Annotated in this window: 103 protein-coding genes and 2 pseudogenes (1 of these 105 cut by a window edge); 53 read left to right on the forward strand and 52 right to left on the reverse strand. The window is 72.8% G+C overall.

The window, feature by feature from the left end; translation table 11 throughout:
- Positions 1-520, reverse strand: a pseudogene (locus tag H299_RS0118910) (IS110 family transposase); the annotation flags it as partial.
- Between the two features lie 198 nt (positions 521-718).
- Positions 719-2086 (reverse strand): globin domain-containing protein, encoded by a 1368-nt coding sequence (locus tag H299_RS35000; protein WP_051262627.1) that lies wholly within the window; start codon positions 2084-2086, stop codon positions 719-721.
- 207 nt (positions 2087-2293) lie between these two features.
- Here H299_RS35000 and H299_RS0118920 point away from each other — a divergent pair, with 207 nt between their 5' ends.
- Both H299_RS0118920 and H299_RS37660 read left to right on the forward strand, forming a co-directional pair.
- Complete coding sequence (locus tag H299_RS0118920) at positions 2294-2947, forward strand: uridine kinase (protein WP_027749677.1); 654 nt, start codon at positions 2294-2296, stop codon at positions 2945-2947.
- A gap of 52 nt (positions 2948-2999) precedes the next feature.
- Complete coding sequence (locus tag H299_RS37660; RefSeq protein WP_051262628.1) at positions 3000-4202, forward strand: hypothetical protein; 1203 nt, start codon at positions 3000-3002, stop codon at positions 4200-4202.
- Between the two features lie 49 nt (positions 4203-4251).
- On the opposite strand, the gene H299_RS0118930 is transcribed toward H299_RS37660, so the two are convergent.
- Positions 4252-5079: a class I SAM-dependent DNA methyltransferase gene (locus tag H299_RS0118930; RefSeq protein ID WP_486587339.1), complete on the reverse strand. Its 828-nt coding sequence runs from the start codon at positions 5077-5079 to the stop codon at positions 4252-4254.
- A gap of 116 nt (positions 5080-5195) precedes the next feature.
- On the opposite strand from H299_RS0118930, the gene H299_RS0118935 reads away from it, so the two are divergent.
- Positions 5196-5675, forward strand: a complete 480-nt coding sequence (locus H299_RS0118935; protein WP_037759662.1) for a type II toxin-antitoxin system PemK/MazF family toxin — start codon at positions 5196-5198, stop codon at positions 5673-5675.
- A 106-nt stretch (positions 5676-5781) separates the two neighbouring features.
- Positions 5782-6549: a PIG-L deacetylase family protein gene (locus H299_RS0118940; protein WP_051262629.1), complete on the forward strand. Its 768-nt coding sequence runs from the start codon at positions 5782-5784 to the stop codon at positions 6547-6549.
- Here H299_RS0118940 and H299_RS35010 read toward each other — a convergent pair.
- On the reverse strand, positions 6473-7795 hold the full coding sequence (locus H299_RS35010; RefSeq protein WP_037759690.1) for an MFS transporter: 1323 nt from the start codon (positions 7793-7795) through the stop codon (positions 6473-6475). The genes H299_RS0118940 and H299_RS35010 overlap by 77 nt on opposite strands.
- A gap of 592 nt (positions 7796-8387) precedes the next feature.
- Between H299_RS35010 and H299_RS0118950 the strand changes: the two genes are divergently transcribed.
- Complete coding sequence (locus H299_RS0118950; RefSeq protein WP_051262630.1) at positions 8388-9074, forward strand: M23 family metallopeptidase; 687 nt, start codon at positions 8388-8390, stop codon at positions 9072-9074.
- Positions 9075-9118: 44 nt separating this feature from the next.
- Here the strand turns inward: H299_RS0118950 and H299_RS0118955 are convergent, their stop codons facing one another.
- Positions 9119-9700, reverse strand: coding sequence for a methylated-DNA--[protein]-cysteine S-methyltransferase (locus tag H299_RS0118955; RefSeq protein WP_027749682.1), 582 nt, complete (start codon positions 9698-9700; stop codon positions 9119-9121).
- A gap of 117 nt (positions 9701-9817) precedes the next feature.
- On the reverse strand, positions 9818-10684 hold the full coding sequence (locus H299_RS0118960; RefSeq protein WP_027749683.1) for a glycerophosphodiester phosphodiesterase family protein: 867 nt from the start codon (positions 10682-10684) through the stop codon (positions 9818-9820).
- A gap of 157 nt (positions 10685-10841) precedes the next feature.
- Here H299_RS0118960 and uvrB point away from each other — a divergent pair, with 157 nt between their 5' ends.
- The 4 genes from uvrB (at position 10842) to H299_RS0118980 (ending at position 16942) form a co-directional block, all read left to right on the forward strand.
- Complete coding sequence (gene uvrB, locus H299_RS0118965; protein WP_027749684.1) at positions 10842-12998, forward strand: excinuclease ABC subunit UvrB; 2157 nt, start codon at positions 10842-10844, stop codon at positions 12996-12998.
- A 156-nt stretch (positions 12999-13154) separates the two neighbouring features.
- Positions 13155-13733, forward strand: coding sequence for a TerD family protein (locus H299_RS0118970; protein WP_027749685.1), 579 nt, complete (start codon positions 13155-13157; stop codon positions 13731-13733).
- 60 nt (positions 13734-13793) lie between these two features.
- Positions 13794-15686 carry a TerD family protein gene (locus tag H299_RS0118975; RefSeq protein WP_027749686.1) on the forward strand — a complete coding sequence of 631 codons (1893 nt, stop codon included), beginning with the start codon at positions 13794-13796 and terminating at the stop codon, positions 15684-15686.
- A 242-nt stretch (positions 15687-15928) separates the two neighbouring features.
- A complete protein-coding gene (locus tag H299_RS0118980; protein ID WP_027749687.1) occupies positions 15929-16942 on the forward strand; it encodes a TerC family protein in 1014 nt (337 codons plus the stop codon).
- A gap of 25 nt (positions 16943-16967) precedes the next feature.
- Here the strand turns inward: H299_RS0118980 and H299_RS0118985 are convergent, their stop codons facing one another.
- The 3 genes from H299_RS0118985 to H299_RS35015 form a co-directional block, all read right to left on the reverse strand.
- Entirely contained in the window at positions 16968-20231 is a 3264-nt protein-coding gene (locus H299_RS0118985; protein WP_027749688.1) for a phosphodiester glycosidase family protein, read from the reverse strand.
- Positions 20232-20581: 350 nt separating this feature from the next.
- On the reverse strand, positions 20582-21490 hold the full coding sequence (locus H299_RS0118990) for a hypothetical protein (protein ID WP_486587340.1): 909 nt from the start codon (positions 21488-21490) through the stop codon (positions 20582-20584).
- Positions 21491-21497: 7 nt separating this feature from the next.
- Complete coding sequence (locus H299_RS35015) at positions 21498-22148, reverse strand: papain-like cysteine protease family protein (RefSeq protein WP_051262631.1); 651 nt, start codon at positions 22146-22148, stop codon at positions 21498-21500.
- Between the two features lie 207 nt (positions 22149-22355).
- Here H299_RS35015 and H299_RS0119000 point away from each other — a divergent pair, with 207 nt between their 5' ends.
- Positions 22356-23270 (forward strand): hypothetical protein, encoded by a 915-nt coding sequence (locus H299_RS0119000; protein WP_027749690.1) that lies wholly within the window; start codon positions 22356-22358, stop codon positions 23268-23270.
- Positions 23271-23274: 4 nt separating this feature from the next.
- On the opposite strand, the gene H299_RS0119005 is transcribed toward H299_RS0119000, so the two are convergent.
- Both H299_RS0119005 and uvrA read right to left on the reverse strand, forming a co-directional pair.
- On the reverse strand, positions 23275-23703 hold the full coding sequence (locus tag H299_RS0119005) for a Rieske (2Fe-2S) protein (RefSeq protein WP_027749691.1): 429 nt from the start codon (positions 23701-23703) through the stop codon (positions 23275-23277).
- A gap of 21 nt (positions 23704-23724) precedes the next feature.
- Complete coding sequence (gene uvrA / locus H299_RS0119010; RefSeq protein ID WP_027749692.1) at positions 23725-26766, reverse strand: excinuclease ABC subunit UvrA; 3042 nt, start codon at positions 26764-26766, stop codon at positions 23725-23727.
- A gap of 186 nt (positions 26767-26952) precedes the next feature.
- On the opposite strand from uvrA, the gene H299_RS0119015 reads away from it, so the two are divergent.
- From H299_RS0119015 to H299_RS0119075, 13 genes are all read left to right on the forward strand, one after another.
- The gene (locus tag H299_RS0119015) at positions 26953-27660 is read left to right on the forward strand and encodes a maleylpyruvate isomerase family mycothiol-dependent enzyme (protein ID WP_027749693.1); all 708 of its coding nucleotides are present in this window, start codon (positions 26953-26955) and stop codon (positions 27658-27660) included.
- 131 nt (positions 27661-27791) lie between these two features.
- Positions 27792-28448 carry an MBL fold metallo-hydrolase gene (locus H299_RS0119020; RefSeq protein ID WP_027749694.1) on the forward strand — a complete coding sequence of 219 codons (657 nt, stop codon included), beginning with the start codon at positions 27792-27794 and terminating at the stop codon, positions 28446-28448.
- A 106-nt stretch (positions 28449-28554) separates the two neighbouring features.
- Positions 28555-30621 (forward strand): excinuclease ABC subunit UvrC, encoded by a 2067-nt coding sequence (gene uvrC / locus H299_RS0119025; protein ID WP_027749695.1) that lies wholly within the window; start codon positions 28555-28557, stop codon positions 30619-30621.
- An 18-nt stretch (positions 30622-30639) separates the two neighbouring features.
- A complete protein-coding gene (gene rapZ, locus H299_RS0119030) occupies positions 30640-31641 on the forward strand; it encodes an RNase adapter RapZ (RefSeq protein ID WP_486587341.1) in 1002 nt (333 codons plus the stop codon).
- Complete coding sequence (locus tag H299_RS0119035) at positions 31641-32693, forward strand: uridine diphosphate-N-acetylglucosamine-binding protein YvcK (RefSeq protein ID WP_027749697.1); 1053 nt, start codon at positions 31641-31643, stop codon at positions 32691-32693. Before rapZ ends, H299_RS0119035 begins: the two co-directional genes overlap by 1 nt.
- Positions 32684-33661 carry a DNA-binding protein WhiA gene (gene whiA / locus H299_RS0119040; protein ID WP_027749698.1) on the forward strand — a complete coding sequence of 326 codons (978 nt, stop codon included), beginning with the start codon at positions 32684-32686 and terminating at the stop codon, positions 33659-33661. The genes H299_RS0119035 and whiA overlap by 10 nt, the downstream gene beginning before the upstream one ends.
- A 243-nt stretch (positions 33662-33904) precedes the next feature.
- On the forward strand, positions 33905-34909 hold the full coding sequence (gene gap, locus H299_RS0119045) for a type I glyceraldehyde-3-phosphate dehydrogenase (RefSeq protein ID WP_027749699.1): 1005 nt from the start codon (positions 33905-33907) through the stop codon (positions 34907-34909).
- A gap of 275 nt (positions 34910-35184) precedes the next feature.
- Positions 35185-36417, forward strand: coding sequence for a phosphoglycerate kinase (locus tag H299_RS0119050; RefSeq protein ID WP_027749700.1), 1233 nt, complete (start codon positions 35185-35187; stop codon positions 36415-36417).
- 5 nt (positions 36418-36422) lie between these two features.
- Complete coding sequence (gene tpiA, locus H299_RS0119055; protein WP_027749701.1) at positions 36423-37199, forward strand: triose-phosphate isomerase; 777 nt, start codon at positions 36423-36425, stop codon at positions 37197-37199.
- Between the two features lie 200 nt (positions 37200-37399).
- Entirely contained in the window at positions 37400-37627 is a 228-nt protein-coding gene (secG, locus tag H299_RS0119060; RefSeq protein ID WP_037759700.1) for a preprotein translocase subunit SecG, read from the forward strand.
- Positions 37628-37868: 241 nt separating this feature from the next.
- A complete protein-coding gene (locus H299_RS0119065) occupies positions 37869-38204 on the forward strand; it encodes an RNA polymerase-binding protein RbpA (RefSeq protein WP_078512866.1) in 336 nt (111 codons plus the stop codon).
- Positions 38205-38318: 114 nt separating this feature from the next.
- Positions 38319-39992, forward strand: coding sequence for a glucose-6-phosphate isomerase (gene pgi, locus H299_RS0119070; RefSeq protein ID WP_037759663.1), 1674 nt, complete (start codon positions 38319-38321; stop codon positions 39990-39992).
- A gap of 112 nt (positions 39993-40104) precedes the next feature.
- On the forward strand, positions 40105-40386 hold the full coding sequence (locus tag H299_RS0119075; RefSeq protein ID WP_158692359.1) for a hypothetical protein: 282 nt from the start codon (positions 40105-40107) through the stop codon (positions 40384-40386).
- 104 nt (positions 40387-40490) lie between these two features.
- Here the strand turns inward: H299_RS0119075 and H299_RS39670 are convergent, their stop codons facing one another.
- Together H299_RS39670 and H299_RS40520 are read right to left on the reverse strand one after the other, a co-directional pair.
- A complete protein-coding gene (locus H299_RS39670; RefSeq protein WP_158692360.1) occupies positions 40491-40628 on the reverse strand; it encodes a hypothetical protein in 138 nt (45 codons plus the stop codon).
- Entirely contained in the window at positions 40610-41182 is a 573-nt protein-coding gene (locus H299_RS40520; RefSeq protein ID WP_078512867.1) for an SUKH-4 family immunity protein, read from the reverse strand. Before H299_RS40520 ends, H299_RS39670 begins: the two co-directional genes overlap by 19 nt.
- A gap of 63 nt (positions 41183-41245) precedes the next feature.
- Between H299_RS40520 and H299_RS35020 the strand changes: the two genes are divergently transcribed.
- On the forward strand, positions 41246-41716 hold the full coding sequence (locus H299_RS35020) for a hypothetical protein (RefSeq protein WP_037759702.1): 471 nt from the start codon (positions 41246-41248) through the stop codon (positions 41714-41716).
- A gap of 252 nt (positions 41717-41968) precedes the next feature.
- On the opposite strand, the gene H299_RS35025 is transcribed toward H299_RS35020, so the two are convergent.
- Positions 41969-43414 carry a Glu/Leu/Phe/Val family dehydrogenase gene (locus H299_RS35025; RefSeq protein ID WP_486587342.1) on the reverse strand — a complete coding sequence of 482 codons (1446 nt, stop codon included), beginning with the start codon at positions 43412-43414 and terminating at the stop codon, positions 41969-41971.
- A 945-nt stretch (positions 43415-44359) separates the two neighbouring features.
- On the opposite strand from H299_RS35025, the gene H299_RS0119100 reads away from it, so the two are divergent.
- Entirely contained in the window at positions 44360-46279 is a 1920-nt protein-coding gene (locus H299_RS0119100; RefSeq protein ID WP_078512869.1) for a M64 family metallopeptidase, read from the forward strand.
- A gap of 90 nt (positions 46280-46369) precedes the next feature.
- On the opposite strand, the gene H299_RS0119105 is transcribed toward H299_RS0119100, so the two are convergent.
- Positions 46370-46894 carry a hypothetical protein gene (locus tag H299_RS0119105; protein ID WP_027749708.1) on the reverse strand — a complete coding sequence of 175 codons (525 nt, stop codon included), beginning with the start codon at positions 46892-46894 and terminating at the stop codon, positions 46370-46372.
- Between the two features lie 312 nt (positions 46895-47206).
- On the opposite strand from H299_RS0119105, the gene H299_RS0119110 reads away from it, so the two are divergent.
- Positions 47207-47944, forward strand: coding sequence for a hypothetical protein (locus tag H299_RS0119110; protein WP_027749709.1), 738 nt, complete (start codon positions 47207-47209; stop codon positions 47942-47944).
- Positions 47945-48099: 155 nt separating this feature from the next.
- On the opposite strand, the gene pgl is transcribed toward H299_RS0119110, so the two are convergent.
- Genes pgl through tkt form a run of 5 tightly spaced genes read right to left on the reverse strand, consistent with a single transcriptional unit; the run spans position 48100 to position 54770 of the window.
- Entirely contained in the window at positions 48100-48852 is a 753-nt protein-coding gene (gene pgl / locus H299_RS0119115) for a 6-phosphogluconolactonase (protein WP_051262642.1), read from the reverse strand.
- A gap of 41 nt (positions 48853-48893) precedes the next feature.
- Positions 48894-49991: a glucose-6-phosphate dehydrogenase assembly protein OpcA gene (gene opcA, locus H299_RS0119120; RefSeq protein ID WP_027749711.1), complete on the reverse strand. Its 1098-nt coding sequence runs from the start codon at positions 49989-49991 to the stop codon at positions 48894-48896.
- Entirely contained in the window at positions 49988-51514 is a 1527-nt protein-coding gene (zwf, locus tag H299_RS0119125) for a glucose-6-phosphate dehydrogenase (RefSeq protein ID WP_027749712.1), read from the reverse strand. Before zwf ends, opcA begins: the two co-directional genes overlap by 4 nt.
- A 6-nt stretch (positions 51515-51520) precedes the next feature.
- A complete protein-coding gene (gene tal / locus H299_RS0119130) occupies positions 51521-52639 on the reverse strand; it encodes a transaldolase (RefSeq protein ID WP_027749713.1) in 1119 nt (372 codons plus the stop codon).
- A gap of 55 nt (positions 52640-52694) precedes the next feature.
- Positions 52695-54770: a transketolase gene (gene tkt / locus H299_RS0119135; RefSeq protein WP_027749714.1), complete on the reverse strand. Its 2076-nt coding sequence runs from the start codon at positions 54768-54770 to the stop codon at positions 52695-52697.
- Positions 54771-55120: 350 nt separating this feature from the next.
- Between tkt and H299_RS0119140 the strand changes: the two genes are divergently transcribed.
- A complete protein-coding gene (locus tag H299_RS0119140) occupies positions 55121-56059 on the forward strand; it encodes a heme o synthase (protein WP_027749715.1) in 939 nt (312 codons plus the stop codon).
- Positions 56060-56519: 460 nt separating this feature from the next.
- Here H299_RS0119140 and H299_RS38465 read toward each other — a convergent pair whose 3' ends face one another.
- The 4 genes from H299_RS38465 to H299_RS0119165 all read right to left on the reverse strand — a co-directional run bounded on the left by H299_RS38465 (position 56520) and on the right by H299_RS0119165 (position 59875).
- Positions 56520-56912 (reverse strand): hypothetical protein, encoded by a 393-nt coding sequence (locus H299_RS38465; RefSeq protein WP_486587343.1) that lies wholly within the window; start codon positions 56910-56912, stop codon positions 56520-56522.
- A 45-nt stretch (positions 56913-56957) separates the two neighbouring features.
- Positions 56958-57971 carry a COX15/CtaA family protein gene (locus tag H299_RS35035; RefSeq protein WP_051262633.1) on the reverse strand — a complete coding sequence of 338 codons (1014 nt, stop codon included), beginning with the start codon at positions 57969-57971 and terminating at the stop codon, positions 56958-56960.
- Positions 57972-58017: 46 nt separating this feature from the next.
- Positions 58018-58863 (reverse strand): ABC transporter permease, encoded by an 846-nt coding sequence (locus H299_RS0119155; RefSeq protein WP_027749716.1) that lies wholly within the window; start codon positions 58861-58863, stop codon positions 58018-58020.
- An 88-nt stretch (positions 58864-58951) separates the two neighbouring features.
- Positions 58952-59875, reverse strand: coding sequence for an ABC transporter ATP-binding protein (locus H299_RS0119165; RefSeq protein ID WP_027749717.1), 924 nt, complete (start codon positions 59873-59875; stop codon positions 58952-58954).
- Positions 59876-60022: 147 nt separating this feature from the next.
- Between H299_RS0119165 and H299_RS0119170 the strand changes: the two genes are divergently transcribed.
- The 9 genes from H299_RS0119170 (at position 60023) to H299_RS0119210 (ending at position 67205) form a co-directional block, all read left to right on the forward strand.
- Positions 60023-60907 (forward strand): ArsR family transcriptional regulator, encoded by an 885-nt coding sequence (locus tag H299_RS0119170; RefSeq protein WP_027749718.1) that lies wholly within the window; start codon positions 60023-60025, stop codon positions 60905-60907.
- Entirely contained in the window at positions 60904-62325 is a 1422-nt protein-coding gene (gene sufB / locus H299_RS0119175) for a Fe-S cluster assembly protein SufB (protein ID WP_027749719.1), read from the forward strand. Before H299_RS0119170 ends, sufB begins: the two co-directional genes overlap by 4 nt.
- An 87-nt stretch (positions 62326-62412) precedes the next feature.
- Positions 62413-63594: a Fe-S cluster assembly protein SufD gene (sufD, locus tag H299_RS0119180; RefSeq protein ID WP_027749720.1), complete on the forward strand. Its 1182-nt coding sequence runs from the start codon at positions 62413-62415 to the stop codon at positions 63592-63594.
- The gene (locus H299_RS0119185; protein WP_027749721.1) at positions 63591-63923 is read left to right on the forward strand and encodes a non-heme iron oxygenase ferredoxin subunit; all 333 of its coding nucleotides are present in this window, start codon (positions 63591-63593) and stop codon (positions 63921-63923) included. Before sufD ends, H299_RS0119185 begins: the two co-directional genes overlap by 4 nt.
- A gap of 7 nt (positions 63924-63930) precedes the next feature.
- On the forward strand, positions 63931-64695 hold the full coding sequence (gene sufC, locus H299_RS0119190) for a Fe-S cluster assembly ATPase SufC (protein ID WP_027749722.1): 765 nt from the start codon (positions 63931-63933) through the stop codon (positions 64693-64695).
- Complete coding sequence (locus H299_RS0119195) at positions 64692-65960, forward strand: cysteine desulfurase (RefSeq protein ID WP_027749723.1); 1269 nt, start codon at positions 64692-64694, stop codon at positions 65958-65960. Before sufC ends, H299_RS0119195 begins: the two co-directional genes overlap by 4 nt.
- Before the next feature lie 68 nt (positions 65961-66028).
- Positions 66029-66526, forward strand: a complete 498-nt coding sequence (gene sufU, locus H299_RS0119200) for a Fe-S cluster assembly sulfur transfer protein SufU (protein WP_027749724.1) — start codon at positions 66029-66031, stop codon at positions 66524-66526.
- Complete coding sequence (locus H299_RS0119205; RefSeq protein ID WP_027749725.1) at positions 66523-66852, forward strand: metal-sulfur cluster assembly factor; 330 nt, start codon at positions 66523-66525, stop codon at positions 66850-66852. Before sufU ends, H299_RS0119205 begins: the two co-directional genes overlap by 4 nt.
- A 131-nt stretch (positions 66853-66983) precedes the next feature.
- Positions 66984-67205: a hypothetical protein gene (locus H299_RS0119210; RefSeq protein ID WP_027749726.1), complete on the forward strand. Its 222-nt coding sequence runs from the start codon at positions 66984-66986 to the stop codon at positions 67203-67205.
- 21 nt (positions 67206-67226) lie between these two features.
- Here H299_RS0119210 and H299_RS0119215 read toward each other — a convergent pair whose 3' ends face one another.
- A complete protein-coding gene (locus H299_RS0119215) occupies positions 67227-67811 on the reverse strand; it encodes an ABATE domain-containing protein (RefSeq protein WP_027749727.1) in 585 nt (194 codons plus the stop codon).
- An 89-nt stretch (positions 67812-67900) separates the two neighbouring features.
- Here H299_RS0119215 and H299_RS0119220 point away from each other — a divergent pair, with 89 nt between their 5' ends.
- From H299_RS0119220 to H299_RS35050, 9 genes and pseudogenes are all read left to right on the forward strand, one after another.
- Entirely contained in the window at positions 67901-68221 is a 321-nt protein-coding gene (locus tag H299_RS0119220) for a DMT family transporter (RefSeq protein WP_027749728.1), read from the forward strand.
- Positions 68218-68801, forward strand: a pseudogene (locus H299_RS35040) (TetR/AcrR family transcriptional regulator). The gene H299_RS0119220 and the pseudogene H299_RS35040 overlap by 4 nt, the downstream one beginning before the upstream one ends.
- An 82-nt stretch (positions 68802-68883) precedes the next feature.
- Positions 68884-69453, forward strand: a complete 570-nt coding sequence (locus H299_RS0119230) for an RNA polymerase sigma factor (protein ID WP_078512871.1) — start codon at positions 68884-68886, stop codon at positions 69451-69453.
- Position 69454: 1 nt separating this feature from the next.
- Positions 69455-70531 carry a CU044_5270 family protein gene (locus H299_RS35045; RefSeq protein ID WP_051262634.1) on the forward strand — a complete coding sequence of 359 codons (1077 nt, stop codon included), beginning with the start codon at positions 69455-69457 and terminating at the stop codon, positions 70529-70531.
- A gap of 86 nt (positions 70532-70617) precedes the next feature.
- Positions 70618-71607 carry a 2,3,4,5-tetrahydropyridine-2,6-dicarboxylate N-succinyltransferase gene (gene dapD / locus H299_RS0119240; RefSeq protein ID WP_027749730.1) on the forward strand — a complete coding sequence of 330 codons (990 nt, stop codon included), beginning with the start codon at positions 70618-70620 and terminating at the stop codon, positions 71605-71607.
- Positions 71608-71780: 173 nt separating this feature from the next.
- Entirely contained in the window at positions 71781-72269 is a 489-nt protein-coding gene (locus H299_RS0119245) for a SigE family RNA polymerase sigma factor (RefSeq protein ID WP_037759664.1), read from the forward strand.
- A gap of 204 nt (positions 72270-72473) precedes the next feature.
- Entirely contained in the window at positions 72474-73028 is a 555-nt protein-coding gene (locus H299_RS0119250) for a SigE family RNA polymerase sigma factor (RefSeq protein WP_027749732.1), read from the forward strand.
- Positions 73025-74245: a hypothetical protein gene (locus H299_RS0119255; RefSeq protein WP_027749733.1), complete on the forward strand. Its 1221-nt coding sequence runs from the start codon at positions 73025-73027 to the stop codon at positions 74243-74245. The genes H299_RS0119250 and H299_RS0119255 overlap by 4 nt, the downstream gene beginning before the upstream one ends.
- 78 nt (positions 74246-74323) lie before the next feature.
- The gene (locus H299_RS35050) at positions 74324-75160 is read left to right on the forward strand and encodes an EI24 domain-containing protein (RefSeq protein ID WP_078512872.1); all 837 of its coding nucleotides are present in this window, start codon (positions 74324-74326) and stop codon (positions 75158-75160) included.
- On the opposite strand, the gene H299_RS0119265 is transcribed toward H299_RS35050, so the two are convergent.
- The 4 genes from H299_RS0119265 to H299_RS0119280 all read right to left on the reverse strand — a co-directional run bounded on the left by H299_RS0119265 (position 75103) and on the right by H299_RS0119280 (position 79296).
- Positions 75103-75780: a hypothetical protein gene (locus tag H299_RS0119265; protein WP_027749734.1), complete on the reverse strand. Its 678-nt coding sequence runs from the start codon at positions 75778-75780 to the stop codon at positions 75103-75105. The genes H299_RS35050 and H299_RS0119265 overlap by 58 nt on opposite strands.
- On the reverse strand, positions 75773-76324 hold the full coding sequence (locus H299_RS0119270; protein WP_027749735.1) for a sigma-70 family RNA polymerase sigma factor: 552 nt from the start codon (positions 76322-76324) through the stop codon (positions 75773-75775). The genes H299_RS0119265 and H299_RS0119270 overlap by 8 nt, the downstream gene beginning before the upstream one ends.
- 108 nt (positions 76325-76432) lie before the next feature.
- Positions 76433-77341, reverse strand: a complete 909-nt coding sequence (dapA, locus tag H299_RS0119275; protein ID WP_027749736.1) for a 4-hydroxy-tetrahydrodipicolinate synthase — start codon at positions 77339-77341, stop codon at positions 76433-76435.
- Between the two features lie 95 nt (positions 77342-77436).
- Positions 77437-79296: an endonuclease/exonuclease/phosphatase family protein gene (locus H299_RS0119280; RefSeq protein ID WP_027749737.1), complete on the reverse strand. Its 1860-nt coding sequence runs from the start codon at positions 79294-79296 to the stop codon at positions 77437-77439.
- 418 nt (positions 79297-79714) lie between these two features.
- Between H299_RS0119280 and H299_RS0119285 the strand changes: the two genes are divergently transcribed.
- Both H299_RS0119285 and H299_RS0119290 read left to right on the forward strand, forming a co-directional pair.
- A complete protein-coding gene (locus tag H299_RS0119285) occupies positions 79715-81217 on the forward strand; it encodes a hypothetical protein (protein WP_027749738.1) in 1503 nt (500 codons plus the stop codon).
- Between the two features lie 224 nt (positions 81218-81441).
- Complete coding sequence (locus H299_RS0119290; protein WP_027749739.1) at positions 81442-82932, forward strand: alkaline phosphatase PhoX; 1491 nt, start codon at positions 81442-81444, stop codon at positions 82930-82932.
- 63 nt (positions 82933-82995) lie between these two features.
- Here the strand turns inward: H299_RS0119290 and H299_RS0119295 are convergent, their stop codons facing one another.
- Both H299_RS0119295 and H299_RS0119300 read right to left on the reverse strand, forming a co-directional pair.
- Positions 82996-83193 (reverse strand): CsbD family protein, encoded by a 198-nt coding sequence (locus H299_RS0119295; RefSeq protein ID WP_027749740.1) that lies wholly within the window; start codon positions 83191-83193, stop codon positions 82996-82998.
- Between the two features lie 102 nt (positions 83194-83295).
- A complete protein-coding gene (locus H299_RS0119300; protein WP_027749741.1) occupies positions 83296-84504 on the reverse strand; it encodes a TerD family protein in 1209 nt (402 codons plus the stop codon).
- Positions 84505-84654: 150 nt separating this feature from the next.
- Here H299_RS0119300 and H299_RS0119305 point away from each other — a divergent pair, with 150 nt between their 5' ends.
- Positions 84655-85239: a TetR/AcrR family transcriptional regulator gene (locus H299_RS0119305; RefSeq protein ID WP_027749742.1), complete on the forward strand. Its 585-nt coding sequence runs from the start codon at positions 84655-84657 to the stop codon at positions 85237-85239.
- Positions 85240-85318: 79 nt separating this feature from the next.
- On the opposite strand, the gene H299_RS0119310 is transcribed toward H299_RS0119305, so the two are convergent.
- Both H299_RS0119310 and H299_RS0119315 read right to left on the reverse strand, forming a co-directional pair.
- A complete protein-coding gene (locus H299_RS0119310) occupies positions 85319-85567 on the reverse strand; it encodes an SCO4226 family nickel-binding protein (protein WP_027749743.1) in 249 nt (82 codons plus the stop codon).
- Positions 85568-85748: 181 nt separating this feature from the next.
- Complete coding sequence (locus tag H299_RS0119315; protein WP_027749744.1) at positions 85749-86612, reverse strand: NmrA/HSCARG family protein; 864 nt, start codon at positions 86610-86612, stop codon at positions 85749-85751.
- A 96-nt stretch (positions 86613-86708) separates the two neighbouring features.
- On the opposite strand from H299_RS0119315, the gene H299_RS0119320 reads away from it, so the two are divergent.
- Both H299_RS0119320 and H299_RS0119325 read left to right on the forward strand, forming a co-directional pair.
- Entirely contained in the window at positions 86709-87452 is a 744-nt protein-coding gene (locus H299_RS0119320; RefSeq protein WP_027749745.1) for an alpha/beta fold hydrolase, read from the forward strand.
- Between the two features lie 297 nt (positions 87453-87749).
- The gene (locus tag H299_RS0119325) at positions 87750-87977 is read left to right on the forward strand and encodes a hypothetical protein (RefSeq protein WP_027749746.1); all 228 of its coding nucleotides are present in this window, start codon (positions 87750-87752) and stop codon (positions 87975-87977) included.
- Between the two features lie 338 nt (positions 87978-88315).
- Here H299_RS0119325 and H299_RS0119330 read toward each other — a convergent pair whose 3' ends face one another.
- Positions 88316-88918: a TetR/AcrR family transcriptional regulator gene (locus H299_RS0119330; RefSeq protein WP_027749747.1), complete on the reverse strand. Its 603-nt coding sequence runs from the start codon at positions 88916-88918 to the stop codon at positions 88316-88318.
- 66 nt (positions 88919-88984) lie between these two features.
- Between H299_RS0119330 and H299_RS0119335 the strand changes: the two genes are divergently transcribed.
- Positions 88985-89479, forward strand: a complete 495-nt coding sequence (locus H299_RS0119335) for a hypothetical protein (protein ID WP_027749748.1) — start codon at positions 88985-88987, stop codon at positions 89477-89479.
- Here H299_RS0119335 and H299_RS0119340 read toward each other — a convergent pair.
- From H299_RS0119340 to H299_RS35055, 3 genes are read right to left on the reverse strand one after another with little or no spacing between them, the layout of a single operon-like run.
- A complete protein-coding gene (locus tag H299_RS0119340; RefSeq protein WP_027749749.1) occupies positions 89466-90140 on the reverse strand; it encodes a response regulator transcription factor in 675 nt (224 codons plus the stop codon). The two genes, H299_RS0119335 and H299_RS0119340, sit on opposite strands and share 14 nt — an antisense overlap.
- Complete coding sequence (locus H299_RS0119345; protein ID WP_051262646.1) at positions 90137-91594, reverse strand: histidine kinase; 1458 nt, start codon at positions 91592-91594, stop codon at positions 90137-90139. The genes H299_RS0119340 and H299_RS0119345 overlap by 4 nt, the downstream gene beginning before the upstream one ends.
- Positions 91591-92628 carry a hypothetical protein gene (locus tag H299_RS35055; protein WP_486587344.1) on the reverse strand — a complete coding sequence of 346 codons (1038 nt, stop codon included), beginning with the start codon at positions 92626-92628 and terminating at the stop codon, positions 91591-91593. The genes H299_RS0119345 and H299_RS35055 overlap by 4 nt, the downstream gene beginning before the upstream one ends.
- Positions 92629-92782: 154 nt before the next feature.
- On the opposite strand from H299_RS35055, the gene H299_RS0119355 reads away from it, so the two are divergent.
- On the forward strand, positions 92783-93850 hold the full coding sequence (locus H299_RS0119355) for an aminotransferase class V-fold PLP-dependent enzyme (protein WP_027749751.1): 1068 nt from the start codon (positions 92783-92785) through the stop codon (positions 93848-93850).
- A 154-nt stretch (positions 93851-94004) separates the two neighbouring features.
- Here the strand turns inward: H299_RS0119355 and thpD are convergent, their stop codons facing one another.
- From thpD to ectA, 4 genes are all read right to left on the reverse strand, one after another.
- Complete coding sequence (thpD, locus tag H299_RS0119360; RefSeq protein WP_027749752.1) at positions 94005-94904, reverse strand: ectoine hydroxylase; 900 nt, start codon at positions 94902-94904, stop codon at positions 94005-94007.
- Between the two features lie 90 nt (positions 94905-94994).
- Complete coding sequence (locus tag H299_RS0119365) at positions 94995-95399, reverse strand: ectoine synthase (RefSeq protein WP_027749753.1); 405 nt, start codon at positions 95397-95399, stop codon at positions 94995-94997.
- Between the two features lie 209 nt (positions 95400-95608).
- The gene (ectB, locus tag H299_RS0119370; RefSeq protein ID WP_027749754.1) at positions 95609-96877 is read right to left on the reverse strand and encodes a diaminobutyrate--2-oxoglutarate transaminase; all 1269 of its coding nucleotides are present in this window, start codon (positions 96875-96877) and stop codon (positions 95609-95611) included.
- Between the two features lie 133 nt (positions 96878-97010).
- Entirely contained in the window at positions 97011-97532 is a 522-nt protein-coding gene (ectA, locus tag H299_RS0119375) for a diaminobutyrate acetyltransferase (RefSeq protein ID WP_027749755.1), read from the reverse strand.
- 494 nt (positions 97533-98026) lie between these two features.
- On the opposite strand from ectA, the gene H299_RS0119380 reads away from it, so the two are divergent.
- Entirely contained in the window at positions 98027-99127 is a 1101-nt protein-coding gene (locus H299_RS0119380) for an amidohydrolase family protein (protein WP_027749756.1), read from the forward strand.
- Positions 99128-99184: 57 nt separating this feature from the next.
- Here H299_RS0119380 and cobC read toward each other — a convergent pair whose 3' ends face one another.
- The 11 genes from cobC to cobN all read right to left on the reverse strand — a co-directional run.
- Positions 99185-100279 carry an Rv2231c family histidinol phosphate aminotransferase CobC gene (gene cobC, locus H299_RS35060; RefSeq protein WP_037759667.1) on the reverse strand — a complete coding sequence of 365 codons (1095 nt, stop codon included), beginning with the start codon at positions 100277-100279 and terminating at the stop codon, positions 99185-99187.
- On the reverse strand, positions 100263-101216 hold the full coding sequence (locus tag H299_RS0119390; protein WP_027749757.1) for a sirohydrochlorin chelatase: 954 nt from the start codon (positions 101214-101216) through the stop codon (positions 100263-100265). Before H299_RS0119390 ends, cobC begins: the two co-directional genes overlap by 17 nt.
- On the reverse strand, positions 101213-101842 hold the full coding sequence (locus tag H299_RS35065; RefSeq protein WP_051262635.1) for a precorrin-8X methylmutase: 630 nt from the start codon (positions 101840-101842) through the stop codon (positions 101213-101215). The genes H299_RS0119390 and H299_RS35065 overlap by 4 nt, the downstream gene beginning before the upstream one ends.
- Positions 101839-103644: a precorrin-3B C(17)-methyltransferase gene (cobJ, locus tag H299_RS0119400; protein WP_027749758.1), complete on the reverse strand. Its 1806-nt coding sequence runs from the start codon at positions 103642-103644 to the stop codon at positions 101839-101841. Before cobJ ends, H299_RS35065 begins: the two co-directional genes overlap by 4 nt.
- 59 nt (positions 103645-103703) lie before the next feature.
- On the reverse strand, positions 103704-105065 hold the full coding sequence (gene cbiE, locus H299_RS35070; protein ID WP_486587345.1) for a precorrin-6y C5,15-methyltransferase (decarboxylating) subunit CbiE: 1362 nt from the start codon (positions 105063-105065) through the stop codon (positions 103704-103706).
- Entirely contained in the window at positions 105058-105921 is an 864-nt protein-coding gene (gene cobM, locus H299_RS35075) for a precorrin-4 C(11)-methyltransferase (RefSeq protein WP_051262636.1), read from the reverse strand. The genes cbiE and cobM overlap by 8 nt, the downstream gene beginning before the upstream one ends.
- A complete protein-coding gene (gene cobI, locus H299_RS0119415; protein WP_027749759.1) occupies positions 105918-106661 on the reverse strand; it encodes a precorrin-2 C(20)-methyltransferase in 744 nt (247 codons plus the stop codon). The genes cobM and cobI overlap by 4 nt, the downstream gene beginning before the upstream one ends.
- Positions 106658-108529, reverse strand: coding sequence for a cobyrinic acid a,c-diamide synthase CobB (locus H299_RS0119420; protein ID WP_027749760.1), 1872 nt, complete (start codon positions 108527-108529; stop codon positions 106658-106660). Before H299_RS0119420 ends, cobI begins: the two co-directional genes overlap by 4 nt.
- Entirely contained in the window at positions 108523-109122 is a 600-nt protein-coding gene (gene cobO / locus H299_RS0119425; protein WP_027749761.1) for a cob(I)yrinic acid a,c-diamide adenosyltransferase, read from the reverse strand. Before cobO ends, H299_RS0119420 begins: the two co-directional genes overlap by 7 nt.
- Complete coding sequence (locus H299_RS0119430) at positions 109122-111215, reverse strand: putative cobaltochelatase (RefSeq protein ID WP_027749762.1); 2094 nt, start codon at positions 111213-111215, stop codon at positions 109122-109124. Before H299_RS0119430 ends, cobO begins: the two co-directional genes overlap by 1 nt.
- 91 nt (positions 111216-111306) lie before the next feature.
- Positions 111307-113746, reverse strand: the 3' portion of a protein-coding gene (gene cobN / locus H299_RS0119435; RefSeq protein WP_078512874.1) for a cobaltochelatase subunit CobN. Its footprint extends 1226 nt past the window's final position; 2440 of the gene's 3666 nt are visible here — the last part of the coding sequence; its start codon lies beyond the right edge, outside the window — the gene reads right to left on this strand; its stop codon occupies positions 111307-111309.

Below are 113746 nucleotides of genomic sequence, written 5' to 3' on the forward strand. Positions count from 1 at the left end.
CGGGCCGACGTTGCCCAGGTCGAGGCTCCGTTCCAACGCGGGGAAAATGCTGGTGAGTTGACCGCGCAGACGGTTGATTCGGCGGGTGCGGTCGGCGCCCAGGTCGGCCCGGCGGTTGGTGAGGATACGCAGTTCGACGGCGTGTTCGTCGTCCGGCCGCAGAATGGTCAGGTCGCGCCGCATCCGGGCCTGGTCGGCGATGACGTTGGCATCCTTGGCGTCAGTCTTGCCGGTGCCCCGGTAGCCGGCCGATGCCCGGTTGACCGCGAGGCCGGGGATGTGGAGCAGCTGCTGGCTGTGGTTGAGCAATACGCTGATCAACAGCGTGGCCATGCCCTCGGTGACATCGACCGCCCATACGGCGTCCTCGTTGATGGCCAGTACGTCGGCGAGCAGGGCCAGCAGTTCCGGGCTCGTCGTTCAGCACGCGGCGCGACAGCAGGCGCTTGCCCTCGGCGTCCAGGACCACGCAGTGGTGATGGGTCTTGCCGATGTCCACGCCCGCCCATGTCTGGGACACGGGTTCCTCCGGTTCGTCGGTATGCACTGTTCTCCCGAACGACCTCGCCAGCGTGGTCCTACTCAGCGATGCACCCGCAGGGGCTCGCAGCTCCTAATCAGCGGCCGAGTCGTCGTGAGACGCCGGGCGGCCAGGTGAGGGGAACCATCGAGTGCAACCCGCTGAAAGCCATACCCGGCGTCTCTGGGCCTCTGGACCTTACGACGGCCCGTCCAACCCACCAACAACGTAGGACCCCCTGACGGCCGGGGGTGCGGCAGCCGCGGGCGTACGGCCGCCCGGCGCCGGGGCGGGCTCGCGCGCCTCGCCCGGGGGCTCCGGCCGGAGGTGCGGGCGGGCGCCGGACGCGGGACCGGCCCCGGTCGCCGCCCTCGCCGGGTCCGTACGGGCCGACGGGTCGATCCACGGCACGGCCGGCTGCGCCAGGAAGTGCCCGGCGTGGTCCGTCCCCCGGCCGGTCCGAGGGCCCGGCGGCGGCTGGTCGTGGGTGAGCCGGTCCGCGCCCACCCCCCGCCCGGCCAGCAGTTCGGCGATCTCGGAGACGAAGGAGCGGGGTCCGCTGAGGCAGACCCGCTGCGCCTGCCAGTCGTCGCGGGCGAGCAGTGCCGCGTGCAGCCGCCGCGCCGCCCGTACGCGGTTCTCGCCCGGCCGCGGCGACCACCAGGAGACCTGGAGCCACGGGTACCGCCGGGCGTAGGCGGCCACGGTGCGGTGATCGTAGAAGTGCTCCCCGCCGCGCGCGACCAGCTCCAGGCGTACGGGCCGCGGCGGGCGTCGCTCCGCCCGCTCGGCCAGGTCCTCCAGCACGGCCTTCGCCGAGGACCAGCCGCTGCCCGCGGCGAGGAGCGTGACCGGGCCCCGCCCGGGCGGGGTGGTCGCCGTGCCGGAGGCGGGACCGAGGCGGAGCCGGGCGCCGGCTGCGAGCCGGTCGCACAGCGCGTTGCTCAGCCGCCCGCCCGGCACCCGTGCGACGTGGAACTCGAGCACGCCGTCCCGGTGCGGCGCGCGCGCCAGCGAGTACGGCCGCCACACGGCGGGCAGCCCGGGAGCCTGGAGCGTCGCGTACTGCCCGGCCCGGTAGGGGTAGGGGTGGTCCGGCGCCGCGCGGATGACGGCGGTGTGCCCCTGGTGCAGGCGGTGCTGGAGCACGGTCGCCTCCCACCAGCGGGGCTCCTCGCGGGCCTGGGCGGCCCGGGCGCCGCAGATCATGGCCGTGGCGGCGCCGGTGTAGACGGCGTTCCAGGCGGCCTCGGTCTGCGCCGTCCAGGCCCGGCCGCTGCCGAAGCGCATGGCGGCGACCAGGCTGCGGCCGACCGTCGCGTAGTGCTCCTCGGTGACCTCGAACCTCCGGTGGTCGCGGCCGAGCTGCTCCAGCCGCTGCGGGAGCGCGGGGTCCTGGAGGTGGGTGACGAGCTGGCCCAGGGCGCCGAAGAGCCGCTCGAACTGCTCGTCCATGTCAGCCGGGAAGAGCCGCCGGAGCGCGGGGTCGGCCGCGAAGAGGTGGGCGTAGAAGTACTTGACGACATGGCCGGCGCGGCGCCGTACGACCTCAAAATTGGTGGTCACTACATGGATGTCGTGGTGCACACGTTCCCCCGTGTTCCTGCCGGGCGCGCGTCGCAGCGGCCCGCAATTCCCCCTGTTACCCCTCCGCGTGTCCGAAACGGACATCCGGCGGACGGGGAGGCACCGTATCGCGGGGAGAGACGATTCCGCAGCAGCTTCCCCGGCTCGCCTGCCGGACCCCTCGCGGGCGCCGGGCATGATGGTGAGGTGCGCATGGAAGCGATCACTTGGGAGCGGCTCACCGTACGACTGGCCCGGCAGATCACGGGTCTGCGGCCCGCCGACGGCGGCAGCCGGCTGCGCGTCGGCCTCGACGGAGCCCCCGCCGCCCGGCCCGAGCGGCTGGCCGAGGCGCTGGCGGAGGAACTGCGCGCCGACGGACGGGCCGCGCTTCCGGTCGCGCTGGACGGCTTCCTGCGGCCCGCCTCCCTGCGCTTCGAGTACGGCAGGCACGACCCGGACGCTTACTACGACAGCTGGTACGACACCGGCGCGCTGTGGCGCGAGGTCTTCCAGCCACTCGAACCCGGCGGCAGCGGGCGGGTGCTGCCCGATCTGTGGGACCCGGCGGCCGACCGCGCCACCCGCAGCGCACCGGTGCCGCTGGCCCCCGGCGGGGTCCTGCTGCTGCACGGGCCGCTGCTGCTGGGCCACTGGTTCCCGTTCGACCTGAGCGTGCACCTGAGCCTGACCCCTGCGGCGCTGGCGCGGCGTACGGACCAGGACGCGCGCTGGACGCTGCCGGCGTTCGCGCGCTACGAGGAGGAGGTGCGGCCGGGGGAGGCCGCACACGTCCTCGTCCGCGCGGACGACCCCCGCCGGCCTGCCTGGAGCGGGACGGCCTGGAGCGGGACGGCGTAATTCCCTCGCCCGGCCGCCCGGGTGGCTTCTAGTTTGCGGCGAGGGAGGCAGCATGGGGGAACGGGAAGAACGGGAACGGGACGCGGCCGGGTCTGCGGCGGCCGGGCGGGCTGACCAGCTGCTGGGAGCGCCGCTGGGGCGCCAGTTCGTGGCCGGGTTCGTCGAAGCGGACCTGGAGGGCCGTCTGTTCGGGGCGCTCGGCCTGGGCGAGGTGCCGGGGAGGGCGACGTTCACCACCTGCACCGAGGACGGCCACGCGTGCGTCACCCGGGTCCGGCGCCGCAAGCGGCGGGAGTGGCACCAGGTGCCGCCCGGCGAGGCGCGCGCGGTGGTGGGCGCCGCGGTGGCGCGGGGCGAGTGGCGCCGGCTGGGCGAGCTGACGGAGCAGGCGGCCCTGGACGAACTGGCCCAGGTCTCGGAGTCGTTCGGCTTCAACGGCGGGGACACGGCGCTGTGGCGCCTGACCGCGGTCGCGGCCGAGGAACTGCGGCCCGTCGCGGAACTGTTGGGCGGGTCGCGGGCCGCCACGAGCTGGTGGGAGCCGGTCCGGCGCGCCGATCAGCGCCAGCTCGTCTGGACAGGCACGGGCACGGGCACTGGCGCCGACGGCGGGCTCGCCGGCATCGAGGACGTCGTGCGGCGCGCCATGGCGCGGGAGCGGGCGCGCTACCGCAAGGGGCGCGGCAGGCGTCCGCCGAAGGGGGCGCGGGACCTCGGCGCGACGTGGTGGTCGGCACCGGACTTCGCCGAGGGCACCTGGACGACCGGGGCACGCGCCGGTCTGCCCGCCATCGAACTGAGGGGATTCATCGACACCTTCGCCCCCTTCGAGGACGCGACGGCCACCGTCCGGAGCCTGGCGGTGGACGAGCGGGCGCGGGTGGCGGAGATCCGCGGGCCGCGCGACTGGCAGCGCCTCACCGCCCGCTTCCCGCGTGACGTGACCCGTACGCACGACGGCGAGTGGCGGACCTGGGGAGACGTGGACGGCCCGTGGTACCTGCCCGACTGGGCGGCCGTCGCCGACCACTTCGACGGCGTGCACGTGACCGTCGGCGGCTACCTCGCCTCCTGCGGACTGGCCCAGCCCGTCGAGGACGGCTACACGATGCTCGCGGGCTGGGTGCCCGACGCGACGCTCTGGCTGCGCGACGTGACGACCGCCTCCCGGCGGCTCGGCCACTGGCACGGCGACCCGCAGGACATCGCGGACTGGGAGGACGTACTGGCCGGCTGGACCCCGGACGGCGGCTGAGGGCACGCTGCGGCTCCTGCCCGGCCCGCTCCCCTCGGCCCGGCCCGGGTCAGGCCGTCCGGGCCGGGGCGGCGGCCCTGACACGGATCTTGGACTGGCGGTGGGGCAGTTCCTCCCAGTCGTCCATGACCTGGGCCGTCAGACCGTGCGCCGTGGCCAGGGAGAGCAGCGTGCCCGGCCGGTAGTAGAAGTCCTCCCGCAGCACCTGGTGCTCGGTGCCGTCGGTGCGGTTGTAGGTGAAGTCGAAGTGGCCGCCGGGCGCCAGTACCCGGGCGACATGGGTGAAGCACTCGTCGATGACCTCCAGCGGGGAGTGCGAGAAGACGCTGTGCGCGTGCACGACCTGGAAGTGGCCGTCCGGCAGGTGGGCCAGCCGCAGGTCGTCCACGAGCGTGAGGTACGGCAGCCGGGACTGGAGCCCCTGCTCGGTCAGCGTCCGTCGCGCCGCCAGCAGGATGTCCGGCGAGATGTCGAGGCCGTGGTAGTGGCCGGGATCGAGGTACCGGATGAGGTGGTGGCCCGCGCGCAGGTTGCCGCAGCCGATGTCGAGGACGTGGTCCGAGGGGGTGAGCCCGTGCGAGACCAGGTAGTCGAACTGCATCTTCCCCAGCGCCTGCCAGCGCTCCTCGGTCGGCGTGCCCACCGCACCGCGCGGGTTGCGGGCGGTGTCGGACTTCATCACGGCCCGGTAGTACGCGACGTGGTCACCGCCGGTGCGCCGCCGCAGCGCCCAGTCGCGCGCGGTGCGCCGCAGGTACGGGACGATCCGCCGCGGGTTGCGGGCGGCGTAGCGCAGCCGGTGGGCGAGGGAGGCGCGGTTGGACGAGCGGATCACTGTGTGCATGGCCGCGTACACGGCGAGAACGGGGCGGAACATCTGGTCTCCTCACGTGCGGTGGTCGGTGGTCGCTGGTCGGGGTCCGGGGCCGGGAGCGCGGGCCGGAGTGGAGGGATAGGGTCACCCGCGGTGGCGGGGACGGTAGTTTGCACGGCATGACTGAGCCAACAGCTGACTCGGCCTACGGGGCGGACGAGACGGGCAGGACGGTGTCGCCGGGGCGGTTCGGCCCTGGCGCGACCGAGGAGGCCGTGCCGCACGAGGCCGGCCCGGTGCGCACGGAGTACGCGCCGGACCCGGACGGCGATCCCGATCCCGGCGAGATCGTGTGGACCTGGGTTCCGTACCGCGAACGGGACGGCAGAGGCAAGGACCGACCGGTCCTCGTCGTGGCGCGGGAGGAGCGGGGCACTCTGCTGGCCGTACAGCTGACCAGCAGGCGGCGGTACGACGACCGCGCGTGGCTGGCGCTGGGCGCGGGCCCCTGGGACCGCAGCGGCAGGGACTCCTGGGTCGGACTCGGCCGGGTGCTGCGCATCCACCCGTCGGGGATGCGGCGGGAGGCGTGCGCGCTGGACCGCGCGCGCTTCGACCGGGTGGTGCTCCGGCTCCGCGAGACCTACGGGTGGAACTGAGCCCTTCATCCGGGTGACACCGGCGGCGCCCGCACCGCCTGCGGGCACACTCCAAGGGGACGCGCGGCAGCCCGCCGGCCCCCGAGCCAGCAGCAGGAGGAGGACGATGAGCCAGCAGGACGCCGTGTCCGCGGGACGGACCGGAGAGCTTGAGCCCATGCCGGAGGACTGGCAGCGCGCGCTGGCGGTCGTCGCGCACCCCGACGACCTTGAGTACGGCGCGTCGGGCGCCGTCGCGGAGTGGACCGCGGCCGGGCGTGAGGTGGCCTACCTGCTGGTGACCAGGGGCGAGGCGGGCATCGCGGGCATGGAACCGGAGAAGGCGGCCCGGGTGCGCGAGGCGGAGCAGCGCGCCAGCGCGGGCGCCGTCGGCGTCTCGGAGGTCACCTTCCTCGACCGCGCGGACGGCGTCATCGAGGGCGGCCTGCCCCTGCGGCGCGACATCGCGGCGGCCATCCGCAGGTGGCGGCCCGAACTGCTGCTCACCCTGAACCACCATGACACCTTCGGCGGGGTGTTCTGGAACACCCCGGACCACCGGGCTGTCGGGCGCGCCACCCTCGACGCGGCGGGGGACGCGGGGAACGAGTGGATCTTCCGGGAGCAGCTGGCGGCCGACCGCGTGGAGCCCTGGGGCGGGGTGCGCTGGGTGGCCGTGGTGGAGTCCCCGGAGCCGACCCACGCGAAGGCGATCGGGGAGCGGGCGGCGGAGCGTGCCATCGCCTCCCTGGCCGAGCACCGGGCCTACATCACCGCCCTCAGCGACCAGGAGCCCGAGGCGTACGCGACGGAGCTGCTCACCGGCGGCTGGGACCGGGTCGCCGACCGGTTCGGCGGCCGGCGCGGGGTGCCCTTCCAGCTCTATCCGTGCTGACCGCTGCGGCCCGGCGCAGGCTGGTCACCAGGGCCAGCGCCGTCACGGGCAGGAGCAGCAGCGCCGCCAGCGCGGTGAGCCAGCCGTAACCCGCCTGCGCCACGACCACGCCGGACAGTGCCCCGCCCGCGCCCGCCGCCGCGTTCATCGTCAGGTCGGACAGTCCTTGGACGGCGGCGCGGGCGGGCGTGGGCACCGAGTCGGTGAGCAGCGCGGAACCGGCGACCAGCCCCGCCGACCAGCCGAGGCCCAGCACCACGAGCCCGGCGGCCGTCCGGCCATGGTCCGCGCCGGCGGTGCCCGCGAGTGCGGCGGCGCAGGCGAGCAGGGCGACGGAGAGGCCGATGACGCTGAGCCTGCCGACCCGGTCGGCGAGCCAGCCCATGACGGGGGACAGCGCGTACATGCCCGCGATGTGGCCGCTGATCACCAGTCCGATCAGTTCGATGCCCGCGCCGTGGTGGCTCAGTGCCACCGGGGTCATGACCATGATCGAGACCATCACGGTGTGCGTACCGGCGATGGTGACCAGGGCGAGCCGGGCCCGCGGGGAGGCCCGTACGGCGGCGACGCCCGCGCGCAGTGAGCGCGCCTCCGCCGCGGGCCGCTCCCCGGCGGCGGCCGAGTCGGCGGCGGCCAGGGCGCGGGCGGTCAGCAGCGGGTCGGGCCGCAGCAGCAGGTGCACCAGTGCGCCCGCGGCCAGGAAGATGAGCGAGCCCCACAGATAGGGGCCCGCCGTGGGCGGTATGCCGAGGCCCAGGGCGGCGACGCTGCGGCCCGCCGGGGCCGCGATGTTGGGGCCGAGTACGGCGCCGATGGTGGTGGCCCACACCACCGTGGAGATCGCCCGCGCCCGGCGCTCCGGTTCGGCGAGGTCGGCGGCGGCGAAGCGCGCCTGGAGGTTGGCGGACGACCCGGCACCGAAGGCGGCCATACCGGCCAGCAGCAGGGCGAAGCTGCCGAGCGCGGCACCCGCGACCACGACCGCACCGCCGACGGCGGCGATCAGATAGGCCAGGGTGAGCCCTGGACGGCGGCCCCTGGCGGCCATCAGGGCGGCGAGCGGCAGCGAGAGCACGGCGGTGCCGAGGACGGAGGCCGTGGACGCCAGCCCGGCCAGCCCCTCCGAGCCGCTGACGTCCTCCGCCAGCACCGCCGCCAGCGCGATGCCGATCGCCACCCCGAGGCCGCCCAGTATCTGGCTCACGACCAGCACGGAGTGCGTGCGCCTGCGCAGCGCGGCCATCCCGCCGGGGTCGGCGCCGGGGCCGTGGCCGGGCGCGTCACGAGGGCCCGGCGGTGTTCTCGGGACGGCTCCGGCGTCAGGAGCGTCGGCGGGATCGCGGATGTCGGTCACGGCGGGCAGTCTGCCAGCCCCCGTGGCGGCCCGCACCGAAATGGCCGCCGCATTCCGTGCGCCAGGTCACACGAATGGCGTGCGCCAGGTCACAGAAAAGGCCCCGTATAACTCCGCCGACCGGGTTCACCGGTGAGGTGAGGCACAGGCCATTCCGCTGCTACGAAACGGAATAGCAAGCTGCCGGGACGAAAGCCCGGGACCTTGGGCCCGGCCCGGCGGGGACCCTTCGGCCCGGGCGGGCGGGGCCCGCATTCCGGTGAAAGTGCAGGTCGGGGTGGGTGAAATCGAGAAAGGTCCCGGCCCCGGCGGGGATAAGTGTGACGGCGCCGGCCTTTGCAAGGGGACTTGCGGCCCGCGCCGTCGCTACGGGCCCGCCTAGTATCCGGAGATTTTGGACGAGAACGGACGAACGGGCTATCAATGGTGGAGTCCTGGTGCATAGCCAGGTAATTCCATTAATTCCGGAGGTAACACCTTCATGTCGAATACCCGCACTCTTGCCGTGTCCAGGAACCGTCCCCGTGCCCAGGCAGCCGTGCTGGCGACCGGGCTCTGCGCCTCGATGGCGATGGGTGCGGGCGTGGCCTCCGCGGCCCAGACCGCTCCTCAGCCGGGCGCCCAGCAGGACATCTTCGCCGCCGGTACGGCCGCCGAACTGGCCAGCGCGGCCCAGCAGCAGTCCAAGGCGCAGTACCAGGCGATCGCCGCCCAGAAGGCGGCGGCCCAGAAGGCCGCCGACGCCGCGAAGAAGAAGGCAGCCTCCTGGCAGGCGCCCGTCGCCAAGCCCTACACGCTGACGGCGGACTTCGGGAACAGCGGTGGCCGCTGGTCGCAGAAGCACTCCGGCCAGGACTTCGCCGTCCCGACCGGCACGCCGGTCAAGTCCGTGCACCGGGGCACCGTGGTCACCGCCGGCAACGGCGGCGCGTACGGCAACAACGTCGTGATCAAGCACGCCAACGGCAAGTTCAGCCAGTACGCCCACCTGTCGAAGATCGACGTGCAGGTCGGCCAGCAGGTGAACACGGGCAGCCGGATCGCGCTGTCGGGCAACACCGGCAACTCCTCCGGCCCGCACCTGCACTTCGAGATCCGCACCACCCCGGTCTACGGCTCCGGCATCGACCCGGTGCCCTTCATGCACAAGTCCGGCGTCAGCTTCTGACGGACGAATCCAGACACGACGGACACAGAGGCCGCCGGAAGCCGTCAGAAGAGCGGCTCCGGGAGGAGTCCCTCCAGGGCGAGCAGGGCGCGCTTGGTCTCCAGGCCGCCCCCGAACCCGCCGATCCCGCCGCCGCTCTCCACCACCCGGTGGCAGGCCACGACGATCGGCAGCGGATTCGCCCCCATGGCGACTCCCACGGCACGCGCCGCACCGGGTTCACCCACCCGGTCGGCCAGGTCCTGGTAGCCGACCGTCGACCCGAAGCGCACCCCGGCGGCCAGCTCCCGCAGCACCCGCTCGTGGAAACCGCCGGTCAGCGACCAGTCCAGCGGCACGCTGAAGGTGCGCAGCGCGCCCGCGAAGTAGGCGTCCAGTTCGCGGGCGGCCGTCGCCAGGACGCCCGCGGCCGGTTCCGCCGCGCCGCTGGCGGCATCGCCGCCGAATCTGCCGCGCAGCCGGGCCAGCGCCGCCTCGCGCGTGCGCTCGTCGGCGTGGAAGACGACCTGGAGGAGGCCCACCTCGGTCGCCGTGAGCAGCAGCGGACCGATCGGCGAGGCCTGGGCACTCCAGGCCCAGGAGGTCCGGGAGGCACCGGCGCTGCCGGAGGGGGCGTTCTGGGTCACGCGGGGAAGCCTACGGGCCGCCACTGACAGCCGTCGCCGACAGCCGCCTCCGGCGGCACACCGCACGGCAGCCTGCCCGGCCGCCGTACGGATGCCGTGCGGTGCCGCGGAGCAGCCTCAGCCGACCGCGTCGCGCACCACGTCCGGGTAGTTGGAGATGAGGCCGTCGACCCCGGCCTCCTCCATCGCGCGCGCGGTCGGCCCGTCGTTCACCGTCCAGGTGAAGACCTCCAGCCGCTTGCCGTGCGCGCCTCCGACCCGGTGGACGGCGTCCACGTACTCCTTGGTGACCGTCGGATAGTTCGGGTTGATCTGGTCGGTGAAGCGCCCGTACTCGGCCAGCTCCTCGACCGGCGGCGTGCCCAGGAAGCCGGTCTTCACCGCCGGTGCCAGCGAGTGGACCGTGGCGACCGACTCCGCGTCGAAGCTCTGGATGATCAGCTTCTTGCGGTGCCAGCGATCGAGCCAGCCCTCGTTGTCCAGCTCCTTGAGGGTCTCGGCCTCGATGCCGGGGTACTGCTCCGGCTTCTTCAGCTCCAGCAGCAGCTTCTGGTCGTGGCGCTCGACCCGCCGCAGGTACTGCCGGAGCGTGGGGACCCGCTCCCCGGCGTAGGCGTCGGCGAACCAGCTGCCCGCGTCGAGCTGCGCGATCTCCGCGGCGGTGAAGTCCGAGACCTTCCACGGCGCCCGGTCGGGGAAGACCTCCTCGGCGTCGGTGGTGCGGTTCAAGGTGGTGTCGTGCAGGACGACCAGCTCACCGTCGCGCGTGCGGTGCACATCGTTCTCGACCCACTCGATGTCCAGCTCAGCGGCCTTGTCGACGGCGGCGAGCGTGTTCTCGGGCGCGTAACCGGAGGCGCCCCGATGAGCGATGGGCACCGGGTCGTGCCCCTGCGGGGCCGGGGCGGCGTGGACGGTGGCCGGGAAGAGCACGGACACACCGAGGAGGGCACCGGCGGTCAGGGCGATGGGACGGATCGGCATGCGAACTCCTCGCGTCGGTGTGTGTACGGACTGCGAACAAACATTCCCAATGGGGTGTACACGCAATCGGATTTCAGGTGTCCATGGGCTGAACGGAGGCGGTCGGCCGCAGCCGGCGGCGGAGTGATTGTCAGTGGCGGGTCGTACCGTGGACTTCATGCGGCCCGTTACGGAGATCGAACGCAAGGTGGCGCCCTTCGAGGTCGTCAGTCCCTACCAGCCCAGCGGCGACCAGCCGGCAGCCATCGCCGACCTGACCCGGCGCGTCAGCGCCGACGAGAAGGACGTCGTGCTGCTGGGCGCGACCGGTACGGGCAAGTCCGCGACGACCGCGTGGATGATCGAGAAGCTCCAGCGCCCCACCCTCGTGATGGCGCCGAACAAGACGCTCGCGGCCCAGCTGGCCAACGAGTTCCGCGAGCTGTTCCCGAACAACGCCGTCGAGTACTTCGTGTCGTACTACGACTACTACCAGCCGGAGGCGTACGTCCCGCAGACGGACACGTACATCGAGAAGGACTCCTCGATCAACGAAGAGGTCGAGCGCCTGCGGCACAGCTCGACGAACTCCCTGATCACCCGGCGCGACGTGATCGTCGTCGCCTCGGTGTCCTGCATCTACGGCCTGGGCACCCCGCAGGAGTACGTGGACCGGATGGTCTCCCTCAAGGTCGGCGACGAGCTGGACCGGGACAAGCTGCTGCGCCGCTTCGTCGACATCCAGTACACGAGGAACGACATGGCGTTCACCCGCGGCACCTTCCGGGTGCGCGGCGACACCATCGAGATCTTCCCGGTGTACGAGGAGCTGGCGGTCCGCATCGAGATGTTCGGTGACGAGATCGAGGCGCTCTCCACCCTCCACCCCCTCACCGGCGAGGTCATCTCCGACGACCAGGTGCTGCACATCTTCCCGGCCACGCACTACGTGGCGGGCCCGGAGCGGATGGAGCGGGCCATCACCGGCATCGAGGCGGAGCTGGCGGAGCAGCTCGCGCTGATGGAGAAGCAGGGCAAGCTGCTGGAGGCCCAGCGCCTGCGGATGCGCACGACGTACGACATCGAGATGATGCGCCAGATCGGCACCTGCTCCGGCATCGAGAACTACTCCCGGCACATCGACGGCCGCGCCGCGGGCACCGCCCCGCACACCCTCATCGACTTCTTCCCCGAAGACTTCCTGCTCGTGATCGACGAGTCGCACCAGACGGTCCCGCAGATCGGCGCGATGTACGAGGGGGACGCCGCCCGCAAGCGGACCCTGGTCGACCACGGCTTCCGGCTGCCCTCGGCGATCGACAACCGCCCGCTGAAGTGGGAGGAGTTCCAGAAGCGGATCGACCAGACGGTCTACCTCTCCGCCACCCCCGGCACCTACGAGGTCTCGCGCGCCGACGGCGTGGTGGAGCAGATCATCCGGCCGACGGGCCTGGTCGACCCGGAGGTCGTGGTCAAGCCGACCGACGGGCAGATCGACGACCTGGTGCACGAGATCCGCCTCCGCACCGAGAAGAACGAACGCGTGCTGGTCACCACGCTGACCAAGAAGATGGCCGAGGACCTCACGGACTACTTCCTGGAGCTGGGCATCCAGGTCCGCTACCTGCACAGCGACGTCGACACGCTGCGCCGGGTCGAGCTGCTGCGGGAGCTGCGGGCGGGTGAGTTCGACGTGCTGGTGGGCATCAACCTCCTGCGCGAGGGCCTGGATCTGCCCGAGGTCTCCCTGGTGGCCATCCTCGACGCGGACAAGGAGGGCTTCCTGCGCTCCGGCCGCTCGCTGATCCAGACCATCGGGCGGGCCGCGCGCAACGTCTCCGGCCAGGTCCACATGTACGCGGACAGGATCACCCCGGCCATGGAGAAGGCGATCGACGAGACGAACCGCCGCCGGGAGAAGCAGGTCGCGTACAACGAGGAGCGCGGTATCGACCCGCAGCCGCTGCGCAAGAAGATCGGGGACATCGTCGCCGACATCGCGCGCGAGGACGTGGACACCGAGCAGCTGCTCGGCACCGGGTACCGCAAGACCGGAGCGGACGGCAAGCCGCTCAAGGCGCCGGTGCCCGCGCTCGGCGGCAAGGCGGCCCGGGCCGGGAAGGGCGCGGATGCCGGGGCGGCCAAGGGCGGGGCCGCCGGGGAGGTTCTCACCGACCAGCCCGCGGCCGACCTGGCGGAGCTGATCGAGCAGATGACGGAGCGGATGCGCGGCGCGGCGGCGGAATTGCAGTTCGAGCTGGCCGCCCGGCTGCGTGACGAGGTGGGCGACCTCAAGAAGGAGCTGCGTCAGATGAGGGAGGCGGGGCTTGCCTGAGGCGCTCCCGTCTTGCCTGGCGGGACAGCCTCAGGCCGAGTGTTGCAAGAACGACACAAAGACGGGGTGCGCCGCCCCGGGTGTCAGTCCGACTGCATAGGGTGCGGTGACGCCGTCGGAGATGACGGCGTGGAAACGTTGAGAGGGGATCGCGCGGTGACGGTCAACATGTCCAAGGGGCAGGCCATCAGCCTGCAGAAGTCCGATGGAGCCACGCTGACCGCGGTGCGCATGGGGCTCGGCTGGCAGGCGGCCCCCCGCCGGGGGCTGTTCGGCAAGCGTTCGAAGGAGATCGACCTGGACGCCTCGGCCGTGCTGTTCGCCGACAAGCAGCCGGTGGACGTCGTCTTCTTCCGCCACCTGGTGAGCGACGACGGCTCGGTGCGGCACACCGGGGACAACCTGGTCGGCGGCGCCGGACAGGGCGGTGACGACGAGGCGGTCCTGGTGGACCTCCAGCGGGTGCCTGTCCACATCGACCAGATCGTCTTCACGGTGAACTCCTTCACCGGGCAGACCTTCGCCGAGGTGGAGAACGCCTTCTGCCGCCTGGTCGACGAGACCAACGGGCAGGAGATGGCGCGGTACACCCTGACCGGTGGCGGCCAGTACACGGCGCAGATCATGGCCAAGGTGCACCGGCAGGGGAACGGCTGGCAGATGACGGCCATCGGGGAGCCGGCCGCGGGCCGTACCTTCCAGGACCTGATGCCGACGATCGTGCCGTACCTGTAGTCACGGCCGCGGCGGGCACGGAAGAGAGAGCGTGAGAGAAGCGGTGGAGGGGGCGCGAGAATGACGGCCGAGCTGGTCCGCGGGCAGAACCATGCCCTGCCCGAGACCCGTTTGGAGATCCGGGTGTCGGCGGGGAAACCCGTCCTCGCCGGGGCGACACTCAACGACGAGCAGGGGCGGATGCGGGACGCCGGGTGGATAGCGCACCCGGCAGAGCCGCAGCTGCCCGGGCTCGAGGTCTCCCGGCAGGCCGCCGCCGAGCACCGGCTCGCGGTCGATCTCGACGCGCTGCCGGAGGCGGTGCACCGGGTCAATGTGCTGCTCGCGCTCCCGGCGGGGGTGGGCGGACCGGCGAGCTTCGGTGCGTTCGCCTCTCCCTTCGTCGCCGTGACGGGCCTCGACGGCACTCCGATCGCCAGCTACACGGTGACCGGGCTCGACGCCGAGTCCGCCGTCGTCGCCCTGGAGCTGTACCGGCGGCAGGGCTCGTGGAAGGTCCGCGCGGTCGGCCAGGGCTACGCGGGCGGCCTGGAGGCCATGCTCCACGACCAGGGCCTCCCCGAGGCCCGGCAGCTGGCCGCCACGATCAACGACGCCGTGGCCGCGGGCCTGGCCCGCGCGGTGGCGGCACCGCCTTCGGCGGCGCGGGCCGACCGCGACGCCCGGCCGGCTGCGGCCCCCGCGCTGCAGCAGCCGCAGGGCCCGGTGGCCTCGGGCACCGGCTCCGGCCCCGTCGACTACCAGCACCCTCGGCGGCGCCCGGCGGCGCCGCAGCAGCCCGCCCACCAGCCGCCGCCCGCGCAGGGCGCGCCCCCGGTCCCGGTGGCCGGGGACGCCTCCGGCTGGTCCATGGACGAGCGGCTGTACAACCAGGTCTGGGGCATGTTCGAGGACATGGCGCGGACGGTCGCGGCCTACCGCTCAGCCGTGGACTTCGCCGACTCGCGCCGCGAGCAGGAGCTGGACAAGGTGCTCTCCGACCCGCGCACGCGGATCGGCCCGGTGGCCGACGCCGCCCGGGACGAGGCGCGTGCCAAGCACGCCCGGCTGGTCGAGCAGGCGGGCGCCGTGCTGGACCGCGACCTGCGCCAGCTGGCCGCCGAGTCGGCGGTCGTCGAGCCGGCGCTGCCCGCGGCCTTCGCCCGCTGGGACAATCCGGTCTGGCAGGCGTACGAGGTGCCGATGGAGGTGCCGATGGCGCTGCGGCTCGGCGACCTCACGCTGCCGGAGCGCTCCGATCTGCGCATCCCGATGCTGGTCCGGCTCCCGCTGGATCGCGGGCTGTGGATCGACAGCGGGCGCGGCGGCGGCTCGGTGGAGTCCTCCCTGGTGGACCCGGACGAGCTGCGCAGGCTCGCGGTGGAGACGGCGGTCGCCATCGCCGCCCGGCTGGTGGCCGTCTACCCGGTGGACGACTTCACGCTGAACGTCATCGATCCGGCCGGTTCGGCCGCGACCTCCCTCGTCCCGCTGCTGGAGTCCGGCGCGCTGCGCCAGCCGCCGGCGGTGGGCGCGGCCGGGGTGACGGAGGTGCTGGCGAAGCTGACCCAGCGGGTGGACCTGGTGCAGATGGCCGTGCGCAGCGGCGCCACGGAGTCGCTGCCGCCCGACCTGGACACCGCCGAGCAGCTGCTGATCGTGCACGACTTCCCGCACGGCTTCGACGACCGCGCGGTCACCCAGCTCCGCTACATCGCGGACGAGGGTCCCGCCGTCGGAGTCAACCTGCTGATGGTCGCGGACCGGGAGGAGGCGCGGGCCTACGGTCCGCTCCTCGACCCGCTGTGGCGCGCCCTGCTGCGGATCACCCCGGTTCCGGACGACCACCTCGCCGACCCCTGGGTCGGGCACGCGTGGACGTACGAGCCGCCGCTGGTGCCGGGCGGCAGCCAGGTGGTCCCGCAGGTCCTGCAACGGGTCGCGACGGCCCGCCAGGCGTACGGGCGGCGCTGAGCGGCGGCCGGGGTTTCGCGAGTGCCGGGGCGGGCGGACCGGGCCGACGGCAAAGGCTGCCTTTACCTCTTCTTGGTCTTGCTTTACTCTTCTAGGGCGGAGGGGAGTATTCCCAGCCTCGCGATGTCCTCGTCAGTACGGACCGGTCGGACTGGTCCCGGGGTATCGGTCCGGTAGCGCACGCTCCTTGTGCGCGCCGGGCGGAAGAGACCTCCGGCAGCATCGCCGGAGGTGCGCGAAGCATGGATGTGTCCTTGACCGCATGGGTTCTGACGATTGTCGGCCTGTGTGCCCTGATCGCCGTCGACTTCTTCGTCGGCGGCCGCAAACCGCATGAGGTCTCCATCAAGGAGGCCGGGATCTGGACGGCAGTCTGGATCACCCTCGCCGTGATCTTCGGAGCCGGTCTGGCCGTGCTGGGCGAGGGCCAGGCGTCCGGCGAGTTCTTCGCCGGCTTCGTCACCGAGAAGTCGCTCAGCGTCGACAACCTCTTCGTCTTCATCCTGATCATGGCGAAGTTCGCGGTCCCGCCGATCTACCAGCAGCGGGTGCTGATGGTCGGCGTCCTGATCGCGCTCGTGCTGCGCGCCGGGTTCATCGCGGCCGGTGCCGCCATCATCGCGAACTTCTCCTGGGTCTTCTTCATCTTCGGCGGCTTCCTCATCTGGACGGCGTGGAAGCTCATCCAGGAGGCGCGCGCCGAGGAGGAGGACGAGGACTGGGAGGAGAACCGCCTCCTGAAGCTGGTCGAGCGCCGCTTCCCCTCCACGGACAAGTACCACGGCACGAAGCTGTTCATCCAGGAGAACGGCAAGCGGCTGATGACGCCGATGCTGATCGTGATGCTCGCGATCGGCACCACCGACATCCTGTTCGCGCTGGACTCCATCCCGGCGATCTTCGGGCTCACCCAGGACCCGTACATCGTCTTCACCGCCAACGCCTTCGCCCTGATGGGCCTGCGGCAGCTGTACTTCCTGATCGGCGGCCTGCTCAAGAAGCTGGTCCACCTCAGCTACGGGCTGTCGGTGATCCTGGGCTTCATCGGTGTGAAGCTGGTGCTGCACGCCCTGCACGAGGCGGGGGTGCACGTCCCGGTGATCAGCATCCCGGTCTCGCTCGGCGTCATCTGCGCGGTGCTGATCGTCACGACGGCCACCAGCCTGTACGCCTCCAAGAAGGAGAAGGAGGCGGAGCTGGCGGCCGCCGCGGAGCGGAAGTCCGACGCGGACGCGGACGCCGACGCCGACCGCTGAACGAGGCGCTGCGGTCAGCCGCCGGTCAGCGCCGCAGTTCCACCTCCCGCTGCGCGCGGGCGCCGTTCACCTCGACCTCGAGGGTGACGGTGCCCGCGCGCAGCGCTTTGAGGGTGCCGGTCGCCGGGTCGTACGAGGCGGCGCAGCGCTTCCCGTGGCCGCCCTTGCCACCGACGCCACCGCGCTTGCCGTCGCCGTCGCCAGCCACGCAGAGGTTCCCGGAGCCGTCCCAGTCCGCGCTGAGCGGCCAGCCGACCGGCACCTTGCGCGGCGCGGCGCCGCTGCCCTGGTGCACCGTCGCCGTCGCCCGTGCGGAGGCGCCCACCCGCAGCTCGGCCGGCGCCTCCAGCGCCAGCCCGTCCACGTGCGCCCTGGTCTGCACGGCGAACCTCTCCTGGCCGGTCCGGTCCACCCCCACCATCGACCAGCCGGTGAATCCGCCCTGGGCGGCCGGTGCGGAAGGTGCCTTGCCGGAGTTGCCGTTGATCAGGTACGGCACGCCGTCCACCCGGTCGGCGTGGAAGACCCCGACGTGTGAGCCGACGAACATCACGCTCTTGCCCGAACGCGCCCGGAAGTCGCCGAGCCAGTCCTCCAGCAGGTCGGCCTCCAGCCGGTCGGTCAGCCTGCTGGCCTGCTGCGGGGTGGGGTCACGCGGCGGTGCGTGCTGGATGACGGCGACCGAGCGCACCCGCGGGTCCTTGCGGGCCGCCTCCAGCTGGGCGCGCAGCTTCTCGATCTGTGCGTAACCGCCGCCGCGCAGGGTGAGGGAGGAGGTGTCGAGGGTCAGGAAGCGGGTGCCCTTGTGGTCGAAGGTGCGCTGCGCCGGGCCGAACTCCGCCACGAAGTTGTCGATCTTCCCGCCCATTATCTCGTGGTTGCCCGGTACGTAGTACCAGGGCACCGCGTCGCCCAGCTCGTCCTCCAGCACGCTGCGCGCGAACGACAGGTCGGCGGGTGAGCCCTCGTCCACCAGGTCGCCGTTGACGACCAGGAAGTCCGGCTTCGCCGCGCGGATCTCGCGCAGGGTGCGCCGGGCCTGCCGCACGATGTCGCTGTCGGGGTTCCGGGCGACGAACTGCGCGTCCGACATCACCGCGAACCGCCAGTCGTGGCCCCGTACGTCCGCGGCCGTAGAGATCAGCGGGTCGCGTACGGGCGCCGCCGCGGGCACTTCCACGTCCGGCGGCGTCTGCGCGGTCAGCTCGTCGATCACGACCGCGCTCTTGTACTGCTCGGCCGCCCGGGTCTCGGCGAGGTAGAAGCGGCGCAGATCCAGCGGATAGCTGACGCCCTCCGGCACCTTGAAGGTGACCTCCCGCCAGCCCTGCCAGTCGACGTGCGGGGCGCGCAGCACCTGGTGCGTGCCGTTCGCGTCGGTCACCTCCAGCGAGGGCCAGGCGCCCTTGCCGTCGCCCTTGAGCGAGAGAGTGAAGCTCTGCGGCTGGCCCGGGACCGTGGTGCGTGCGGGCGGGCTGACGTAGGCGGCGCGGGTGGCGGTGGACTGGCTGAAGTCGTAGTCCACCTTGAGCCCGGTGCCCTGCCGGCCCTCCGGCTCGGCCGAGAGGGAGCCGGAGGCGCGGGCGGTGCTGAACTTCCAGTCCGCCGCGTCCTCGAAGTCGGCCACACGCTGGTCGCGCAGCCCGGCCGTCACGCCGAGGACGGTGGTGTGCCCGTCGACATCGACGGTGACCTGCCCGGCCGCGTCGGCCTTGCGCGCGGTGACGGTGAAGCCGCCGCCGGCCTGGTCGGGGGTGATGCTGAAGAGGGAGCGGTCATAGCCCAGCCGTACGTCCGCCGGGTCGATGGGCGCGCTGGTGCCCTGCGCGTCGTAGCCCAGGATGCCGAACGAGCCCTGGTCGCCGTCCTTCGCCAGCCCGAGGCGGTCCTGCGAAGGGCGCACCCGGGTGAGTTCGCCGATGACCTCCAGCTTGGTGGAGCCGTGGGCCTGGCGGGAGCGTGCGGTCACCTCGGCGGTGCCGCCGCGCCGGGCGTGGAAGGTGCCGTCGCGGTCCACCCGGCCGGTCCGGGGGCTGTCGGAGTGCCAGTGCGCGGAGCCCTGGGCGGGTCCGTAGGTCTCGTCGTAGCCGGCCGCCGTGAGCTGCCGGGTCAGGCCGGGGAAGACGCGCTCGGGGTGACCGCCGGGCACGTTGTCGGCGGTGGGGGCCTTGGCCGGGTCCGCCGCGGTCTCCACCCAGAAGCCCTTCAGCCGCCCGCTGCCGTCCGGGGCGGTCAGCGCCAGGCCGTTGGGAACGGCGCGCTCCTGTCCGTCGGAGGGCGCGTTCTCCACCTGGGTGGCGTCCGAGCCGGGCTCGCGGGCGACGAGGGTCGAGGAGCCGCCGCCGTCGAGGTTGAGGGCGTTGTGGGCACCGAGTTCGGCCATCATTCGGGCGAGTTCGGTGAGCGTGACACCGCCCGAGGCGGCCTGGCGGCCGTCCACGCTCAGCACGTGCATGGTCGAGCCGTCCCGGGAGAAGCCGACCGCCGTACGGGGTGCCGTCGTGTTGTTCGGCCGTCCCTCCCAGTCCTGCGGCTCGCCGTCGGCGACCAGGACACCGCGTCCGCCGACCGCCGTGCGCGGCACCTCGCTGCCGTCGTCCGTACGGACGTCGTAGCGCACCGAAACGGTGTCGCCGGGGCGCAGCCCGGCCAGCTTCTCCGCTCCGGCGTCCCGGCCGAGCAGCACGGTGCTGCCCGCCGGGATGTCACCCTTGCCGGGCTCCTCGGAGACCGAGGTCACCTTGCCGTCCCGCACGGTCACCTCGGTGGTGCCGGTCGCGCCGTCGGTGGTCATCGCCCGGTCCGCGGCGCCCCACTGCGCGTTGTAGACGCCGATGCCGCCGGACGGGACGTCCGCCGCGTTGTACGCGGCGAGCTTCTCCTCACCGCTCGGCAGGGTGAGGGAGCCCTCGAAGTAGAGGTCGAGGATGCGGCCCGCGCTCGACGGGCCGATGCCGACGGCCTCGGAGACGCCCGGCGCGGCCGAGTGGGTGGGCTCGCCGTCGCGTACCCCCGGGCCCAGCGGGGCACCGGTCTGGTTGATGTCGAAGAAGTCGGCGTTGAGCGCGGCGACGGTCCGCCGTCCCTTGCCAGGCTTGTGCGCCTTGGCCAGCTCGGAGACCGTCCTGCGCTCTGCGACCTTTCCGGTGGAGAGGTAGTCGAGCCGGGCGCTGCCGTCGAGGTCGACGCTCAGCGCGTCCGCGCGCAGCCACTTGTCGGGGTTGAGCCGGTCGAAGGAGGTCAGCGTGGTGCCGGGGGCGACGGGGCGGCTGCTGCGGGCCAGCTCCATCCCGCCGCCGTCGGCCGCTGTGGCGGGCGGTGCACCGGGGGCGGCTGGGGCGCTCGGTGCGGCGGGCGCGGCCGATGTGCCGTGCGCCGAGGGCGCGAGCCCGGCCAGGAGCGCGAGCGCGGTTGCCGCTGGTATCAGCGCACGCGCGCAAAGTCTTTCGCGTGTGTGGATTCGGTTCACAACATCTCCCACTGAGACGTGAGTTGGGCGCACTTTCTGCACGCCCAGCCGCACAGCGTGGCAAGAGTGACCGGTCTACACCAGTGGGGCGGAGAGAACTCGTAGGAAACAACCGGTGCCCCGCCTTCCGCTTGACGGAAGGCGGGGCACACAGTACCTCTGACGGTGCGTCAGGCAGGTGCACCGCGCCTGGCGCGCCGTACGCACCAGACGCCTGCCGCTGCCGCCGCGCCGAGCGCGCCCGCACCGGCCACCACGGCGGGTGCGGAGTCCCCGGCGGCGGACGGGGCGGCGGAGGCGGTCGCCGCCTTGCCGGGCCCCTGCCCGGCATCCGGCCCGGCGGGTGCCCCCGGCGTGTCCTGCGGGCCGAAGCCGCCCGCCGTCCCCTTCCGGTCGTAGGCCGATCCGGGCAGCTTGTCCCCGTACTCCGCGTGGACCCGCTGCCGGTAGGCGTCCACCGAGGTGCCCCGCGTGCCCACCGCCTTGCGCGCGTCCGCGTCCAGCGGCAGCACCCGGTCGCCGTCGAGCACGTACCAGGCGTCGATCTGCGGCTCGCGGAAGACCGTCCCGCCCGCGGCCTTACGGGCGCCCTTCGCCGCGAACGCCGTCTCGTCGTCGCCCGTGGCGATGTTGACGACCTGCCAGTCGCCACCGGTCTCGGCCGTCCACACCGACGCCACCTGGCCGTCCGAGGAGGCCGCACGGGTGGCCAGGAACTCCAGTTCCGCGACCGGTGCCGACGCGTCGCCCCGTACGAAGTCCGCGGAGAGGAAGTAGACCGGCACCGTCGCCCCCTGCGTCCTCGGGTCGGCGGCGGCCCGGCTGACCGCGCCGTCACGGGCGAAGAAGCGGGCGAGCACCTTGTCCGACTCCGGGGCCGTCACCGCCTTGCGGGCCTCGGCGACTTCGGACGCCGCGGGGGTACGGGGCGGTGCCGGGGAGTCCTTCGCGTGCGCCTGGCCCGCCGCCGTGAGCAGCAGCGCGGCGAAGGCGCCGGCGACGCCCGCGCGCCGGGTCAGCACCAGCAGGGAGTGGCGCGCCTGCCGTTCCTGCCGTTCCTGTCGTGTCTTCTGTGCCATGGCCGCCTCACGCCCCGATCCGGTAGAGCGAGTGGGTCCAGTTGAACGAGGTGTTGTTCACGTACCAGCTGTGCGAGGCCCAGTTGTAGCGCCCGCTCGACGGCCACGGGTCGCCCCAGTACACCCAGCTGCTGCTGGTGTCGTAGCCGTACAGGACGTGCATGTGGCCGCCGCCGCTGTCCCAGCCGATCCGGGTCTCCACGGGACGGTTCGCGTCGATCTCGGACCGCACCGTGGCGTAGTTCAGCCAGCCGTTGACGTATGAGCCGGGGCGGACGCCCGTCCAGCGCAGTCCCTGCTGCACGTCGCCCAGCGTGGCCTGCGAGTTGGGGCAGTTGTAACCCTGCTGCCGCCCGAAGGCGGCGTTGCAGAACTGGTTCTGGCTGTAGTTGCGGCCGTAGTAGCTCGCGATGGTGTTGCCGGCGGCGGCCCAGCACCAGTTGCTCTGCTGCTGCGCCTGCATGGTGATGTTCAGCCGGTTCGCGGCGAGCGCCTCCGCGCCGCCGCGCGCACCGGGTGCGGCCGGTGCCGCCGCGGTGGCGACGGCGGCCGGTACGGCGAGCAGGGTGGCCGCGGCGAGGGCGGTGAAGGTGAACCGTCTGCGCGCGGTTCGGGGCCGGCGGCGTACGCGGCGCGGCCGGGCAGGGGACAAGGGCATGGCGTTCCTCCCGAGGGGGGTGGGTGGGGAGAGCGGAGAAGCGCATCCGGATGCGGGTCTGCCTCGTTTGCCATGAGCATGGGGAGTTGCCGTGCGCAGGTCAACGAGCTTCAATGCCCCGTGACAGGCCGGTGTGAACGGGTCGGCGCCGATGTGAACGCCGCCCCTCGCCGTCCTGGTGGCCTGCGGGAGAGGGGAGTTCAGCCGGTGAACATTCACTCCGAGCTGGAACAGCGGCTGCGCACCGGCCCGTTCCCGCTCGCGCTGCGCGCCGCCATCGAGGCGCGCGGCCTCGCGCTCCACCGCATCCAGCACCGCCTGGCCCAGCAGGGCATCCACGTCGGCGTCACCAGCCTCAGCTACTGGCAGCAGGGCACCCGCCGGCCGGTACGGGCCGAGTCGCTGCGCGCGGTGCGCGCGCTGGAGGAGGTGCTCGAACTGCCACCGGACGCGCTCATTCGGCTGCTGGCCCGCCCCTCCGGCACCGACCGCCCGGCCACCCGCCCCTACCGCGCCCTGCTGGACGCGGCGGGCCCGCTGCACCAGCTCTTCGACGCGCTGGAGACCCCGGCCGACGGCGGCCTGCACACCATCAGCCACTTCGAACGGGTACGGATCGGCGCCCGCCGGGAGCTGCGGGGCCGCGATTCACAACAGGTCGTCCGCGCACACCGGGACGGCGTGGACCGGTACGTCGCCATCCACTACGGCGATACCGGCTGCGTGCCGGAGCGGATCGGGCTGCGCGAGACGGAGAACTGCCGGGCGGGCCGGGTCCGCAGGCACGAGGAGGCCGGAATCGTCGCGGCCGAACTGCTCTTCGACACCCGGCTGCGCTCCGGCGAGACCCATGTCTTCGGCTACACCTTTGAGGATGGCACCGGCCCCGCCTGCCACGAGTACGTGCGCGGCTTCAGCTTCGGCGGCGGGCAGTACGTCCTCCAGGTGCGGTTCGACGACGCCGCGCTGCCGGTGCGGTGCCGCGGCTTCACCCGTACGGCACCCGGGGCCCGGCCCACCGGGCAGCGCGAACTGACGCTGACCGGGCGCCACCGGATGGTGCACCTCGCGGAGCAGAGCGCGGGGCCGGGGCTCCTCGGAATCGGCTGGGACTGGTCCTGACCGGTCAGCTCTTCGGCCCCGCCGTCAGCCTGCCGCCCTCCGCCCGCACCGGGACCTCGGGCAGCGGCTTGGTCGCGGGGCCCTGGAGCACCTCACCCGAGGTGACGTCGAACCGGCTCCCGTGGCAGGCGCAGCTGCCCTCCGTGCGCTCGACCGAGCTGAGCACGCAGCCCTTGTGCGTGCACACCGCGCTGAACGCGCGGAAGTCGCCCTCGGCGGGCTGGGCGACCACGAGCCGCTGCTCGCGGTAGAGCTTCGCCCCGCCCACCGGTACGGCCCCGGCCGAGCCGAGGCCGACCGGGGCGGTGGGGGTCGCGGGATCTTCCGGCTCGCCGGAGCCGGAGCAGGCTGCGGCCGTGAGCCCGATCCCGGCGACCGCCGCACCGTGCAGGACGGTGCGGCGCGGCGTGCCGTGTGTGGTGCGGGTCGTCATGGCGCCGACCCTACGTCCCGCTCAGCGCTTGCGCGCCGCCGCCTTGCCGGACTTCGCCGGAGCCTTCTTGGCGGCGCTCTTCGCCGTGCTCTTCGCGCTCTGGGCCGCGCTCCTGGCCGGGGCCTTCTGCGCCGCGGGAGCTTTCTCCGCCCCGGCCTTCGCTCCGGCCTTCGCCCCGCGCGCCCCACCCCGGCGCGCCGGGACGGTCGCCGCGTCGCTCTCCCCGCTCTCCAGGAGGTCCCGCAGGAACTTGCCCGTGTGGCTCGCCGGCACGGCCGCGACCTGCTCCGGAGTGCCCTCCGCGACCACCAGCCCGCCGCCGCTGCCGCCTTCCGGGCCCATGTCCACGAGCCAGTCGGCCGTCTTGATCACATCGAGGTTGTGCTCGATGACGATCACCGTGTTGCCCTTGTCGACCAGCCCCGAGAGCACCGTGATCAGCTTGCTGATGTCCTCGAAGTGCAGCCCGGTGGTCGGCTCGTCCAGCACGTAGACCGTGCGGCCTGTGCTGCGCTTCTGCAACTCGCTCGCCAGCTTGACGCGCTGCGCCTCACCGCCGGAGAGGGTCGGTGCGGACTGCCCCAGCCGTACGTAACCCAGCCCCACGTCGCTGAGCGTGCGCAGGTGGCGCGAGATGGCGGGGACGGCCGCGAAGAACTCCGTGGCCTCCTCGATCGGCATGTCGAGGACCTCGGCGATGGACTTGCCCTTGTAGTGGACCTCCAGCGTCTCCCGGTTGTAGCGCGCGCCGTGGCAGACCTCGCACGGCACGTACACGTCCGGCAGGAAGTTCATCTCGATCTTGATCGTGCCGTCGCCCGAGCAGTTCTCGCACCGGCCGCCCTTGACGTTGAAGGAGAAGCGCCCCGGCAGGTAGCCGCGCACCTTCGCCTCCATCGTCTCCGCGAACAGCCTGCGCACGTGGTCGAACACCCCGGTGTACGTGGCCGGGTTGGAGCGCGGCGTACGGCCGATCGGCGACTGGTCGACGTGCACGACCTTGTCCACCAGCTCGTCGCCGTCCACCCGGGTGTGCCGCCCGGGCACCGACTTGGCGCCGTTCAGCTCGCGCGCCAGGTGGGTGTAGAGGATGTCGTTGACCAGCGTCGACTTGCCGGAGCCGGAGACCCCGGTGACCGCGGTCAGCACCCCGAGCGGGAAGCTGACGTCGAGGTCCTGGAGGTTGTTCTCCCGTGCGCCGTGCACCGTCAGCTGCCGGGCCCGGTCCACCGGGCGCCGGATCTCGGGGGTGGGGATCTTCCGGCGGCCGGAGAGGTACTGGCCCGTGACCGACCGCTCGTTCTCCAGCAGCTCCTTGAGCGGTCCGCTGTGCACCACCTCGCCGCCGTGCTCACCGGCGCCCGGGCCGATGTCCACGACCCAGTCGGAGGTCTTGATGGTGTCCTCGTCGTGCTCCACGACGATCAGCGTGTTGCCCAGGTCGCGCAGCCGCACCAGGGTCTCCATCAGCCGGTGGTTGTCCCGCTGGTGCAGCCCGATGGACGGCTCGTCCAGCACGTACAGCACGCCCACCAGGCCGGAGCCGATCTGCGTCGCGAGCCGGATGCGCTGCGCCTCGCCGCCGGAGAGGGTGCCCGCCGCGCGGTTGAGCGACAGGTAGTCGAGGCCGACGTCGACCAGGAACCGCAGCCGCTCGTTGACCTCCTTGAGTACCCGCTCCGCGATCGCCTTCTCGCGTTCGTTGAGCACCATGGCGCCCAGGAAGTCCGCGCACTCGCTGATCGACATCGCGGCGACGTCCGCGATCGACTTCTCCTGCACGGTGACCGCGAGCACCACCGGCTTGAGCCGGGTGCCCCGGCAGGTCGGGCAGGGCACCTCGCGCATGTACCCCTCGAAGCGCTCCCGGCTGGTGTCGGTCTCCGCCTCCTGGTGCCGCCGCCGCACGAACGGGACCGCGCCCTCGAAGGCGGTGGTGTACGCGCGCTCCCGCCCGTAGCGGTTGCGGTAGCGCACCTCGATCTGCGTCCGGTGGCCGTTGAGCAGGGCCTTGCGGGCGCGCTGCGGCAGCCCGGCCCAGGGGATGTCCGTACGGAAGCCCAGGGCGTCGGCGAGGGCGTTGATCAGCCGGGCGAAGTAGTCCTTGGTGTGGCCGTGCGACCAGGGGTGGATCGCGCCCTCGTCCAGCGACTTGTCCTCGTCCGGGACGATCAGCTCCGGGTCCACCTCCATCCTGGTCCCGATGCCGGTGCAGTCGGGGCAGGCGCCGAAGGGGGAGTTGAAGGAGAAGGAGCGCGGCTCCATCTCCTCGAAGGACAGGTCGTCGTGCGGGCAGTACAGGTGCTCCGAGTACATCCGCTCGCGCTGCGGGTCGTCCTCGGGCAGGTCGACGAAGTCGAGGATGACCATGCCGCCGGAGAGGCCGAGGGCGGTCTCCACGGAGTCGGTCAGCCGCCGCTTGGCGCTCTCCTTGACCGTGAGGCGGTCGACGACCACCTCGATCGTGTGCTTCTCCTGCTTCTTGAGCGTGGGCGGCTCGGAGAGCTGGACGGTGGCGCCGTCCACCCGGGCCCGGCTGTACCCCTTGGTCTGGAGGTCGGAGAAGAGGTCGACGAACTCGCCCTTGCGCTCCCGCACCAGTGGGGAGAGCACCTGGAAGCGGCTGCCGGGCTCCAGGTCCAGCACCTTGTCCACGATCGCCTGCGGCGACTGCCGGGCGATGGGACGCCCGCACTCCGGGCAGTGCGGGCGGCCGATGCGGGCGAAGAGCAGCCGCAGGTAGTCGTAGACCTCGGTGATGGTGCCGACGGTCGAGCGCGGGTTGCGCGAGGTCGACTTCTGGTCGATGGAGACGGCGGGGGAGAGCCCCTCGATGAAGTCCACATCGGGCTTGTCCATCTGGCCCAGGAACTGGCGTGCGTAGGAGGAGAGCGACTCGACGTAGCGCCGCTGCCCCTCCGCGAAGATCGTGTCGAACGCGAGCGAGGACTTCCCCGACCCGGAGAGCCCCGTGAAGACGATGAGGGAGTCACGGGGGAGGTCGAGGGAGACGTTCTTGAGATTGTGCTCGCGAGCGCCACGGACGAAGAGACGGTCAGCCACGCCGGTAGGCACCTTTCCTGTGTGGTGAGGGGCGGAGCCCCCTGCCCCAGGGTATGGGGAGCGCCCCGACGGTGTACTTCCAATGCCGCACTCGTGCCGCACCTGCGAGCTTATAGCACGCGCATTCGAATTATGGACGTTCCCGGCCACCTTCACCCGAAGGTGTGGTCCGAGTATGTTTGGATCATGAACTCGTCAGCACACGCCCCCGCCGTCGCGGACGCCGCACTCGTACGGGACGCCACCGACCGCCTGCTGGCCGCGGCGGGCAGGCTGTCGGAGAACGCCGTCGCGGAGCCCTCCCAGCTGCCCGGCTGGACCCGCGGCCACGTGCTCGCCCATCTCGCGCGCAACGCGGACGCTCTCATCAACGTACTCTCCGGCGAGCCGATGTACGCAGGCGCCGAGATCAGGGACGCCGACATCGAGCGGGACGCCCCGCGCCCCCTGGGGGAGCAGCTCGCGGACGTGCGGGCCGCCTCCGGGCGGCTGGACGCCCTCTTCGAGGCCCAGGACGAGGCGGGCTGGCAGCGTACCGTGGAGCTGCGCAACGGCGTGAAGGACCTCGCCGCCGGGATTCCCTTCCGCCGCCTCGTCGAGATCGAGCTGCACCACGTGGACCTCGGCATCGGCTACACGATCGAGGACCTGCCCGCCGACTTCACCGACCGCGAGACCGCCAACATGGCCAAGCGCTTCGCCGGGCACCCCGACGTCCCCGAGGCCGTCGAGCTGCGCGCGGAGGACGGCCGCAGCTGGCGCACCGGCGCGGCCACCGGCGACCCGGTGATCGTGGTGGGCACCCCGGCCGCCCTGACCGGCTGGCTCACCGGCCGTACGACCGGCAGCGGTCTCTCGGCCGCCTCGCCGCTGCCCGCGCTGCCGCCGCTGTAGGGCCTGTCCGACAGTTCCCAGGCGCGCGCCGCGCGGCGGCCCCCCTACGATTCGGGACGTCTGTACGGGGGGTGGCGGCGACGCGGGGTGGGGCGCTGCGGAGAGCCGCGGCGGACCGCTAACGTGACGCCATGGCATACAGCGGAACGGTGAAGGTCGGCGGCGCCGCCGATGTGCACGAGCTGGCCGACCTGATGATCTCGAAGGTCGCGGTCGGCCCCATGGACAACAACGCCTACCTGCTGCGCTGTCGGGCCACCGGCGAACAGCTGATGATCGACGCGGCCAACGAGCCGGACACCCTGCTGCGGCTCATCGGCGAGGACGGCATCAGCGCCGTGATCACCACCCACCGGCACGGCGACCACTGGCAGGCGCTGGACACCGTCGTCCAGGCCACCGACGCCCGCACGTACGCGGGCCGCTACGACGCGGAGGGCATCCCGGTGCCCACCGACGTCCCCCTCGGGGACGGCGACACCGTACGGTTCGGCGCCGCCGAGCTGACCGCCGTGCACCTGACCGGCCACACCCCCGGCTCCATCGCCCTGATCTACGACGACCCGCACGGCCACCCGCACCTGTTCACCGGCGACTGCCTCTTCCCCGGCGGCCTCGGCAACACCCGCGGCGACCCGGCGCTCTTCGCCAGCCTGCTGCGCGACGTGGAGGCCAAGCTCTTCGGCGTCCTCCCCGACGAGACCTGGGTCTACCCCGGACACGGCGCGGACACCACGCTGGGGCACGAGCGCCCGCACCTTCGGGAGTGGCGCGAGCGCGGCTGGTGACCGCGGGGGCCGGTCCCCGCGCCGGCCTCCTCCCCGCGCCCCTGCCCTGCCCCGCGCCCGGTCCCGCCGCCGCGTTCTGTCACCGGGCGGAAGTAGGGTGTGACGCATGGCCGATCCCTCCAGCTACCGGCCCAAGCCGGGACAGATCCCCGACTCTCCGGGGGTCTATCGCTTTCGTGACGCACACCGCCGGGTGATCTACGTCGGGAAGGCGAAGAGCCTGCGCGCGCGGCTCGCCAACTACTTCCAGGACCTGGCGAGTCTCCACCCGCGCACCCGCACGATGGTCACCACGGCCGCCTCGGTCGAGTGGACCGTCGTCGGCACCGAGGTCGAGGCGCTCCAGCTGGAGTACTCCTGGATCAAGGAGTACGACCCCCGGTTCAACGTCAAGTACCGCGACGACAAGAGCTATCCGTCCCTCGCGGTGACGCTGAACGAGGAGTACCCCCGGGTCCAGGTGCTGCGCGGTCCCAAGCGCAAGGGCGTGCGCTACTTCGGGCCGTACGGGCACGCGTGGGCGATCCGGGAGACCGTCGACCTGATGCTCCGGGTCTTTCCCGTACGCACCTGCTCGGCCGGGGTCTTCAAGCGCTCCGCCCAGATCGGCCGCCCCTGCCTCCTGGGGTACATCGGCAAGTGCTCCGCCCCCTGCGTGGGCCGGATCAGCGCCGAGGACCACCGCGAACTGGCCGACGAGTTCTGCGACTTCATGGCCGGCCGCACCGGCACCTACCTCAGCCGCCTGGAGGAGTCGATGCGGGAGGCGGCCGAGGAGATGGAGTACGAGAAGGCCGCCCGGCTGCGGGACGACATAGCGGCGCTGCGGCGCGCGATGGAGAAGAACGCGGTGGTGCTCACCGACGCCACCGACGCCGACCTGATCGCCGTGGCGGAGGACGAGCTGGAGGCCGCCGTCCAGATCTTCCACGTACGGGGCGGGCGGGTGCGCGGGCAGCGCGGCTGGGTCACCGACAAGGTGGAGGAGGTCGGCACGGCCGGGCTCGTCGAGCACGCCCTTCAGCAGCTCTACGGCGAGGAGAGCGGCGACGCCGTGCCCAAGGAGGTGCTGGTCCCCGCGCTGCCGGAGCCGGTGGAGCCGATAGCGCAGTGGCTGGCCGACCGCCGGGGCTCGGCCGTGAGCCTGCGCATCCCGCAGCGCGGCGACAAGCGCGCCCTGATGGACACGGTGCGGCGCAACGCCCAGCAGTCGCTGGCCCTGCACAAGACGAAGCGGGCCTCGGACCTGACCACCCGCTCCCGCGCCCTGGAGGAGATCGCGGAGGCGCTCGGCCTGGACTCCGCCCCGCTGCGGATCGAGTGCTTCGACATCTCGCACCTCCAGGGGGACGACGTGGTCGCCTCGATGGTGGTCCTGGAGGACGGTCTCGCCCGCAAGAGCGAGTACCGCCGCTTCCAGATCAAGTCCTTCGCCGGGCAGGACGACGTGCGGGCGATGCACGAGGTGATCAGCCGGCGCTTCCGGCGCTACCTCCAGGAGAAGCAGCGGACGGGGGAGTGGGGGCCCGCGGGCGAGGCGGGCGAGACCCCGGGGACCGACGGCCCGGCGCAGGCCGCTCAGCCCGACCCCGGCGCCTCCCCGGCCGGGGAGGACGCGTCCGGCGCCCCCGGCGGGCTGGCCGGCCGGGACGAGGACGGGCGTCCGAAGAAGTTCGCGTACCCGCCGCAGCTCCTGGTGGTCGACGGCGGTCAGCCGCAGGTCGCCGCTGCCCAGCGGGCGCTGGACGAGCTGGGCGTCGACGACGTGGCCGTCTGCGGCCTGGCCAAGCGCCTGGAGGAGGTCTGGCTGCCGCACGAGGACGATCCCGTCGTGCTGCCGCGCACGAGCGAGGGTCTCTACCTGCTCCAGCGCGCCCGGGACGAGGCGCACCGCTTCGCGATTACCTATCAGCGCAGCAAACGGGCAAAATCAATGAAAGCGGGCCCTCTCGACGCCGTCGTCGGCCTCGGTGAGACCCGCAAGCAGGCACTCATCAAGCATTTCGGCTCGGTCAAGCGGCTCCGCGCCGCCACGGTCGAGCAGATCTGCGAGGTCCCGGGCGTGGGGCGCAAGACGGCCGAATCCGTCGCGGCCACCCTGGCCGGGGCGGCACCCACCGCCCCGGCGGTCAACACCGCGACCGGTGAGATCGTGGAAGACGAACACCAGTGAAGACGGGGGAGACACGAGATGAGCAAGGCACACGAAGACGCGGGCCGGCCAGGCCCCGAAGACCGGCCCCAGGACCCGGCGCAGGGTAGGCCGGAGGACCAGAAGAGAGACGGAGCGGTACAGGTGAGCACGGGCAAGGCGGCGGAAGCCGAGGAAGCGACGATCCCCGAACTGGTGATCATCTCGGGCATGTCCGGGGCGGGCCGCAGCACCGCGGCCAAGTGCCTGGAGGACCTCGGCTGGTTCGTCGTGGACAACCTGCCGCCCTCCCTGATCCCCACCATGGTCGACCTCGGCGCGCGCTCCCAGGGCAACGTGGCGCGTATCGCCGCGGTCGTCGACGTACGGGGCCGCCGCTTCTTCGACAACCTCAAGCAGTCCCTCGCCGACCTGGACTCCAAGCAGGTCACCCGGCGTACGGTCTTCCTGGAGGCCTCCGACGAGGCGCTGGTGCGCCGCTTCGAGTCGGTGCGCCGCCCGCACCCGCTCCAGGGCGACGGCCGCATCGTCGACGGCATCGCCGCCGAGCGCGACCTGCTGCGCGAGCTGCGCGGCGACGCCGACCTGGTCATCGACACCTCCAGCCTGAACGTCCACGAGCTGCGCGCCAAGATGGACGCCCAGTTCGCCGGGGACGAGGAGCCCGAGCTGCGCGCGACGGTGATGTCCTTCGGGTACAAGTACGGCCTCCCGGTTGACGCGGACCTCGTCGTGGACTGCCGCTTTCTGCCCAACCCGCACTGGGTGCCCGAGCTGCGCCCCTTCACCGGCCTGCACGAGGAGGTCGCGGGGTACGTCTTCCACCAGCCCGGTGCCAAGGAGTTCCTCGACCGCTACGCCGAGCTGCTCCAGCTGATCGCCACCGGATACCGCCGTGAGGGCAAGCGCTACGTCACCGTCGCCGTCGGCTGTACCGGCGGCAAGCACCGCTCGGTCGCCATGTCCGAACGGCTGGCCCGCCGCCTGTCCGACGGAGGCGTGGAGACCGTCGTCGTGCACCGGGACATGGGTCGCGAGTAATGCCGCGCAGGACCATACGGCTGCGGCGGCTCGTCGGCGGCCCCGCCACCCGGCGGGGCGCGCAGCCCAAGGTGGTCGCCCTCGGCGGCGGCATGGGCCTCTCCGCCTCGCTCACCGCGCTGCGCCGCATCACCGGCGACCTGACGGCCGTGGTCACCGTGGCGGACGACGGCGGCTCCAGCGGGCGCCTCCGCGACGAGCTGGGCGTCCTGCCGCCGGGGGACCTGCGCAAGGCCCTCGCCGCGCTCTGCGGCGACGACGACTGGGGGCGTACCTGGGCCGAGGTCATCCAGCACCGCTTCGAGAGCAAGGGCGACCTGCACGAGCACGCCGTGGGCAACCTGCTGATCGTCGCGCTCTGGGAGCAGCTGGGCGACCACGTCCAGGCCCTGGACCTGGTCGGCAGGCTGCTCGGCGCGCACGGCCGGGTGCTGCCGATGTCCGCGGTCCCGCTGGAGCTCCAGGCGCGGGTGCGGGGGCACGACCCGGCCCGGCCGCACGGCATGTCGACGGTCTGCGGGCAGGCCACCGTCGCCCTGACCCCCGGCGAGGTGCAGCAGGTGCACCTCGTGCCGCACGACCCGCCCGCCGTACCGGAAGCCGTCCGGGCGGTGCTCGACGCGGACTGGGTGGTGCTCGGTCCGGGGTCCTGGTTCTCCTCGGTCATCCCGCACCTGCTGGTCCCCGAGCTGCTCGACGCGCTCCAGGACACCAAGGCCCGCCGGGTCCTCTCGCTCAACCTCGCCCCGCAGCCGGGCGAAACGGAAGGCTTCTCCCCGCAGCGTCATTTGGAGGTTTTGGCCCGACACGCCCCTAAACTCGCCTTTGACGTGGTGTTGGCCGACCAGGCCGCAGTGCCGGACCAGGACAGTCTCCGCGAGGCCGCCGAGCGGCTCGGGGCGAATGTCGAGCTGGCACCCGTGGCGGCGCCAGGGACCGTCCCGCAGGCCGAAGGGCAGGCGGGGGGTTCCGCCAGGCACGACCCGGAGCTGCTGGCAGCCGCGTACGACCGTATTTTTCGGATGCATGGAAGGATCGGCCCATGGCGATGACGGCAGCGGTGAAGGATGAAATCTCCCGGCTCCCCGTCACCCGGACCTGCTGCCGGAAGTCGGAGGTCTCCTCCGTCCTGCGGTTCGCGGGCGGCCTCCACCTGGTGAGCGGCCGGATCGTGATCGAAGCGGAGCTGGACACGGGGATCGCGGCCCGGCGGCTGCGCAAGGACATCCTGGAGATCTTCGGACACGGGTCCGACCTGGTGGTGATGGCGCCCGGCGGACTGCGGCGCGGTTCGCGCTACGTCGTGCGCGTGGTGGCCGGAGGTGACCAGCTGGCCCGCCAGACGGGGCTCGTCGACAGCCGGGGCCGCCCCATCCGCGGGCTGCCGCCGCAGGTGGTCTCGGGGGCCACCTGCGACGCAGAGGCCGCCTGGCGCGGCGCGTTCCTGGCGCACGGCTCGCTGACCGAGCCCGGCCGCTCCTCGTCCCTGGAGGTCACCTGCCCCGGGCCCGAGGCGGCGCTCGCGCTGGTCGGCGCCGCGCGCAGACTCCAGATCCCCGCGAAGGCGCGCGAGGTGCGCGGGGTGGACCGGGTCGTGGTCCGCGACGGAGACGCGATCGGTGCCCTGCTGACCCGGCTCGGCGCGCACGAGGCGGTGCTCGCCTGGGAGGAGCGCCGCATGCGCCGCGAGGTGCGGGCCACGGCGAACCGGCTCGCCAACTTCGACGACGCCAACCTGCGCCGCTCGGCGCGGGCCGCCGTCGCGGCCGGAGCGCGCGTGCAGCGGGCCCTGGAGATCCTGGGCGAGGAGGTCCCCGAGCACCTGGCGGCGGCCGGGCGGCTGCGGATGGACCACAAGCAGGCGTCCCTGGAGGAGTTGGGCGCCCTCGCCGACCCGCCGCTGACCAAGGACGCGGTCGCCGGCCGTATCCGGCGGCTGCTGGCGATGGCCGACAAGCGCGCGCAGGACCTGGGCCTGCCCGGCACGGAGGCGACCCTCACGGAGGAGATGGTCGGCTGACGGGGCCGCGCGGCCACGGCCCGGCGCCCGTACGGCCCCGCCGCGCCCCCGTACCCGCGCCCCGCACTCCGCGCCCGCGCGCCCTTCGCGCCGCGGGCCCCGTCGACCGCCCGTCTTCGGCCACCGCGCCGGGTAGGCGATGTCACCGCGCGGCCCCCGGCGCGGTAGGGTCGGAGACGGTCGGGGACATCCCATACAGCATCGCCGGAGTCCATACCGGCGCACCAACGAGGAGATCGGTTCGTGACGATCCGCGTAGGCATCAATGGCTTTGGCCGCATCGGTCGCAATTACTTCCGCGCCCTCCTGGAGCAGGGGGCGGATGTCGAGATCGTCGGTGTCAACGACCTGACCGACAACGCGACCCTGGTTCACCTGCTGAAGTACGACACGATCCTCGGCCGCCTGAAGCACGAGGTCAGCCACACCGACGACACCATCACGGTCGGCGGCCAGACCTTCAAGACGATGGCCGAGCGCGACCCGGCGAAGCTCCCCTGGGGCGAGCTGGGCGCCGACATCGTGATCGAGTCCACCGGCATCTTCACCAAGCGTGACGACGCGGCGAAGCACATCGCCGCCGGGGCGAAGAAGGTCCTCATCTCGGCTCCGGCCAAGGACGAGGACATCACCATCGTGATGGGCGTCAACCAGGACAAGTACGACGCGGCGAACCACCACGTCATCTCCAACGCCTCCTGCACCACCAACTGCGTGGCGCCGATGGCCAAGGTCGTGGACGAGAGCTTCGGCATCGTCAAGGGCATGATGACGACGGTCCACGCGTACACCAACGACCAGCGCATCCTGGACTTCCCGCACAAGGACCTGCGCCGCGCCCGCGCCGCCGCCGAGAACATCATCCCGACCTCGACCGGCGCCGCGAAGGCCACCGCCCTCGTGCTCCCGCAGCTCAAGGGCAAGCTGGACGGCATCGCCATGCGCGTGCCCGTGCCCACCGGCTCGGTGACCGACCTGGTGCTGGAGCTGGACCGCGAGGTCACCCGGGACGAGGTCAACACGGCCTTCCAGAAGGCCGCCGAGGGCCAGCTCAAGGGCTTCCTCGAGTACACCGAGGACCCGATCGTCTCCTCGGACATCGTCAACTGGCCCGCGTCCTGCACCTTCGACTCCTCGCTGACCATGGCGCAGGGTACCCAGGTCAAGATCGTCGGCTGGTACGACAACGAGTGGGGCTACTCCAACCGCCTCGTGGACCTGACGGTGTTCGTCGGCGGCCGTCTCTGACCGTTCCGCGCGCTCACACCGACATGGGACAGGGCCAGGGCCCGCGGGCGCGATGACGCGCGCCGCGGGCCTCAGGGCCTGCCCGGTGTACCCCCGCGTTGCCGGAGCCGCCCGAGTACGTCCCGTACGAGAGCGGTCCGCCGCCTCGCGCGCGAGGCGGCTCCGGCCGCCGCGGGCTGGTCCTCGAAGATCCACCGGACGGGCCCTGGGCCATGCAGGGGCAGGCAGCCGTGACCGTGCAGCGGCAGGGCCGGAAGCAAGGAGTTCCAGCAAGCATGAAGACGATCGATGATCTTCAGGTCGCCGGGCGGCGGGTCTTCGTCCGCGCCGATCTGAACGTTCCGCTCGACGGCACCACCATCACCGACGACGGCCGTATCCGCGCCGCCGTCCCGACGATCCGCAGGCTCGCCGAGGCCGGCGCCCGCGTCGTCGTCGCCTCACACCTGGGCCGCCCGAAGGGCGCCCCCGACCCGCAGTTCTCGCTCGCCCCGGTGGCGAAGCGGCTCGGTGAACTGCTCGGCACCTCCGTGCGCGGCGAAGTAGCCTTCGCCACCGACACCGTGGGGGACAGCGCGAAGGCCACCGTCGGCTCACTGGCCGACGGCGGGGTCACGCTGCTGGAGAACCTCCGCTTCAACGCCGGTGAGACCAGCAAGGACGACGCCGAGCGCGGCGCGTTCGCCGATCAGCTCGCGCTGCTGGCCGACCTCTACGTCGGCGACGGCTTCGGTGCCGTGCACCGCAAGCACGCCTCCGTCTACGACCTTCCCGCCCGCCTCCCGCACGCCGCCGGCGGCCTCATCGCCACCGAGGTCGGGGTGCTGCGGAAGCTCACCGAGGACGTCCGGCGGCCGTACGCCGTCGTGCTCGGCGGGGCCAAGGTCTCCGACAAGCTGGGCGTCATCGACCACCTGCTGGAGAGGGCCGACCGGATTCTCATCGGCGGCGGGATGGCGTACACCTTCCTCAAGGCCCAGGGCCACGAGGTCGGCTCCTCGCTGCTCCAGGAGGACCAGGTCGGCGCGGTGCACGGCTACCTCAAGCGGGCCGAGGAGCTGGGCGTGGAGTTCGTGCTCCCCGTCGACGTCATCGCGGCCCCGGCCTTTCCCGACTTGAAGGCCAAGGCACCGACCGACCCCAGCACCGTCGCCGCGGACGCCATCCCGGCCGGGCTGATGGGCCTGGACATCGGCCCGCGCAGCTGCGAGCTGTACGCCGCGAAGCTCGCCGACGCGGCCACCGTCTTCTGGAACGGCCCGATGGGGGTCTTCGAGCACCCCGACTACGCCGACGGCACCCGTGCCGTCGCGCAGGGCCTGCTGGACGCCGTGGCGCCCTCGGGCGACGCCGCGTTCACGGTGGTCGGCGGCGGGGACAGCGCCGCGGCCGTACGGCTGCTCGGCTTCGACGAGAACGCATTCGGCCATATCTCGACCGGTGGCGGCGCCAGCCTCGAATACCTCGAGGGCAAGACGCTCCCCGGCCTCGCCGCACTGGAGGACTGACCAGCATGAGCAGCCGCACGCCCCTGATGGCGGGCAACTGGAAGATGAACCTCAACCACCTCGAGGCCATCGCGCACGTGCAGAAGCTCGCCTTCGCGCTCGCGGACAAGGACTTCGAGGCCGTCGAGGTGGCCGTCCTGGCTCCGTACACCGACCTGCGCTCCGTGCAGACGCTGATCGACGGTGACAAGCTGAAGATCAAGTACGGCGCTCAGGACGTCTCCGCGCACGACTCCGGCGCCTACACCGGTGAGATCTCCGGGCCGATGCTGGCCAAGCTGAAGTGTACCTACGTCACGGTCGGCCACTCGGAGCGGCGCCAGTACCACGGCGAGGACGAGGCCGTGTGCAACGCCAAGGTCAAGGCCGCCCTCCGGCACGGCCTGACGCCGATCCTCTGCGTGGGTGAAGGCCTGGAGGTCCGCAAGGCGGGCGGCCAGGTCGCGCACACCCTCGCCCAGCTCGACGGCGGGCTGGCGGACGTCACGGCCGAGCAGGCCGCGTCGATCGTGATCGCGTACGAGCCGGTCTGGGCGATCGGCACCGGCGAAGTCGCCACGCCGGAGGACGCGCAGGAGGTGTGCCACGCGATCCGCGGGCGGCTCACCGAGCTGTACGACCGGGGCGTGGCGGACGCCGTACGCATCCAGTACGGCGGCTCGGTCAAGTCCGGCAACGTCGCGGCGATCATGGCCCAGGCCGACGTGGACGGCGCGCTGGTCGGCGGCGCCGCGCTGGACGTGGACGAGTTTGTGAAGATCGTCCGGTTCCGCGACCAGTAACGCGCGCGGGCGGCGAGTGACGGCCGGGTGGTGCGCGTCGTACCCTGTCGGGGGCCGGGCTTTCCGCCCGGCCCCGGTCGCCGTCCCGAGCCGCAGTCCGGCGGGCAGTACGTCCCGTATGAGCAGTCCGTATCCGCACGTGTTCGTTCCGCGAGGGTTCGTTCCCGTCACCGTCCGAGAGAGTTGGTCCAGCCGTGGTCATGGGGTTCTCTATCGCCCTCATCGTCTTCAGTGGTCTGCTGATGCTGCTGGTGCTGATGCACAAGGGGAAGGGCGGCGGCCTCTCCGACATGTTCGGCGGCGGCATGCAGTCGTCCGTCGGCGGCTCCTCGGTGGCCGAGCGCAACCTGGACCGCCTCACCGTCCTGGTCGGGCTGGTCTGGTTCGCCGTCATCGTGGTGCTCGGCCTGCTGATGAAGTTCGACTGACACCGGCTCGTACGCACTGCTGACGACCTCGCCCGCGACAGGCCGGCGGGTTCATGGCGTCCTGTGACTCCTTGACCCGCTGCCTATCGCGGGCGAGGTCGTTATCATGAGGGCTCGCGTTCGTGACCGACGCGGTAACTCCGGTCACTGGACGTGCGTTGGGTCCTACGTAGACTAGGGCGCCCGCGGCGGAGCTGCTGCACGACTGCTCCGCGGCACCGTGAGGCAGGGAGTTACGACCGTGGCAAGTGGCAACGCGATCCGGGGAAGCCGGGTCGGAGCGGGGCCGATGGGTGAGGCCGAACGCGGCGAGTCCGCGCCGCGTCTGCGCATCTCCTTCTGGTGCTCCAACGGGCACGAGACCCAGCCGAGCTTCGCCGGCGACGCGCAGGTCCCCGAGACCTGGGACTGCCCGCGCTGCGGATTCCCGGCGGGGACGGACCAGGAGAACCCACCGGCACCACCGCGTACGGAGCCGTACAAGACGCATCTGGCCTACGTGCGCGAGCGGCGCAGCGACGCGGACGGCGAGGCGATCCTCGCCGAGGCGCTCGCCAAGCTCCGCGGCGAGATCTGACGCTGCCCCAGCCACTCTCCGGTCCCCGCGTCCCGGCGGTCCCAGCCCGCAATCGCGTCTCCCATCCTCTAGGTTGGAGTACGGCGGGGCACGTACGAGATGAATGGGCTGACTGTGCAGACAGGGCAGACAGGGCAGGCGAACACCGAAGGCCGCACCAGGCTCGACCAGTTGCCCCAGTGGCACGCGCTGGCCAAGCACCGCGCGGAGCTGGAGGGGGTGGGGCTGCGCGAGCTGTTCGACCGCGATCCCGACCGCGCGGTGCGCTACACCGTACGGGTGGGCGATCTGCGGCTGGACTACTCCAAGCATCTGGTCACCGACGAGACCCTCCGGCTGCTGCGTGAGCTGGCCGAGGCGACCGGTGTCGCCGGGCTGCGCGACGCGATGTTCCGCGGCGAGAAGATCAACCTCACCGAGGGGCGCGCCGTCCTGCACACCGCGCTGCGCGCCCCGCGCGACGCGGTGATCGAGGTCGACGGCGTGAACGTCGTGCCCGAGGTGCACGCGGTCCTGGAGCGGATGAGCGCCTTCGCGGACAAGGTCCGTTCCGGGGAGTGGACCGGCCACACCGGACGCCCCATCCGCACCGTCGTCAACATCGGCATCGGTGGCTCCGACCTCGGTCCGGCGATGGCGTACGAGGCGCTGCGCCCGTACACCCGGCGCGACCTCGACTTCCGCTTCGTCTCCAACGTGGACGGCGCCGACCTGCACGAGGCACTGCGCGACCTCGACCCGGCACAGACACTGTTCATCGTCGCCTCCAAGACCTTCACCACGATCGAGACGATCACCAACGCGGCGGCGGCGAAGCGCTGGCTGCTGGACGGCCTGGGCGCCGACCCCTCGGCGGTCGCCCGGCACTTCGCGGCCCTGTCGACCAACGCCGAGGCCGTCGCCGGCTTCGGCATCGACACGGCCAACATGTTCGAGTTCTGGGACTGGGTCGGCGGGCGCTACTCGTTCGACTCCGCGATCGGCCTCTCGCTGATGACCGCCATCGGCCCGGACGCCTTCCGTGAACTGCTCGACGGCTTCCACCTCGTCGACGAGCACTTCCGCACGGCCCCCGCCGCCGCGAACGCGCCGCTGCTGATGGGCCTGCTGGGCGTCTGGTACGGCGGGTTCCACGACGCGCAGTCGCACGCCGTACTGCCGTACTCGCACTACCTCTCCCGCTTCACCGCCTACCTCCAGCAGCTCGACATGGAGTCCAACGGCAAGTCCGTCGACCGGGAGGGACGGCCCGTCAGCTGGCAGACCGGGCCCGTCGTCTGGGGCACACCGGGCACCAACGGGCAGCACGCGTACTACCAGCTGCTGCACCAGGGCACGAAGATGATCCCCGCCGACCTGCTCGGCTTCGCCCGGCCGGTCGCCGAACTGGGCCCGCTGGCCGGCCAGCACGACCTGCTGATGGCCAACCTGTTCGCCCAGGGGCAGGCGCTCGCCTTCGGCCGGACGGCGGAGGAGGTACGGGCGGAGGGCGTGTCCGAGGAGCAGGTACCGCACCGCACCTTCGCGGGCAACCGTCCGACGTCGACGCTGCTCGCCACCGAGCTGTCCCCTTCCGTGCTGGGGCAGTTGATCGCGCTGTACGAGCACAAGGTCTTCGTCCAGGGCGCCGTCTGGGACATCGACAGCTTCGACCAGTGGGGCGTGGAGCTGGGCAAGGCCCTCGCCAAGCGCCTGGAGCCGGCGCTGACGGACGGGAAGGAGATCCCCGGCCTGGACTCCTCCACGGCCGCCCTCGTCGCCGACTACCGCACCCTGCGAGGTCGTTGACGCCCCGCCTCGGCCCTCGCCCGGCTCCGCGGGGGTGAACGCGGGCGGCACCACTCCTGCGTGGACGCTTCCCTGAAGCCCGACTCCAAGTTCACCGACGGATCGGATGGTCGTGGCTCTGGCATTCCTGGGGGGCTATGCCGCCCTCGTCGTGGTGACCGCCCTGTGGGCCGCGCTGCCGTGGTTGCTCTTCCCCGGCAGGCGGTGGGCGGGGCTCACCGCCACGGTGCTGTACCTGCTGTGCACGGGGTGCGGTGTGCTCGTCGGCGAACTCGGCGCAGGCGACGACTTGTTTCCCGTCCCGAGCGGGGTGCTCATCCCTGGCCTTGTCTCAGGTGCGGTACGCGTCCTGGTGGAAACCTCGGGAGGGCATCACCAGGCGGGTTCACGCTGAGTCGACCTCGGCGTGACGAAGGCCGTACGTACGCCTGCGGGTGTCCGGGGCTCCTCAGCGGCATCGCCTGGTTGCTGAGGTTGATCGCGCCCGTGGAGGAACCTTTAGCGGTATTCCGGGCCGGTCACCACTTCGCCGAGTTCTCGCCAGATGCTGTCCGCAGGAGAAACCGCCGGTTCGTCGACTTCCAGCAGTTTCCGTACGAGGTCGCCCCGTGCCGCCGTCACTTCGCTCTGCGGCACAGGTCGCTTTCCTCGCCGAGTTGATGAGCGATGAGCATGCACGAACTCAGACGTTCGGGAGAGGAGTTCATGAGCTGGATTTCCTTCTCCGCGTGAGGCGAGACGTAGAATATCTCCCCGCTTATCGGCGACAGGCACACACTTCCCGCGTCAAGGTAGCCCAGGCGCAGAAACCTGTTGGCCTCGGCCGAGCAGCGGTAGCCGTATCTTTCACACCATTCACCGTACGCAGGGATGCCGCTGGAGATGTCTCGGTCCAAGTACACGGCGCTGCGCACCATGGAGGGAAGCCCGATCTCCAGAAGCTCCCGCCGAGGTGTTCCGGCAACGGGATGCCCGTCAAAGCCTCCTCGGAGATGCGGAAGGCGAAGCGCTCCTCGAAGACTTCGGCCAAGTCCGTGTACGTCACCATCATTTCTCCGTCTCCACAGGGAACCCCACTGTAATCCCCTGCCGGGGAGCACTCGGTGCGGCGGCACGTCCATGGCAGGAGCAGCCTTTCGATGATGCCCCGGTCCCGCTACGGTGGCCTCGGGCCGACCTCGGGTCCGCATGCGTGGCGCGGCGGGGGCCACGGCGGCGTCCGGGGCCAAGTGCGGTGCGGGAGCGAGGGGCAGATGGCGGCGTCCGACCCCTTCCAGGGGCACAACTTCCTCGCCCTGGCGCTGATCGTCCTGGCCGGGCTGATCGTCGCGCCCAGCCTCGCCGTCTACGGCTTCTCGACCATGGCCCGGCGAGGGATCAGGCGTTCGGAAGTGGCCGTGTTACTCCGCGGTTTCGCCGCCCTGGCAGCCGCCGCGGCGGTCGCCCTGTACGTCTGGAGTGCGGGGCGCTTCGCCCTGCTGGACGACATGGCTGCCGTCCAGGCGTGCCGGGACGCGGTGGGGGAGGCGCGCGCGGAGGACGTCGACCGCTACGAGCCCGGGTACCTCCCGCTGCGTCTGGGCTGCCACGTGGCGGACGGCGGGACGTATGCGGCAGATGCCTTCCCGGGCTACGTCAACCTCGCCGTGCTCGGGCTCGCGTCGACCGCCGCCGTGCTCGCGGCTGCCGCCGTCGTCCTGCCGGAATTGTCGAGCCCTGACTGACAGGGCGAAGAGGGGCGCGAGTTGAACACCCCGCTCACCTGCCGGGCGCCGTGCCGGGAACTTCCGTGAATTCTCCTTTTCCGCGCGCGGCGGTGTGCGCTACCGCTCCTTGCCGGAATGGGTGAACACCTCGGCAGGCACGGCGAAAAGCGGGCGGCGGCGCCTCGGCATGGCCGTGCGCCGCCGCCAGGTCGGCTGCCGCCGCGTTCCCTGCCGAGGAAAGGCGCAGGAATGCGGCGTGCCGGGTGGGATTCAGCGGTTGTCGTGGGCCGAATCCGCCGGGCCGGGGAAGTACGCGGTGCAGGCGTCGACGGACTGCCGGGCGGATTCCGACGGCGCGCCGAGATCCGGTGCGGGCGCCGGAACACCCTGACCCTCCACGGGCAGGGCCGCAGGCAGGTCCGCGGACAGGGCCGCCCCCGGGAGGTCCACCGCCTCCACGGGGACGCCGGTGTCCTGCGGAGCCTCGTACGAGCTGGGGAACAGGTCCTGGAACGCCACGACCCCGCCGTACTCACGGATCATGCGCTGCGCGTTCTCCCGCGCGAACACCACGGCGGACTCCCGCACCGACATCCCGGTCGCGTCCGCCTGGTCCATCAGCCCGCGGACGAGCGGGCGGATCTGTGCGGACAGCCTGCTGCACGCCCCGGCCGGGGAGACGACCTCGCCGAGGATGACCCACCAGGCTCCGGCGGCGGCACCGGTGTTGGCGACGAAGTCCGGGATGACCGTGACCCCGCGCTTCAGCAGGAGGCGCTCGGCCTCGGGGGTGGTGGGTACGTTCGCCGCCTCCGCGATGAGCCGGCCGCGGACGCGGTCGCAGTTCTCGGCGGTGATCGTGTACGAGACGGCGGCCGGGACCAGGACGTCGACGTCCTGGCTCAGCCACTCCTCGCCCGGGCGCTCGGTGTCGTCCTCGCGCAGCGCCGAGCGGTCGATCACGCCCGAGGGGCTGCGGGCGGCGAGCAGGGCTTCCACGTCGAGTCCGCGCTCGGTGTTGAGGACGAGGCCGCGGGAGTCGGTGATGCCGACGATCCGCACCCCCGCGCGGGCGAGGTAGAGCGCGGTGGACCCGCCCATGGCCCCGAACCCCTGGACGACCGCGCGGGCCGTGGCGGCGGGCTCGCCCTGCTGCTCCAGGGCCGCCAGCACCGACTCGGCCACCCCGTAGCCGCCGACCAGCTCCGAGAGCCTCAGCCCTTCGGTGCGGGTGGAGAACGCCTGCTGGATACGGGCGCGGACCTCCGCCTCGTCCGGCGCGCGGACGACCGCGGCGTGGAACGAGGTCTCGCCCAGCCCCACCCGGGCGAACACCTGATCGAGCTGCTCCTGCTGGGTGCCGAGGTCGCCCGCGGTCACCCAGTAGCGCTCGAGCAGTGGCCGTACGGACTGCACGAACCGCTCCCGGACCTCCTCGGCCCGCGGGTCCGCCGGATCGAAATCGATGCCGCCCTTGGCGCCGCCGACGTGAATGCCGAATGCGCCCATTTTGAGTGTCATCTCGCGGGCGAGTTCGCTCACCTCCTCGAGGGTGCATCCCGGCCGCATCCGCATGCCCCCGGTGGCGATTCCGGTGACGAGCTGGTCGATGACGACGAAGCCACGGGCGGGGGACTGGTCGTCGGTCCACGTGATGCGCAGGAAAGGCTCATGCCCGGGGACCTGCAATGGTGTTTCGACGGCGGTCTGCGTCACTTGGCACTCACCCTTTCAAACACTGATTTCGGCACGCGCGGTCACGTGTGCGCAGGCAGGATTTTCTGCTGCCCTGGCGAACTCAGGGCAGCGCGGGGGGCTTTTCCGGGGAATACCCGGCTTTCCCGGTGAGGTGTCGGTTCGGTGGTGCGAGGCAGGACGAATTACGCCCGCCGAGGCCCACTGGAGTGAGCCGCGGAAACGGACGCAATGAGGTTGTTCAGGAATACGCTGACGCTGGTGATTGCGTGGTGCGTATTGCCCACTGTGAGGTCGGGGATCGGACGTTGTCAATACATGACCTTGGCCTGTGTACGCCGCCCGTGTCGGCCCCTCCGTCCGGCCTATCGAGCAGAAAATCGAACGGTTTGCGCCGGGGTTGCGGCGCCGGCCCGCCGGGCCCGACAAAAGCGCAGCTCAAAAGCGGTGCGACTCGGCGTCGGCGCAGCTGCCAGGGCTGCTCCGGCCACCCCCGCCGACCGGGGCGCCGGGGCACCTGTGAGGGAACCTCTCGGCTGAGGCTGCGGGAATTCACGAGCCCCGAGGACCCGGGTGTCCCACCGCTGCTGTGTCCAAGTGCTGTCCGGCCGAACGTCCAGGGCTTCGGGTGCACCCGTCCATGCAAGGCGGCCGAGGGGGAAGGACGCCCGGGCCGTACCCGTCGCGGGAGCCGCGCGCCAGGCGGCAGCCCCGGGCGCGGGTGACGGCGGCCGTCCGCGCGTCCGCGTCCGCCGTCGTCGCCCAATCGCGCCCAGGGGGCTCTTCGGGCCGCTCAGAAGGCTCGGGGAGCGCGCGGCGCGCGGCTCGGGCGGAGAGGCCCGTCGGCCCCCGCGGCCGGCGGCAGGCGGCACGCGCCTGACCGGGAGCGCAGTGCCGGAATTCGGACGCGATCATTCCGTTCCACCCCTTACGAAGGCGCCGAGCACCCCCGTACGCTCCGCGTTCATGAGACCCCCGAACAGATTCGCGATCGCCGCCACCGCGGCGGCGCTGCTGGCCGTGTGTGTCACCGTGGCCCCCGCCGCCACCGCGGAGCCCACGCGGGCGGACGCCGCGGAGGCGACCGTCGCCGAGGTGACCGAGGCCGCGACCGTCGTACCGGTCCAGACGAGCGGACCCGCCGACCGGCGCTTCAACCTCGTCGTCCTGGGCGACGGCTACACCGCCGGGCAACTCCCCGAGTTCCGGGCCGACCTGGAGAAGCACCTCAACGTGCTGTGGAGCCAGGAACCCTTCGCCTCCTACCGCTCCTACATCAACGTCTGGGCGGTCGAGACACCCTCCACCGATTCAGGCGTGGACTGCGACCCCTCCCTCACGTCACCGCGCCGCGACACCCCGCTCGACATGGGCTTCTGGGGCGGCTGCAACGCGGCCAGCGTGCAGCGGCTGCTCACCGTCGACTCCCGGAAGGCGGCGGCCCTCGCCGACATGGTGCCGGGGACCAAGAGCGCCAACCGGCAGATCGTGGCCCTCGGCAACAGCGACACCTACGGCGGCGCGGGCGGCGCGTACGCGACCGCGAGCGGGGGGAACGCCCTCTCCGCGCTGATCACCCCGCACGAGATCGGCCACTCGCTGGGCAAGCTCCAGGACGAGTACGACTACTACGGGCGGGGCGAGCCCGGCGGCACCTACACCGGTGACGAGCCCGCCTCCCGCCACCACACCCTGCTCACCGAGGACCAGATGCGGTCCGAGCGGAAGAAGTGGTGGCGCTGGCTGGACGAGGAGAGCCTGTCCGGCGGCACGATCGGGCGGCACGAGGGCGGGCTCTACCAGACCAAGGGAGTCTGGCGGCCCAGCGAGCACTCGATGATGAAGACCCTGGGCTACGACTTCGACCAGGTCGAGCGCGAGGTCATGACGCAGGCCATCGCGGACAAGGTCGACCTGGTGGACGCGCACACCCCGAACTCCGCGCCCGTCCGCGACGACCGCAGCCTGTGGGTGGACACCCTGCACCCCGTCGGCGGTGAACTCTCCACGGTCTGGACCGTCGACGGCGAACGGGTCGACTCCGGGCGGTCCGGGAAGTCGGCGCGCTCCCTCGACCTGCGCCGCCTCGGCCTCTCGGGCGAACACACCGTGACGGCCACCGTCACCGACCCGACCCCCTTCGTACGCGATCCGGCGATCCGGAAGTCCTCCCTCACCCGCGAGGTGACGTGGACCGTCCGCGCGGGCAAGGGCGCACCGGCGACCCGGCACGAGCGGGTCACACCGGAGTTCACCGGCCACACCGCGACCGACACCGCGGTCGGCGCGGACTCCGTCGTCTACGCCGACGCCTCACATCCCGTCAAGGGCACCCACCGCGTGCACTGGAAGCTGGACGGGCGCACCGTCCCCAACCCGGGCAACGACCGCGACCTGGACCTCGGCGCGCTGAAGCTCCGCCCGGGCACCCACACCCTGACCGCGCGCATCGCGGGCACGCGGCAGGCCCTGAAGTGGACCGTGGACGCCACGACGGCCAGGGCCGCGTACGCCCTCTCCGACCCGCTGAGCACCGAACGCCGACCGGGCCGCCCGGTGGAGTACGTGTACGACGGGCCGTTCACCATGAAGCTGACGGCGACCGACGACCAGGACGGCTACGTGGTCTCGCAGTTCCGGGTCAACGGCGACGGCTGGTACACCTACTACGGCTGGCCGACCGACGCCGACGCGCCGTTCCGCTTCACCCCGGGCGGCACCGTGATCGACGATCTCGTCTACGGCAAGCTCGGCTCGTTCCGCGGGGTCCCGTGGGACGACGCGACGCCCGACTACGGCACACACACGGTCGAGTACCGCACGATCGACGCGGCGGGCAACATCTCCGAACCACGCTCCTTCCGCGTCACGCTCCGCCAGAAGTAACCCCCGGCCGGACCCCCTTCGGGCCGCCCCCCCCACCGCCGCAGACGGCCAGGACGGGGTGGGGGCGGCCCTGCGGGGTTTACCCGGGCCTCAGCACTTCTTGGTGCTGGCCGCCTGGTTGGGCAGCGGGTCGCCCGCGCGGCGCAGGGTGCCGACACCCGCCGTGCACTCGCCGGAGGTCTTCGTGCCCTGCGACCAGTACTCCTGGCCGCTGGTGTTGGTCCAGGAGCGCTTGCCCAGCACCTCGTCCTGGGAGTAGCTGTAGACGGCGACCGTGATGTCGTAGTCCTTGTTGTTCTGGTGGAAGGAGTCCCAGACCCAGAGGTAGCCGTAGTTCTCCTTGCAGTTGGCCGAGTAGAACTGCTTCACGGAGGCGATGTGCACCCCTCCCCGGTCGATGTACCGGACCTCGCCGATCGGCTTCGCGTCGGAACAGACCGCCGCTGCCTCCGCCTTCTTGCTCAGCGGGTTCCCGGCCGCCGAGGGGGCCGCCGACTTCGGCGCCTCCCACTGCGACGGGCTGGGGGCGGGACCGCTCCCAGCCAGCGCGGTCCCTGCCGGAAGCAAGGCGAACGCGCAGGCCAGTGCCGCGAAGGTGCGCTTGGTGAATCGCATGCCAGTACCCTCTCCGTCGTCTTCCGCACGACGACGCGCCGTTGTGGCTCGCTCAGGTGAGCCGACGCGCCCCGTGCGCCCGGCCGGAGTCGGCCGAACGCTGGGGAAGACCCGCAACAGGCGGGAAAGGGTGCACAATTCAGGGCATCATCACCCATTCAGCCTACGAGGAAGCCGCCGGACCCGCTCTCCGCCCCAGCCCGAGGCGGTGTTCGTCGCGTACGCGCGGTCGCGGGAGGTCTGTGCGAAGGGGCACCATACGAGCCACCCCGGGCACTTCGTCCTCTGATCGAGCCGCTAGCCTCCGTTTGTATGATTGATCCTCAGGCCCACGACCATTCTGTCGGGGGTGAGCCCGCGAGACCGTCGTCCCACCGCGTCCTGTGGTTCGCCGCGGGCGCCACCGCGGCGATACTCGTCGCCGACCTCGCCACACGCGCCTACAACCGGTACGACGCGATACCGGCCGTCCGCGAGTTCGTCAACGTCGACCTCGAGGCCAACCTGCCCACCTGGTGGAACAGCACGCTGCTGCTGGCCGTGGCGGGCATGGCGCTGACCGCCGCGCTGCTCAGCGGCCGCGACGCGCGCCCCGGGCGGCTGTCCTGGCTGGGTCTCGCCGGCGCCATCACCCTGCTCAGCATCGACGAGACGGCCTCGTTGCACGAACGCCTCGGTGAGGTCGGCAAGTCGTGGAAGGAGTGGGCCGGTGTCTCGCTGCCCACGCACGCCTGGGTGCTGCCCGGAGCGCTCCTCGCGGTGGCGGGCACCGTGTGCGCCGTGCTGTGGGCGCGGAAGCTCCCGCGCGACCTGCGGCTCGGGCTGATGGGCGCACTCGCGGTGTATCTGGGCGGGGCGCTGGTGACCGAGGCGTTCAACGGCTGGGCCCACTCGAACGACCACAGCACCACGCTCATGCTGGGCACGATCGTGGAGGAGGGCCTGGAGATGAGCGCCTGCATCCTCGCCCTCGCCGTCCTCGGCCGGTACGTGCTGCTGGAGCGAGACCCGGCCTCCGGACGCACGCACGTCCGACTGCGGGACAGCTGACGGGCTGCCTCGTGAGCCCCGCCGCGGGCACGGGGCCGTCAGACGGAGCGGGCCCGACCCGCCCCCGTACGTGGCGACTCCGGCTCGCCGACGTCAGGCAGGCACTCCCCGCCCTGCGGACGCGGTGGACGCGGCGGCCGCCGGGCGCCGCGCGCTCAGGAGGAGGCGGGCGGGTAGAGGTCGCGGGGGAGTTGGGAGGCCGCCGCGGCGTCCAGGAGCCACAGGGTGCGGAAGCGGCCGTACGCGCCGGCGGCCGGGGCCTGGATCTCGCCCGCGCCGGACAGCGCGAGGGCCGCCGCCTCCGCCTTGTCCGCGCCCGCGGCCAGCAGCCACACCTCGCGGGCCGCGCGGATCGCGGGCAGCGTGAGGGAGATGCGGGTCGGCGGCGGCTTGGGCGCGCCGTGCACGCCGACGACCGTACGCTCCGTCTCCCGCACCCCCGGGTGCTCCGGGAAGAGCGACGCCACATGCGTGTCGGGGCCGACACCCAGCAGCAGCACGTCGAAGCCGGGCACCGGCCCGTGGTCCTCCGGGCCCGCGGCGGCGGCCAGTTCGGCCGCGTACGCCGCCGAGGCGGTGTCCACGTCGTCGCCGGAGGGGCCCGAGTGCGGGCCGCCCGCCGCCGGCATGGCGTGCACCCGGGCCGGGTCCAGCGGCACCGCGTCGAGCAGCGCCGCGCGGGCCTGGGTGACGTTCCGCTCCGGGTCGCCCTCGGGCAGGAAGCGCTCGTCGCCCCACCACAGGTCCAGCCGGGACCAGTCGACCGCCTCCCGGGCGGGGGAGGCGGCGAGCGCCGCGAGCAGGCCGTTGCCGTTGCGCCCGCCGGTCAGCACGACGGAGGCGGAGCCGCGTGCGGTCTGCGCCTCGACGATCCGGGCCGCCAGCCGCGCGGCGGCGGCCTCGGCCATCTCCTCCTTGTCGTGGTGCACCACGACCTGCGGGGCGCTGGTCACTTGGCGCTCCGGCGGCCCGTCGGCGCCGCCTTCTTGCGCGCCCCGGAGGGGGCTTCGGGAGCAGCGCCGTCGGCGCCGGCGGCGGTGTCCTCGGCCGTCTTCCGGGTCGCCGCAGGCTGCCTCTGCGCCAGCGGCGCTGCGGCATCGGCCCCCGCCGCCGCCCCGCCGGACGGCGGCGCCGCCAGGCTGCTGACCCCGAAGCGCACCGCCTGCTCGTACGCCTCGTCCGGGTCCAGCCGCCGCAGCTCCTCGGCGATCAGCTCGGCCGTCGTACGCCGCTGGAGCGCCACGTGCCGGTCCGGCTGGCCCGGCACGGCCAGCTCCGCCAGCGCGCCGTTCGCCCGGTCCAGGCAGATCTGCCCGTCGGCCGTCGCCATCCGCACGGCCGTGATGCCCGGCCCCTCGGAGACCACGCGCTCCACCGGGACCCGCAGCCGCTCGGCGAGCCACAGCGCCAGCAGTTCGGTCGAGGGGTTGTACGCCTCGCCCTCCACCTGCGCGCCGGTGATCGTCATCTGCTTCTGGTCCAGCGCGGCGGCCAGCACGCTGCGCCACCCCGTCACCCTCGTCCACGCCAGGTCCGTGTCACCCGGCGCATAGGTCTGGGCGCGCAGCCGCAGCGTGGCCACCGGGTCCTCGGTCTGCGCGGCGTCGGTGATCCTGCGCTGCGCGAGGGTGCCCAGCAGGTCGTCGGAAGGGTGCTGCGGCGCGTCCTCCGGCCACCACACCACCACCGGCGCGTCCGGCAGCAGCAGCGGCAGCACCACACTGTACGAGTGCGCGGCCAACTCGCCGTGCAGGCGCAGCAGTACGGTCTCGCCCGCCCCGTTGCCCGTGCGCACCTCCGCGTCCAGCCGCGCCTTGGCCCGGTCGCGGGGCGAGCGGCCGGGGCGCCGTACGACCACCAGAATCCGCGACGGGTGCTCCTTGGACGCCTCCGCGGCGGCCTTGAGCGCGTCGTAGTGGTTGCCCTCGTCGGTGACGATGACGAGGGTGAGCACCATGCCGACCGCGGGCGAGCCGCTCGCCCGCCGGGCCTGCACCAGTGCCGTGTTGATCTGCCCCGAGGTGGTGTCCGTGAGGTCGATGTTCATGGCCGCCGCCAGCTCCGTCCGTCTCGCGCGAGCATCTCGTCCGCCGCGGCGGGACCCCAGGTCCCGGCCGGGTACTGCTCGGGCTTCCCGTGCCGCCCCCAGTGCTCCTCGATCGGGTCGAGGATCTCCCAGGAGCGTTCGACCTCCTGGTGGCGCGGGAAGAGGTTCGCGTCGCCCAGCAGGACGTCCAGGATGAGGCGCTCGTACGCCTCGGGGCTGGACTCGGTGAAGGACTCGCCGTAGGCGAAGTCCATCGTCACGTCACGGATCTCCATCTGCGTGCCCGGCACCTTGGAACCGAACCGGATGGTCACGCCCTCGTCCGGCTGCACCCGGATGACCAGCGCGTTCTGCCCCAGCTCCTGGGTGTCGGTGGTGCCGAAGGGGGAGTGCGGGGCGCGCTGGAAGACGATCGCGATCTCGGTCACCCGGCGGCCCAGCCGCTTGCCGGTGCGCAGGTAGAACGGCACCCCGGCCCAGCGCCGGTTGTCGATCTCCAGCTTTATGGCGGCGTACGTGTCGGTCTTCGACTGCGGGTCGATGCCGTCCTCGTCGAGGTAGCCGGGGACCTTGCGCCCGCCCTGCCAGCCCGCCGCGTACTGCCCGCGCACCGTGTGCGCCGCCAGGTCCTGCGGCAGCCGCACCGAGTCGAGCACCTTCATCTTCTCCGTGACCAGCGCCTTGGCCTCGAAGGAGACGGGCTCCTCCATCGCCGTGAGCGCCATCAGCTGGAGCAGGTGGTTCTGGATGACGTCCCGGGCCGAACCGATGCCGTCGTAGTAGCCCGCGCGCCCGCCGATGCCGATGTCCTCGGCCATGGTGATCTGCACGTGATCGACGTACGAGCGGTTCCACAGCGGTTCGAACATGGTGTTCGCGAAGCGCAGGGCCAGGATGTTCTGGACGGTCTCCTTGCCCAGGTAGTGGTCGATGCGGAAGACCTCGCTGGGCCGGAAGACCTCGTGCACCACGGAGTTGAGGTTCTGCGCGCTCGCGAGGTCGTGGCCGAAGGGCTTCTCGATGACCGCCCGCCGCCAGGACTCGCCCGGCCCGTCGGACAGCCCGTGCTTCTTGAGCTGGGAGACCACGGAGGGGAAGAACTTCGGCGGCACCGAGAGGTAGAAGGCGAAGTTGCCGCCGGTGCCCCGGGACTTGTCCAGCTCCTCGATGGTCGCCTTGAGCTGGCGGAACGCCTCGTCGTCGTCGAAGACGCCCGGCACGAAGCGCATGCCCTCCGCCAGCTGCTGCCAGACCTCCTCGCGGAAGGGCGTACGCGAGTGCTCCTTGACCGCGTCGTGGACGACCTGCGCGAAGTCCTCGTCCTCCCAGTCCCGGCGGGCGAAGCCGACCAGCGAGAAGCCCGGCGGCAGCAGCCCGCGGTTCGCCAGGTCGTAGACGGCGGGCATCAGCTTCTTGCGTGACAGGTCGCCCGTGACGCCGAAGATCACCAGGCCCGACGGTCCCGCGATGCGCGGGAGCCGTCGGTCCTGGGCGTCACGCAGCGGGTTGACCGCGCTGCTCACGGTGGGTTACGCCTCCTTCGGCGCGAGGCGCTTCAGCTCGGCCCCGGTCGAGCCGAGCAGCTCGTTCCAGGACTTCTCGAACTTCTCGACACCCTCGTCCTCGAGCACCTGCACCACATCGTCGTACGAGATGCCCAGCTCCGCCAGCGCGGCCAGCTCGGCGCGCGCCGCCTCGTAGCCGCCGGTGACGGTGTCCCCGGTGATCTCGCCGTGGTCGTCGGTGGCCTCCAAGGTGGCCTCCGGCATGGTGTTGACGGTGTTCGGGGCGACCAGCTCGGTCACGTAGAGGGTGTCCGGCAGCGCCGGGTCCTTCACGCCGGTCGACGCCCACAGCGGGCGCTGCGCGTTCGCGCCGCGCTTCGCCAGCGCCTTCCACCGGTCGGCGGCGACGACCTGCTCGTACGCCTCGTACGCGAGCCGCGCGTTGGCGATGGCCGCCTTGCTCTTGTGCGCCTTGGCCTCCTCGGTGCCCAGCGCCTCGAGGCGCTTGTCGACCTCGGTGTCCACCCGCGAGACGAAGAACGAGGCGACCGAGTGGATCGCGGACAGGTCCAGGCCCTTGGCGTCCGCCTTCTCCAGGCCCGCCTGGTAGGCGTCCATCACCTCGCGGTAGCGCTCCAGGGAGAAGATCAGCGTGACGTTGACGCTGATGCCCGTCGCGATGGCCTCGGTGATGGCCGGCAGGCCCGCCCGGGTGGCCGGGATCTTGATGAAGGCGTTCGGCCGGTCGACCAGCCACGCCAGCTGCTTGGCCTCGGCGACGGTGGCGGCCGTACGGTGCGCCAGCCGGGGGTCCACCTCGATGGAGACCCGGCCGTCCTGGCCGCCGGTCGCGTCGTAGAGGGGCCGGAGGATGTCGCACGCGTCGCGGACGTCGGCCGTCGTGATCATGCGGACGGCCTCTTCCACGGTGACCCCGCGGGCGGCGAGGTCGGTCAGCTGCTCCTCGTAGCCGTCGCCGGCCGAGATCGCCTTCTGGAAGATCGTCGGATTGGTGGTGACGCCCACGACGTGCTGCTCATTGAGCAGCTCGCCGAGACCGCCGGACGTGATGCGCTTGCGCGACAGGTCGTCCAGCCAGATCGCCACGCCCTCGTCGGAGAGGCGCTTGAGTGCGTCTGTCATGGGATGTGCATCTCCTGTGTGATCGTGTGCGTGCGCGGAGGCGGTGTGAAGGCCGTCAGCGCGCTGCGGCTTGCAGGGACTCCTTGGCGGCCTGCGTGACGGCCTCCGAGGTGATGCCGTACTCGCGGTAGAGGGTCTGGTAGTCGGCGGAGGCGCCGAAGTGCTCCAGCGAGACCACCTGACCCGCGTCCCCCACGTACCGGTGCCAGGTCAGCCCGACCCCGGCCTCGACCGCGACCCGCGCCTTCACGCGGGGCAGCAGCACGCTGTCACGGTAGGCCTGGTCCTGCTCCTCGAACCACTCGACACAGGGCATGGACACCACACGGGTGGGCACCCCCTGCGCCTGGAGCTGCTCGCGGGCCTCGACGGCCAGCTGCACCTCGGAGCCGGTGCCGATCAGCAGGACCTGCGGCTCGCCGCCCTCGGCCTCGGCCAGGATGTAGCCGCCGCGGACGGTGTCCTCGTTGGCCGGGTAGGTCGGCACGTTCTGCCGGGTCAGTGCCAGGCCGTGCGGGGCGGGCTTGGCCGCGTGCCGGCGCAGCACCTCGCCCCAGGCCAGCGCCGTCTCGTTCGCGTCGGCGGGCCGGACGATGTTGAGGCCGGGGATCGCCCGCAGCGCGGCCAGGTGTTCGACCGGCTGGTGGGTGGGGCCGTCCTCGCCCAACCCGATCGAGTCGTGCGTCCACACGTGCGTGACGGGCGCCTTCATCAGCGCGGCCAGCCGCACCGCGTTGCGCATGTAGTCGGAGAAGGTGAGGAAGGTGCCGCCGTAGATCCGGGTGTTGCCGTGCAGCGCGATGCCGTTCATGGCGGCGGCCATCGCGTGCTCGCGGATGCCGAAGTGCACCGTACGGCCGTACGGGTCGGCGCCCGGCGACTGGTTCCCCTCGGGCAGGAAGGAGGTGTCGGCGAAGGAGGTGTTGTTCGAACCCGCGAGGTCGGCCGAGCCGCCCCACAGCTCCGGCACGATCGGGCCGAGCGCCTTGAGCACGGCGCCGGACGCCTTGCGGGTGGCGACGCCCTTGCCCGCCTCGAACGAGGGCAGGTGCTGCTCCCAGCCCTGCGGCAGCTCGCCCTTGCGGATGCGGTCGAACTCGGCGGCCCGCTCGGGGGCGGCGGCGCGCCAGTCGGCGAACCGCTTGTCCCACGCCGCGTGCGCCTCCCGACCGCGGGTGATAGCGCCGCGTACGTGTGCCAGCACCTCGTCCTCCACCTGGAAGGACTTGTTCGCGTCGAAGCCCAGCACCTTCTTGGTGGCGGCCACCTCCTCGTCGCCCAGCGCGGCGCCGTGCGAGGCACCGGTGTTCTGGGCGTTCGGGGCGGGCCAGGCGATGATGGAGCGCACCGCGATGAAGGAGGGGCGCTCCGTCTCGGCCTGCGCGGCACGCATGGCCGCGTACAGCGCCGCGGGGTCCAGGTCGCCGCTGGGCAGCGGCTCGACGCGCTGCACGTGCCAGCCGTACGCCTCGTAGCGGGCGGCGGTGTCCTCGGAGATGGCGACGGAGGTGTCGCCCTCGATGGAGATGTGGTTGTCGTCCCACAGCAGCACCAGGTTGCCCAGCTTCTGGTGCCCGGCCAGCGAGGACGCCTCGGCGGAGATGCCCTCCTGGAGGTCGCCGTCGCCCGCGAACGTCCAGATGGTGTGGTCGAACGGGGAGCTGCCCGGTGCCGCGTCCGGGTCGAAGAGGCCGCGCTCGTAGCGGGCCGACATCGCCATGCCCACGGCGTTCGCGACGCCCTGCCCCAGCGGGCCGGTGGTCGTCTCCACGCCCGCGGTGTGCCCGTGCTCCGGGTGGCCCGGCGTGCGGCTGCCCCAGGTGCGGAACGCCTTCAGGTCGTCCAGTTCCAGGCCGTAACCCGCCAGGTAGAGCTGGATGTACAGCGTCAGGCTGGAGTGGCCCACCGACAGGACGAAGCGGTCCCGGCCCGTCCAGTCGGGATCGGTCGGGTCGTGCCGCATGAGCTTCTGGAAGACCAGGTAGGCCGCGGGCGCCAGGCTCATCGCCGTGCCGGGGTGGCCGTTGCCGACCTTCTGCACGGAATCCATGGCCAGGACTCGGACGGTGTCCACCGCCCGCTGGTCCAGTTCGGTCCACTCAAGGTCTGTGGTGGTCGGCTCGTTGCTCACCCTGCTTCAGGGCTCCTCTCCACATGATCGGAAGCCGGTGACCGACGGCGCACCGGGCGGTGTCGAGGGTACCGCTGCCAGGAGGCCCGTACTTTCGAGCGTCCACGTTGCGTCACCTGCTGGGACAAGGGGCCGCCGCCCGCAGGTATTCCCGGGCGCCCCGCGGGAGGACGCCGCCGCCACGGCACGTGGCGGGAGGGCGGCCGGGGGAGTCGGCCAACACGAGGCCCCCCGAGGGAGGGCGACTGTGGCCAGCGTCTAAAGTGGCGTGGTAAGCGCGAGCTTTCACCGGCCCCTCACGTCCGGGGCTCGCATGTTTATGACTGTTGATGATCTGATCAGGGGTGTTCGTGACGGCCGTCGAATCCCGTCCCGCGGGGGTGCTCGACAACAGCACCGTCCACCGGCCGCTCGGTGCCAGGGTGAAGGCGTTCGTCGCACTCACCAAACCGCGCATCATCGAACTTCTCCTCATCACCACGATCCCGGTGATGTTCCTGGCCGCGCAAGGAGTGCCCGACCTCTGGCTGGTGCTGGCCACCTGCATCGGCGGTTACCTCTCCGCGGGCGGCGCCAACGCGCTGAACATGTACCTCGACCGTGACATCGACGCGCTGATGCACCGCACCGAGCAGCGTCCGCTGGTCACCGGGATCGTCAGCCCGCGCGAGGGCCTGGCCTTCGGGCTCATCCTGGCGGTCGGCTCGACCCTGTGGTTCGGCCTGCTGGTCAACTGGCTCTCGGCGGCGCTCGCACTCGGCGCGCTCCTCTTCTACGTCGTCGTCTACACGATGCTGCTCAAGCGGCGCACCTCGCAGAACATCGTCTGGGGCGGCATCGCGGGCTGCATGCCGGTCTTCATCGGCTGGTCCGCGGTCACGAACGAGGTCGGGCTGGCCGCACTGGTGCTCTTCCTGGTCATCTTCTTCTGGACGCCGCCGCACTACTGGCCGCTCTCCATGAAGGTCAGGGAGGACTACGCGCGGGTCGGCGTGCCGATGCTGCCCGTCGTGGCGGGCAACACCGTGGTGGCCCGGCAGATCGTGCTCTACAGCTGGGTCATGGTCGCCGTATCGCTGTCGCTCTGGCCGCTGGGGTACGTCGGCTGGTTCTACCCCGTGGTCGCGGTGCTGGCCGGCGCGTGGTGGCTCCGCGAGGCGCACGGCCTCCAGTCACGGGCGAAGGCCGGGATCACCGGCGGCAAGCTCAAGGAGATGCGGCTCTTCCACTGGTCGATCACCTACATCTCCCTGCTTTTTCTCGCTGTCGCGATCGACCCGTTTCTCTAAATGCGCTCGGTTCGCCTCCGCGGGCTTGTACCCGGTGTCGACACTGCCTTGTGCGCTCGGTTCGCCGCCGGGCGCTTGTACCCGGTGTCGACACTCCTCGACGCTGCACTCGCTGCGCTCGTTTGGTCTCGTCGCTTTCGACACCGGCGCGCCCTTTGGCTCACTCGCTGAGGCTCGCTGCGCTCGCGTTCCGGTGCACACCGCATGTCACGTGCACGTTCACGCACACAGCTGACCCCACGCCCGTGCACCCCTGGCCGGTCACCCGTACTGGAGGAAGCCGCACGTGACCAGGGACGGCAGCGGTGCCCCGAGCGAGCGGAGCGAGTGAGGCTCAGCGAGTGAGCCGAAGCGGGCGCCGGTGTCGAAAGTGACGAGACCAAGTGAGCGAGGAACGAGCGAGTGCCGTGTCGAGGAGTGTCGACATCGGGTACAAGCCCGCGGAGGCGAACCGAGCGCATCAAGGCAGCTGATTGCCCGCCATGCGGGACCACTCGTAGGGGCCCGTGCGGACGTGGTCGGCCATCGGGCCGTCGAAGGTCTCCCGTACGGTGACCCCCGCCCGTTCCACCGCCTGCTGGGCGATCTCGCGTGAGGGGGCCACCAGGTCGCCCCAGGTGCCGTCCTCGGCGACCAGGACGATGCGGGCGCCCCGCTGGCCCAGGTAGGCGACCTGGGCTTCTGCCTGGCCGCCGTGCGCGGTGGTGAAGGCGGTGATCCGCTTGGTGAGCCGTGCCGTGCGCCGCGCGTCCCGGCCGCTGCCGGACGGGGCGGGAGACGCCTCGGGAGTCGCGGACGCCGCCTCGTCCTGGCCGGTGTCCGCGTCCTCGCCGGAGTGCTGTGTGTCTGCCATGAACCTGATGCTACCGACGGGTAAGCCCGCAGGCCAGGGCAGACCCTAGCTGGAGGTGCTCGCCAGGGGCTGGTCGTGGGCCACCGCCGGTGCGGCTGCCGGGGCCTGCTCGGTGGGCGGCAGGCCCCGTTCGCGCAGGGAGAGCACCAGGCGGCAGATCGCGATCCATACCAGCGTGGACCCCAGCAGATGGATGCCGACGAGGATCTCGGGCAGGTCCGTGAAGTACTGCACGTAGCCGATCACCCCCTGGGCCATCAGCACCAGGAACAGCTCGCGGGTGCGCCGCAGCGGCCCGACGGGCGCGTCGACCGCGCGCAGGACGAACCACAGCGCGCCGGTGAGCGCCACCACGATCCACGCCAGCAACGCATGCAGCTGGCTGACCGTCTCCGGGTCCAGCGGCATCCGGGGTACGTCGCTGCTGTCGCCCGCGTGCGGACCCGAGCCGGTGACCACCGTGCCCACCGCGACGAGCGCGCAGGAGACCCCGGCCAGTACGTAGACCAGCTGCTTGACCGGCTTGCCCACCAGCGGGCGCGGCGGTGTGTCGCCCTCGCGGGCCCGCAGCCAGGTCACCGTGGAGACGGTGAGCAGCGCGATGGCCAGCAGGAAGTGCCCGGCCACCGTGTACGGGTTCAGCTCGGTCAGCACGGTGACGCCGCCGATCACGGCGTTCCCCATCACCAGCCAGAACTGGGCCCAGGCCAGCCTGCCCAGCTCCGGGCGTGCGGGCTTCGCGGAGCGCGCCGCGAGGATCGCCCAGCCGACGGCGGCGCTCAGGACGTACGCGAGCATCCGGTTGCCGAACTCGATGGCCCCGTGCAGGCCCATCTCGGAGGTGGCGGTGAGGCTGTCGTCGCTGCACTTGGGCCAGGTCTCGCAGCCCAGCCCGGAGCCGGTGAGCCGCACGGCGCCGCCCGTCACGATGATGAGCACGCTCATCATCACGGCGGTGAGGGTGGCCCGTTCGAGGGTGCGCTGGGTGGGTGTCCAGCGGGCTGCGATGTACGAGACGGGGTTGCGTACGGCTTCCGGCAGATTCGGCACGGACGTCATGCTACGACGCCCTTGTGCGTGTCTTCACAAGGGGGGCGCCGGCCGGTCACTCCCAGCGGAAGAAGCGTGCCGCGGCGGCCAGCCCTAGCACCGCCCAGCCCGCCAGCACGGCGAGCGCGCCCCAGGGCACTCCGGCGCCGTGCTGGAGTACGTCGCGCAGCCCGTCGGAGAGGGCGCTGATGGGCAGCAGCTGGAGCGCCTCCCGCATCGCGCCGGGGAACTTCTCCAGCGGCACGATCACCCCACCGCCGACCAGCAGCAGCAGGAACACCAGGTTCGCGGCGGCCAGTGTCGCCTCCGCGCGCAGCGTCCCCGCCATCAGCAGGCCGAGCCCGGAGAAGGCGGCGGTCCCCGCGAGCAGCAGCAGCACGACGGCGGCCGGGTTGCCGTGCGGGGACCAGCCCAGCCCCAGCGCCACCGCCGTCAGCAGCGCCACCTGGAGCACCTCGATCACCAGCACCGAGCAGGTCTTGGCGGTCATCAGCGCCCAGCGCGGCAGCGGCGAGGCGGCCAGGCGCTTGAGCGCGCCGTACCGCCGGTCGAAGCCGGTGGAGATGGCCTGGCCGGTGAACGCGGTGGAGAGCACCGCGAGGGCGAGGACGCCCGGTGCCAGGAAGTCGACCCGCCCGTCCGCGTCGGCGGGCGCGTCGCCGGCGCCGGGCAGGTCGATGACGTCGACGGCGCTGAAGAGGACGAGCAGCAGGGTCGGGATGACGACGGTCAGCAGCAGCTGCTCGCCGTTGCGCAGCAGCATCCGGGTCTCCAGCGCGGCCTGCGCGGCGATCATGCGCGGCAGCGGCGCGGCACCGGGTGCGGGCGTGAACGTGCCGCCGCGCGCGGCCGGCGCCCCGGGGGGTGTGCCGGTCGGCGTACCGGTGGCGTCCGTGGTCATCAGCGCAACTCCTTGCCGGTCAGCTCCAGGCTGTGTTCTTCCGGGGGGCGACCCCCGTACCCCCGGACGGGGCGGTCCCGCTCGGTCATCAGCGCAGCTCCTTGCCGGTCAGCTCCAGGAAGACGTCCTCCAGCGTGCGCCGCTCCACCGAGATCCGGTCCGGCAGCACGCCGTTCTGCGCGCACCAGGAGGTGACGGTCGCCAGCAGCTGCGGGTCCACCGCCCCGGTGAGGCGGTACGCGCCGGGGGTCAGTTCGGCCGCGGCCGTGTCCGGCGGGAGGGCCTTGAGCAGTGAGACGAGGTCGAGCCCCGGACGGCCGCCGAAGCGCAGGCTGTTCTCGGCGCCGCCGCGGCACAGTTCCTCGGGGGTGCCGCGGGCGATCACCCGGCCGCCGTCCACGATGGCGACGTCGTCGGACAGCTGCTCGGCCTCGTCCATGTGGTGGGTGGTGAGCACGACGGTCACCCCGTCCGCGCGCAGCTCGCGCACCAGTTCCCAGGTGGCCCGGCGGGCCTGCGGGTCGAGGCCGGCGGTCGGTTCGTCCAGGAAGACCAGCTCAGGGCGGCCGACCACGGCCAGTGCCAGTGCGAGCCGCTGCCGCTGGCCTCCGGACAGCCGCCGGTAGGGCGTACGGCCGCAGCCCTCCAGGCCCAGCCGTTCGACCAGGGCCGCGACGTCCAGCGGGTGGGCGTGCAGCCCGGCCACGTGGCGCAGCATCTCCACCGCGCGGACGCCGGAGTAGACGCCGCCGCTCTGGAGCATCACGCCCACCCGGGGCCGCAGCCGGGCCGCGTCGGCGACCGGGTCGAGCCCGAGCACGCGTACGGTGCCCGCGTCGGGGCGGTGGTAGCCCTCGCAGATCTCGACGGTGGTGGTCTTGCCCGCCCCGTTGGGCCCCAGGACGGCGGTGACGGTCCCGGCGGCCACGGTGAGATCGAGGCCCTCGACGGCGGACTTGCCGCCGTACCGCTTCACCAGTCCCGTGATCTCGACAACAGGGGCAGAGTGCATACGGAGAGTCTAGAGAGACCAGGTCAGGGCGGATTCGGCGGGTTCGGGTGGGCGCGGAGGTAAGGCACGCCTTACGTGATGCACTCCATCCGGCCAGGTCACAGCGCTGGGTTGCTGGACTCCGAGGAATTACGCAACAATGGTGTTGTGAAAAACGACGGCGCCGCGCACGAGACGCCTCCGACGGCCGCCCAGGCCGCCGGTGGCGCCGTGGCGCCCGTGCTGCCGCCGGTCTCCGACGAGCAGCACGGCACCCGGCAGCGGGTGGCCCGCTCCATCCTCGACCACGGGCCGTCCACGGCGGCCGAGCTGGCGCTCCGCCTCGAGCTGACCCAGGCGGCGGTCCGCCGCCACCTGGACACGCTGGTGGGCGAGGGCGTCGTGGAGCCCCGCGAGAAGCGGGTCTACGGCTCGCGCGGCAGGGGCCGTCCCGCCAAGATGTTCGCGCTCACCGAGTGCGGCCGGGACGCCTTCGACCAGGCGTACGACGCGCTGGCGGTGGACGCCATGCGCTGGATCGCCCGTTCGGCGGGCGGCGGCGAGGAGGGCGAGGCCGCCGTGGCGGCCTTCGCGCGCGCCCGGGTCGCGGCGCAGACCGAGCGCTATCAGGAAGCCCTGGCCCAGGTGCCGCCCGAGGAGCGTACGAAGGTGCTCGCCGAGGCCCTGACCGAGGACGGGTACGCTGCCACGGCGCGCGACGCGCCCGCCTCCGCGGGCGAGCAGCTCTGCCAGCACCACTGCCCGGTGGCGCACGCCGCCGAGCAGTTCCCGCAGCTGTGCGAGGCGGAGACCGAGGTCTTCTCGCACCTGCTGGGCACCCACGTGCAGCGGCTCGCGACCATCGCCCACGGCGACGGCGTGTGCACCACCTTCGTGCCGCACGCGCCGCACGCACCGAGAGGCACCCAGGCTTCCCCCGACGGCCCGGCCAGCACCTCCGGCGCCGTCCGTACGACCAGCAGGACCAGCACCAGCAAGACCAGCAATGCCACCACAGCATCTGCGCAAACTGCCGGGAGGAACCCCGCATGACGCTCCCCACGGAGACTGCCCACCCCGAGCTCGACGGTCTGGGCAACTACGAATACGGCTGGGCCGACTCCGACGCGGCCGGTGCCGCGGCGAAGCGCGGCCTCTCGGAGGACGTCGTCCGCGACATCTCCGGGAAGAAGAACGAGCCGGAGTGGATGCTGAAGCTGCGGCTGAAGGGTCTGCGCCTCTTCGGCAAGAAGCCCATGCCCAACTGGGGCTCCGACCTCAGCGGCATCGACTTCGACAACATCAAGTACTTCGTGCGGTCCACCGAGAAGCAGGCCCAGTCCTGGGAGGACCTGCCGGAGGACATCAAGAACACCTACGACCGGCTCGGCATCCCGGAGGCGGAGAAGCAGCGCCTGGTCGCCGGTGTCGCCGCGCAGTACGAGTCCGAGGTCGTCTACCACCAGATCCGCGAGGACCTGGAGGAGCAGGGCGTCCTCTTCCTGGACACCGACACCGCGCTGCGCGAGCACCCGGAGATCTTCCAGGAGCACTTCGGCACCGTCATCCCCACCGGTGACAACAAGTTCGCCGCGCTGAACACCGCGGTCTGGTCCGGCGGGTCGTTCATCTACGTGCCGCCGGGCGTGCACGTCGACATCCCGCTCCAGGCGTACTTCCGGATCAACACCGAGAACATGGGCCAGTTCGAGCGGACGTTGATCATCGTCGACGAGAACGCCTACGTGCACTATGTCGAGGGCTGCACCGCCCCGATCTACGACTCGGACTCGCTGCACTCCGCGGTCGTCGAGATCATCGTGAAGAAGGGCGGGCGCTGCCGCTACACCACGATCCAGAACTGGTCGAACAACGTCTACAACCTGGTCACCAAGCGCGCCGTGGCCTACGAGGGCGCGACCATGGAGTGGGTCGACGGCAACCTCGGCTCCAAGGTCACCATGAAGTACCCGGCCGTCTACCTGATGGGCGAGCACGCCAAGGGCGAGACGCTCTCCGTCGCCTTCGCGGGCGAGGGCCAGCACCAGGACGCGGGCGCGAAGATGGTGCACATGGCGCCGCGTACGTCGTCCAACATCGTCTCGAAGTCGGTGGCGCGCGGCGGCGGCCGTACCTCCTACCGCGGTCTGATCGAGATCGCCGAGGGCGCCGAGGGCTCCAAGTCGAACGTCCTGTGCGACGCGCTGCTGGTGGACACCATCTCCCGCTCGGACACCTACCCGTACGTCGACGTCCGCGAGGACGACGTCACGATGGGCCACGAGGCGACGGTCTCCAAGGTCAGCGACGACCAGCTGTTCTACCTGATGAGCCGCGGCCTCTCGGAGAACGAGGCGATGGCGATGATCGTGCGCGGCTTCGTCGAGCCCATCGCCAAGGAGCTGCCCATGGAGTACGCGCTGGAGCTGAACCGGCTGATCGAGCTGCAGATGGAAGGCGCGGTCGGCTGACCCGCCGCCCGGCGGGCCACCGGCCCGCGCCCGTCCCCTTCCAAGAGACAGAGAACGCAGACAGAGAGAGTGAGCAAGACGACAGCCATGGCTGAGGCTCAGAACATTCCGGGCGGTTCGAACACCACCGGATCGATCGCGGTGGCCGCCGAGTCCACCGTCGCGACCAGGATGAGCGCGGCGCCGTCCTTCGACGTGGCCGACTTCCCGGTGCCGCACGGCCGCGAGGAGGAGTGGCGTTTCACGCCGCTCGAGCGCCTCCGCGGCCTGCACGACGGCACGGCGCAGGCGTCCGGGTCCCTCAAGGTCGAGGTCTCCGCGCCCGAGGGCGTCACCGTCGAGGCCGTCGCCCGCGACGACGAGCGGATCGGCCGTGCGGGCAAGCCCGTCGACCGGGTCGCCGCGCAGGCGTTCAGCTCCTTCGAGAAGGCCTCGGTCGTCTCGGTGCCCAAGGACACCGTGCTCAGCGAGCCGATCCGGGTCACCCTGCACGGCGAGGGCGGTGTCTCCTACGGGCACACCGTCTTCGAGCTGGGCGCCTTCGCCGAGGCCGTCATCGTCATCGACCACACGGGCGACAACGTGCGCGCGGCCAACGTCGAGTACGTGCTGGGGGACGGCGCGAAGCTGACCGTGGTCTCCGTGCAGGACTGGGACGACACCGCCGTCCACTGCTCCCAGCACAACGCCCTGGTCGGCCGTGACGCCAGCTTCAAGTCCGTCGTGGTCACCTTCGGCGGCGACCTGGTGCGCCTGCACCCCAGGGTCAACTACGCCGGTCCCGGCGGTGAGGCCGAGCTGTACGGGCTGTACTTCACCGACAACGGCCAGCACCAGGAGCACCGCCTCCTGGTCGACCACGACAGCCCGCACTGCCGCAGCAACGTCGCCTACAAGGGTGCGCTCCAGGGTGAGCGGGCGCACGCGGTATGGATCGGCGACGTGCTGATCCGCAAGGCCGCCGAGGGCACCGACACCTACGAGCTGAACCGCAACCTGGTGCTCGGTGACGGCGCGCGCGTCGACTCCGTGCCCAACCTTGAGATCGAGACGGGCGAGATCGTCGGCGCGGGGCACGCCTCGGCCACCGGCCGCTTCGACGACGAGCAGCTGTTCTACCTGATGGCGCGCGGCATCCCGGAGCCGGAGGCACGCCGTCTGGTGGTGATGGGCTTCTTCACCGAGCTGATCCAGAAGATCGGCCTGCCCGATCTGGAGGAGCGCCTGGTCGCCAAGATCGAGGCTGAGCTGGAAGCGTCGGCCGCATGAGTGCCGAGGCGGGGTTCGTGCGCGTGGCCGCGCTGAGCGAGCTGGAGACGGACACCCCCAAGCGGGTGGACATCGACAGCACGCCGGTCTCGGTCGTCCGGATCGAGGGCGGCGACGTCTTCGCGATCCACGACATCTGCTCGCACGCGCATGTCTCGCTCTCCGAGGGCGAGGTGGACGGCTGCCAGATCGAGTGCTGGCTGCACGGCTCCAGCTTCGACCTGCGCACCGGCAAGCCGTCCGGGCCGCCCGCGACCCTCCCTGTCCCCGTATACCCCGTAAAGATCGAAGGGGACGATGTGCTCGTCTCCGTCACCCAGGAGTCCTGAGTTCCCCATGGCAACGCTTGAGATCAACGACCTGCACGTGTCCGTCGAGACCGAGAACGGCCCGAACGAGATCCTGCGTGGCGTCGACCTGACCGTGAAGCAGGGCGAGACGCACGCGATCATGGGCCCGAACGGCTCCGGCAAGTCCACGCTGGCCTACTCGCTGGCCGGGCACCCGAAGTACACGATCACCGGCGGCACGGTGACCCTCGACGGCGAGGACGTCCTGGAGATGTCCGTCGACGAGCGGGCCCGCGCCGGCCTCTTCCTGGCGATGCAGTACCCGGTCGAGATCCCCGGGGTCTCCGTCTCCAACTTCCTGCGTACCGCCGCCACGGCCGTCCGCGGCGAGGCGCCCAAGCTGCGTACCTGGGTCAAGGAGGTCAAGGAGGCCATGCTGCGCCTCAAGATCGACCCGGCCTTCGCCGAGCGCAACGTCAACGAGGGCTTCTCCGGCGGCGAGAAGAAGCGGCACGAGATCCTCCAGCTCGAGCTGCTCAAGCCGAAGATCGCGGTGCTCGACGAGACGGACTCCGGCCTGGACGTCGACGCCCTGCGGGTGGTCTCCGAGGGGGTCAACCGGGTCCGCGAGAGCGGCGAGGTCGGCACCCTGCTGATCACCCACTACACGCGCATCCTGCGCTACATCAAGCCCGACCACGTCCACGTGTTCGCCCAGGGCCGGATCGCCGAGTCCGGCGGCCCGGAGCTGGCGGACAAGCTGGAGGCAGAGGGCTACGAGTCGTACGTGAAGGGCGGCGCAACCGCGTGACTTCCCCCGGCCGTGAGCTGTCCGGCCTCCTCGACACCGAGGTGCTCCGCAAGGACTTCCCGATCCTGGACCGCACGGTCCACGACGGGACGAAGCTCGTGTACCTCGACAACGCGGCGACTTCGCAGAAGCCGCGCCAGGTCCTCGACGCGCTCAGCGGCTACTACGAGCGGTACAACGCGAACGTCCACCGCGGTGTGCACGTCCTCGCCGAGGAGGCCACCGCGCTGTACGAGGGCGCCCGCGACAAGGTGGCCGCCTTCATCAACGCGCCGAGCCGTGACGAGGTGGTGTTCACCAAGAACGCCTCCGAGTCCCTCAACCTCGTCGCCAACATGCTCGGCTGGGCGGACGAGCCCTACCGGGTGGAGCGCGACTCCGAGATCGTCATCACGGAGATGGAGCACCACTCCAACATCGTGCCGTGGCAGCTGCTGGCGGAGCGCACGGGTGCGAAACTGAAGTGGTTCGGGCTCACGGACGACGGCCGCCTCGACCTGTCGAACATCGAGGAGGTCATCACGGAGAAGACCAAGGTCGTCTCCTTCGTGCAGGTCTCCAACATCCTGGGCACGGTCAACCCGGTCGAGCCGATCATCCGCCGTGCCCAGGAGGTCGGCGCGCTGGTGGTCGTCGACGCCTCGCAGGCCGCCCCGCACATGCCGCTGGACGTGCAGGCGCTCCAGGCCGACTTCGTGGCCTTCACCGGGCACAAGATGTGCGGTCCGACGGGCATCGGCGTGCTGTGGGGCCGCAAGGGCCTGCTGGACGACCTGCCGCCGTTCCTGGGCGGTGGCGAGATGATCGAGACCGTCTCGATGTCGTCCTCCACGTACGCGCCCGCGCCGCACAAGTTCGAGGCCGGTACACCCCCGATCGCCCAGGCAGTGGGCCTTGGCGCGGCCGTGGACTACCTCTCGGCGATCGGCATGGACCGCATCGAGGCGCACGAGCACGCGATAACCGCCTACGCGATCCGCAGGCTCCAGGAGGTGCCGGATCTGCGGATCATCGGCCCCACCACGGCGGAGGACCGGGGCGCGGCCATCTCGTTCACCCTCGGTGACATCCACCCGCACGACGTGGGTCAGGTGCTGGACGAGGTCGGCATCGCCGTCCGGGTCGGCCACCACTGCGCACGCCCCGTCTGCCTGCGGTACGGAATTCCCGCGACCACGCGAGCGTCGTTCTATCTGTACTCCTCACCGGCGGAGGTCGACGCGCTGGTGGACGGCCTGGAGCACGTGCGGAACTTCTTCGCTTAGAACGGACAGGCAGACGGACAGGGCGGCTGCGGGCGAGCGGCGGCCGACGGCAGGGACAGGACGGACTCGTGAAGCTTGACTCCATGTACCAGGACGTGATCCTGGACCACTACAAGCACCCGCACGGGCGCGGGCTGCGCGACGGCGACGCCGAGGTGCACCACGTCAACCCGACGTGCGGTGACGAGATCACCCTGCGGGTGAGGTACGAGGGCGACACGATCGCCGACGTCAGCTACGAGGGGCAGGGCTGCTCCATCAGCCAGGCCAGCGCCTCGGTGCTGAACGAACTGCTGGTCGGCAAGGAGCTGGCCGAGGCGCAGCGCATCCAGGGCACCTTTCTGGAGCTGATGCAGTCCAGAGGGCAGCTGGAGCCCGACGACGCGATGGAGGAGGTGCTGGAGGACGCCGTCGCGTTCGCCGGAGTCTCCAAGTACCCCGCGCGCGTCAAGTGTGCTCTGCTGAGCTGGATGGCATGGAAGGACGCCACGGTCCAGGCGCTGGGCGAGGAAGCGACGGCACCGGCACCGGCCGAGGGCAAGCCCGGGGAAAGGAATGCGGCATGAGCGAGACCACCACCAAGCCCGCGAGCGAGGAAGAGGTCCGCGAGGCACTGTACGACGTGGTTGACCCGGAGCTGGGCATCGACGTCGTCAACCTCGGTCTGATCTACGGTGTCCACATCGACGAGTCCAATGTGGCCACTCTGGACATGACACTGACCTCCGCCGCCTGTCCGCTGACGGACGTCATCGAGGACCAGGCACGCTCGGCGACCGAGGGCATCGTCAACGATCTGAAGATCAACTGGGTCTGGATGCCCCCGTGGGGCCCGGACAAGATCACCGACGACGGCCGCGAGCAGCTTCGCGCGCTCGGCTTCAACGTCTGAGGCCGTACCCGTCCGAGACCAGTCAGGGCCCCACCCGCCGGGTGGGGCCCTGCGCGCGTCCCGGCCAGGGTGCCGGAGATGCCGTGCGGCGCTGCGCGGGGCACACTCGAATGGGCAGGAAGGGGAAGCTCATGCAGTACGTGATGCGCGCCGAGTACGCGGACGACGTCCACCCCGGGAGCGGGTCCCCGCCCAAGCTGTGGCACATGGTGCTGCCCGGCGGCACGGAGGCGCTGTGCGGCCTCGACCTCGCGCCGACCGCCGCCACCCAGTCCTCCGACGCGTGGGGCACGGCGGCCGGCCAGCCCTTCTGCCACACCTGCGGCGCGCTCTTCCTCCGCGAGGTGCCGTAGCCCTTGCCGGGCCGCGAGGGCTTACGGGGAGGAGGTGGCCGGCGACGCTTCGCGGCGCCGGCCGGCTTGGAAGCGCACCTTCTTCTGGCGGTTCCCGCAGGTGTTCATGTCGCACCACTTGCGGGTGCGGCTCTGGCTCGTGTCGAAGAAGGCGGCCCGGCAGGTCGGTGACGCGCACAGGGCGAGCCTTCCGTCCCGTTCGCCCGCGAGGATGCTGATCGCGTCGGCGGCGATCACGCCGAGGGCGTCCTCCACGCGGGACGCCGGGCTGAGCCGCCACTGGCGCGTGCCCTCGTCCGTCAGGATCGCCGCGGCCCGGCCCTCGGCGCTGCGGTCGTTGATGACGCGGACAGCGCAGACGGGCAGCGTGTCCTGGGTCGCGGAGGCGGTCGCCGCGGCGTGGATCGACTCCCTCAGCTCCCGGGCGTGGCCGAGTTGGGCGGCGGTGCACGTCTCGACCGGGAGGCCGTTCACCGTCAGCCAGTCGACGAGCCGGTGCGGCACGGGAACGCGCTCCACGGCGTTGCCGTGACGCTCCGACAGCGTCCCGGTGAAGCTGGTCGCCAGCACGCTGCCGAGGCGGAAGTCAGGGAACCCAGCACGCATGGAACCAGCTTAGGGGGTTGCGGAACGGCCCGGCAACCGGCTGGCATCCCCCGCATCCGCAGGGTGCTGCGATGCGTACGCTCGCCCACATGATGTACGCCACACTCACCGCCGCCATCGTCGCCGAGATATGCGGCACCACCGCCATGAAGTACAGCGACGGCTTCACCAGGCTGTGGCCCTCCCTGGGCGCGGGGTTCGGCTACGTCCTCGCCTTCTTCCTGCTGGCGCAGACCCTCAAGACCATGTCGGTGGGCACGGCGTACGCGATCTGGTCCGGCGCCGGGACGGCCGTGGTCGCCGCGATCGGGATGGTCTTCATCGGCGAGACGGTCTCGGTGGCCAGGATCGCGGGCATCGCGCTGGTCATCGCGGGAGTCGTCGTGCTCAACCTGGGCGGTGCCCACTGAGACCCCGCCGGTACGACCCGCAGCGGCGACAGCGGCTGATCGACGCGGCGGTCCGCGTCGTACGGCACTCGGGCATCGCCGCGCTGAGCCACCGCCGGGTCGCCGCCGAGGCGACGTGCCGCTCGGCTCCACGACCTACCACTTCGCGTCCCGCGAGGATCTGCTCATCGCGGCGATGCGCCGGACCGGCGCGGAATGGCTGGCCGGGATCGAACGCTGGGAGCGTGGCATCGACCCTGCCCGGCCGCTCGCGGACGAGGTCCTGCGGCTGGTCGAGGAGTCGCTGGACGGCGAACGGGCGCGCGTGCGGGTGGAGTACGACCTCTACCTCGCCGCCCTGCGCGGCCCCGCCCTCCGGCCGCTGGCCGCCGAGTGCCTCGACGGGCTGGTGGCGCTGCTGCGCCGCCGTACGTCCGACGACGCGACCGCGCGCGCCCTGGCGGCGCTGCTGGACGGCCTGCTGCTGCAACTCCTGCTGACCGGCCGGGAGATCGACCGGCCGCAGCTCCGGGCGACGCTGGGCGTCGTCCTCGACGAGCGGCAGCCGCCCGGCAAGGCGGTGGAGGATGAACCTTCGTGAACCTCTCCGGGGCCTCCGGGGAACAGGGGGTAGAACGCCCACCCGACGACCAGCCACGGGGGACCATGTGACCGATCCACCTATGAACGACGCCGCGATCATCGACGAGTCACGGGAAAGGCCCGAGATCTTCGCGCAGCTCTACGACCGCCACGCCGCCGACATCCACCGGTACGCCGCCCGCAGGCTCGGCGAGAGTGCCGCCGACGACATCACGGCCGAGACCTACCTGATCGCCTTCCGCACCCGCGCGCGCTTCGACACCGACCGCTCCAGCGCACGCCCCTGGCTCTACGGGATCGCGGCCAACCTCATCGGCAAGCACCGCCGCGCCGAGCTGCGGGCGCTGCGCGCGCTGGCCCGTACCGGGGTGGACCCGGTGGCCGAGTCCTGGTCCGACCAGGCCGACGACCGGGTCACCGCGCAGGCCGCGCACGGGCCGCTGGCCGCCGCGCTGGCCGCGCTCCCGGGCCGGGACCGGCACGTGCTGCTGCTGGTGGCCTGGGCCGACCTCAGCTACCAGGAGGTCGCCGAAGCCCTCGGGATACCGGTCGGCACGGTCCGGTCCCGCCTCAACCGGGCACGCCGCAAGGTGCGCGCGTCCCTGGGTGTCAATCCGATGGTCGTCAAAGAAGTTGCGGAGGTGTCCTGAGATGGACGAGATCACCAAGGTCCGTGAGCTGCGCCAGGATGCTCCCGAGCCCGACCGGGCCCGGCTGGCCCCGGGCCGTCAGCGGCTGACGGGCGCGATGGACCGGCGCTCCGGACGCCGCAGGCTCTACGGCGACTGGCGGATCACCTCGCTGGCCGCCGCCGCCGCGGTCGCCGCGGCAGTGCTCGCCGGTACCCAGCTGACCGGGGACTCCGGAGGTACCCAGGCCCAGACAGGTGCCTCCAAGGTGCAGCGGATGCCGAACCTGAGCGACGTGCCCGCCCTGCTGCGGGAAGCCGCGGACACCGCGGCGGCGCAGCCGGACCCGCGGCCGGAGGACGGGCAGTGGGTGTACACGCAGCAGGTGCACGGCCCGTCGTCCGGTGCGGACATCAAGCCGACCAAGCAGGAGTCCTGGCAGCTCTACAACGACCCGGAGTTCGAGGACTGGAAGGAGGGTGACGACCACTCGCACGGCGAGCGCTACACCTTCATCGGCAACCTGCCCGAGGAGTCCGAGGACCTCTTCGAGAAGGCCCGCGAGTTCTATCCGCCGGACCCCAAGGCGACCCGCGAGGAGCCCGAGGGCGAGCAGAACTACGGGGCAGCCAGAGTACTGCTGGGCACCTACCCCGCACCGCCCGAGGGGATGGCCAGGGTCTTCCGCGCGCTGGCGGAGCTGGAGGACATGAAGGCGGTCGACCACCTGGTCAAGGACGCGCTGGGGCGGCCCGCCGTCGCGCTCTACCACGACGTCGAGGAGCCGTTCGGCATGCAGAGTCAGATCCTGCTCGACCCGCAGAACCTCGCCTACGTCGGAGAGCGGACCGTCGCCACCCGTGACTCGGAGGAGGGAGCGGACGTGCCACCCATGAAGGAGGGCGACGTCCTGGTCAACGGGCTCACCCTGCACGCCGGTCTCGTCGACAAGGAGGGGCAGCGTCCCCCGGGCGTGAAGAAGCCGAAGGGCGATGAGGTGCTGCGGCCCGACGAGGACCGCATCGGGGGCGGCAGCCCCGACGGCGACGCGGAAGGGGAGTCCCGCATCACCGAGGCGACGCCCGCCCCCCGGCGCTGACCCGGCAGGAGCGGCCCGCCGCAGGGGGCGGGCCGCTCCTTGGTACCGGTTGGCCATCCCTGCCCGCCTCCGGTTAGGTTCGCCTCATGACCGACGCACCCACCACCGCTACGACCGGCGCCGTCGCCGCCGGCCTCGCCACCGTCACCGAGGCCGGAGTCGTCCTCGACACCTGGTACCCCGCCCCCGAGCTGGCCGCCGACCCGGGCCCGGCGGGGACCGAGCGGCTCTCCGCCGAGCGCGCCGCCGAGCTGCTGGGCGCCGCCGCGCCCAAGGCGCTGGGCCCGGACCCGCGCCGCGGTGTCGAGGTCGTCGCCGTCCGTACGGTCATCGCCTCGCTCGCCGAGCCGCCCGCCGACGCGCACGACGCCTACCTCCGCCTGCACCTGCTCAGCCACCGCCTGGTGCGTCCGCACGGGCAGAGCCTGGAGGGTTTGTTCGGCCTGCTCGCCAACGTCGCGTGGACGACGCTCGGCCCGGTGCCGGTCGACCGGATCGAGCAGGCCCGGCTGGCCGCCCGCGCCGACGGGGTGGTGCTGAACGTCACCAGTGTCGACAAGTTCCCCCGGATGACCGACTACGTGGTGCCGACCGGGGTGCGGATCGCGGACGCCGACCGGGTGCGGCTCGGCGCTCACCTGGCCGAGGGCACCACGGTGATGCACGAGGGGTTCTGCAACTTCAACGCGGGCACCCTGGGCACCTCCATGGTCGAGGGACGGATCACCGCGGGCGTCGTCGTCGGCGACGGCTCCGACATCGGCGGCGGCTCCTCGATCATGGGCACGCTCTCCGGCGGCGGCAAGCAGGTCATCTCCATCGGCGAGCGCTGCCTGCTCGGCGCCGAGGCGGGGATCGGCATCTCGCTGGGCGACGACTGCGTGGTGGAGGCGGGCCTCTACGTCACGGCCGGCACCCGGATCACGCTGCCCGATGGCAAGGTCGTCAAGGCGCTGGAACTCTCGGGCGCGCACAACCTCCTCTACCGCCGCAACTCCACCACCGGCACGGTCGAGGCGCTCCAGCGCTCCGGCTCCTGGGGCGGCCTCAACGAGGTGCTGCACAGCCACAACTGATCCCGCGCACCCCGGCAGGGGCCCGCACCGGCCACACGCCGGTGCGGGCCCCTGCCGCGTCCGACCCCCCTCCTCCCGGTCCCGCACGATCGCGCGGGAATGTGCGGTCGCGGGTGCATAGCCGGAGGGGTCCGGAAGCGTCCCTGGGAGTGTCAGTACTTCGGAAGGTGACGATGGACGCTCAGGGGCAGGACAGCTTTCGGGAGTTTGTGGCGCACAGGTCGCCCGCGCTGTTGAGGACCGCCACCTTGCTCAGCGGTGGTGATCAGCGCGCCGCAGAGGATCTGTTGCAGAACACACTGATCAAGCTCGCCGCGCGGTGGAACCGCGTCGAGGAGCCGGAGGCGTACGCGCGGCAGCTGCTCTGCCGCCGGCGGGCCAGTCGCCGAGACCGGCGTGCGGCCCCGGAAGGGCCGGGCAGCGCAGGGGGGCAGCGGTTGACCGTGCGGCAGGCGCTGGACCGCCTCACCCCGCGCCAGCGCACCGTGCTGGTGCTGCGCTACTTCGAGGGCCTGCCGGAGGCGGAGGTGGCCCGGCTGCTGGGCTGCTCGGTCGGCACCGTGCGCAGCACGACGCGCCGCTCGCACGCCAGGCTGCGCGTCCTGGCCCCCGCACTGTCCGCCCTCGGCCTCGGTGACACCCCGGACCGTCGGGTGCGGTGAAGCCTGCGAAGGTGCGGACGCGAACGCCGGACAACTGGTGCGCGAGATCTGCCAGGCGGGCGCACCCCCGGGTGCCTCCGCGTCGGCCGCCGCGCGTCCGTCCTCCGCACGCTCCCGCGTGATCTCGCACTTTTCCGCGATTGCAGACATAGCGGGGGGAGCCCGGAGGCGTCCCTGGGAGTGTCAGCACTTCGGAAGGTGACAATGGATGCTCAGGGGCAAGAGAACTTTCGGGAATTCGTGGCGAACAGATCGCCCGCGCTTTTGAGAACCGCCACGCTGCTCAGCGGCGGTGACGAGCATGCGGCCGAGGACTTGCTCCAGAACACGTTGATCAAGGTCGCTGCACGGTGGAACCGCATCGAGGAGCCGGAGGCGTACGCACGCCAGGTGCTCTACCGCCAGCAGATAGGCCGCTGGCGGCTGCGCTGGCGCCGGCGTGAGCTGAGCGTCGCCGACCTGCCGGAGCGTGCGGCGGCCGAACGGCCTGACAGCACCGCGGACCTGCGGTTGACCGTGCGCCAGGCACTCGCCCGCCTCGCGCCGCGCCAGCGCACCGTCCTGGTGCTCCGCTACTTCGAGGACCTGCCCGAGGCGGAGGTCGCCCGGCTGCTGGGCTGCTCGGTCGGCACCGTGCGCAGCACCACGCACCGCTCCCTGGCCAGGCTGCGCCGCCTGGCACCCGAACTGTCCGCCCTCGGCTCCGGCGACACGCACGAGCCGTCCGGAGCGGTCAATCCCGTGGAGGTACGGCTGTGAACGTCGAACAACTGGTGCGCGAGACCTTTCAGGAGATCTCCGAGCAGGAGCCCGCGGCGGCTCCGCCCGGTCTCGCCGACCGGGTGCTGCGTGTGCGCCGCCGCCGCCGTGCCCGCGCCCTGACCGGTACGGCCGTGGCCGTGGCCGCCGTGCTGGCCGTCGTACTCGCGATCCCCGCCGCCGAGACGGGGGGCGGCGAGCGGAACGGTGTCGCCGACCGTACGGCCGTCCAGGACGTACTCGCGCACCCGGACCAGTCGCCGCCGCGGGAGCTGATCGCGGCGGGGGACGTCGCGATGTCCGCCTACACCACGCTTGCGCGCACGAAGCTGCCGAACGGTGACGTGATGATCGCCAGGGGCTGGAACCTCTACAACCCCTCCGAGGAGCGCTACGAGAAGACGGACTGGGCCTGGGCGGACGTCGCCCCGAGGCTGCACACCGCCGCGGTGCTGGAGGGGCCGCTGCCCAGCAAGCGGGTCGGCATCCTCGATCTGGCGACCGGCGAGGTGGAGCGCTGGATCGAGCTGGACCGGGGCGCCGCCGCAGTGTCCTGGTCGCCGGACGGCAGCCGCCTGCTCGCCACCACCTACAGCGGGAACCCGGACCGCCTCTCCAAGGAAGACGGGGTCGACACGTACGGCCGTACCGAGCCGGGACCGGTGCCGAGCCGTACCGGCTACTTCGTCATCGACGCCGAGTCCGGAGCCGGAGCCGGGGCCGATGAGTGGGTCAGCCTCCCCTTCGAGAAGGGCAGCCTGAACGGCCGCGAGGACGTCCGGTGGAGCGCGGACGGCACCCATGTCTTCGTCTACGGCGCCACCGACGACGGGAAGGCCTTCTACGACCTGGAGGGGCGCGAGACCGACGCCCCGCCCGGTGAGGGTCTGGACGTGTACTCGCACGCGGGCAGGTCTCCCGACGGCCGCCTCGCAGCGGGCGAGTTCGCCGGTGAGGGCGAAGTCGAGGTCGCCACCGAGGTGCTGGACGCGAAGACCGGGAAACGGGTGGCCAAGCAGCCCGTGCAGCAGCTGCTCGCCTGGGCTGATGACGACCGGCTGCTGGCCTGGGGCTGCGATCCGAAGTGCGAAGGCTCCGGAGAGTTCTACCAGCAGCTCCTGCTGGTGGACGTCGAGGGCACCCGGGTGCAGCCGCTGACCGGTTTCCGGGACAGCAGGAAGGCCGGAAGCTGGGAACCCGTCTTCACCCGCCGCTGAGCGGTCGGCGGCGGGAGCCCCACGGGGTTCCCGCCGCCGGGCGTCGGCTGCCGCCCGCGCACCGGATATCGTGCGCCCATGCGTGAATTCGGGGTGGGACTGCGGTATCTGGTGCGCGGGCAGCGCTGGGTCGCCGGGCACGGCCGTTGGTTCGGCTTCGGACTGCTGCCCGCGCTGGTGGCCTTCGTGCTGTACGCGGGGGTGCTGATCGGTTTCGCCTTCTGGGCCGACGACCTCGCCGCGTGGGCCACCCCGTTCGCCGACGACTGGGACGACACCTGGCGCACCGGGCTGCGTACGCTCTTCGCCGTCCTGCTGTGGCTGGGCGGGCTGCTGCTGGCGGTGCTCACCTTCACCGCCGTCACGCTGCTGATCGGCGACCCCTTCTACGAGAAGCTCTCCGAGCAGGTCGAGGAGTCCGAGGGCGACTGTCCCGCGGCGCCCGACCGCCCGCTGTGGCGGGAGCTGTGGATCTCGCTGCGGGACAGCCTCCATGTCCTCTCGCGCGCCCTGCTGTTCGCCGTACCGCTCTTCGCGCTGGGCTTCGTCCCGGTTCTCGGCCAGACCGTCGTCCCCGTGCTGGGGATCTGCGTCTCGGGCTTCTTCCTCACGGTGGAGCTGACCTCGGTCGCCATGCAGCGCCGCGACATCCCGGTGCGGGAGCGGCTGCGGCTCCTGCGCGCCCGCAGAGGGCTGGCGCTCGGGTTCGGCGTCCCGCTGGTGCTCAGCTTCCTGGTGCCGTTCGTCGCGGTGCTGCTGATGCCGGGCGCGGTCGCGGGTGCGGCGCTGCTCGTACGTGAGGTGGCTGACGGGCCGCCGCAGCCGCCGCACCCGGGCGGCGGCTCGGGCGACGGCCGTCAGGGCGCGACCGGGCCGGGCGGGGACGGCTCCCTGTCGGGCACCGTGCGCCAGTAGGCCGGGCACGAGGTCCGCTCGCCGCGCGGCAGGTCCCGCTCGAACTGCTCGCGCTGCGCGTCCGTCGACTGCCTTTCCAGGAGCTGGGCCGGCTGGTCGGGGCGGACCGGGACGAGGAGCAGCACGTCCCGTTGCGGCTTCCACGGCTCCTGCATGGCCGACACCTCGGAGTCCGGTACCTCGACGGAGACCTCGGTCGGCCCAGCGCCGTCTTCGGGCTCGCCGGGCCCCGGTGACGGCTTGAACCACTCCCGTACGGCGAAAGTGAGCACCACGGTGTCCAGCTCCGGGGATTCGCGCACCGCCACGATGTCGCCAGTGGCGATCATCCGGGAGCAGGCGATCACCTCGTACCGGGTCTGACCCCTGCCCTTCCCCTTACTCACGTCCTGGCCGTCCTCCCCGCCCGGCGTGCCGAGCGTGAGGATCAGCAGCAGGCCGACGCCCACCACCGCGGCGCCCGACAGCAGGCCGCTGACCGTACGGCGCCGGGCCCCGGACCGGCCGTGCTCCGGTGCGCCCGCTCCGGCGCTCCAGGTGTCCTCGCGGCCCGCCTCCGCGCCGATCATGGCCAGGGCGCGCCGCAGCCGCTTCTCCTCCGCTTCCCGCAGCTCACTCATCCCCGGGCACCTCCTTCTCCCGCAGCAGTGCCCGCAGCGCGCCCACCGCCGCGTGCAGCCTGCTCTTGACGGTGCCCTCCGGCACGTCCAGCAGCCGGGCGATGTCCCGTACGGGCAGGTCCGCGTAGAAGCGCAGGGTGAGCACCTGCCGCTGCACCAGGGTCAGCCGCTCCAGCTCGCCCGCCACCGCCAGCGCCAGCACCCGGTGCTCCTGCGGGTGTTCGGTCGGCGGGCGGCGCAGCCAGCGGGCCGCCAGGCGCTCTCGCAGGCCGCTCTCCCGGCTGCGGGCCCGGTGCCAGTCCACCGCTACCCGCGAGGCGACGACCGAGAGCCAGGCCGCCTCGTCGCGGATCTGGGGCCGGTCCGGCGCGGCCCGCTCCTCCAGCAGTTTCAGGCGCACCTGCTGTACGCCGTCCTCCAGTTCGCCCCACGGCACTCCGCCCAGTGCCAGCACCGCCCGTACCCGCCGCACCTGAGCGCTCTCCACCAGCGGCGGGCCCTCCCCGGCGACCGCCGCCGGTCTGCCTCCGTGCTTCCGCGCCATCCGAAGCCCCCTCGCGTCCCCTGCCGTGGTGAAGACGGCGGAAGGGTGGGAAACGTTCGGTCGCCTGTGCCGCGGCTGCCGCGTACGGCCGTCACCCGGCGGTGCCCGTCACCGCAGCGCGGGCTCGGGCGCGGTCGCCTGCGCGAAGCACTCCAGCAGCCGGGCGGTCAGCGGCGGTTCGGCGGGCAACAGAGGGCCGCGCACCGGTCCGCCGGGCAGCCCCTGGGCGTGCAGCAGGGCCTTGACGGTCACGCTGCCGGGCTCCTGGGTCATCAGCGCGTCGATCAGCGGGACGAGGGAGAGGTGGCGCCGGGTCGCCTCCCGGTGGTCCCCGGCCTCGTACGCGTCCAGCATCGCGGCCACCTGCCGCCCGACGACGTTGGCCGCGGTGCTCACGCAGCCCACGGCGCCGATCGCGCGCAGGGGGAGGATCTGCTCGTCGCAGCCGGCGTAGTAGGCCAGGTCGCTCGCGGCCATCACCCGGGCCGCCTTCATCAGGTCGTAGGAGCAGTCCTTCACCCCCTGCACCCGGGGATGCTCGGCCAGCCGGAGCAGCGTCTCGGCGCTGAGTGCCGTCCCGGTGCGGCCGGGGATGTCGTAGAGCAGCACGGGCAGGCCGGTGGAGTCGGCCACGCTCAGCAGGTGCTGGGTGACCGCCTCCTGGCCGGGCCTCGAGTAGTAGGGGGTGACGACCAGCAGGCCGTGCGCGCCCGCCCGTTCGGCGGCGCGGGCCAGCGCGACGGTGTGCCGGGTGTCGTGCGTGCCGACTCCCGCGACGACCGCCGCACGGTCGCCGACCGCCTCCACCACCGCGCGTACCAGGGCGGACTTCTCGGCGTCCGAGGTGGTCGGCGCCTCGCCGGTGGTGCCGCTGAGCACCAGCCCGTCGCAGCCCTCCTCGTCCACCAGGCGGACGGCCAGACGTTGGGCGCCCTCGGTGTCGAGGGCGCCCTCGGCGTCGAAGGGCGTGATCATGGCGGCGGCGAGACGGCCGAAGAGGCCGGAGCGGGAGGGCATGGGCGGAGTCTGGGGCGCGGCCGTCGCGAAGGTCCACTTATTTGTGCTCGCCTGTTTGTTTAGCTGTGCTCAACTTCCGTGCTCCACTCCCGCGCTCAGGGCCGGAACCGCAGCACCTGCGGGTCGTGGTCGCTGATCTGGTCTGCGAACTCGGCGTTCGTGTGGACGATGTCGTAGTCGAACCGCCGGATGCCGGGGGAGACCAGCGTCTGGTCCAGCACCTGCGCGTTGCCCTGGAAGACGTAGGTGTAGCGCTGGGCGCGCGGCAGGCTCAGGACCGCGCTGCGCAGCACGCCCCCCTCGCCCAGGACCCGCGTCGTCGGCGAGAACTCGAAGTCGTTGACATCCCCGAGCACCACCACCCGCGCCTTCCGCTCGACCGCCAGCACCTCCTTCACGAAGGTGTTGACCCGGTCCGCCTGCCGCAGCCGCTGTTCCTCCGAGGAACGGCGGGGCGGCTGTACGCGGGCGTGCAGGGCCTGGTCGCCGCCCTTGGAGGCGAAGTGGTTGGCGACCACGATCACCGGCCGGCCCCGGAAGCGGAACTCGCCCACCAGCGGCTTGCGGCTGTCGCGCCAGGCGCCGTCGGCGGGGTCGACGCGGCCGGGGGAGTGGGTGAGTGCGGCATGCCCGCGCCGCTCGGTGACACCGGTCGGGGTCGTGGCGTCCCCCGCGCCCCGGTCGGTGAAGGAGACCCGCGCCGGGTCGAAGAGGAAGACGTTGCGGATGTTGCCGCCGGGCTGGCCGCCGTCCTGGCCGTCCGCCGGGTCGATCGCGCGCCAGTGGTAGCGCGGCCCGCCCGCTTCGGCGATCGCCTCGACGAGCTTGCGGACTGTCTCGTGCGCGGACACCGTGCCGTCGTCGGCGCCGCCGCTGTCGTCCTGGATCTCCTCCAGCGCCAGGATGTCCGGCGCGGCCAGGCTCTGCACGACGCCGTCCGCCAGCCGCCGGAACTTCGCCGGATCGTCGCCGGGCGCGAGGTTCTCCACGTTGTAGGCGGCGACGGCCAGTTCGCCCGGCCGCTGCGCGCGGGTCCGCTCGCGCGGCAGCCCGTGGCGCTCGGTGGTGAGGGGCCCGCGGGCGGCCAGGTGGTAGCCGCCGTGCTGGTCGTAGTCCAGCGGGCCCGCCGGGGCGCCGGTCAGCCGGTCGCCGGTGTCGGCCTGGGGGAAGGGTTCCTCGGCGAGCGGGGTCAGCGTCTCGATCTTCAGCCGCCCCGAGTTCTGCGCCGCGTACGAGCCGTAGCGGACGCCGCCGCGCGCGGTGGGCGACTGCCGCGGCTTCACCGTCACCCACAGTTCGCCGTACCGCGTGCTCGGACCGACGACCCGGGCGTCGCGTACGCGCACGTTCATCCCCTCGAGGGATTCGTACAGGTCCAGCGCGTAGCGCGCGGGGCGCAGCGTGAGCCCCTCGATGCCGCCACCGTGCGCGGGGTCACCCGGCGGGGTGTAGGCCTCGGGGACGCGGACGGTGCCGGACGGGCCCAGAGTCCGGGCGCGCGGCAGCGGGTGCCCGGAGGAGCGCACCTGGACCTCGGGGCGGGATATCTGGGTGACCGACTGGTTGCCGGGGTCCGCGCCGCCGTAGTAGTACTCCTCGACCGTGCCGGAGACGAGCACCGAGTCGCCGGTCCGCACCTGCGGCGGCCCGCCCGGACCGGTGAAGACGAAGATGCCCTCGCTGGTGGCGGCCGAGCCGTCGCCGTGCGGGTCCTGCATCCAGAAGCCCTGGGAGCCGTAGGCGCGCACGCCGGTCACGATGCCCGGGACCCCGCGCACCGCGCGGCCCGCGTAGGGGGAGAGGCGGGTGGTGCCCTGGAGGTCGTGGACGCGCGGCTGCGCGGTGCCGGCGCCCGGCACGCCGTTCGGGGCGGCGGTGGCGGGCACGGTCAGCAGCGCGGAGGTCAGCGCGGCGACGCTGAGCGCGCAGAGCGCGGCGTGGTGGCGGGTGGTCAAGGGGGGCCTCCGGAGCGGGTGATGGTGTGCCGGTCCTGGCGGGGTACGGGAGGCACGGGGCGCCCCCGGACTTCTACGCGCGTAAAGCTCCCGGAGGGCAGGGGCTCTGTCAAGACATGGCCGGGATACGCCCGGCCAAGCGCGGGTGAACGCGCTGGAGCCCCGCACATCCTCCAGCGCAGTGGCAGGCAGGGTTCACTCCGCGCGCCGCCCTGGCACGGCCACCGGCCGCGTTACCCGAACGGCCGAGCAGCCCACTACGAGGCCGCTCGGGCGCCTTGCCGCCGACCGCACCAGGACGCCTCGCGGGGCGAATCCTGCCTGACACGGCACTAGGCTGGGCCACCGCACCCGCGGGTACCCGCACCGCCCGCGACGCACTGTCCGTAGCGCACCAAGCCGCACGAGGAGCCACCCCATGCCCGGTGACGAACGCCCCGCCTTGCCGCCCGTAAGGCTGCCCTCCGAAGCCGATCTGGCCAGGGACGCGCTGGCCGCACCGCTGTTCGCGCGCGCGGTGCGGCTCGCTCGCTGGGCCGGCCCCGGCATCCGGGTGGGCGCGGGCGGAGAACTGCTCGGCGGCCAGCTGAAGGAGGCCACCGTGCACCTCGGCCTCGACGACGGGGGCGAGGGCCCCGGCGAGGCGTCCGAGGCGTGGAACCTCGCCGTCGACATCGGCCTCGTCGAGATCGAGGAGGACGAGGACGCCGAACCCAGCCTGGAGAGCGACGAGCCGGTCGGCACCGCCGCCGTCGGCGAGGAGCTGGACCGGCTCACGGGCGGCGGCAGCCACCAGGACGTCCTGGACATTTGGCTGGGCGGTCTGGAGAGTGTCCTCGCCGACGCCGCCACGCCCAGCCTCGAGGACCTCCTGGACGACCTGGAGCCCGCCGTCGACGGTGACGGCAGGATCGACCCGGACTCCATCGACCTCGACGCGCTGGACTGGAACCCGGAGGAGGAGAGCGAGTTCCTGGACGGCGTCCTGGGCAACCTCTACCTCCTCTCCGTCACCGATCCCTCCGTCACCGAGGGCGCCATGGTGCCGCTCCCCGTGCTGGCCGCCTCGCTGATCGTCCCCGAAGACATGGACGAGCCGACGGACGAGGTGCTCGAAGCGGTCTCCGCCGCGATGATGCGCCTCGACGAGCAGTTCCGGATTCTCGAGCCGACCGGGCTGATCGCCTACCAGCCCGTCGACGAGGCGCTCACCCAGGAGTCCGAGGGAGAGCTGCCGGAGGAGCCGGACGACGAGGACGTCTCGCGCTACGGCATGGTCCGCCTGACCCCCCTGGGCATGTACGGCGTGCGCGAGCGCATGCGGGACGCGGGCATCGACGCCCCGGTCATCGGCGACCTCGCCGAGGAGGACGCGGAGACCCTGCTCGCCGCGGTCCCCTCCTTCCCGGAGGAGAGCGCCCGGCTGGAGATCGAGCAGTGGCTCGCCGTCCGCGCGCGGATGGACGCCGCCCGCGAACTCCTGGCCGCCGCGCGGGGCCGCGACCAGGACGCCCCGGCCCGCAGACTCGCCTGCCAACTGGCCCTCTCCCTCGCGGGCGCGCAGGCCGAGCCGGCGCTGCGCGAGGTCCTGGACCACCGCGAACTGGGCGGCCTGGCCCGGGTCTGGCTCGTCGAGCACGGCGCCTCGGACGTGCCGCAGCCCGACGAGGCGATGGTCTTCTGGCTGACGGTCGACACGCTCGCGGCGCAGCTGGCCACCGCCGGGGAGCCGGAGGAACTCCAGGGCCTGGTACAGGGGCTGGTCGACCAGCACACCGGGTTCTTCGACAAGGCGTGGCAGGTCGACCACCCCGCCACGGCCGAGGTGCTGGAGGCGATGGGCCGCATCCACCCGGACAAGGGTGCGGCCAAAGAGGCGCGCAAGGCGGCGTTCAAGGCCCGCTCGCACACCGGCGACTAGGCGTGTTTCGAAGGTAGCGCCGCGGGCCAGGCGGGACTTTCGAAACACGCCCCAGGCCGCGAGGTCCGCCGGTGGCGAGGCGTCCTGGTGCCCCGTTCGCGTGCCCACCGGCCGCCCGCCGATCAACCCCCCGGCGTCGCGCGCAGTTCAGCCCCGATTCGCCGACGGGGCGCAGTGTGTGCGGTACCACCAGTGACGACGTGTACGGGAGAGGCGGACAGACGATGCCGATCAGCCGCAGGGACTTCGCCAGGCGGTCCGCCGCCGGGGGCGCCGGGGTGGCGCTCGCGGGCAGCGCGGGCGTACTGGCCAGCGCGCCTGGCGCGCTGGCCGCCGAGGGGCCCGCGCGGGGGTACGGGCCGAGCGCCCACCCGGAGGACGGGCGTCCACGGGGCGGGCACGGCGCGCCGGAGGGGGACGGGCCCGGATACGGGCCGCTCGTCCCCGATCCGGCGGGTGTCGTCGCGCTGCCCGCCGGCTTCTCGTACCGCATCCTGACCCACTCCGGGAAGACCCGGCTGGAGCGCGGCGGGTTCACCCCCTCGAACCACGACGGCACCGCCGCCTTCGCGGGCGTACGCGGGGCCACCCTGCTGGTCAACAACCATGAACTGGACGGCCCGCGAGAGGACTGGGACCACCCGGTACCGCTGCTGGACGGCCTGGTCTACGACCCGGCGGCCTCCGGCGGCTGCACCGTGGTGGAGGTCTCCAAGCACGGTGACCACGTCACCGAGTGGGTCGGCATCGCCGGTACCTCCAACAACTGCGCCGGGGGCAGCACCCCGTGGGGGACGTGGCTGACCTGCGAGGAGAACACCGACCGGGCCGGCGAGAACGGCATGACCAAGGACCACGGCTACGTCTTCGAGGTCGATCCGCACGACCAGCGCGCCAACCGCGACCCCAAGCCGCTGAAGGCGCTGGGCCGCTACGACCACGAGGCCGTCGTCATCGACCCCCGGCGCGGCCACCTGTACCTGACCGAGGACGCCGACGAGCCGAACGGCCTCTTCTTCCGCTGGGTCCCGCCGCACGGATTCCGCCACGGGCGCGGTCGGCTGCGCGGCCTCGCGGACGACGCGGGCACGCTCCAGGCGATGCGCTGCTCCGACTCCGGCGGCCGTTTCGTCGAGGACCTCTCGCACAGCACCGAGGCCGGCGTGGTCCTCGGCGTGGACTGGGTGGAGGTGCCCGACCGCGAGGCGAGGCAGCAGCCGGTGCGCCGCCAGTTCGAGGACGGCGAGGTCACTCGGGGCCGCAAGCTGGAGGGCATGTGGTGGGGCGACGGGGGCGCCTACTTCGTCTCGTCGTACGCCCGCCCCGAGGAGTCTTCGGGCGGCGGGCAGCCGCACGACGGCCAGGTGTGGTTCTACGACCCCGGGCGGCGCACGGTCACGCTCAAGGTGCTGCTCGGCGTGAACCAGGACCCGGGCGCGCCGGGCGGCCTGGACGGGCCGGACAACATCACCGTCTCCCCGTACGGCGGGCTGGTCATCGCGGAGGACGGCGAGGGGCAGCAGCATCTGTTCGCGGCGACCGAGCGCGGTGAGACCTACCCGCTGGCCCGCAACGAGTGGAACGTGGGGACTGCGGACGAGCCGGAGTACAGCGAGTTCACCGGGGTGTGCTTCGACCCCGACGGGCGGACGCTCTTCGCCAACATCCAGGAACCGGGGATCATGCTGGCGATCACCGGCCCCTGGCGGCGCTGACCCGCAGCGCACCGCCCCGCCGGCCTGCGTGGGCGAGCGGGGCGGTGCGCGGGCGGGCGGGCCTCAAGTGCCGCCCTCGTCCTTGTCCTTGAGGGAGTCCTTCATGCCCCGGGCGCGCTCCTTGGCGCTCTCGGCGGCGTCCTTCGCCTCGCCCTTGCGCTGATCGGTCCGGCCCTCGGCGGCCTTGCGGTCGTCGCCGGTGACCTTCCCCATCATCTCCTTGGCCTTGCCCTTCATCTTGTCCTGCGCGCTCTCGCTCACGGGACCTCCTCCGGGTCGGGCGTACTCGACTCCCACCAAAATATGCCCGATCCGGAGGAACCGCCCGGCGAGCGGATGGCGGGACGCTCCGGGGTCAGCCCGTCACAGGGCCGCGCCGCCCGGCTTCACCATGCCGCGGACCGTACGGGAGTCGACGTACTCGCCCAGGGCCGTCATCTCCCACTCGCCGGAGAACTGGCGGATCAGCTTGCACATCAGCACGCCCGTACGCGACTCGGCGTTGGTGAGGTCGAAGCGGACCAGCTCCTCGTTGCTCCCCGCGTCCAGCAGGCGGCAGTACGCCTTGGCCACGTCGGTGAACTTCTGCCCCGAGAAGGAGTTGACCGTGAAGACCAGACCGGTGACCTGCGGCGGGAGATTGCCCAGATGGACGGTGATCGCCTCGTCGTCACCCGCGCCGTCGCCGGTGAGGTTGTCGCCGGAGTGCTGGATCACGCCGTTGAGGATGGCGAGCTTGCCGAAGTAGCAGGCGTCGATCTTCTTGCGGTTGGCGTCGTAGGCGATGACCGAGGCGTCGAGGTCGATGCTCTTGCCCCGGTAGGCGGGCTCCCAGCCGAGGCCCATCCGCACCGAGGCCAGCATGGGACGGCCGCCCTTGACCAGGGAGACCGTCTCGTTCTTCTGGAGGCTCACCCGGCCCTTGTCGAGGTTGATCTTGCCGGGGGGCGCGGGAGGGGCGGGCGGCGCCGGTGCCTGCGGGGCGGGCGGTGCCGGTGCGGGGGGTGCCGGGGGTGCCGGTGCCTGCGGCGCGGACGGTGCCTGCGGTGCAGGCGGAGCCGGGGGTGCCTGCGGGGCGGGTGCGGCGGGCTCCTCGACGCTCACGCCGAAGTCCGTCGCGATGCCGCCCAGCCCGTTGGCGTATCCCTGCCCGACGGCGCGCACCTTCCAGGCGCCGTTCCGCCGGTAGACCTCGACGACCACGAGAGCCGTCTCGGAGCCGAGCCGGGGCGGGGTGAAGGTGGCGAGGACGGCGTTGGTCGCCGCGTCGCGGACGGTGGCCGTCGGTTCGGTGCCCGCGAAGGTGGCGCCCGGGGTGTCCAGGCTCGCCGTCACCACGACCTTCTCGATGTCGGCGGGGACGGAGCCGGTCTCCACCGTGATGGTGTCGGCGGCGCCACTGCTGTGCGTCACGCCCGGCCCGCTCGGCTGGTTGTAGAAGACGAAGTCGTCGTCGGAGCGGACCTTGCCGTTGGCGGCGATCAGCAGGCCCGACACGTCGAGCCGCACCGGAGCGGTGACCTCCACCGCGACCCGTGCGCCGGTCAGTGGAAGATTCGAGCCAGGGGTCATTGCAGTCATGAACGGGCTAACGAACGACTCCGCTTTGCGGTTCCTTTGCTCCGGAGCACTCACTCCGTCGGTAGACCGTTCGGTTTAATTGAGTGGTGGAGTAGAGTGAAACTAGACAGATCGGTCTACCTGAGGTGCGGAGGTGTTCCCGTGGAAGGCACGACGACGCTGACGCCCGGCGCACGGAAGATCCTGGACGCGGCGACCTGGCTGTTCTACGAGCGCGGCATCAACGCGGTGGGCGTGGACCTGATCGCCCGGCAGGCCGGGGTCACCAAGAAGACGCTCTACGACCGCTTCGGCTCGAAGGAGGCGCTGGTCGCCCTCTACCTGCGGCAGCGGGACCAGCGCTGGCGGGAGTGGCTGACCGCCCGCGTCGAGGAGGGCGGCGGCAGCGCGTACGAGCAGATCCTGACGACGTTCGACGGGCTGGAGGAGTGGATGCTCCGGGAGAACCCGCGCGGCTGCGGCTTCGTCAACGCCGCCGCCGAGCTGCCCGACCCCGCCCACCCCGGCCGGGCGGCCATCACCGACCAGAAGCGCTGGCTGCGCGGCTACCTGCGGGAGCTGAGCGCGAGCGCGGGCGCGCCCGACCCGGTCGGGCTCGCGGACGAACTCGTGCTGCTGCACGAGGGGGCGATGGTGCTGGGCGGCCTCTCGGTCACCGAGCAGCCCTTCCGCACCGCGCGCTCCCTGGCGGTGCTGGCCATGGACCGGGCCGGCTGCGTGCGGTGACGCGGGCGCCGGGCCGACGCCGGGGGCCTCGGGCCTTCGGGGCCCCCGGAGCAGCGCCCTCCCGGGCCTGCGGCGCGCCTCAGGCCTTCAGCGGCACCTCGTGGATCTCGGCGGCCGGGTGTCCGGCGCGTTCGTGTATCCGCCGCACGGCCTCGGCCGACGGCGCCTCGGAGAGGCAGTACACGGTGCCGGACGCCGGGTCCGCCCAGGCCCTCTCGAAGTGGACGTTCTCCTCCTTCTCGATCGCCTGGTCGGCGGCGTGCGCCTCCTTCAGCTGGTCCGCGGTGATTCCGGTCATTCCGGTGTGGACATCCATGAACGTCGCCATGCTGGTCCGCACCTCCCTCGCCTGTCGGGCGGAAGGCGGGTCCCGTCGGGGCGGTGCACCGGCTTCGGTGAGGCCCGGCGGCGGCCTCCCGCAGTCCTTGCCCCTCCATGGTCCTCCCGTCCCGCGCACCGTGCCAGCCCGTGCCGGGACGAGCTGAAGCGGCACGGCGCGCGGCACCGCCCTACGCGCCCGGACTCCCGGCGGACGGTCCGGCCAGGCGCCGGGTCAGGAACTCCTCGAAGGTCAGCAGCCCCGGGTGCCGCTCGCGCAGCGCCGCGAGGTCGGCCTGGTAGCCCTCCTCCGCGAACCACTCGAACATCCGCTCCTCGATCGGCAGCGTCTCCAGCCGGGTCGGGGTCCCGGTGACCCGCTCGTACACCTCGGCGATCCCGGGGAAGGTGATCTCGTCCCCCGCCAGCTCCAGCTGGGTGCCGGTGAACTCCCGCGGGTTCTCGAAGACCTCGGCCGCGACGGCGCCGATGTCGTCACTCGCGATCAGCTGCATCGGCCGGTCGCGGCGGACCGGCAGGGACATGACCCGCTCGTCTCCCGGTCCGCCGCCGGTCTTCGCGAAGTGGAGCAGGTTGTCCATGAAGAAGACCGGACGCAGCACGGTCGCGGGCAGCCCGAGCGCGCGGAGGTGCCGTTCGACCTCCGCCTTGCTCTCGAAGTGGTCGATGCCCGTACCGCGCTCGGCCCCGCCGACCGAGCTGTAGACGAAACGGGCTACGCCGGCCTCCAGTGCGAGGTCGGCCACCGCCTTGCCCTGGCGCACCTCGGCGGCGAGCCCCTCCGGGTCGACCGCGAGCGCCTGCACGCTGAAGACCCCGTGCACGCCGGTCAGCGCCCGGCGCAGCGACGCGCGGTCCTCCAGGTCGCCGCGCACCAGCTCGGCCCCCCGCTCCTGGAGGGCCCGCGCCCGGGGCTTGTCCGGATCGCGTACGAAGGCGCGCACCGCGTGGCCGCGCGCCAGGAGTTCGCGGGCGACGGCACCCCCCTGGTTTCCGGTGGCGCCTGTGACGAGAATGAGGTCGTCGCTGGTCATGCATGCTCCTCGGTCGGGAGACGGGGTCGTGTACGGAGTGCCCCCGCTGGGGGGCTGATCGCAGTCTTCAACTTAAACCGCACGTGAGGTCAACGCATGAAGGACTCCGCTCCGCCCGCAGGGGCGCCGCCGCTCGTCTTCGTCCACGGGACGCGGTTCGCACGGGGGCAGTGGAGTGCGCAGGTCGCCGCACTGGCCCCGGAGTTTCCGGTGGCCGCCGTGGACCTGCCCGGACACGGCCGTCGGGCGCGGGAGTTGTGGGGCATGGACCGGGCGGCGGAGGTGGTGGCGGAGGCGGTCGACGGCCTCGGCGCCGGACCGGCCGTGGTCGTGGGCCACTGCCTCGGGGGCTACGTCGCGCTGCGGTTCGCCGCCCGCCATCCCGAACGGCTGCGCGGCCTCGTGCTGGCCGGGGCGAGCGCCTCCACCCGGGGGCCGTGGACGGCCCCGTACCGCGCGATCGCCCTGCTGGCCGGGCGGCTGCCCGCCGACCGGCTGAGCCGCTGGAACGACGCGCTGCTGCGTCGGCTGTACCCGCCCGAAGTGATCGCCGAGACCCTCGCCGACGGCTATGCCTTCCACGCGCTGCCCGCGGCCTGGCGCGAGGTGCTCGGCCGCTTCGACGCGTCCAGCATGCGGGCGGTGCAGGCGCCGGTGCTCCTGCTCAACGGGGAGAAGGACCACCTCTTCCGGTCGGGCGAGCGGGAGTTCGCACGGGCGCATCCGCGCGCACGGGTGGAGCTGATCCCGGGCGCGCGGCACCTCTCGAACTTCGACGACCCGGCCGCCTTCACGGACGCGGTCCGCCGCTTCGCCCGCGAGACGGCCGCTGGGATGTGACCCGCGCGGGCCGGCGCGGGGAGCGCCGCGAGGCACCGCACGCGGGTGTCGTGCCGTCGCGGCTCCTTCATGCGGCAGGCGCCACGCATCTGCGGGCGGGCGCGGAGCCCAGGCCCTCGTGTGATGCCTCGCCGTTGAGGCGTCGCGAGAGGCGCCGGAGCGGCCACGATGGCGACCTCGCTACCCACTTCTCGGCAGTGACGTGCGTCACATTGATCTCTCATGCAACCCTCTTTGCGAAGTATCAAGGCTGTGTAAGGATCGCTGCCATGTCCACCCGATGAAAGGAATTTGCTGATGAAGATTGCTAAGCGTACAAAGCTCCGCGCGGCGACCGTCCTGGGTGCCGCCGCGTTGGGTATCGGTCTCGCCGCTGGTCCGGCTGCTGCCGCCAGCTACCCTGTCAAGCTCTACTCGTCGGCGAAGTCCTGCAAGGCCGCCGCCAACGCTGCTGGGCCGGGCTACTGGTGCAAGTCGCAAGAGCTCGACGGCCGCCTGGTGTTCTGGCTGATGGTCAACGTCTGATCCGTCGGATGCCCGGGCGGCGGGTCGCTTCCCTGCCTAGGGGGCGCCCCGTCGCCCGTCGGTGTGTTCGGGGAGGAGCTCAGGTCGAGAATATTCACAAGAGCAATCACAAGAAGAGTGGGTACACAAGTATTCCTATGGGCTTCCCAATATTTGCTAAGCAAAGAGTGAAATGCCTCTGCTGTAGCTAATTGCCCCAGTGGGGGCAGGGGAATGTCCGCGCCTTGCGGTCTCAGTTCCCGCCTCCGTGCCTCGGCAATGGACCGTGATCACGCTGGTGGGTTGGGTGTGGGCGCGACTGCGGGCACCGATGATCATCGGTGCCCGTGAAGCCCGGCTCACTCCGGGCGGGCGTCGTCCGTCGCTAGGAGGGCGGAGGTGCACTGCTCGACGGTCTCCACGACGTGCGGCGGCACCGGTGCGCCCTCCCGCAGGTGGCGCTGGACCAGCGCGTACGGCACGTCGACGACGGCGACGACGACCCGCTCGCGGTCCACCGTCCCGGTGGCGCCGAGCCGGTCGGCGAGCGCGTGCACGGCGCCGAACACGCGGGCGTTGGCCGCCTCCAGCGCTGATGCCGCCTCCTGGGGCCAGCGGTCCCGGGCGAAGTCGCGGGCGCCGTAGCGCAGCACCAGAGCCTCGGCGGGATGGTCGCGGGTCCAGCGCACCGTGTGCCGGGCGGCGTCCAGCGCGGCCGTACGGGGCTTCGCGCCCGACTCCAGCGCGCCGAGGAAGCCCGACTGGAAGTGGTCGAGCGTGCGCAGCCACAGCGCCGCGAGCAGCGCGGGCCGGTCGGTGAAGCGGTGGTAGACGGAACCGCTCGGGGCGCCGACGGACTTGGCGACGGCGGCCATCGTCACGGCCTGGGGACCGCCGTCGGCGGCGAGCCGTACGGCGGCGTCGAGCAGGGCGGTCGTGTCGTACCGGGCGGGGCGGGCCATGGTTTTAGAGTACACTCTCCAATTGTTTTGGAGGATCGTCTCTAAAACGAGGAGAGGAGCGGGACCATGGCGGTGTACAACGTGCACGAACGGCTGCTGCCGGTCGGCGAAGCCGCGGCGGGGGCCCTGCTCGACGGACTCTCCGGCCCCCGGGACCTCCTCTGGCCGCACACCGACTGGCCCGCCATGGAGCTGGACGGCCCGCTCGCCGCCGGCGCCCGCGGAGGGCACGGCCCCATCCGCTACACGGTGATCGGCTACGCGCCGGGGCGATGGGTGCGGCTGGGCTTCACCGGCCCGCGGGGCTTCCACGGCTTCCACGAGTACACCGTGCACCCGGCGGGCGAGCACGAGACCGTGCTGCGCCACACGCTCGTCATGCGCACCCGCGGCGCCGCCCGGCTCAGCTGGCCCCTGTGCTTCCGCCCGCTCCACGATGCGCTGCTGGAGGACAGCCTGGACCGCGCCGAACGGGAGGTCACCGGTACGGTCGCGGCGCCCGCGCGCTGGAGCCCGTACGTGCGGCTGCTGCGCCGGATCATCCGGCTCATCCTGGCGTGACGAAGCCCCGCTCGTAGGCGGCGATCACCGCCTGGGTGCGGTCGCGGGCCCCCAGCTTGGCCAGCACCGACGCCACATGGGTCTTCACCGTCGCCGGGCCGACCCCCAGCCGGGCCGCGATCTCCGCGTTCGTCAGCCCCTCGGCCATCAGCCGCAGCACGTCGGCCTCGCGGTCGGTCAGCCGGGCGCGCAGCGCGCGGGCCGCACCGGCGGACGCCCGCCGGTCCGGCCCGTACCGGGCGGCGAGGCCGCGCACGGCCGAGGGGAAGAGCAGCGAGTCGCTGCGCGCCACCAGCCGCACGGCCTGCACCAGTTCCTCCGCGGCGGCGCGCTTGAGCAGGAAGCCGCTGGCTCCGGCCCGGAGGGCGTCGTAGACGTAGGAGTCGTTCTCGAAGGTGGTCACGACCACGATCCTGGGCGCGTCGGGGCCCATCGACTCCAGCAGCAGCGCGGTGGCCCGGATGCCGTCGATCTCCGGCATGCGCACGTCCATCAGCACCACGTCGGGGCGGGACTCGCGGACGATGGAGACCGCCTCGGCGCCGGTGGCGGCCTCGCCGACGACGGTCATGTCCTCCTCGGCGCCGAAGATCGCGCGCAGCGCGGTGCGTACGAGGCGCTCGTCGTCGGCCAGCACCAGGCGCAGCGGGGCGGCGCTCACCGGGGCCGCCCGCCCTCGTACCGCCGCCCGCCGCCGGCGAGCGGCAGGCGTGCGGTCAGCCGCCAGAGCGCCGCCCCCCGGGACGTCGCCGCGCCGGCGCGCGCCGAGCCGCCGAGCAGGAGGGCCCGCTCCTCGATCCCGGCCAGCCCACGCCCGCCCGCCGCCCGGCCGGGGCGGTCCCCGGCCGCACCGCCGGGCAGCGGATTCTCCACCACGATCTCCAAGGTTCCGCCCACCTCACCCGTCCCGTCCCCGTCCCTGTCCTTGTCCGCACTTGCGCCGCCGATGAGGGTGAGCCGCGCGGTCACCGGCATCCTCGGGGCGTGCCGCAGCGCGTTGCTCAGCCCCTCCTGGACGACGCGGTACGCCTCGCGTGAGGTGGCCGGGGGCAGCGCGTCCAGCGGCAGTTGGGCGTCCGTATCCGCGTCCGTGTCCGTATCCGCGTCCGCTGGGGCCTCGCCGGTCCCGCTCCCGCCACCGCCCGGCGCGACCCTGACCACCGTGCACTCGACCGGTGTGCCGGAGGCCCGGGTGCGGGACAGCAGCCCGGCCAGCCCCGCCGCCAGGGTAGGCCCCGGCCCGGCCCCGCCGCCCCCGCTGGCGCCCCCGCCGGAGTCCGCCTCCCGCAGGACGCCGAGCACGGTGTCCAGCTCCGCCACCGCGTCCCGCGCCGTGTCCTCGATGGCGCTCAGCGCCTCGCGCGCGAACTCCGGGTCCGCGTCCAGCACCCGTCGCGCCGCACCCGCCTGGAGGGTGACCGCGCTCAGCGCGTGGCCCACCGAGTCGTGCAGTTCGCGGGCCAGCCGGTTGCGCACGGCGAGCACCCGGGCCCGCTCCTCTGCCGCCGCGAGCCGGTCGGCGGGCGTCGGCCCCAGCAGCGGCGGCGCGCAGCGCGCCAGCAGCGCGCCCGCCGCGCTCGCCACGACGGCCAACGCGGCCAGCACCGCCAGCCCGAAGAAGGGCGTCGTCCAAAACAGCGGGCCGTCCACCCAGCCCCACGGCGTGCCCCAGTCCCTCTCCCGCGCCCCCGGCACGAACGGGATGGCCAGCAGCACCACCGCCAGCGGCGGCATCGCCAGGCTCACCGCGCTGACCAGCGCGCCCACCCCGACGTGCAGCGTGAACCAGGCCGCCGTACGCCGCCGGGCCGCGGCCGAGGTACCCGAGCCGCTCGCCGGGGGGTCGGTACGCACCCCGCACAGCGCCTGGGCCGCGTGCGTCTCCAGCGTGCGCACCAGCGGGAAGAGCCAGCCGGTCGCCGCCACCAGCGGCAGGCTGGCCGCGTAGGCCAGCAGCTGCCAGCCCGGCGAGCGGAAGGGGTCGATGTCGGGCGACGCCACGGGCAGCAGTGCCGTCCACAGCAGGTGGTACGGCATCAGCAGCGCGCCGCCGAGCAGCAGATGGACCCAGCGCAGCCTGGCCCGGCGTCCGAACAGGCGCCTGCCCCAGCTCATCCCGTACGCCACCGGCCCGCGTCGTCCGCCGCGAGCCGGGCGGCCCGTTCGGCGAGGAAGCCTCCGCCCGCCGTCAGGATGAGCAGCCCGGTGATCATCTGCCCAGCGTAGGTCAGGCTCATCACCAGGGTCGCCCCGGAGCCGGGAGTGCCGGGGAGCAGCGTGGCGAACGTCATCCAGCCGCCCCACCCGGTCAGCACGCCCGATCCGGTCCAGGCCATCGCCAGCGGCACCGCCACGCGCAGCCCGCGCCCGGCCCGGAAGGCGAGCAGCAGCAGCCCGGCGACGCCGACCAGGGTAAAGAGCGCCCCGGTGCCCTCGGCGAGGTACATGTCGGTGTTCCGCTCCTCGGCCCTGGCCGCGCTGAGCCCGGCGGCCGAGCCGGACGCCCACAGCAGCTGTGCGGCCAGCGGCGCCAGCGCCAGCAGGGCGGCGGCGAGCGCCATGGCTCGGAGGGCCGGGGACCGCGCGGTCTCCGGCAGTTCGCCGAGCCGCCCCCGCCACAGGACGCCCCAGCGCCGCCGCGCGTACGGGACGAAGAGCCCGCCCAGGGCGAGCCCCTGCACCAGGAAGCCGCCGTAGACGACCCCGAACACCCACGGATCGAGGAACTCGCGGGTCTCCGGTGCCTCCGCCGACCCGGCTCCGGCCACCATTTGTGCGGGGAAGGCGACCATGATGGGCGCCAGCAGACCCGTCGCCAGCCACATCGGGAGTGCCAGCAGCCACGTGGGGACGCGTTCGCCCCAGGGGCGGGTCAGCAGCAGTGCGAGGCCGACGACGGCCCCGTCCATCAGGACGGTCAGCCCGTTGCCCAGGCGCAGCAGGGTCTGGCTTTCCGGGTCCAGCAGCTCGCTGCCGGCGGGGATGCCGAGGTCGCTGCCGCCGATCCAGGCGAGCTTGAGCGCCAGGTACGGCAGGCAGGCGGCGATGGTGAGCAGGCGCAGGAGGCGGATAGCGCGCCCGCCTGGCCGAGGCGGCACCCAGGGCGCGGCACGGGCGGTGGACGGCGGGGGAGCGGGGAGCTGCTTCATGGCCGCAACTCTGCCGCCGGGCACCGGCCCGTACGTCGGCCCACGTGACGATCCGCCTCCGCCGCGCGAGGGAGGGCGGCGGAGGCGGATCATCCGCCGCACCGCGCCACCAGCGCGAGTGGACACCGGCCGTCCGAGGGACCAGGCTGCGGGCATGACCAGCCTGGGAGGCGCCGAGTTCGCGCCGCTGACGAAGACGTACCTCAACACCGCATCCACCGGCCTGCTCCCGCTGCGTACCGCGCAGGCGCTCAAGGACGCGGCCGAGGGCGCGGCGCACGGCCGCGTGGGGCCGGAGTACAACCTCACCGCGATGACCGCGGCGCGGGCGGCGTTCGCCCGGATCGCCGGGGTGCCCGCCGACCGGGTCGCCGTCGGCAACTCGGTGGCCACGCACGCGGGACTGATCGCCGCCGCGCTGCCCGCGGGTGCCGAAGTGCTGGTCGCCGACGGTGACTTCAGCTCGCTGGTCAATCCGTTCGCGGTGCGTACCGACCTCAAGCTGCGCAGCGTCCCCCTGGAGCGGCTGCCCGAGGCGGTGGGGCCGCAGACCGCGCTGGTGGCGGTCAGCGCCGCGCAGTCCGCCGACGGCCGGGTCGCCGACCTGGCGGCGCTGCGGGCGGCGGCCGACGCGCAGCCGCGCCGCGTGCGGATCGCGGTCGACGCCACCCAGGCGCTGGGCTGGCTGCCCGTGCTGCCCGAGACCTACGACTACCTGCTGTGCGGGGCGTACAAGTGGCTGCTGTGCCCGCACGGCGTCTCCCTGCTGGTGGTGCCCGCGGACGTCGGTGACGAGCTGCTGCCGCTGAACTCCGGCTGGCTCGCGGGCGAGGAGCCCTGGAACAGCTGCTACGGACCGATCGAGGAGCTGGCCCACAGCGCCCGGCGGTTCGACGAACGGCCCGCCTTCGTCTCGTACATCGCGGCCGAGCGCTCCTTCGCGCTCGTCGAGAAGCTGGGCGCGGAGCGCATCGGCGCCTACGACATGGCGCTGGCGGACCGCTTCCGCGCGGGTGCTGAGGAGCTGGGGCTGCGGCCGGTGCCCGCGCGGGCACCGATCGTCGCCGTGCCGGGGCTGGGCCACGCGGTGGCACCGCTCAAGGAGGCGGGGGTGGAGGCGTCCGCGCGGGCGGGCGGACTGCGGGTGTCCTTCCACCTCTACAACACGGAGGCCGAGGTGGACCGTCTGCTGGAGGTGGTCGGGCCGCTCGTCGCGGAGTGAGCGGCACTGACAGGGGGGCGCCCGGCACGGGGTGCCTGGTGCGGGCGGCCCGGCGGGCGAGGGGCGGGACTCTCTTTGCAGCCCCGCCCCTGCGGGCCCGGCACGGCGCCCGTGGGCGGAGTCCGGCGGGGCGCCTCTCGCCCCGCGCGGCCGGCTACTTCACCGGGGTGAAGTCCCGTGCCCCGATGAAGGAGGGGCGCCGTACGGGAGCGGCGAAGGGTTCGACCGCCGCGTTCTCCACGCTGTTGAAGACGATGAAGACGTTGCTCCGCGGGTACGGAGTGATGTTGTCACCGCTTCCGTGCATGCAGTTGCAGTCGAACCAGGTCGCCGAACCTGCCGGGCCCGTGAACAGCTTGATCCCGTGCGCCTCGGCGAACTTCGTCAGTGACTCGTTGGACGGCGTGCCCGCGTCCTGCATCTGCAACGACTTTTTGTAGTTGTTCTTCGGGGTGGCTCCCGCGCAGCCGAGGAAGGTCTTGTGCGACCCCGGCATGATCATCAGGCCACCGTTGGTGTCGTGGTTCTCGGTCAGAGCGATCGAGACCGAGACGGTCCGCATGTGCGGCAGACCGTCCTCCGCGTGCCAGGTCTCGAAATCGGAGTGCCAGTAGAAGCCCGTGGCACCGAAGCCCGGCTTGACGTTGATCCGGGTCTGGTGGACGTACACGTCCGAACCCAGGATCTGCCGTGCCCGGCCCACCACCCGCGGGTCCTTCACCAGTGCGGCGAAGACCTCGCTGATCTTGTGCACCTCGAACACGGTCCGGATGTCCTGCGACTGCGGCTCCACGATCGAGCGCTCGTCGTCCCGCATCTCCTGACCGGAGGTGAGCCGTTCCAGTTCCCGCTGATAGACCGCCACCTCGTCGGGCGTGATCAGCTCGTCCATCGTGAGGAACCCGTCCCGCTCGAAGCCCGCCAGCTCCGGTGCCGTAATCGGCCCCGGTGTGCCCGGTTCGGACCACACGACGGGGTCCAGTCGCGGGGTTGCCACCTCAGTGGTTCCGCGTGTCGGGTACAGGTCGGCGGTGCGCTCGGGTGCGGTGGTCATGGTGTTGCCTTCCTCTCCTCTCGTACGGCCCTTTCTGTTGGGCGATCGGCCGACAGGGCGCCGCGCGGGCGCCTGCGCCTGCTGGGGCGCTCAGCCTTCGGCGGGCTCGGTGAGAAGCGGGTAGACACCGTTCTCGTCATGGTCTTCCCGGCCGGTGACCGGCGGGTTGAAAACGCACACGACCCGGAAGTCGGACTTCGGACGCACCGTGTGCTTCTCGTGCCCGTCGAGCAGATACATCGTGCCCGGGGAGATCCAGTGCTTTTCACCGGTCTCGTCGTTGGTGAGCTCGGCCTCGCCCTCCACGCAGAGTACGGCCTCGATGTGGTTGGCGTACCACATCGACGTCTCCGTACCCGCGTAGAGCGTGGTCTCGTGCAGGGAGAAGCCCACTCGCTCCTTCGCCAGCACGATGCGCTTGCTGCGCCAGGTGCCGGAAGCGGACCTGACGTCGCGGTCTGTGCCCTCGATGTCGTCAAAAGAACGAACGATCACTGGATATGCCTCTCTTGATCTGCTGATTCCCAGAAGACCACGGGTGTGTCCCGTTGTCCTGCGGGAGGAAAAGTGGTGGAGGGGACGGGAAGAGGGTAAAAGGCGGCGGCCCGTCCCGGAAAGCGGGACGGGCCGGGTGAGGCGCCGCGCGGGCCCGTTCGGGTGAACGAACCGGGTCCGCGCGCGGCCCCTGGCACCGCGACTGCGCGCTACGCGGTCTCGCGGACCGCGCGCGCGAGGATGCGCAGTCCCTCGTCCAGCTCCTCGGGGGTGATGGTGAGCGAGGGCAGCAGCTTGACGACCTCGCTCTGCGGGCCGGACGTCTCGATCAGCATGCCCAGTTCGAAGGAGCGCTTGGCGATGGCGGTGGCGCGGTCCTTGTCGTGGAACTCGATGCCCCACACGAGGCCGCGGCCACGGTAGGCGGCGATGTCGTCCGCGTGCTCCCCGGCGATGCCGCGCAGCGCCTGCTCGACCTGCTCGCCGCGGGCGAGGGTCTGCTTCTCCATCTGGCCGTCGGTCCAGTACGTCTCCAGCGCGGCGGTCGCCGTCACGAAGGCCGGGTTGTTGCCGCGGAAGGTGCCGTTGTGCTCGCCCGGCTCCCAGATGTCCAGCTCCGGCTTGAAGAGCGTGAGCGCCAGCGGCATGCCGTAGCCGCCGATGGACTTGGACAGCGTGATGATGTCCGGCTTGATGCCCGCCTCTTCGAAGGAGAAGAAGGCGCCGGTGCGGCCGCAGCCCATCTGGATGTCGTCGACGATCAGCAGCATGTCGTGCCGCTGGCACAGGTCGGACAGGGCACGCAGCCAGTCCGCGCGGGCCACGTTGATGCCGCCCTCGCCCTGTACCGTCTCGACGATGACGGCGGCCGGCTTGTTCAGCCCGGACCCCTGGTCCTCGAGCAGCCGCTCGAACCAGATGAAGTCCGGCGTACGGCCGTCCAGGTAGTCGTCGAACGGCATCGGGGTGCCGTGCACCAGCGGGATGCCCGCACCGGCGCGCTTGAAGGCGTTGCCGGTCACCGCGAGGGAGCCCAGCGACATGCCGTGGAAGGCGTTGGTGAAGGAGACGATCGACTCGCGGCCCTTGACCTTGCGGGCCAGCTTGAGCGCGGCCTCCACGGCGTTGGTGCCGGTCGGGCCCGGGAACATGACCTTGTGGTTCATCTCGCGCGGCTTGAGGATCACTTCCTGGAAGGTCTCCAGGAACGCCCGCTTCGCGGAGGTGGACATGTCCAGGCCGTGGGTGACGCCGTCCCGCTCGAGGTAGTCGAGCAGGGCGCGTTTGAGTACCGGGTTGTTGTGGCCGTAGTTGAGGGTCCCGGCTCCGGCGAAGAAGTCGAGGTAGGTGTGGCCGTCCTCGTCGTACATGTGGGCGCCCTGGGCGCGGTCGAAGATGGTGGGCCAGCCACGGCAGTAGCTGCGCACCTCCGACTCGACGGTTTCGAAGACTGTCAGATCCGGCTGGGTGATGGTCACAGCTTGCTCCTGGGAGTGGGTCACGTGGGGGAGAGTCCTGGGGGTGGGGCGGCGTGCGGGGGGCGGCGTACGTGGTCGCCCCGAGGCGGGTCCGGGTCGGCGCCGTCGTCCGCGGCGGGCCGCCGGTCCGTGCTCAGGTCCGGTCGGGCCCGGCGAGGTGCGTTCCGACCGGGCCTATCCGGTACAGCACCTCGGGCTCGTGGCCGGCGGCGGGGAACATCTCGCCCGCGAAGAGCACTTCACGCTCGACCGCCGCGCCGTGCCGCTCGGCGTAGGAGGTGAAGAGACGGTTGGAGGGGACGTTGTCCGGGGTCACCGTGGTCTCGATGCCCACGACGCCCAGGTCGCGGGCGGCACGGAGGGTCAGTCCGTCGAGCATCGCGGCGGCGAGGCCGCGTCCGCGCTGGGCCTGGTCGACCGCGACCTGCCACACCAGCAGGGTCCCGGGGCGCTGCGGGCGCAGGTAGCCGGAGATGAAACCGACCGGCGCGCCTTCCGCGTCGCGGGCCACCACGGAGGTGTCGGCGAAGTCACGGCACCACAGGAGGTAGCTGTAGAAGGAGTTGAGATCGAGCGTCCGGGAGTCGCGGGCGATTCGCCACATCGCGCCTCCGTCCTCCAGTCGAGGAGTGTCGAGCTTCAGTCCCTCCGGCATTTCCAGGAAATCACTAGGGGCACGTGCATGGTCTGCTTGTGCGGCGGTCATGCGAAACAAATTTACCGAGGAGATTCTGAAACCGCATCGTCGGGTGGGGTTACGCGGAGGGGGGTGTGTGTGTTATCGCGCGAGGAGAGTGAGGGGTCCTCAAGGGCGAGGTTTTCAGCCCCCATGTCCTGGTATGTCGGGGCGATACGGACGCTTTGTGGAGTCCATCACATTGAGGTAACGACTCGGTTGCGTCCCCCGTGGAGGGGGGTGCGAGCTTAGCGAGATTGTGGCGTTTGAGGAGGGGGAAACCGGGAAGAAGAATACGGGCGGCTGCCCCGGATAACTCTCGATAAGCGGTGTGCAGACTCACCGCAATATATCTTGGGATGAATATCGGATGGTCTGCCGGTAAGCGTCGCAAGAATTCTCGGTAATGCGGTGCGGCCGGTGCGCCGGGCCGGGTGGGCCCGTCCGCGAGGCCGGATCGTACAGTGCGGGTCATGAGCGACGGCGGGAATCTCCACATCAAGGGACGGGTGCTCGCGGGCCCCGAGGACGTGCGGGACGGCCTCTGGGTGGTCGACGGCCGCGTCACCTACGACCGCCCCCCGGGCGCGGCCGCGCACCGGGACACCACCGTCCTGACCGGCTGGGTGCTGCCCGGCCTGGTCGACGCCCACTGCCACGTCGGCCTGGACGCGCACGGCTCCGTCGACGACGCCACCACGAAGAAGCAGGCGCTCGCCGACCGGGACGCCGGGGCGCTGCTGCTGCGGGACGCGGGCTCCCCCTCGGACACCCGGTGGATCGATGACCGCGAGGACCTGCCGCGGATCATCCGGGCGGGACGGCACATCGCCCGTACCCGCCGTTACATCCGCAACTTCGCGCACGAGATCGAGCCCGGTGACCTGGCCGCGTACGTGCGCCAGGAGGCGCGGCGAGGCGACGGCTGGGTCAAGATCGTGGGCGACTGGATCGACCGCGCCGAGGGGGAGCTGACCCCCTGCTGGCCCCGCTGGGCCCTCGAAGAAGCCATTGCCGCCGCACACGCGGAGGGCGCGCGGATCACCGCCCACTGCTTCGCAGAGGACTCCCTGCGCGACCTGGTCGAGGCGGGCATCGACTGCGTCGAGCACGCCACCGGGCTCACCGAGGAGACCCTCCCGCTCTTCGCCGAGCGCGGCGTCGCCATCGTGCCCACCCTGGTCAACATCGCGACCTTCCCCTCCCTGGCCAAGGGCGGCCAGGAGCGCTACCCGCGCTGGTCGGACCACATGCGGCGGCTGCACGAGCGGCGCTACGAGACCGTACGCGCCGCCTACGACGCGGGCATCCCCGTCTTCGCCGGCACCGACGCGGGCGGCTCGCTGGCGCACGGATTGATCGCCCAGGAGGTGGGCGAGCTGGTACGGGCGGGCATACCGGCACGGGACGCGCTCTCGGCCGCCACCTGGGGCGCCCGGGCCTGGCTGGGCCGTCCGGGCCTGGCCGAGGGGGCGCCGGCGGACCTGGTGGTCTACGACGCGGACCCGCGCGCGGACGTCCGCGTGCTGGCCCACCCGCGCCACGTGGTGCTGCGGGGGCGGCTGGTGGGCTGACGCGCCGGGCGGCGCCGGGGCGCGCGGGCCGGCGCCCCCGGCGGCGTGTCGGCCGGGTCAGCCCGCCCCGGCGGACGCCAGGGCGCGCACGAGCCGGTCGGTCGTCGCCCGGTCGCGCACCGCCAGCCGCAGCCACTCCCCGCCCAGCCCGGGGAAGGTGTCCCCGCGCCGGAGCGCGAACCCCAGTGCCCGCATGCGCAGCCGCACCGGCTGCGCCCGCGGGTGGCGTACCAGAACGAACGGCGCCTCCGCCGGCGCCACCGCGCGCAGCGACGTACGGGCGGCCAGCCGCTCGAGCAGGTAGGCGCGGTCCCCGGCCACCTCCCCGGCGGCCCGCTCCGCCTCGTCCAGCGCGGCCGGCTCGCAGCACGCCTGCGCGGCGGCCAGCGCGGGGCCGGAGACCGGCCACAGCGGCTGGTGGTGCGCCAGCACGGCGACCGTCGCCGGGTCGGAGAGCACGTAGCCCACCCGCAGGCCCGCCAGCCCCCACGTCTTGGTCAGGCTGCGCAGGACGACCAGCCGCCCCGGCCATCCGGTCACCCGCGCCGCCAGTGACTCCCGTTCGCCCGGCACCGCGTCCATGAACGCCTCGTCGACGACCAGGGTGCGGCCCGGCCGGGCCAGCGCCGCCAGCGTCTCGGCCGGGTGCAGCACCGAGGTGGGGTTGGTCGGGTTGCCCACCACCACCAGATCGGCGCCGCCGGGGACGAGGCGGGGGTCGAGCCGGAAGCCGTCCCGCTCGGGCAGCAGGACCCGCCGCACGGTGTGACCGGCGGCCCGCAGCGCGGCCTCCGGCTCGGTGAACTGCGGGTGCACGACGACGGGTCCGGCCGTCGGCAGCGCCCGGGCCAGCAGCACGAACGCCTCGGCGGCGCCCGCCGTCAGCAGCACGCACTCCTCGGGCAGTCCGTGCCGGGCCGCCACCGCCCGGCGGGCCGCACGTCCGTCCGGGTAGGCGGCGAGCCCGTTCAGCGAGGCGGCGATGCGGGCCTTGAGCCAGGCCGGGGGCGTACCGGCGCGGACGTTGACGGCCAGGTCGGTCAGCCCGGCGCCGGAGTCGCGTACCTCGGCGTCGCCGTGGTGCCGCAGGTCCGGCTCACCGGGCGCCTCCCGCTCCCCGGGCGGGGCGGCCCGTTCACCCGGCGTGGACATGCCCGTGTCCGTGGCTGTGCCCATGGCTGTGCCCGTGCCCGTGCCCGTGGCCGTCGTCGTCCGGGTGGTAGTGCGGCTGCTGGGGGAGGCCCACCTTGTCCTCGAAGCCGGGCAGCGCGATCCGGTAGACACAGGAGTCGCAGTTCATCCGCAGGTCGCCCCCGACCGCCTCCTGGTAGCGCTCCAGCACCAGGTCCGCCAGCTCGTCGGCGGGCCCGATGACGTCGGCGGAGTGCACCGCGACTTCCGGCTCCGCCGCCGCCCACCGTCGCGTCTGCGCCCGCACCCGCTCCGGGAGGATGCCGGTGAAGAGGAAGTACGGCAGGACCACGACCCGCCGCGCCCCCAGCGCGCGGCAGCGGTCCAGCCCGGCGGGCACGTCTGGCGCGGCCAGCGACACGAACGCCGTCTCCACCCCCGCGTAGCCCCGGCCCTCCCACAGCAGCCGCGCCGCCTTGTGCACCTCGGCGTTCGCGTCCGGGTCGGTCGAGCCGCGTCCGACCAGCAGCACCGTGGTCGCGGCGCGGTCGGCCGCCGTGGGGCGCGCGCCGCCCAGCGCCTCGCCCAGCGCCTCGTCCAGCCGCCGCTGGAGCACGTCCAGCAGCGCCGGATGCGGGCCCAGCGGGCGCCCGTAGGTGTAGGTGAGGGCGGGGTGGCGCTGCTTCTCGCGGGCGAGGGCGGCCGGGATGTCGCCCTTGGCGTGCCCGGCGGAGACCAGCATCAGCGGTACGGCCGCGACGCGGCGGACCCCCTCCGCGACCAGCCCGGCGACCGCGTCGGCCAGCGGCGGCGGGGACAGCTCGATGAAGCCGCCGCCGACGGTCAGCCGCGGGTTGCGCCTGCCCAGTTCGGCGACGAAGGCGCGGAAGGCGTCGGCTCCGGCGTCGTCGCGGGTGCCGTGGCCGACGAGCAGGAGTGCGGGCGGGGCGGTGGTCACTGGTTCTCCCTGGTGGTTCCGGGTCGGGCGGGGGCGGGCCCCGCGCCGGGCGCGGGGTCCGTGTAGAGCAGGGCGTTGAGGGCGGCGGCGGCCACGGCGGAGCCGCCCTTCTCGGAGACGTTGCTGACCGCGGGCAGCCCGCTGGCGCGCAGCGCCGCCTTGCTCTCGGCGGCGCCGACGAAGCCCACCGGCAGGCCGATCACCAGCGCGGGGGAGGCGTGCAGGCCGATGAGTTCGTACAGCGCGGTCGGCGCGCAGCCGATCACCCACACCGCGCCGGGGCCCACCTCCTCGAACGCGAGCCGGACGGCGTGCGCGCTGCGGGTGCGGCCCGGTGCGGCGGTGGCGTCGGCCAGCCGGCACACGGTGCGGCGGCGGGTGATGCCGGAGGCCACCATCTCGACGTCGGTGACCACGCTCGCGTCCCCCTCGTGCAGCGCGGTGTGTGCGGCGCGCAGCGAGTCCTCGTCGGTCACCAGGTCGGTGGCGTAGCCGAGGTCGGCGCTGGAGTGGATGACGCGTTCGACCACGGCACGGGTCAGCGGCGGCAGCGCGGTGGTGTCGAGCCGCGCGCGCAGGATGCGGTACGACTCCTGCTCGATGGGGTGCACCGTACGGCGGGTCACCGCGCACCTCCGGCGGCGGCCGACTGCCAGCGGTAGCCGCGCGGCGTGACCATGCGGCCCGCGACGGCGCGGGTGGCCGTGTTGCCCACCGTGACCACCGTCATCATGTCGACGACGGCCGGGTCGAGGGTGGCGAGCGTACCGACGGCGGCGCTCTCGTCCGGCCTGCTCGCGTTCCGCACCACGCCCACCGGGGTGTCCGGGGCGCGGTGCTCCGCGAGTATGGCGAGGGCACGGGGCAGCTGCCAGTCCCGGCCGCGCGAGCGGGGGTTGTAGAAGGTCACCACGAGATCGGACTCGGCCGCCGCGCGCACCCGCCGCTCGATGACCTCCCACGGGGTGTGCAGGTCGGAGAGGCTGACGGAGACGTGGTCGTGGCCGAGCGGCGCGCCCAGGACCGCGGCGGCGGCCAGCGCGGCCGTCACGCCGGGCACCCCGACGACGTCGATGTCCGCGCCCGCCTCGGCCAGCGCGGGGGAGGCCATCGCGTAGACGCCCGCGTCGCCGCTGCCGATCAGCGCCACCGCGTGCCCGGCGCGCGCCTCGGCGACGGCGGTGCGCGCCCGCTCCTCCTCGGCGCCGAGCCCCGACTCCAGCACCCGGGTGCCGGGGCGGAGCAGGTCGCGGATCTGGTCCACGTACTGGTCGAGCCCCACCAGTACGGCCGCCCGGCGCAGTTCGGCGCGCGCCCGGGGCGTGAGCAGGTCGCGGGCGCCGGGGCCCAGGCCGACCACGGCCAGCCGCCCGCGCGGTGCGCGCCGGGCGACCGCGACGGTCGCCATCGCCGCCCGGCCCTCGGGGGCGGACTTGCGCTTGGGGACGACGAGGGCGGCGCCGCGCGGGGTGCCTGTGCCCGGGCCGCGCGTGCCGCCCGGTGCGGCGGTGCCCGGTGCGGCGGCGGCCGTCAGCGCGGCGGCCTCGGCCACCGAGGGCGTGCCGACGGCCGCCCGCGGCGCCTCGGACGGGTTCGGCACCTCGACGGCGGCCAGCACCTCGGCCGGGTACGTGCGCAGCGGCAGGCCGAGCCGGTCCGCGACGGCCAGCAGTCCGGGCTCGGCGGCCTTGGCGTCGACCGTGGCCAGTTCGGTGACGGACGCGGCGCTGAGCCCGGCGTCCGCCAGGGCCTGCTCCAGGAGGCCGAGGACCTCGTCGGCACAGACGCCGCTGCTCGCGCCGAGTCCGACCGTCAGTGACGGCGGACGCAGTACCGCCTCGGCGGGGCCGGGCCGCACGGCGCGGTCGGTGACCAGCAGGGTGGCGGGGGAGTCGGCGGGACGGGCGGCCTCGGCGGGAGCGGCCGTGACCACGTGGGGTGGCAGGGCGGGCAGCGGCCAGCGCACATCGGCCCGCAGCAGCACCGGCTCGCCGTCCAGCAGGGCCCGCGAGACGGCCGCGACGGCGCCCTCGACGGGCCAGCCCAGGGTGTCCAGACCGGGGATGCCGACGGCGTCCGTCGCCGTGGTGATCACCGGGGCGCAGCCGGGCAGCGCGTCCGCCACCGCCTCCGCGAGGGCGTTCGCCCCGCCGCCGTGGCCGCCCAGCAGCGCCACCGCGTGCCGCTGCGCCTCGTCCACGCAGACGACGCCCGGATCGGCCGCCTTGCCACAGAGCAGCGGGGCCAGCAGGCGTACGGTCGCGCCCGTCGCGAGGAAGCACACCAGCTGGTCGCACTCGGCGAACGCGCGGGTGACGGCCTCGCGCACGGACGGGCCCTCGTACACCCGACTCCCGTGCGGCCACGCCGCGGCGAGCCGGTCGCGGGCGAGGGCGCCGGCGGCGGTGGCGGAGACGAGGCCGACCAGCCCGCGGGACGCGCCGGTTCCCGGCGGGGCCGCTGCTTCGGGGGGCGCGGTGGTTCCGGTCAAGAGGAGGCTCCTTGGGGGAGAGGGGCGGGGGAGGAGTCGGCGGCCGGGGTGCCGGGCCGGGTCCCCCACAGCACGAAGACGGGGTTGGTCGCCGCCAGCCGCGTGACGTCACCGGGCAGCGGTGCCAGCCGCGCCGACTGGAGGAGCACGCCGTCCGTGGCGAGCCCCTCGGCGGCGAGTGCGGCCCGTACGGCGGGCACCCGGTCCAGCGCCGCCAGCGTGACCACCACGCAGCGGCGCGCGCGCCGGGCGCAGACGGTGACCAGGGCGGGCAGCTCCCGCCCGCCGCCGCCGACGAACACCGCGTCCGGCTCGGGCAGTTCCGCCAGCGCGGCGGGGGCCGTGCCGTGCACGGCCTGTACGGCGACGCCGTGCGCGGAGGCGTTCGCGCGGACCCGGGCGATGCCGTCCGCCGCCTGCTCCACCGCGACGACCGCCGCGCCCAGCCGGGCGCACTCGACGCCGACGGAGCCGGACCCGGCGCCCACGTCCCACACCAGGTCGCCGGTACGAGGACCCAGCCGGGCCAGCACCAGGGCCCGTACCTCGTACTTGGTCAGCATCGAGTCCCGGTGGGTGAACTCCTCGTCCGGCAGCGCCCACCGGGCAGGCGCCGACGGGGGCCCCGCGACGGTGCGCGGTGCGCGCGCCAGGGCAGCGGACTCGTCCAGGCAGAGCACGACGCTGACCGGCTCCGGCCACTCCCGCTCCGCCGCCTGCGCGGGCGTGACCCGCCGCACCGTCTCCCGCGGCGAACCGAGCGCCGTGGCCACCACGAGGGTGCGGGCGAGCCCCGAGGCGGCGAGTGCGGCGCCCAGTTCGGCCGGACCGGCGCCCGGCCCGGTCAGGACGGCAGTCTTGGGGTGCGCGCGGCACACGTTGACGGCGGTACGCGCGTCGCGGCCGTGCGCGCTCACCACGACGGCGTCGTCCCAGGGCAGCCCGACGCGGGCGAACGCCACGGCGACGGACGGCGCCGACGGTTCCACGGCCAGGCACTCCGGCCCGAACCGCGCGGCCAGCGCCCGGACGATCCCGAAGAAGCCCGGATCGCCGGACGCGAGGACCACGACGCGTCGGTGCGGGACGGGCGCCGGAGCGCCGCCCTCGGTGCTGGCGCCGCCGTCGGTGCGGGCGCTGCCTTCGGCGGGGTGACCGAGGTGGGCGGCCACGGCGTCCAGGGCGGGGGCCAGCGGGCCCAGTACGAGCCGCTCGGCGTCCGGCGGCAGGTCCGCCGCCTCCAGGTGCCGCCGCGCGCCCAGCACCAGGGTGGCCCCGTACGCGGCGGGCACGGCCGTCCCTGCGGCCCCGACGGTGCCGGTGCCGAGCACGGTGATCGGGGCGGCGCGGTCACTCACGGCGCGCCTGCCGTGCCTGCCGCGCCTCCCGTGCGGTGTCCTGCGCGTCCCGTGCCCGCAGCGCGCGCCGCGCGGCCGGGTCCGCCCGGCGGAAACCGTGGAAGTGGCCCGGGTGGTACAGATGCGAGCGGGTCCCCGAGGCGGAGAGCGCCGGGCCGACCAGGAAGAGCGTGTGCTTCCAGAGCTTGTGCTCCTTGACCGCCTCCTCCAGCGTGCCCACCGTGCAACGCACGAGCAGCTCCTCCGGCCAGGTCGCCTGGTACGCGATCACCACGGGCGTCTCCGTCGGGTACCCGCCCTCCAGCAGCTCCACGGCCAGCTGGCCCGAACGCGCGGCCGACAGGAAGACCGCCATCGTCGTCCCGTGCCGCGCGAACTCCCGCACCTCCTCGCCCGGCGGCATCGGCGTCTTGCCGCCGCCCAGCCGGGTGAGGATCACCGACTGCGCCACCTCCGGCACCGTCAACTCCCGCCCGGCCAGCGCCGCGACCGCCGAGAAGGACGACACCCCGGGCACGATTTCGACCTCGATGCCCAGCTGCGCGCACCGGTCCAGCTGCTCCTGCGTGCCGCCCCACAGCGAGGGGTCACCGGAGTGCACACGGGCGACCCGCAGGCCCTCCCGCGCGGCCCGCGCGTACACGGCGATCACGTCCTCCAGCGACATCGGCGCCGAGTCGAGGATCTCCGCGTCCGCCCGCGCGTGCTCCAGCACCTCCTCCTGGACCAGGCTGGCCGCCCAGATCACCACGTCCGCCTCGGCGATCGCCCGTCCCGCGCGGTAGGTCAGCAGGTCTGCGGCGCCGGGCCCGGCACCCACGATGGTCACCTTCGCGGTGCCGTCCGCCGCGGTCACAGCTTGCCTCCCCGGGATTCGCGGCGGGCGGGGGCGATCAGCGTGGACAGATACGGCAGCGGGCCGTCGTCCAGCGTGGCGGCGGGACGGATCGACTCGCCGGGCAGCCCCAGGGACGAGCCCCACACCGCGCCCTCGGCCCGGCCCGTGTCCCGCAGCACCTCGGCCACCTCACCGGCCAGCCGCCCGAACTTGTAGGCGACCACCGTGCCGGGCCCCTCCAGCGCCTCCCGCAGCACCGCCGCCCCGGCCGTGACCGGCACCAATGTCAGCGGTTCCGTGCCCTCCGTCAGTACGGCGCCGCTGCGCGCCGCCAGATCCTGCATCGCCGTGATGCCGGGAACCGTCTCCACCGCCAGGCCCTCCACCAGTTCGCCCACCGTCTGCGCGAGATACCCGAAGGTGGAGTACACGTTCGGGTCGCCGATCGTGGCGAAGGCCACCGTGCCGTGCGTGCGCAGCAGTTCGGCGACGCGCCCGCCCGCGGCGTCCCAGGCGGACTCGCGGCGGGCACGGTCCTCGCGCTCGTTGAGCGCGAAGACGATCCGCTCGACCTTCGCCGCCTCGACGTAGTGCAGCACCGTCGCCTCGGCGCGGCCCGTACCGGCGCCCGCCATCACCGGCACCACCACCACGGCGGCGGCCCGCAGCGCGGCCACCCCCTTGACGGTCACCAGCTCCGGATCGCCCGGTCCCACGCCCACCCCGGTCAGCCGGGCCTTCCGCTCACGGCTGCTCATGCCGCGCACCTCTCTGTGAACCGGCGGGCCAACTCCGGTGCGGCGGCCCAGTGCAGATGCAGGTACGAGGCGTGCACGCCGCCCCGTACGAAGCCCTCGGTACGGCGCTCGGGGCGTACCAGCCCCCAGGCCGGGCCGCCCCCGTCCGAGGCGGCGGGCGGCGGGTCGAGCGCCGTCCGGTGGAACTCGTGGCCGCGTACCCGCGTCCCGGCGGCGGCCAGCACGCTGTCCTCCAGCGCTACGGCCTCGCGGTAACCGAGGGTGAGCCGCTCCGTCATCCGCGCGGACGCGTCCAGCAGCCCGCACATCGGCACCCCGTCCAACTCCCGCAGCAGGTACAGCAGCCCGGCGCACTCGGCCGCCACGGGACCGCGGAAGGCGGCCACCGCCGCGCGCAGCGGCTCGTTGGCCGCGAGTTGCGGGGCGTGCACTTCGGGGAAGCCGCCGCCGATGACGATGCCGCGGGTCTGCGCCGGGAGCGACTCGTCGCGCAGCGGGTCGAAGGTGACGACGTGCGCGCCGGCGGCGCGGAGCAGTTCGGTGTGCTCCGGGTAGGAGAAGGTGAACGCCGGGCCGGCGGCGACGGCGACGACGGGGCGTGCTTCCCCGGTCCCGCCCCTTCCCGTAGCCGGGGCCCCGCCCCGGACCCCGGCTTCACCCGCCCGGGTACCGCCGCCGTGCGGCGTGGCCGCGTCCCGGGGCTGAGTGCCGAGAGCACCCCGGTCCCGGGCTTCGCCTGCCTGGGCTGTGCCCGGCACTGCGTCGGCTCGGTGCGTGCCGTTGTCGCCTGCCGGGGCGGTGCCTCGGGCCGGGGCGTTGTGCGGGGCTGCGGGGACCGCGCCGGTGGCGTCCGGGGCCCCGCCCACGGCGTGACGTGCGTCGCGGGGGCCGGGCGTCCCGCCGGCGGGCCGGGGGGACGGGGCGGCGACGGCGTCGCTGTGCGTCTCCGGGCGGTCGGCACCTGCCGCCGTGCCGGTGCCGGTCGCGGGTACGGGTGCCGGGGTGGTGCCTGATGCCGGGTCGGCGACGCAGCCGGCGCCGGTGGGCACGGTGGGCACGGCGTTCGCGGCTCCGGCCGCGCGCGCGGCGCGAGCCCGGACGCCCGCCGCCCCCGGTGCCTCGCGGGCCGCGTACAGCGCGTCGGCGGGGCTCCAGGCCGCCGCCCGGAGAGGCGGGGCGCTGCGGGCGAGGGACAGCAGCGCGTCCAGGTCGCAGCCCCGGCGTACGTGTTCGGCCAGCGCCGCCACCATCGCCAGCGCGTCCGCGCGCCGTTCGGCCGCCGGTATCAGGCCCAGGTGGCGGCTCGGCGTGTGCACCGCGTCCGTACGGCGCAGCGCGCCCAGCACCGGGACACCGGCGCCGTCCAGCGCCTCGCGCAGAGTCGCCTCGTGCCGGTCGGAGCCGACCTTGTTGAGGATCACCCCGGCCACCCGTACCTCCGGGTCCCAGGAGGCGAAGCCGTGCACCAGCGCGGCGACGGAGCGGGCCTGCCGGGCGGCGTCCACCACGAGGACCACCGGCGCCCGCAGGAGCTTGGCGGTGTGCGCGGTGGAGGCCAGTTCGCCCTCTCCGCTCGCGCCGTCGTAGAGGCCCATCACGCCCTCGATCAGGGCCAGTTCGGCCCCGGCCGCCCCGTGCAGGAACAGCGGCACGATCCGCTGCGGGCCGCACAGGTACGCGTCCAGATTGCGGCCGGGCCTGCCGGTGGCCAGGGCGTGGTAGCCGGGGTCGATGTAGTCCGGGCCCACCTTGTGCGGCGAGACGCGGGTGCCGCGCGCGCTGAACGCGGCCATCAGCCCGGTGGCGACGGTCGTCTTGCCGCTGCCCGAGGAGGGCGCGGCGATGACCAGCCGCGGCACGTTCACCATTCGATGCCCCGCTGGCCCTTCTGACCGGCGTCCATCGGATGCTTGACCTTGTGCATCTCGGTCACCAGATCGGCCGCCGCGACCAGTTCGGCGGGCGCGTGGCGGCCGGTGACCACCACGTGCTGGGTGCCGGTACGGGTGCGCAGCACCTCGACCACCTCGGTGGTGTCCACCCACCCCCAGTGCATCGGATACGCGAACTCGTCGAGCACGTACAGCTGGTACGTCTGCGCCGCGAGATCCCGCTTGACCTGCTCCCAGCCCTCGCGCGCCGCGTCCTCACTGCTCAGTTCGGCGTCCCGCTGAATCCAGGACCAGCCCTCGCCCATCTTGTGCCAGGCGACGGTGCCGCCCTCGCCGGAGTCGCCCAGGACGCGCAGCGCGCGCTCCTCGCCGACCTTCCACTTGGCCGACTTCACGAACTGGAACACCCCGATGGGCCAGCCCTGGTTCCAGGCGCGCAGCGCCAGCCCGAAGGCCGCAGTCGACTTCCCCTTGCCGATGCCGGTGTGCACCGCCAGCAGCGGCCGGTTGCGGCGCTGGCGGGTGGTGAGCCCGTCCTCGGGTACGACGTCCGGCTGTCCCTTGGGCATTACGCGGCTCTCCTCCGTACGTCCTTCACCAGCGCGGACACCGTGTCCGCGCGCAGTTCGTCCAGGGTGACGGCCGGGCCGCCGCCCAACTCGGCGGCGAGCGTGCCCGCCAGCCCCAGCCGTACCGGCCCCGACTCGCAGTCCACGACCACCGACGCGGTGCCGTCCGCAGCCAGCAGCCGCGCGGCGCGGCGCGCCCGTACGACCGGTTCGGGCCCGCCCGTCGCCCGGCCGTCGGTGACCGTGACCAGCAGGGCGCGCCGCGCGGGGTCGCGCATGCGCTCGATCCGCAGCACCTCGCGGGCCTTGAGCAGCCCGGCGGCCAGCGGGGTGCGACCGCCGGTGGGCAGCGACTCCAGCCGGGCCGCCGCCGCCTCCACCGAGGAGGTGGGCGGCAGGACGACCTCGGCGTCCCCGCGGCGGAAGGTGATCAGACCGATCTTGTCCCGGCGCTGGTAGGCGTCCAGCAGGAGCGAGAGCACCGCGCCCTTGACGGCGCTCATCCGTTGCCGGGCGGCCATCGAGCCGGAGGCGTCGACGGCGAAGAGCACGAGGTTGGACTCGCGCCCCTCCCGTACCGCCTCCCGCAGGTCCGGCGCGCGCACCAGCAGGCCGGGCCCGGTGCGGCCGCGGGCGCGCTGGTAGGGCGCCGCGGCGCGCACCGTCGCGGCCAGGTGCAGCGCGCCCAGCCTGCCGTGCGGAGTGCGCGCGCCCGCCGTGCGGCCGTGTGCGGTACGGGCGCGTGAGCGCCGTCCCGCGGCGCCGTCGCCGAGGCCGGGCACGGTCAGCGGGCGGGCACGGAAGGGCTCGGCGGCGCCGACGGGGGCCTTCTCTCGGCTGTGCCCGGAAGGGGCGTCGGCGGGCTCCTGGCCCGGCTGTTCGGGCTGGTCCGGCTGCCCGGGCTGGTTCGCCGGGCGCTGCGGGGGGACGGCGGGGTCCTCGGGCCCGGAACCGGGCGCCTGCTCCGGCGCCCCGTCCGGCGCGGCGCCGTCCGCGCCGCCGCCGGGCGGGGGCGGCTGCCCGCCGGGGCCGCCGTCCGGGCCGCCGCCGTCCGGCCCGTCCGGGTCCGGCTCGCCGTCCTCTCCGGCTGACTCGCGCAGCGTCTCGTCGAGCTTGTCCTCGTCCAGTCCGGGCGCGTCGAAGGGCGAGCGCCGCCGCCGGTGCGGCAGCGCCAGCAGTGCGGCCTGCCGTACGTCCTCCGCGAGCACCTCCTCGCGGTCCGCCCAGGCAGCCAGCGCGCACGCGGTGCGCGCCATCACGATATCCGCGCGCATGCCGTCCACCTCGAACGCCGCACAGGTCGCCGCGATCTGGCGCAGTGCCGCGTCACCCAGCCGCACCTGGGGCAGCAGCGCGCGGGCGGCGGCGATCCGCTCCCGCATCGCCTGTTCCTCGGACGCCCAGCCCGCGGCGAAGCCGTCCGGGTCCGCGTCGTAGGCCAGCCGCCGCCGTACGACCTCGACCCGCTCGTCCGGCTCGCGCGAGGCGGCGACCTCGACGGTCAGCCCGAAGCGGTCCAGCAACTGCGGGCGCAGCTCGCCCTCTTCCGGGTTCATCGTGCCCACCAGCAGGAAGCGGGCGGCGTGCCGTACGGAGACGCCCTCGCGCTCCACGTACGAGGAGCCCATCGCGGCGGCGTCCAGCAGCGCGTCGATCAGGAAGTCCTGGAGGAGGTTGACCTCGTCGACGTAAAGGATGCCCCGGTGCGCCCTGGCCAGCAGGCCGGGCTCGAAGGACTTCACCCCTTCGGCGAGCGCCCGTTCGATGTCCAGCGCGCCGATCAGCCGGTCCTCGGACGCGCCGACGGGAAGCTCCACGAGCCGCGCGCGCCGCGCCGTGCCGGGCGCCTGCGGGTGCGGCCCGTCGGGGCACTGCGGATCGGGGGCGGCCGGGTCGCAGGAGAAGCGGCAGTCCGCGACGACGCGCAGCGAGGGCAGCAGCGCGGCCAGCGACCGTACGGCCGTGCTCTTGGCGGTGCCCTTCTCGCCGCGCACGAGGACGCCGCCGATGGCCGGGCTCACGGCGTTCAGGACCAGGCCCAGCCGGAGGTCCCGCATGCCGACGACGGCGGTGAAGGGGTAGGGCGTGCTCATGCTGCGGTCCCTCCTCGGGGTGCGGGCGCGGGGGCGGTTGCGCGCGTCGGCGCGGTTGCGCGCGCCGGGGCGCGCCGGGTGCCGTGTGTGCTCATGCGTCGCCCTCCAGTTCGCCTTCCAGCTCCAGATACGTCTCCCGGAGCCGGGCCAGGGTGTCGTTGTCCGGCTCTTCCCACAGCTGCCGCTCCGCGGCCTCCAGCAGCCGCTCCGTGATGCCGCGCAGCGCCCAGGGGTTGGACTTGCGCATGAAGTCGCTGTTCTCCGGGTCGAAGACGTACTCGGCGGCCAGCCGCTCGTACATCCAGTCGTCCACCACGCCCGCGGTCGCGTCGTAGCCGAAGAGGTAGTCGACGGTGGCGGCCATCTCGAAGGCGCCCTTGTAGCCGTGCCGCCGCATCGCGCTCATCCAGCGCGGGTTGACCACCCGGGCCCGGAAGACGCGGTGCGTCTCCTCGCCCAGCGTCCGCGTCCTGACCTGGTCGGGCACCGCCGAGTCGCCCACATACGCCTCGGGGGAGTCGCCGGTCAGGTGCCGCACCATGGCCACCATGCCGCCGTGGTACTGGAAGTAGTCGTCGGCGTCGGCGATGTCGTGCTCGCGGGTGTCGACGTTCTTGGCCGCCACCTGGATGCGCCGGAAGGCCGTCTCCATGTCGCCGCGCGCGGGGCGCCCGTCCAGGCCGCGCCCGTACGCGTAGCCGCCCCAGACCGCGTACACCTCGGCCAGGTCCGCGTCCGAGCGCCAGTTGCGGGCGTCGATCAGCGGCAGCAGGCCCGCCCCGTACGCGCCCGGCTTGGAGCCGAAGATGCGGGAGGTGGCGCGGCGGCGGTCGCCGTGTGCGGCGGTGTCCTCGTCGGCGTGCGCGCGCACGTAGTTGACCTCGGCCGGCTCGTCCAGCTCCGCGACCGCCCGCACGGCGTCGTCGATCAGCCCGACCACGTGCGGGAAGGCGTCCCGGAAGAAGCCGGAGATGCGCACGGTCACGTCGATGCGCGGGCGGCCCAGCTCGGCCGCGTCCACGATCTCGAAGCCGGTGACCCGGCGGGAGGCGTCGTCCCAGGTGGGGCGGCAGCCCAGCAGCGCCAGGATCTCGGCGATGTCGTCGCCCTGGGTGCGCATGCAGGAGGTGCCCCACACGGTCAGGCCGACCGAGCGCGGATAGGCGCCGTTGTCGTCCAGGTGCCGCCGCACCAGCGAGTCCGCCAGCGCGCTGCCCACCTCCCAGGACAGCCTGGAGGGGATCGCCTTGGGGTCGACGGAGTAGAAGTTGCGGCCGGTCGGCAGCACGTTGACCAGGCCGCGGGTCGGCGAACCGGACGGCCCGGCGGGCACGTAGCCGCCGTCGAGCGCGTGCAGCACGTTCGTGATCTCATCGGTGGTACGGGCCAGCCGCGGCACCACCTCGTTCGCCGCGAACTCCAGTACCGCCGCGGCGTCCGGCACCGCTGCCCCGAGCACGTCCGCCACCACCGGACGCACCGCCTCGGCCGCCCAGCCGCGCGCCTCCATCGCCTCGGCCAGCGCGCGGGCCAGCCGCTCCAGCAGGTCGACGGCGTCGGACGCGGTGCGCGCGGGCCCGTCGGCGAGTGCGGTGAGCGAGGCGGGCACGTCCGTCCTGGCACCCGGCTCGGCCAGCAGTGCGGCCTCGGACAGCCCGAAGTGCTCCGCCAGCGCCGCCCGCAGCCCCGGCAGCGCACCGCCCACGCCGCCCCACACCTGCGCCGAACGCAGCACGGCCAGCGCCAGGTTGACGCGCGCCTCGCCCTCCGGGCCGCCGCCCAGGATGTGCAGCCCGTCCCGGATCTGGACGTCCTTGATCTCGCACAGCCAGCCGTCGACGTGCATCACGAAGTCGTCGAACTCGCCCTCGTCCGGCTGCTCGTCGACGTGCAGGTCGTGGTGCAGTTCGGCGGCCCGCACCAGGGTCCAGATCTGGCTGCGCACGGCCGGGGCCTTGGCCGGGTCGAGATCGCTGACCAGCGCGTACTCGTCCAGCAGCTGTTCCAGCTTGGCCAGTTCGCCGTAGGAGTCGGCGCGCGCCATCGGCGGCACCAGGTGGTCCACGACGGTGGCGTGCCCGCGCCGCTTGGCCTGGGTGCCCTCGCCGGGGTCGTTGACGATGAACGGGTAGACCAGCGGCAGGTCGCCGAGCACCGCGTCGGGCGCGCAGCCGCCGGAGAGGCCGAGGCCCTTGCCCGGCAGCCACTCCATCGTGCCGTGCTTGCCCAGGTGCACGACCGCGTCGGCGCCGAAGCCGCCCTCGGCCTCCGGCGTCTCCAGCCAGCGGTAGGCCGCCATGTAGTGGTGCGAGGGCGGCATGTCGGGGTCGTGGTAGATGGCGATGGGGTTCTCGCCGAATCCGCGCGGCGGCTGGATCATGATGACGGCGTTGCCGAACCGCAGCGACGCCAGCACGATGTCCTCGCCGTCGAGGTAGAGCGAACCCGGCGGCTCGCCCCAGTGCTCCAGCATGCCCGCGCGCAGTTCGGGGTCCAGCGTGTCGAACCACCGCCGGTAGTCCGCCAGCGGC

The organism is Streptomyces sp. CNH287, from assembly GCF_000424825.1.

Bases quoted from the DNA above. Each gene is read 5' to 3' on its own strand.
- H299_RS0119420 (WP_027749760.1), bottom strand. From the start codon at position 108,529: ATGGTGAACGTGCCGCGGCTGGTCATCGCCGCGCCCTCCTCGGGCAGC.
- H299_RS35045 (WP_051262634.1), top strand. From the start codon at position 69,455: ATGGACGAGATCACCAAGGTCCGTGAGCTGCGCCAGGATGCTCCCGAG.
- dapA (WP_027749736.1), bottom strand. From the start codon at position 77,341: ATGCCCTCCCGCTCCGGCCTCTTCGGCCGTCTCGCCGCCGCCATGATC.
- H299_RS0119165 (WP_027749717.1), bottom strand. From the start codon at position 59,875: ATGCACTCTGCCCCTGTTGTCGAGATCACGGGACTGGTGAAGCGGTAC.
- uvrB (WP_027749684.1), top strand. From the start codon at position 10,842: ATGCGGCCCGTTACGGAGATCGAACGCAAGGTGGCGCCCTTCGAGGTC.
- sufB (WP_027749719.1), top strand. From the start codon at position 60,904: ATGACGCTCCCCACGGAGACTGCCCACCCCGAGCTCGACGGTCTGGGC.
- H299_RS0119290 (WP_027749739.1), top strand. From the start codon at position 81,442: ATGCCGATCAGCCGCAGGGACTTCGCCAGGCGGTCCGCCGCCGGGGGC.
- H299_RS0119430 (WP_027749762.1), bottom strand. From the start codon at position 111,215: ATGAGCACGCCCTACCCCTTCACCGCCGTCGTCGGCATGCGGGACCTC.
- H299_RS0119380 (WP_027749756.1), top strand. From the start codon at position 98,027: ATGAGCGACGGCGGGAATCTCCACATCAAGGGACGGGTGCTCGCGGGC.
- H299_RS0119210 (WP_027749726.1), top strand. From the start codon at position 66,984: ATGCAGTACGTGATGCGCGCCGAGTACGCGGACGACGTCCACCCCGGG.
- secG (WP_037759700.1), top strand. From the start codon at position 37,400: ATGGGGTTCTCTATCGCCCTCATCGTCTTCAGTGGTCTGCTGATGCTG.
- whiA (WP_027749698.1), top strand. From the start codon at position 32,684: ATGGCGATGACGGCAGCGGTGAAGGATGAAATCTCCCGGCTCCCCGTC.
- H299_RS0119345 (WP_051262646.1), bottom strand. From the start codon at position 91,594: ATGAGCTGGGGCAGGCGCCTGTTCGGACGCCGGGCCAGGCTGCGCTGG.
- H299_RS0118975 (WP_027749686.1), top strand. From the start codon at position 13,794: ATGACGGCCGAGCTGGTCCGCGGGCAGAACCATGCCCTGCCCGAGACC.
- ectA (WP_027749755.1), bottom strand. From the start codon at position 97,532: ATGCCGGAGGGACTGAAGCTCGACACTCCTCGACTGGAGGACGGAGGC.
- H299_RS0119215 (WP_027749727.1), bottom strand. From the start codon at position 67,811: ATGCGTGCTGGGTTCCCTGACTTCCGCCTCGGCAGCGTGCTGGCGACC.
- H299_RS0119155 (WP_027749716.1), bottom strand. From the start codon at position 58,863: ATGACCACGGACGCCACCGGTACGCCGACCGGCACACCCCCCGGGGCG.
- H299_RS0118940 (WP_051262629.1), top strand. From the start codon at position 5,782: ATGAGCCAGCAGGACGCCGTGTCCGCGGGACGGACCGGAGAGCTTGAG.
- H299_RS0119310 (WP_027749743.1), bottom strand. From the start codon at position 85,567: ATGGCGACGTTCATGGATGTCCACACCGGAATGACCGGAATCACCGCG.
- H299_RS35050 (WP_078512872.1), top strand. From the start codon at position 74,324: ATGCGTGAATTCGGGGTGGGACTGCGGTATCTGGTGCGCGGGCAGCGC.
- dapD (WP_027749730.1), top strand. From the start codon at position 70,618: ATGACCGACGCACCCACCACCGCTACGACCGGCGCCGTCGCCGCCGGC.
- H299_RS0119265 (WP_027749734.1), bottom strand. From the start codon at position 75,780: ATGAGTGAGCTGCGGGAAGCGGAGGAGAAGCGGCTGCGGCGCGCCCTG.
- H299_RS37660 (WP_051262628.1), top strand. From the start codon at position 3,000: ATGGGGGAACGGGAAGAACGGGAACGGGACGCGGCCGGGTCTGCGGCG.
- H299_RS0119105 (WP_027749708.1), bottom strand. From the start codon at position 46,894: ATGCGATTCACCAAGCGCACCTTCGCGGCACTGGCCTGCGCGTTCGCC.
- H299_RS0119220 (WP_027749728.1), top strand. From the start codon at position 67,901: ATGATGTACGCCACACTCACCGCCGCCATCGTCGCCGAGATATGCGGC.
- H299_RS0118950 (WP_051262630.1), top strand. From the start codon at position 8,388: ATGTCGAATACCCGCACTCTTGCCGTGTCCAGGAACCGTCCCCGTGCC.
- H299_RS0118980 (WP_027749687.1), top strand. From the start codon at position 15,929: ATGGATGTGTCCTTGACCGCATGGGTTCTGACGATTGTCGGCCTGTGT.
- H299_RS0118985 (WP_027749688.1), bottom strand. From the start codon at position 20,231: ATGGAGCTGGCCCGCAGCAGCCGCCCCGTCGCCCCCGGCACCACGCTG.
- H299_RS0119205 (WP_027749725.1), top strand. From the start codon at position 66,523: ATGAGCGAGACCACCACCAAGCCCGCGAGCGAGGAAGAGGTCCGCGAG.
- uvrC (WP_027749695.1), top strand. From the start codon at position 28,555: ATGGCCGATCCCTCCAGCTACCGGCCCAAGCCGGGACAGATCCCCGAC.
- H299_RS0119245 (WP_037759664.1), top strand. From the start codon at position 71,781: ATGGACGCTCAGGGGCAGGACAGCTTTCGGGAGTTTGTGGCGCACAGG.
- H299_RS0118935 (WP_037759662.1), top strand. From the start codon at position 5,196: ATGACTGAGCCAACAGCTGACTCGGCCTACGGGGCGGACGAGACGGGC.
- H299_RS0119020 (WP_027749694.1), top strand. From the start codon at position 27,792: ATGGCATACAGCGGAACGGTGAAGGTCGGCGGCGCCGCCGATGTGCAC.
- H299_RS0119270 (WP_027749735.1), bottom strand. From the start codon at position 76,324: ATGGCGCGGAAGCACGGAGGCAGACCGGCGGCGGTCGCCGGGGAGGGC.
- pgl (WP_051262642.1), bottom strand. From the start codon at position 48,852: ATGGCCGAGGCCGCCGCCGCGCGGCTGGCGGCCCGGATCGTCGAGGCG.
- cobI (WP_027749759.1), bottom strand. From the start codon at position 106,661: ATGAGCAGCCGTGAGCGGAAGGCCCGGCTGACCGGGGTGGGCGTGGGA.
- H299_RS40520 (WP_078512867.1), bottom strand. From the start codon at position 41,182: ATGCGGACCCGAGGTCGGCCCGAGGCCACCGTAGCGGGACCGGGGCAT.
- H299_RS0118930 (WP_486587339.1), bottom strand. From the start codon at position 5,079: ATGTTCCGCCCCGTTCTCGCCGTGTACGCGGCCATGCACACAGTGATC.
- H299_RS38465 (WP_486587343.1), bottom strand. From the start codon at position 56,912: ATGGCAGACACACAGCACTCCGGCGAGGACGCGGACACCGGCCAGGAC.
- rapZ (WP_486587341.1), top strand. From the start codon at position 30,640: ATGAGCAAGGCACACGAAGACGCGGGCCGGCCAGGCCCCGAAGACCGG.
- H299_RS35035 (WP_051262633.1), bottom strand. From the start codon at position 57,971: ATGACGTCCGTGCCGAATCTGCCGGAAGCCGTACGCAACCCCGTCTCG.
- opcA (WP_027749711.1), bottom strand. From the start codon at position 49,991: ATGAACATCGACCTCACGGACACCACCTCGGGGCAGATCAACACGGCA.
- H299_RS0119330 (WP_027749747.1), bottom strand. From the start codon at position 88,918: ATGGCCCGCCCCGCCCGGTACGACACGACCGCCCTGCTCGACGCCGCC.
- thpD (WP_027749752.1), bottom strand. From the start codon at position 94,904: ATGACCACCGCACCCGAGCGCACCGCCGACCTGTACCCGACACGCGGA.
- H299_RS0119315 (WP_027749744.1), bottom strand. From the start codon at position 86,612: ATGACCAGCGACGACCTCATTCTCGTCACAGGCGCCACCGGAAACCAG.
- H299_RS0119285 (WP_027749738.1), top strand. From the start codon at position 79,715: ATGCCCGGTGACGAACGCCCCGCCTTGCCGCCCGTAAGGCTGCCCTCC.
- H299_RS0119250 (WP_027749732.1), top strand. From the start codon at position 72,474: ATGGATGCTCAGGGGCAAGAGAACTTTCGGGAATTCGTGGCGAACAGA.
- sufC (WP_027749722.1), top strand. From the start codon at position 63,931: ATGGCAACGCTTGAGATCAACGACCTGCACGTGTCCGTCGAGACCGAG.
- tpiA (WP_027749701.1), top strand. From the start codon at position 36,423: ATGAGCAGCCGCACGCCCCTGATGGCGGGCAACTGGAAGATGAACCTC.
- tal (WP_027749713.1), bottom strand. From the start codon at position 52,639: ATGACAGACGCACTCAAGCGCCTCTCCGACGAGGGCGTGGCGATCTGG.
- H299_RS0119015 (WP_027749693.1), top strand. From the start codon at position 26,953: ATGAACTCGTCAGCACACGCCCCCGCCGTCGCGGACGCCGCACTCGTA.
- H299_RS0119005 (WP_027749691.1), bottom strand. From the start codon at position 23,703: ATGACGACCCGCACCACACACGGCACGCCGCGCCGCACCGTCCTGCAC.
- H299_RS0118990 (WP_486587340.1), bottom strand. From the start codon at position 21,490: ATGGCACAGAAGACACGACAGGAACGGCAGGAACGGCAGGCGCGCCAC.
- H299_RS0119050 (WP_027749700.1), top strand. From the start codon at position 35,185: ATGAAGACGATCGATGATCTTCAGGTCGCCGGGCGGCGGGTCTTCGTC.
- H299_RS35015 (WP_051262631.1), bottom strand. From the start codon at position 22,148: ATGCCCTTGTCCCCTGCCCGGCCGCGCCGCGTACGCCGCCGGCCCCGA.
- H299_RS0119185 (WP_027749721.1), top strand. From the start codon at position 63,591: ATGAGTGCCGAGGCGGGGTTCGTGCGCGTGGCCGCGCTGAGCGAGCTG.
- H299_RS35055 (WP_486587344.1), bottom strand. From the start codon at position 92,628: ATGAAGCAGCTCCCCGCTCCCCCGCCGTCCACCGCCCGTGCCGCGCCC.
- H299_RS35020 (WP_037759702.1), top strand. From the start codon at position 41,246: ATGGCGGCGTCCGACCCCTTCCAGGGGCACAACTTCCTCGCCCTGGCG.
- H299_RS0119355 (WP_027749751.1), top strand. From the start codon at position 92,783: ATGACCAGCCTGGGAGGCGCCGAGTTCGCGCCGCTGACGAAGACGTAC.
- H299_RS0119035 (WP_027749697.1), top strand. From the start codon at position 31,641: ATGCCGCGCAGGACCATACGGCTGCGGCGGCTCGTCGGCGGCCCCGCC.
- H299_RS0119100 (WP_078512869.1), top strand. From the start codon at position 44,360: ATGAGACCCCCGAACAGATTCGCGATCGCCGCCACCGCGGCGGCGCTG.
- H299_RS0119300 (WP_027749741.1), bottom strand. From the start codon at position 84,504: ATGACCCCTGGCTCGAATCTTCCACTGACCGGCGCACGGGTCGCGGTG.
- H299_RS0118960 (WP_027749683.1), bottom strand. From the start codon at position 10,684: ATGCCGATCCGTCCCATCGCCCTGACCGCCGGTGCCCTCCTCGGTGTG.
- H299_RS0119230 (WP_078512871.1), top strand. From the start codon at position 68,884: ATGAACGACGCCGCGATCATCGACGAGTCACGGGAAAGGCCCGAGATC.
- cobO (WP_027749761.1), bottom strand. From the start codon at position 109,122: ATGCCCAAGGGACAGCCGGACGTCGTACCCGAGGACGGGCTCACCACC.
- H299_RS0119110 (WP_027749709.1), top strand. From the start codon at position 47,207: ATGATTGATCCTCAGGCCCACGACCATTCTGTCGGGGGTGAGCCCGCG.
- H299_RS0119325 (WP_027749746.1), top strand. From the start codon at position 87,750: ATGAAGATTGCTAAGCGTACAAAGCTCCGCGCGGCGACCGTCCTGGGT.
- cobC (WP_037759667.1), bottom strand. From the start codon at position 100,279: ATGTCCACGCCGGGTGAACGGGCCGCCCCGCCCGGGGAGCGGGAGGCG.
- sufD (WP_027749720.1), top strand. From the start codon at position 62,413: ATGGCTGAGGCTCAGAACATTCCGGGCGGTTCGAACACCACCGGATCG.
- H299_RS0119320 (WP_027749745.1), top strand. From the start codon at position 86,709: ATGAAGGACTCCGCTCCGCCCGCAGGGGCGCCGCCGCTCGTCTTCGTC.
- H299_RS0119335 (WP_027749748.1), top strand. From the start codon at position 88,985: ATGGCGGTGTACAACGTGCACGAACGGCTGCTGCCGGTCGGCGAAGCC.
- H299_RS35010 (WP_037759690.1), bottom strand. From the start codon at position 7,795: ATGGCCGCGCTGCGCAGGCGCACGCACTCCGTGCTGGTCGTGAGCCAG.